The sequence below is a fragment of the Nonomuraea turcica genome (assembly GCF_030718205.1).
Lineage (GTDB): Bacteria > Actinomycetota > Actinomycetes > Streptosporangiales > Streptosporangiaceae > Nonomuraea.
The window spans coordinates 229,094-325,825 of the sequence record NZ_JAUZQF010000013.1 but is presented as its reverse complement, the minus strand read 5'-3'; the positions used below and the strand labels follow the sequence as shown (position 1 = coordinate 325,825).

General features: G+C 69.8%; 88 protein-coding genes and 1 pseudogene (1 of these 89 running past the window's edge). 38 read left to right on the top strand and 51 right to left on the bottom strand.

What is annotated here, in order from left to right:
* Positions 1-571: 571 nt before the first annotated feature.
* The 3 genes from Q9G87_RS32505 to Q9G87_RS32495 form a co-directional block, all read right to left on the bottom strand.
* Positions 572-850, bottom strand: a complete 279-nt coding sequence (locus Q9G87_RS32505) for a hypothetical protein (protein WP_305920344.1) — start codon at positions 848-850, stop codon at positions 572-574.
* An 89-nt stretch (positions 851-939) separates the two neighbouring features.
* Complete coding sequence (locus Q9G87_RS32500) at positions 940-1,731, bottom strand: HAD-IIB family hydrolase (RefSeq protein WP_305920343.1); 792 nt, start codon at positions 1,729-1,731, stop codon at positions 940-942.
* A 37-nt stretch (positions 1,732-1,768) separates the two neighbouring features.
* Positions 1,769-2,134, bottom strand: a complete 366-nt coding sequence (locus Q9G87_RS32495; protein ID WP_305920342.1) for a DUF3499 domain-containing protein — start codon at positions 2,132-2,134, stop codon at positions 1,769-1,771.
* A gap of 307 nt (positions 2,135-2,441) precedes the next feature.
* On the opposite strand from Q9G87_RS32495, the gene Q9G87_RS32490 reads away from it, so the two are divergent.
* The 5 genes from Q9G87_RS32490 to Q9G87_RS32470 all read left to right on the top strand — a co-directional run bounded on the left by Q9G87_RS32490 (position 2,442) and on the right by Q9G87_RS32470 (position 6,159).
* Complete coding sequence (locus tag Q9G87_RS32490; RefSeq protein WP_305920341.1) at positions 2,442-2,882, top strand: metallopeptidase family protein; 441 nt, start codon at positions 2,442-2,444, stop codon at positions 2,880-2,882.
* 215 nt (positions 2,883-3,097) lie between these two features.
* Positions 3,098-3,481 (top strand): VOC family protein, encoded by a 384-nt coding sequence (locus tag Q9G87_RS32485; protein ID WP_305920340.1) that lies wholly within the window; start codon positions 3,098-3,100, stop codon positions 3,479-3,481.
* A gap of 197 nt (positions 3,482-3,678) precedes the next feature.
* Positions 3,679-4,617, top strand: coding sequence for an ABC transporter ATP-binding protein (locus tag Q9G87_RS32480; RefSeq protein ID WP_305920339.1), 939 nt, complete (start codon positions 3,679-3,681; stop codon positions 4,615-4,617).
* Positions 4,614-5,369 (top strand): ABC transporter permease, encoded by a 756-nt coding sequence (locus Q9G87_RS32475; RefSeq protein WP_305920338.1) that lies wholly within the window; start codon positions 4,614-4,616, stop codon positions 5,367-5,369. Before Q9G87_RS32480 ends, Q9G87_RS32475 begins: the two co-directional genes overlap by 4 nt.
* Complete coding sequence (locus Q9G87_RS32470) at positions 5,362-6,159, top strand: ABC transporter permease (protein ID WP_305920337.1); 798 nt, start codon at positions 5,362-5,364, stop codon at positions 6,157-6,159. Before Q9G87_RS32475 ends, Q9G87_RS32470 begins: the two co-directional genes overlap by 8 nt.
* Positions 6,160-6,169: 10 nt before the next feature.
* Here Q9G87_RS32470 and Q9G87_RS32465 read toward each other — a convergent pair whose 3' ends face one another.
* The 4 genes from Q9G87_RS32465 to Q9G87_RS32450 form a co-directional block, all read right to left on the bottom strand.
* Complete coding sequence (locus tag Q9G87_RS32465; RefSeq protein WP_305920336.1) at positions 6,170-7,480, bottom strand: DUF5719 family protein; 1,311 nt, start codon at positions 7,478-7,480, stop codon at positions 6,170-6,172.
* Positions 7,477-10,365: a glycosyltransferase family 2 protein gene (locus Q9G87_RS32460; RefSeq protein WP_305920335.1), complete on the bottom strand. Its 2,889-nt coding sequence runs from the start codon at positions 10,363-10,365 to the stop codon at positions 7,477-7,479. The genes Q9G87_RS32465 and Q9G87_RS32460 overlap by 4 nt, the downstream gene beginning before the upstream one ends.
* A gap of 110 nt (positions 10,366-10,475) precedes the next feature.
* The gene (locus Q9G87_RS32455) at positions 10,476-10,736 is read right to left on the bottom strand and encodes a WhiB family transcriptional regulator (protein ID WP_020546325.1); all 261 of its coding nucleotides are present in this window, start codon (positions 10,734-10,736) and stop codon (positions 10,476-10,478) included.
* A 318-nt stretch (positions 10,737-11,054) separates the two neighbouring features.
* Entirely contained in the window at positions 11,055-12,929 is a 1,875-nt protein-coding gene (locus Q9G87_RS32450) for a hypothetical protein (RefSeq protein WP_305920334.1), read from the bottom strand.
* 179 nt (positions 12,930-13,108) lie between these two features.
* On the opposite strand from Q9G87_RS32450, the gene cofD reads away from it, so the two are divergent.
* From cofD to Q9G87_RS32435, 3 genes are all read left to right on the top strand, one after another.
* Positions 13,109-14,047 carry a 2-phospho-L-lactate transferase gene (gene cofD / locus Q9G87_RS32445; RefSeq protein WP_305920333.1) on the top strand — a complete coding sequence of 313 codons (939 nt, stop codon included), beginning with the start codon at positions 13,109-13,111 and terminating at the stop codon, positions 14,045-14,047.
* The gene (locus tag Q9G87_RS32440) at positions 14,044-15,348 is read left to right on the top strand and encodes a coenzyme F420-0:L-glutamate ligase (protein WP_305920332.1); all 1,305 of its coding nucleotides are present in this window, start codon (positions 14,044-14,046) and stop codon (positions 15,346-15,348) included. The genes cofD and Q9G87_RS32440 overlap by 4 nt, the downstream gene beginning before the upstream one ends.
* Before the next feature lie 80 nt (positions 15,349-15,428).
* The gene (locus Q9G87_RS32435) at positions 15,429-16,163 is read left to right on the top strand and encodes a lytic polysaccharide monooxygenase (protein WP_305920331.1); all 735 of its coding nucleotides are present in this window, start codon (positions 15,429-15,431) and stop codon (positions 16,161-16,163) included.
* 60 nt (positions 16,164-16,223) lie between these two features.
* On the opposite strand, the gene Q9G87_RS32430 is transcribed toward Q9G87_RS32435, so the two are convergent.
* The 7 genes from Q9G87_RS32430 to Q9G87_RS32400 form a co-directional block, all read right to left on the bottom strand.
* The gene (locus tag Q9G87_RS32430; RefSeq protein WP_305920330.1) at positions 16,224-17,972 is read right to left on the bottom strand and encodes a substrate-binding domain-containing protein; all 1,749 of its coding nucleotides are present in this window, start codon (positions 17,970-17,972) and stop codon (positions 16,224-16,226) included.
* Positions 17,973-18,047: 75 nt separating this feature from the next.
* Positions 18,048-20,618 (bottom strand): bifunctional FO biosynthesis protein CofGH, encoded by a 2,571-nt coding sequence (locus Q9G87_RS32425; RefSeq protein ID WP_305920329.1) that lies wholly within the window; start codon positions 20,616-20,618, stop codon positions 18,048-18,050.
* A 49-nt stretch (positions 20,619-20,667) separates the two neighbouring features.
* Complete coding sequence (locus Q9G87_RS32420; protein WP_305920350.1) at positions 20,668-21,561, bottom strand: DNA-3-methyladenine glycosylase family protein; 894 nt, start codon at positions 21,559-21,561, stop codon at positions 20,668-20,670.
* A gap of 53 nt (positions 21,562-21,614) precedes the next feature.
* The gene (locus Q9G87_RS32415; protein WP_452450597.1) at positions 21,615-22,694 is read right to left on the bottom strand and encodes a sugar phosphate nucleotidyltransferase; all 1,080 of its coding nucleotides are present in this window, start codon (positions 22,692-22,694) and stop codon (positions 21,615-21,617) included.
* Between the two features lie 32 nt (positions 22,695-22,726).
* Positions 22,727-23,842, bottom strand: a complete 1,116-nt coding sequence (locus tag Q9G87_RS32410) for a glycosyltransferase family 4 protein (RefSeq protein WP_305920327.1) — start codon at positions 23,840-23,842, stop codon at positions 22,727-22,729.
* Between the two features lie 93 nt (positions 23,843-23,935).
* Entirely contained in the window at positions 23,936-24,880 is a 945-nt protein-coding gene (locus Q9G87_RS32405; RefSeq protein WP_305920326.1) for a lysylphosphatidylglycerol synthase domain-containing protein, read from the bottom strand.
* Positions 24,877-25,704: a class I SAM-dependent methyltransferase gene (locus Q9G87_RS32400; RefSeq protein WP_305920325.1), complete on the bottom strand. Its 828-nt coding sequence runs from the start codon at positions 25,702-25,704 to the stop codon at positions 24,877-24,879. Before Q9G87_RS32400 ends, Q9G87_RS32405 begins: the two co-directional genes overlap by 4 nt.
* A 58-nt stretch (positions 25,705-25,762) precedes the next feature.
* On the opposite strand from Q9G87_RS32400, the gene Q9G87_RS32395 reads away from it, so the two are divergent.
* Genes Q9G87_RS32395 through Q9G87_RS32385 form a run of 3 tightly spaced genes read left to right on the top strand, consistent with a single transcriptional unit; the run spans position 25,763 to position 28,950 of the window.
* Entirely contained in the window at positions 25,763-26,905 is a 1,143-nt protein-coding gene (locus tag Q9G87_RS32395) for an SPFH domain-containing protein (protein WP_371825858.1), read from the top strand.
* Positions 26,906-26,925: 20 nt separating this feature from the next.
* Positions 26,926-27,981 carry a hypothetical protein gene (locus tag Q9G87_RS32390; protein ID WP_305920324.1) on the top strand — a complete coding sequence of 352 codons (1,056 nt, stop codon included), beginning with the start codon at positions 26,926-26,928 and terminating at the stop codon, positions 27,979-27,981.
* Positions 27,982-27,990: 9 nt separating this feature from the next.
* Positions 27,991-28,950, top strand: a complete 960-nt coding sequence (locus Q9G87_RS32385) for a lysylphosphatidylglycerol synthase transmembrane domain-containing protein (protein WP_305920323.1) — start codon at positions 27,991-27,993, stop codon at positions 28,948-28,950.
* On the opposite strand, the gene Q9G87_RS32380 is transcribed toward Q9G87_RS32385, so the two are convergent.
* The 3 genes from Q9G87_RS32380 to Q9G87_RS32370 are packed head-to-tail and all read right to left on the bottom strand — an operon-like array spanning position 28,851 to position 32,897.
* Positions 28,851-29,912, bottom strand: coding sequence for a glycosyltransferase family 4 protein (locus Q9G87_RS32380; RefSeq protein ID WP_305920322.1), 1,062 nt, complete (start codon positions 29,910-29,912; stop codon positions 28,851-28,853). The genes Q9G87_RS32385 and Q9G87_RS32380 overlap by 100 nt on opposite strands.
* Before the next feature lie 4 nt (positions 29,913-29,916).
* Positions 29,917-30,846, bottom strand: a complete 930-nt coding sequence (locus Q9G87_RS32375) for a glycosyltransferase family 2 protein (RefSeq protein ID WP_305920321.1) — start codon at positions 30,844-30,846, stop codon at positions 29,917-29,919.
* Between the two features lie 56 nt (positions 30,847-30,902).
* A complete protein-coding gene (locus Q9G87_RS32370) occupies positions 30,903-32,897 on the bottom strand; it encodes a glycosyltransferase family 39 protein (protein WP_305920320.1) in 1,995 nt (664 codons plus the stop codon).
* 92 nt (positions 32,898-32,989) lie between these two features.
* Here Q9G87_RS32370 and Q9G87_RS32365 point away from each other — a divergent pair, with 92 nt between their 5' ends.
* The 5 genes from Q9G87_RS32365 to Q9G87_RS32345 all read left to right on the top strand — a co-directional run bounded on the left by Q9G87_RS32365 (position 32,990) and on the right by Q9G87_RS32345 (position 39,634).
* Positions 32,990-34,489 carry a hypothetical protein gene (locus tag Q9G87_RS32365; protein ID WP_305920319.1) on the top strand — a complete coding sequence of 500 codons (1,500 nt, stop codon included), beginning with the start codon at positions 32,990-32,992 and terminating at the stop codon, positions 34,487-34,489.
* Positions 34,490-34,657: 168 nt separating this feature from the next.
* Entirely contained in the window at positions 34,658-36,298 is a 1,641-nt protein-coding gene (locus tag Q9G87_RS32360; protein ID WP_305920318.1) for an LCP family protein, read from the top strand.
* A 170-nt stretch (positions 36,299-36,468) separates the two neighbouring features.
* The gene (locus tag Q9G87_RS32355) at positions 36,469-37,860 is read left to right on the top strand and encodes an acyltransferase family protein (RefSeq protein WP_305920317.1); all 1,392 of its coding nucleotides are present in this window, start codon (positions 36,469-36,471) and stop codon (positions 37,858-37,860) included.
* A 107-nt stretch (positions 37,861-37,967) separates the two neighbouring features.
* Positions 37,968-38,882 carry a glycosyltransferase gene (locus tag Q9G87_RS32350; RefSeq protein ID WP_305920316.1) on the top strand — a complete coding sequence of 305 codons (915 nt, stop codon included), beginning with the start codon at positions 37,968-37,970 and terminating at the stop codon, positions 38,880-38,882.
* 38 nt (positions 38,883-38,920) lie between these two features.
* Positions 38,921-39,634: an acetoacetate decarboxylase family protein gene (locus Q9G87_RS32345; protein WP_305920315.1), complete on the top strand. Its 714-nt coding sequence runs from the start codon at positions 38,921-38,923 to the stop codon at positions 39,632-39,634.
* Between the two features lie 49 nt (positions 39,635-39,683).
* On the opposite strand, the gene Q9G87_RS32340 is transcribed toward Q9G87_RS32345, so the two are convergent.
* From Q9G87_RS32340 to Q9G87_RS32315, 6 genes are all read right to left on the bottom strand, one after another.
* Entirely contained in the window at positions 39,684-40,568 is an 885-nt protein-coding gene (locus tag Q9G87_RS32340; RefSeq protein ID WP_305920314.1) for a glycosyltransferase family 2 protein, read from the bottom strand.
* Between the two features lie 158 nt (positions 40,569-40,726).
* Positions 40,727-41,494: a CDP-alcohol phosphatidyltransferase family protein gene (locus Q9G87_RS32335; protein WP_305920313.1), complete on the bottom strand. Its 768-nt coding sequence runs from the start codon at positions 41,492-41,494 to the stop codon at positions 40,727-40,729.
* Positions 41,472-42,512: an iron-containing alcohol dehydrogenase family protein gene (locus tag Q9G87_RS32330; RefSeq protein ID WP_305920348.1), complete on the bottom strand. Its 1,041-nt coding sequence runs from the start codon at positions 42,510-42,512 to the stop codon at positions 41,472-41,474. The genes Q9G87_RS32335 and Q9G87_RS32330 overlap by 23 nt, the downstream gene beginning before the upstream one ends.
* Positions 42,513-42,540: 28 nt before the next feature.
* A complete protein-coding gene (locus Q9G87_RS32325) occupies positions 42,541-43,275 on the bottom strand; it encodes a phosphocholine cytidylyltransferase family protein (RefSeq protein WP_305920312.1) in 735 nt (244 codons plus the stop codon).
* 87 nt (positions 43,276-43,362) lie between these two features.
* Entirely contained in the window at positions 43,363-43,986 is a 624-nt protein-coding gene (locus Q9G87_RS32320) for a DUF5941 domain-containing protein (RefSeq protein ID WP_305920311.1), read from the bottom strand.
* Positions 43,983-45,401, bottom strand: a complete 1,419-nt coding sequence (locus Q9G87_RS32315; protein ID WP_305920310.1) for a CDP-alcohol phosphatidyltransferase family protein — start codon at positions 45,399-45,401, stop codon at positions 43,983-43,985. Before Q9G87_RS32315 ends, Q9G87_RS32320 begins: the two co-directional genes overlap by 4 nt.
* A gap of 110 nt (positions 45,402-45,511) precedes the next feature.
* On the opposite strand from Q9G87_RS32315, the gene Q9G87_RS32310 reads away from it, so the two are divergent.
* Together Q9G87_RS32310 and Q9G87_RS32305 are read left to right on the top strand one after the other, a co-directional pair.
* Positions 45,512-46,246 carry an IspD/TarI family cytidylyltransferase gene (locus Q9G87_RS32310; protein WP_305920309.1) on the top strand — a complete coding sequence of 245 codons (735 nt, stop codon included), beginning with the start codon at positions 45,512-45,514 and terminating at the stop codon, positions 46,244-46,246.
* A gap of 81 nt (positions 46,247-46,327) precedes the next feature.
* On the top strand, positions 46,328-48,088 hold the full coding sequence (locus tag Q9G87_RS32305) for a CDP-glycerol glycerophosphotransferase family protein (RefSeq protein WP_305920308.1): 1,761 nt from the start codon (positions 46,328-46,330) through the stop codon (positions 48,086-48,088).
* Here the strand turns inward: Q9G87_RS32305 and Q9G87_RS32300 are convergent.
* Entirely contained in the window at positions 48,048-49,067 is a 1,020-nt protein-coding gene (locus tag Q9G87_RS32300) for a glycosyltransferase family 2 protein (protein ID WP_305920307.1), read from the bottom strand. The genes Q9G87_RS32305 and Q9G87_RS32300 overlap by 41 nt on opposite strands.
* An 80-nt stretch (positions 49,068-49,147) precedes the next feature.
* On the opposite strand from Q9G87_RS32300, the gene Q9G87_RS32295 reads away from it, so the two are divergent.
* The 4 genes from Q9G87_RS32295 (at position 49,148) to Q9G87_RS32280 (ending at position 52,966) form a co-directional block, all read left to right on the top strand.
* On the top strand, positions 49,148-50,587 hold the full coding sequence (locus Q9G87_RS32295) for an LCP family protein (RefSeq protein ID WP_305920306.1): 1,440 nt from the start codon (positions 49,148-49,150) through the stop codon (positions 50,585-50,587).
* A gap of 34 nt (positions 50,588-50,621) precedes the next feature.
* Positions 50,622-50,969 (top strand): STAS domain-containing protein, encoded by a 348-nt coding sequence (locus Q9G87_RS32290; RefSeq protein WP_305920305.1) that lies wholly within the window; start codon positions 50,622-50,624, stop codon positions 50,967-50,969.
* Between the two features lie 215 nt (positions 50,970-51,184).
* Positions 51,185-52,027, top strand: coding sequence for an LLM class flavin-dependent oxidoreductase (locus tag Q9G87_RS32285; RefSeq protein WP_305920304.1), 843 nt, complete (start codon positions 51,185-51,187; stop codon positions 52,025-52,027).
* 204 nt (positions 52,028-52,231) lie between these two features.
* Positions 52,232-52,966: a DUF4097 family beta strand repeat-containing protein gene (locus Q9G87_RS32280; protein WP_305920303.1), complete on the top strand. Its 735-nt coding sequence runs from the start codon at positions 52,232-52,234 to the stop codon at positions 52,964-52,966.
* Between the two features lie 42 nt (positions 52,967-53,008).
* On the opposite strand, the gene Q9G87_RS32275 is transcribed toward Q9G87_RS32280, so the two are convergent.
* A complete protein-coding gene (locus tag Q9G87_RS32275) occupies positions 53,009-54,139 on the bottom strand; it encodes a hypothetical protein (protein ID WP_305920302.1) in 1,131 nt (376 codons plus the stop codon).
* A gap of 143 nt (positions 54,140-54,282) precedes the next feature.
* Positions 54,283-55,446 carry an acyl-CoA dehydrogenase family protein gene (locus Q9G87_RS32270; RefSeq protein WP_305920301.1) on the bottom strand — a complete coding sequence of 388 codons (1,164 nt, stop codon included), beginning with the start codon at positions 55,444-55,446 and terminating at the stop codon, positions 54,283-54,285.
* 126 nt (positions 55,447-55,572) lie between these two features.
* Here Q9G87_RS32270 and Q9G87_RS32265 point away from each other — a divergent pair, with 126 nt between their 5' ends.
* Positions 55,573-56,886: a UDP-glucose dehydrogenase family protein gene (locus tag Q9G87_RS32265; protein WP_305920300.1), complete on the top strand. Its 1,314-nt coding sequence runs from the start codon at positions 55,573-55,575 to the stop codon at positions 56,884-56,886.
* Positions 56,887-56,901: 15 nt separating this feature from the next.
* On the opposite strand, the gene purE is transcribed toward Q9G87_RS32265, so the two are convergent.
* Positions 56,902-57,396: a 5-(carboxyamino)imidazole ribonucleotide mutase gene (purE, locus tag Q9G87_RS32260; RefSeq protein WP_305920299.1), complete on the bottom strand. Its 495-nt coding sequence runs from the start codon at positions 57,394-57,396 to the stop codon at positions 56,902-56,904.
* Positions 57,393-58,541, bottom strand: coding sequence for a 5-(carboxyamino)imidazole ribonucleotide synthase (locus tag Q9G87_RS32255; protein ID WP_305920298.1), 1,149 nt, complete (start codon positions 58,539-58,541; stop codon positions 57,393-57,395). Before Q9G87_RS32255 ends, purE begins: the two co-directional genes overlap by 4 nt.
* Before the next feature lie 64 nt (positions 58,542-58,605).
* Between Q9G87_RS32255 and Q9G87_RS32250 the strand changes: the two genes are divergently transcribed.
* Both Q9G87_RS32250 and Q9G87_RS32245 read left to right on the top strand, forming a co-directional pair.
* Positions 58,606-59,046 (top strand): VOC family protein, encoded by a 441-nt coding sequence (locus Q9G87_RS32250; RefSeq protein WP_305920297.1) that lies wholly within the window; start codon positions 58,606-58,608, stop codon positions 59,044-59,046.
* Between the two features lie 253 nt (positions 59,047-59,299).
* On the top strand, positions 59,300-59,779 hold the full coding sequence (locus Q9G87_RS32245; protein WP_305920296.1) for a GtrA family protein: 480 nt from the start codon (positions 59,300-59,302) through the stop codon (positions 59,777-59,779).
* Here the strand turns inward: Q9G87_RS32245 and Q9G87_RS32240 are convergent.
* Together Q9G87_RS32240 and Q9G87_RS32235 are read right to left on the bottom strand one after the other, a co-directional pair.
* Positions 59,763-61,040 (bottom strand): ATP-binding protein, encoded by a 1,278-nt coding sequence (locus tag Q9G87_RS32240; RefSeq protein WP_305920295.1) that lies wholly within the window; start codon positions 61,038-61,040, stop codon positions 59,763-59,765. The two genes, Q9G87_RS32245 and Q9G87_RS32240, sit on opposite strands and share 17 nt — an antisense overlap.
* A gap of 4 nt (positions 61,041-61,044) precedes the next feature.
* A complete protein-coding gene (locus tag Q9G87_RS32235) occupies positions 61,045-61,713 on the bottom strand; it encodes a response regulator transcription factor (protein ID WP_043620820.1) in 669 nt (222 codons plus the stop codon).
* A 325-nt stretch (positions 61,714-62,038) separates the two neighbouring features.
* On the opposite strand from Q9G87_RS32235, the gene Q9G87_RS32230 reads away from it, so the two are divergent.
* Positions 62,039-63,091 (top strand): class I SAM-dependent methyltransferase, encoded by a 1,053-nt coding sequence (locus Q9G87_RS32230; RefSeq protein WP_305920294.1) that lies wholly within the window; start codon positions 62,039-62,041, stop codon positions 63,089-63,091.
* On the opposite strand, the gene Q9G87_RS32225 is transcribed toward Q9G87_RS32230, so the two are convergent.
* Positions 63,073-63,942 carry an NAD-dependent epimerase/dehydratase family protein gene (locus Q9G87_RS32225; protein WP_305920293.1) on the bottom strand — a complete coding sequence of 290 codons (870 nt, stop codon included), beginning with the start codon at positions 63,940-63,942 and terminating at the stop codon, positions 63,073-63,075. The two genes, Q9G87_RS32230 and Q9G87_RS32225, sit on opposite strands and share 19 nt — an antisense overlap.
* Positions 63,943-64,382: 440 nt before the next feature.
* Here Q9G87_RS32225 and Q9G87_RS32220 point away from each other — a divergent pair, with 440 nt between their 5' ends.
* Entirely contained in the window at positions 64,383-66,662 is a 2,280-nt protein-coding gene (locus tag Q9G87_RS32220; protein WP_305920292.1) for a glycoside hydrolase family 95 protein, read from the top strand.
* 28 nt (positions 66,663-66,690) lie between these two features.
* On the opposite strand, the gene bfr is transcribed toward Q9G87_RS32220, so the two are convergent.
* The 7 genes from bfr to Q9G87_RS32185 all read right to left on the bottom strand — a co-directional run bounded on the left by bfr (position 66,691) and on the right by Q9G87_RS32185 (position 71,581).
* Positions 66,691-67,176 carry a bacterioferritin gene (gene bfr / locus Q9G87_RS32215; RefSeq protein ID WP_305920291.1) on the bottom strand — a complete coding sequence of 162 codons (486 nt, stop codon included), beginning with the start codon at positions 67,174-67,176 and terminating at the stop codon, positions 66,691-66,693.
* A gap of 26 nt (positions 67,177-67,202) precedes the next feature.
* The gene (locus tag Q9G87_RS32210; RefSeq protein ID WP_127939836.1) at positions 67,203-67,379 is read right to left on the bottom strand and encodes a (2Fe-2S)-binding protein; all 177 of its coding nucleotides are present in this window, start codon (positions 67,377-67,379) and stop codon (positions 67,203-67,205) included.
* A 139-nt stretch (positions 67,380-67,518) separates the two neighbouring features.
* Positions 67,519-68,139 (bottom strand): MBL fold metallo-hydrolase, encoded by a 621-nt coding sequence (locus tag Q9G87_RS32205; protein ID WP_305920290.1) that lies wholly within the window; start codon positions 68,137-68,139, stop codon positions 67,519-67,521.
* The gene (locus Q9G87_RS32200) at positions 68,140-69,225 is read right to left on the bottom strand and encodes an S-(hydroxymethyl)mycothiol dehydrogenase (protein ID WP_305920289.1); all 1,086 of its coding nucleotides are present in this window, start codon (positions 69,223-69,225) and stop codon (positions 68,140-68,142) included.
* 15 nt (positions 69,226-69,240) lie between these two features.
* A complete protein-coding gene (locus Q9G87_RS32195) occupies positions 69,241-70,206 on the bottom strand; it encodes an adenylate/guanylate cyclase domain-containing protein (RefSeq protein WP_305920288.1) in 966 nt (321 codons plus the stop codon).
* The gene (locus Q9G87_RS32190) at positions 70,203-70,712 is read right to left on the bottom strand and encodes a PH domain-containing protein (protein WP_305920287.1); all 510 of its coding nucleotides are present in this window, start codon (positions 70,710-70,712) and stop codon (positions 70,203-70,205) included. Before Q9G87_RS32190 ends, Q9G87_RS32195 begins: the two co-directional genes overlap by 4 nt.
* A 56-nt stretch (positions 70,713-70,768) precedes the next feature.
* On the bottom strand, positions 70,769-71,581 hold the full coding sequence (locus Q9G87_RS32185) for a biotin--[acetyl-CoA-carboxylase] ligase (protein WP_305920286.1): 813 nt from the start codon (positions 71,579-71,581) through the stop codon (positions 70,769-70,771).
* Between the two features lie 32 nt (positions 71,582-71,613).
* Here Q9G87_RS32185 and Q9G87_RS32180 point away from each other — a divergent pair, with 32 nt between their 5' ends.
* From Q9G87_RS32180 to Q9G87_RS32170, 3 genes are all read left to right on the top strand, one after another.
* Positions 71,614-73,821 carry an FdhF/YdeP family oxidoreductase gene (locus tag Q9G87_RS32180; protein ID WP_305920285.1) on the top strand — a complete coding sequence of 736 codons (2,208 nt, stop codon included), beginning with the start codon at positions 71,614-71,616 and terminating at the stop codon, positions 73,819-73,821.
* Complete coding sequence (gene fdhD / locus Q9G87_RS32175; RefSeq protein ID WP_305920284.1) at positions 73,818-74,657, top strand: formate dehydrogenase accessory sulfurtransferase FdhD; 840 nt, start codon at positions 73,818-73,820, stop codon at positions 74,655-74,657. Before Q9G87_RS32180 ends, fdhD begins: the two co-directional genes overlap by 4 nt.
* A 66-nt stretch (positions 74,658-74,723) precedes the next feature.
* On the top strand, positions 74,724-75,797 hold the full coding sequence (locus tag Q9G87_RS32170) for an epoxide hydrolase family protein (protein WP_305920283.1): 1,074 nt from the start codon (positions 74,724-74,726) through the stop codon (positions 75,795-75,797).
* A 76-nt stretch (positions 75,798-75,873) separates the two neighbouring features.
* Here Q9G87_RS32170 and Q9G87_RS32165 read toward each other — a convergent pair whose 3' ends face one another.
* From Q9G87_RS32165 to Q9G87_RS32155, 3 genes are all read right to left on the bottom strand, one after another.
* The gene (locus tag Q9G87_RS32165) at positions 75,874-78,495 is read right to left on the bottom strand and encodes a phosphoenolpyruvate carboxylase (protein WP_305920282.1); all 2,622 of its coding nucleotides are present in this window, start codon (positions 78,493-78,495) and stop codon (positions 75,874-75,876) included.
* Positions 78,496-78,604: 109 nt separating this feature from the next.
* Positions 78,605-80,170, bottom strand: coding sequence for a hypothetical protein (locus tag Q9G87_RS32160; protein ID WP_305920281.1), 1,566 nt, complete (start codon positions 80,168-80,170; stop codon positions 78,605-78,607).
* Entirely contained in the window at positions 80,167-80,943 is a 777-nt protein-coding gene (locus Q9G87_RS32155) for an ABC transporter ATP-binding protein (protein WP_305920280.1), read from the bottom strand. The genes Q9G87_RS32160 and Q9G87_RS32155 overlap by 4 nt, the downstream gene beginning before the upstream one ends.
* A gap of 36 nt (positions 80,944-80,979) precedes the next feature.
* Between Q9G87_RS32155 and Q9G87_RS32150 the strand changes: the two genes are divergently transcribed.
* The 3 genes from Q9G87_RS32150 to Q9G87_RS32140 all read left to right on the top strand — a co-directional run bounded on the left by Q9G87_RS32150 (position 80,980) and on the right by Q9G87_RS32140 (position 83,812).
* Positions 80,980-82,569 carry an acyl-CoA carboxylase subunit beta gene (locus Q9G87_RS32150; RefSeq protein WP_305920279.1) on the top strand — a complete coding sequence of 530 codons (1,590 nt, stop codon included), beginning with the start codon at positions 80,980-80,982 and terminating at the stop codon, positions 82,567-82,569.
* On the top strand, positions 82,566-82,766 hold the full coding sequence (locus Q9G87_RS32145) for an acyl-CoA carboxylase subunit epsilon (RefSeq protein ID WP_305920278.1): 201 nt from the start codon (positions 82,566-82,568) through the stop codon (positions 82,764-82,766). The genes Q9G87_RS32150 and Q9G87_RS32145 overlap by 4 nt, the downstream gene beginning before the upstream one ends.
* Positions 82,767-82,873: 107 nt before the next feature.
* Positions 82,874-83,812: an NYN domain-containing protein gene (locus Q9G87_RS32140; RefSeq protein WP_305920277.1), complete on the top strand. Its 939-nt coding sequence runs from the start codon at positions 82,874-82,876 to the stop codon at positions 83,810-83,812.
* Here Q9G87_RS32140 and Q9G87_RS32135 read toward each other — a convergent pair.
* Positions 83,801-84,763, bottom strand: coding sequence for an ArsR/SmtB family transcription factor (locus Q9G87_RS32135; RefSeq protein ID WP_305920276.1), 963 nt, complete (start codon positions 84,761-84,763; stop codon positions 83,801-83,803). The two genes, Q9G87_RS32140 and Q9G87_RS32135, sit on opposite strands and share 12 nt — an antisense overlap.
* Before the next feature lie 61 nt (positions 84,764-84,824).
* On the opposite strand from Q9G87_RS32135, the pseudogene Q9G87_RS32125 reads away from it, so the two are divergent.
* The 4 genes and pseudogenes from Q9G87_RS32125 to Q9G87_RS32110 all read left to right on the top strand — a co-directional run bounded on the left by Q9G87_RS32125 (position 84,825) and on the right by Q9G87_RS32110 (position 88,959).
* Positions 84,825-86,044, top strand: a pseudogene (locus Q9G87_RS32125) (MFS transporter).
* Between the two features lie 113 nt (positions 86,045-86,157).
* Positions 86,158-87,543, top strand: a complete 1,386-nt coding sequence (locus tag Q9G87_RS32120; protein ID WP_305920273.1) for a DNA-3-methyladenine glycosylase 2 family protein — start codon at positions 86,158-86,160, stop codon at positions 87,541-87,543.
* Positions 87,540-88,049, top strand: coding sequence for a methylated-DNA--[protein]-cysteine S-methyltransferase (locus tag Q9G87_RS32115; protein WP_305920272.1), 510 nt, complete (start codon positions 87,540-87,542; stop codon positions 88,047-88,049). Before Q9G87_RS32120 ends, Q9G87_RS32115 begins: the two co-directional genes overlap by 4 nt.
* Positions 88,050-88,083: 34 nt before the next feature.
* Positions 88,084-88,959, top strand: coding sequence for an RpnC/YadD family protein (locus Q9G87_RS32110; protein ID WP_305920271.1), 876 nt, complete (start codon positions 88,084-88,086; stop codon positions 88,957-88,959).
* Positions 88,960-89,219: 260 nt separating this feature from the next.
* Here the strand turns inward: Q9G87_RS32110 and Q9G87_RS32105 are convergent, their stop codons facing one another.
* On the bottom strand, positions 89,220-90,371 hold the full coding sequence (locus tag Q9G87_RS32105) for an MFS transporter (protein ID WP_305920270.1): 1,152 nt from the start codon (positions 90,369-90,371) through the stop codon (positions 89,220-89,222).
* Between the two features lie 90 nt (positions 90,372-90,461).
* Between Q9G87_RS32105 and Q9G87_RS32100 the strand changes: the two genes are divergently transcribed.
* Positions 90,462-90,893, top strand: a complete 432-nt coding sequence (locus tag Q9G87_RS32100; protein ID WP_305920269.1) for a MarR family winged helix-turn-helix transcriptional regulator — start codon at positions 90,462-90,464, stop codon at positions 90,891-90,893.
* On the opposite strand, the gene Q9G87_RS32095 is transcribed toward Q9G87_RS32100, so the two are convergent.
* The 8 genes from Q9G87_RS32095 to Q9G87_RS32060 all read right to left on the bottom strand — a co-directional run.
* The gene (locus tag Q9G87_RS32095) at positions 90,890-91,825 is read right to left on the bottom strand and encodes a hypothetical protein (RefSeq protein WP_305920268.1); all 936 of its coding nucleotides are present in this window, start codon (positions 91,823-91,825) and stop codon (positions 90,890-90,892) included. The two genes, Q9G87_RS32100 and Q9G87_RS32095, sit on opposite strands and share 4 nt — an antisense overlap.
* Positions 91,822-92,430 (bottom strand): hypothetical protein, encoded by a 609-nt coding sequence (locus Q9G87_RS32090; protein WP_305920267.1) that lies wholly within the window; start codon positions 92,428-92,430, stop codon positions 91,822-91,824. Before Q9G87_RS32090 ends, Q9G87_RS32095 begins: the two co-directional genes overlap by 4 nt.
* Positions 92,427-95,174 (bottom strand): BTAD domain-containing putative transcriptional regulator, encoded by a 2,748-nt coding sequence (locus Q9G87_RS32085; protein WP_305920266.1) that lies wholly within the window; start codon positions 95,172-95,174, stop codon positions 92,427-92,429. The genes Q9G87_RS32090 and Q9G87_RS32085 overlap by 4 nt, the downstream gene beginning before the upstream one ends.
* A 103-nt stretch (positions 95,175-95,277) precedes the next feature.
* Positions 95,278-95,688 (bottom strand): flp pilus-assembly TadE/G-like family protein, encoded by a 411-nt coding sequence (locus Q9G87_RS32080; RefSeq protein ID WP_305920265.1) that lies wholly within the window; start codon positions 95,686-95,688, stop codon positions 95,278-95,280.
* Positions 95,681-96,079 (bottom strand): TadE/TadG family type IV pilus assembly protein, encoded by a 399-nt coding sequence (locus tag Q9G87_RS32075; RefSeq protein ID WP_305920264.1) that lies wholly within the window; start codon positions 96,077-96,079, stop codon positions 95,681-95,683. The genes Q9G87_RS32080 and Q9G87_RS32075 overlap by 8 nt, the downstream gene beginning before the upstream one ends.
* Complete coding sequence (locus tag Q9G87_RS32070) at positions 96,076-96,510, bottom strand: TadE family protein (RefSeq protein WP_305920263.1); 435 nt, start codon at positions 96,508-96,510, stop codon at positions 96,076-96,078. Before Q9G87_RS32070 ends, Q9G87_RS32075 begins: the two co-directional genes overlap by 4 nt.
* Entirely contained in the window at positions 96,497-96,727 is a 231-nt protein-coding gene (locus Q9G87_RS32065; protein ID WP_305920262.1) for a hypothetical protein, read from the bottom strand. Before Q9G87_RS32065 ends, Q9G87_RS32070 begins: the two co-directional genes overlap by 14 nt.
* Positions 96,724-96,732, bottom strand: partial view of a type II secretion system F family protein gene (locus Q9G87_RS32060; RefSeq protein ID WP_305920261.1) — the final stretch only. Its footprint extends 915 nt past the window's final position; 9 of the gene's 924 nt are visible here — the last part of the coding sequence; its start codon lies beyond the right edge, outside the window; its stop codon occupies positions 96,724-96,726. Before Q9G87_RS32060 ends, Q9G87_RS32065 begins: the two co-directional genes overlap by 4 nt.

The window sequence follows — 96,732 nt, the reverse complement described above, 5'->3', positions numbered from 1 at the left end:
CAGGCCCCTGGTGGTGAAGGTTGATCTTGGTCGACAACCCTTCTACCAGGGGCTATCTGCGTTGCGGATCAAGGATGATGATCTGCAACGGACCCGTGACCTGCAGCGTCACGGTGGAATGGGCTCACTATGCTCGCGATCCCGAACGAGTCGTAACCGCGATACTCCACCCTGGCCAAACGGGCCAGCAATTCGGGCACGACATCGTCGTCTTTTGATGTCATCCCTACGAGACCGCACACCGTGGCACCCCCTCTGTCGAGCACGGATCACCGAATGGCACCGTCCACCCGGAATGCGACAACCGCCTCGTCGCTGTCAAAGAGGTCAGGGCTGACCCGTAGCCTGGGCTGGTCCGGGAAACCGATCAACAGCGGATATCGCTTCTTGCCCGCTCGCCGCTTCCACGTTCTCACAAGGTCGCCGGTCAGCAGACGAAGGGGCAACAGAAATTGCTTTCCTCGCGTGGAAAGCTGATGGTTACAGTAAGGCGCTATCTGGTAGATGGTTCGCAAGGTCACGTCCCCGTACAGATTCAAGAACGCCACCTTGCTGATCTGACGTGACTGAATCAGGACGAGACGATGTCCAGGTGCGCACACCAGGCGTTGACACTGGCCACCTCGTCCTCGTTCCACGAGGAAAAGGAGTTTCGGTCCAACCGATAAATGATCGTCTTGTACTTGCGAAACGCGACGCTCTCGAAAACCTCTGACACCCGCAGGAGTGTGTCGGCCGAAGACCACCGCCGCTGTAAGCGGATCATTATGGCCGCGGCGATCGCGGCGCCCAAGCCCGACACCGCGGACGCTATCGCAGCGATGAGATTGAGCACCGCGGAACCGGACATGGCTCGAGCACCTCAGGTCACAAACGAGCGCCGCCCCTCGAGAGCCCTGTGGGCCCACGGTGCGATCAATGTAACCTACCTTCGCTGGTTCATCGAGCCTCGATACCGAGGAAGCTCTCGACGAATTCCGCCGTCTGCTCCCAGCCCTCTACCGCGACGCACTCCACGCCCATCGCCTTGACGGGATAGTCATTGCCGCCCTCGTCGAGACGATCACCGACAAACAGCACGTCATCAATTCCGAGGCCAGTAGCTTCGAGCAAACGGCCGATGCCATACGCCTTGTCGACACCCTTTCGCGTGATGTCGACCGACGTCGAGCCACCACTGCGAACCTCGAGACCAGGCAGGCGTTCCGCGACATGCGCGCACAATCTGCGCCGCTTGGAGCCGTCGGGATCCCAGGCATATTTCGAGCTGGGCGGGGCCTGCTGGCCCAGGGCAGAGAAGGTGATCTGACTGCCTCGGTCCTCGATGATCTCCCCCCAGGGATCATCGGCCCACAGACCGAGCTCCTTGGCGCTCTGCGTGAGCACCTGGATGATCTCAGCCTTCTCGGCGTCACTGAAGTCTTCGGCATAGACGAGGCGCCACTCGGCCTTCTCCCAACGGTAGTAGCGCGTCCCGCACGTCGGCATGAGATGCAGCCTGGCGCGATGCCGGTCGCCGACCGGCAGATGCCTCAGCACCTGGTTCTGAAACTGGCTGAACTGGCCGCCGGAGATAACGCAGACGTCCACCACATCGAGCAGACGGGCCAGGAGCTCCGCCATTCGATCATCAATCTGGGACTTGGACACCGCCAAGGTGTCATCCAGATCGAAAGCGAGCAGGGAGAATTGGCGGTTAATCGGAACTCCTACGAAATCGACCGCGGGCACGTGCCTCGACTCTACCGGCGCAGGCAGGCGACGCGCTTCATCGATCCCGGTTCGGATTGGCCGAGCGTAGGATCCGAAGATGGCCGCGTCGTCCGACCTCGACGGCGTCGCCGACAGGCTCAGCACCAGCCCGTGCCGGCCTGGCGGCCTCCCTGACCGCGTTGGCCAGCGCCTCGAGATCGTCGGAGCTGGGCGAGGCGCCGTCCGTCGGCAGCCGCACCACCTCCCAACCGCGGGGAGCGGTCAGCCGCTCGGCGTGTTCGGCGCACAGGTCGTAACAGTGTGGCTCCGCGTACGTCGCCAGGGGGCCGAGAACCGCGGTCGAGTCGGCGTATACGTACGTGAGCGTGAAGACGGCAGGCTGGCTGCAAGCGGTGCGGGAACAGCGGCGGACGGGGCTCACGGAGGGACCGTATCTGGTAAGCGTGCGAGGCGCCACTACCTGAGCGCTCTTAACGAGCGTGTCGCCACAATTCGGACACCTGTCGCAGCCTTTCCACCTACATGCCCCGATGACACCACCGCCCACAACCTGGCCGTATCCCGAGACCACCGCAATTGTCCCCCACAAAAGGATCACTTAACGGTCACCCTCACACCAGCAGCACCACGCGGCCCCACTGCCCGGCGCAACGATCAGATGACGATCACCCACCGAAACGGCGCCGCCACCCTGAGAACGGGCGTGGCCTCCCCTTAGACTTGCCCCTGTGACTCCGAAGCGCGGTCCCAGACGGCGCGATCGCCACGGTCGCGGCCTCCGCGGCCCGCTCGCCCCCTCCCACGTTCCCATGGCCAAGTCCCGCAGCGAACGCTTCGACGACCTCGTCCTCGACGCCGTCGACCGCCTCCGCCCCCGCTGGGAGCGGCAACTGTCGGCCGTGGAGTTCGCCGTGGAGGAAGTGCCGCCGCTGAGCGAGCTGGATGACGGCCCGCGCCTGACCTCGGAGCCGATCCCGTTCGGCCGCGCCGACGCGGCCACCGGCCAGAGCCCGGCATCGGTGGTGGTCTACAGGCGACCTTTGGAGGCCCGGGCAAGGGACCGCGACATGCTGGGCGCCATGGTCCACGACACGGTGGTGGAACAGGTGGCCGTGCTGCTCGGCCTCTCCCCCGAAACCGTTGACCCCGGATACGACGACCGCCGCTGACCGGGCATCGAAGGGCATCCGCAGACTCGATGACACCACTTCAGTCCCTCGATCAACGGCTTGTACTGCTCACATGCCCAATTCTTGGCCCAGCGCATAGTCCTTGATCCGCCGCACTGCGCGGCCTGCTGTCTCGGCGCCAATGACAGACACAGCGATGAGTTCTGCCGGCTCAACAAGTCCAACCCTGCGAGCCGAACGACAGGAGGCCCGACATGGGCGAGCGAGTCAGCACCGCGATCACCGGCATCAGGACTGTAGCCATCCCCGTCACCGACCAGGACCGCGCCGTCGAGTTCTACGTGAGCACCCTGGGTCTGGAAAAGCTCCTGGACGCCCCGATCGAGCAGCTTGGCGGGCGGTGGATCGAGGTGGCGCCTTCAGAATCGACGACCTCGATAGCGCTCGTTCCCGCGTCCCCAGAGGCCCCGACCGGCGTCGAGACCGGCATCCGCCTCACGACCGCGGACGCCGCATCCCTGCACAATGAGCTTGTGAAGCGCGGGGTCGACGTGGGCGAGCTGCTGCTCTGGGAAGGCGTCCCGCCGATGTTCACCTTCCGCGACCCGGACAGCAACGGTCTCGTGATCGTCGAATAGCGAAAAGGGCTTCGCCATGGCGAGCAATCTCGACAAGGAGTTCACCGCGCCACTGCTGAAGAGCCCGAGCCAGGGGGGCTGGACGTACGTCGGCATTGGCGCGCGGGTCGTGGTCGCGTTGCCAGATGGCCGCCCACTTGTCCGGATGGCCATGAAAACAACTTGCAGCGCGGGCATGGCAGAGAAAAGATTTCTGCATGATCCGGGTCGATGGGTTAACCAAGGTCTTCCGCCGGCCACGCACCTTCTCCGGACCCTTCGGAGCTTTTCGCACGCTCGTCACCCGCCAGCATGAGGAGACCACAGCCGTCGACGATGTCAGCTTCGAGATCGAAGAGGGCGAGGTCATCGGCTACCTGGGGCCCAACGGCGCCGGCAAGTCCACCACCATCAAGATCCTCACCGGCATCCTCACGCCGACGAAGGGCACCGTGGAGGTCAACGGCCTGGTGCCGTGGCGTGACCGCTCGGCCAACGCGCGCCACGTCGGCGTCGTCTTCGGCCAGCGCAGCCAACTGTGGTGGGACCTGCCGCTGATCGAATCGTTACGCCTGGTGGGCTCGCTCTATGACGTTCCCGCTCCGCGCTTCGAGACGTCGCTGAAGAAGCTGCGCGACCTGCTGGGGCTGGACGACTTCCTCGACACTCCGGTCCGCCAGCTCAGCCTCGGCCAGCGGATGCGCGGCGACCTGGCAGCGGCCGTGCTGTACGAACCTCCGCTCCTCTATCTCGACGAACCGACCGTCGGGCTGGACGTGCTGGCCAAGGAGGCGGTCCGCGACTTCATCGTCGAGACCAACCGCGTCGGGCGGACCACCGTCATCCTGACCACGCATGATCTGGCCGACGTCGAGGCGCTGTGCAAGCGGATCATCCTCATCGACCACGGCCGGGTGCTCTTCGACGGCACCATCGACGCGCTGGTGAACCAGCCCAGGCGGCTGGTGGTCCTGCTGGAGTCCGAGCCGGAGCAGGTACGCGGCGTGTCCCGGGACGCCGACGGCCGCTACGTCTTCGACATCCACGACGACCTGCCAGGCCTGATCGCCTCGATCGCCGCCGAGCAGACCATCCGCGACATGTCGATCGTGGAGCCTGACCTGGAGAGCGTGATCAAGGGGATCTACACCCGATGACCCGCATCGGCTTCCGCCTCGCCCTGGCCTACCGCAGCAACATCATCATGACCTGCGTGGCACTCGTCGCCCAGGTGTTCCTGTTGCGCATGATCTGGACGTCGGTGTACGGCTCGCGCCCCGCGGCCGCCGGCCTCACGCTGGAGGCGCTGCTGGCTTACCTGACCTTGGCCAACTTACAGGCCTTCGCCACCCACACCATCGTCTCCAGCACCATCCACCACCGCATCCGTACCGGCATGGTCTTCTTCGACCTGGCCCGGCCGATCGGCTACCTGCGGCAGATGGCCGCCTTCCAGATCGGGAACACCCTGGGCGGGCTGCTGATGCTCGCGCCGGTCATCCCGGTGGTCCTGCTGGTGGGCTCGATCACCGTGCCGGTCAACGGTCCTGGCTATGTGATCACGCTCGTGCTCGGGTACGTGATCGCCGTGCAGCTGGCGCTGCTGATCAGTCTGATCGGCTTCTGGACCATGGAGATCGGCGCCATCTCGCTGCTCTACCGGCTCGTCAGCCAGTTCTTCGCCGGGACGATGGTGCCGCTCGCCTTCTTCCCCGGCGTCCTCGGCGAGGTGGCCGAGATCCTGCCTTTCAAGTACATGGGGTACGTGCCCGCGGCGGTCTACGTCGGGCACATTTCCGATATCGCAGGTCCTGTTGTGGTTGAGCTCGCCTGGATCACAGGGCTGTGGGCCCTGCTCGTCCTGACCTGGTCCCGCGCCCATCGAAGGGTGGTGGTCCAGGGTGGCTGAGGTCCTCCGCGCCCTGCGCCTGTACGTGCTCCTCCAGCGCGCCTCGGCCCGCGGCGCCATGCAATATCGCCTCAACACCGTGATCGGCATCATCAGCGGCGCCATCTGGCAGGGCACCGGGTTCGCCTTCATCTGGGTGGTGATGCACACCTTCCCATCGCTGGCGGGCTGGGGACTTGCGGAGATCGCCTTTCTGTACGGCCTGCGCCTGACCGCCCACGCCCTGGCGATGATCCCCCTGATCAGCGTGAACGACATCCACTCGGTGGTACGCAACGGGGAGTTCGACCGCTTCCTCCTCCGTCCGCTCAATCCCCTCGTCCAGCTCATGGGCAACCGAATGGGCATCAGCCAGTTCGGCGACCTGCTCGTGGGCGTCACGCTGCTCGCCGTCGCCGGCCAGAACGCACATGTCCAGTGGAACGCCTGGCTGATCGCCTTCTGCTTCGTGGCGATCGTCGGCGGCGCCCTCATCGAGGCCGCTTTCTTCGTTGCCCTCTGCTCGCTGTCGCTGCGCATGATCGACACATTCGCCCTGCGTGTCTTCGTCGACGACATCTTCAGCAAGTTCGGCTCGTACCCGATGAAGATCTTCGGTAGCACGGTCGAGTGGCTGCTCACCTTCGTGTTGCCAGTCGCCTTCGTGGCGTACGTGCCCTCGGGCGTCGTGCTGGGCAAGCTCGACAACCCCTGGGCCCTGGCGGCCCCGCTGCTGGGCGTGGTCCTGGTCGCGCTGGCCTACCTCATCTGGCGGCGTCAGCTCGACCACTACCAGAGCGTCGGCCACTGACGCCGAAGAGCTACGGCTGGACCACGTGAGGCGTGTCGGTGAGAGGAGGGAGCAAGGTCCACATGCGGGCCGGCGCCAGGGGCTGGGCCGTGATCAGCAGGCCGGTCTTGAGGCGCTCCTCCACCACTCGCCCGCCGTACACCTCCCCAGAAACGGGTGTGACGACGACCGCGAAGTCGCCTTTCGCCTTCAGCGGGACGTTTCGCGTCCGCGCCGCCGGCACCTCCACGTCGAACGGTGGCTCCGCCTCTCCCTTCCCCGGCACGACCTGTACCCGTACCTTGCCGGGCCGTCCGCCCAGTGCTGTGAGGATCAGGCGGGAGCCGGTGCCGTTGCGGGCCACCGCGCTGCCTAGTTCCAGGGAGGGTGTGCCGGCGGTGAAGGCGATGTCCGAGCGGCCACCGGTGCCGGTCATCACCAGGCCGGCCACGATCGGGGTTTCCGAGGTGAGGACGAGGGCCGCCGAGGAGCCGCCCACGCCGGTGGTCACGTCCACCGAGACGACGCTTCCCGCCGGTACGTCCACCGTCTCGCGGCCCCGCATGGCGTACTCGGCGTCCTCGCTCACCGCCCTCACCCGCACGAGCGCGTCGGTCTCGCCGGGGGCGGCGACGAGGAGCTCGCGGCGGCCGCCGCCGCCCGGAATCCCGGGGACGACGACGCGCGTCGCGGGTGGTGCGGCTGCCGGGAGCCAGTCGACGCCTCCGGTCTCGAGCGTGGTGCGGGCGGCGACGGCGACGCGGCCGAAGACGGTGGTGACGCTCACGGCCATGATGTCGGCCGACGGGGCGAGCGTCCTCATGTCGATTTCGCGGTGCTCGCCGGGCGCGATCTCCAGGCCGATCCCCTTGTCGCCGGAGACCGGGCCCTCGGCCGCGTGGACCTGTACGTCGGCCAGCGCCGGCGCCTTGTCCGCGTTCGTGAGGTGCAGGATCACGCCGGCGTTCGCCGGTCCGGGGCCGAGCAGCCAGGTCACGGGGGCGGGCTCGGTGCAGCGTACGCCGGCCAGGCCGCGTGCGGCGCCCCGGGTGGCGCGGGTGGTGTAGCCGGCCTCCAGCGCGGCGGGGCCCTTCGTCACGTGCGGCTTGGCGTCCGCCATCGTCTCGTGGGACAGGCCGCCGGGCAGGTACACGCCGACCTTCTCCCCCTTCGTGCCGGGACATACGACGGTGACCGACTCAACCGCCACCTTCCGGGGTGCAACCTGCCCAGGGGCGGCAGGGGCGGCCGGTCGGGTGACGTACGCGACGCCGTACAGGGCCACCAACGCCACGACTACCAGCGCTAGCAGGCCGAATCTGTTCTCGACGAAGGACTTCATGACGCCCCCGCCAGGACCGCGCCGGGCGCCGGCTCCACAGCCTCCTGCTGACTCTCACGCCGCCCCGGCGCGGCCAGCACGGCGAATACCAGCACCATCGCGGCCTGCGTCCACAACCACGGCTTGTGCAGGGCGCTCTCGGGCTGCGCGGGCACGCGGGTGACCGGTTCGACGACGCGCCACAGGCCGCCGGCCTCCGACAGGCTCATGCGCTGCAGCGCAGGCTGGGAGTCGAGCGTCCTGGTCAGCTGCGGCGCGACCGGCGGCGCCACGGCGACCATCGCGATGCCGTGCTGCGCCAGCGTGGCCGCGTCGCCGCCGCGTCCGCCGGCCAGCCCTTGGGCGGCGGTGGCCACGCGGGTGCGGGCCTCGGACGCGACGGGCAGCTCCGCTTCGCCGAGCAGCGGGGTACGCCCGTACAGCACGGTGAACTCCGACCCCTTGATCACCAATGTGCGTTCCCCCTGGACGGTCTTGGAGGCGGCCAGGGCAGGCAGCACGTCGGGCGCGTCCCCGGCGAGCGGACCGCGGACCCCGGTGGTCACCCAGTAGCCGGCGGCCAGCAGCGGCGTGCTGAATGCCACGCCCACCATCACCGTCGCCCCCAGCCGCCGCAGGCCGCCGCCGGCGCGCAGCCCGGCCAGGCGGTGCGCGGTCAGGCCCACGAGGACGACCAGCCCCATCCCCGCGAACGCCAGCGGTACCCCAGGCCACACCCGTGTCCCCTCGACAGAGAACCGGGTGACCAGGATCGCGGCGAGCATCCCGTACAGGGCGACGCCCCAGCCGACGGCGACGATCATGCGCCGGCGGCGCAAGAGCAGCGCGGACAGCGCCGTCGCCAGCAGCCCCGCCGTCACCCAGAACGGCGGCAGCCCCGGCCCCCCAGGGGCCAACGCCAGCAACAACTCGGGGGCCGGTGCGGCGTCCACCAGCGCGGGATCGTGCAGCCCGGCCTCCAGCAGGAGCCTTCCCGGGGCGCTCACCAGCGTCGCGAGCCACGGGAACAGCAGCGCCACCGGGACGAGCAGCGCGATGGCCATGGACACCGTGACGCCATCCCGCCGCCCCAGGCCAGGTGCGCGGCCATCCCGGCCCACGCCGCCGGCGCCGGCCCGCCGGCCCGTACGGCTCCGCCGCGTCGCACCCCGCCGTCGTCCCGCCGCCAAGGACAGTCCGCCCAGCACCGCCACCATCGGGTACACCAGCGGCACGAACGCCGTCCCCGCCCCCAGCAGCAGCCCGAGCGCCCAGGCGGCGCGGCGGGCGGGACGGCGTTCGGCGGACAGGAGGGTCGTGCCGAGCGAGGCGTAGACCGGCAGCAGCACGAACACCACCGCCGTGCCCAGCCGTCCCGCCGCGATCGCGCCGGTCGCGACGGGCAGCAGCGCGTACGTCCCCGCCGCCCACGCCCGCGCGGGCACCGAGGGGATGAAGTGCCGCGTGGCCAGGTACGCGGTGGCGCCCGCCAGCGGCACCGAGCCGAGCAGCAGCACCGACACGGCCAGCCACGTCTTGCCGAAGGCGAGCGTGGACACAGCGGCCACGACCGCGACGTACGGCGGCGCCCAGGCGTCCGAGCCGAGCCCGATGTCGTGGAATCCTTCGGTGTAGAACGCCCAGAGGTCGCCGGCGCCGCCGATCACGGGCACCAGCGCGCCCCCGCCGAGCCGTTCGCCGCCGAGCAGCGACCGCTCGGCGACCAGCGAGATCGCGGTCAGCGCGAGCATGAGGACGACGCCTGGGCGGGACAGGAATCGTTTGACCGCGCCGGTGTCCGGCGGCGGGAGGACCTCGTCCTCCTCCGCGGACACGTGGTGGTGGCGGCCGGCCGAGTCGACAGGGGCCTCGCCGGCGAGGAAGCTCTGCGCCATGTCGATCAGCCGCTGGTAGGCCGCACCCGGAGGCGTCATCAACCGCTTGATGCGGACATATCCCTTCTTACGGCCGTGGCGGCGGGCGCGCCGCGCCCTGAGCAGCCGGAACGGGTGCACCAGGATCGACCCCATGGCCACCATCTCGTCCAGCGCGTTCGCGGGCTGTTTGCTCACGAGGAACAACAGCGTGCGAAAGGCCGAGCCGAGCACGTTCCGCAGCAGTGCCCACACCATGGCGCGAAAGGGCAGGTTCGCCATGACCACGAAGATCGCGTTTCGCCTGTCGAGCCGGCGCGGATGGTCGCCGCTGACCGTGATACGCCGTCGCCTGCGTGCCGCCGCCTCGGCATGCCAGGCCACGGCCGAGGTCACGACCAGGACCTTGTGCCCGGCGTTGCGCACCCGCCAGCACAGGTCGAGGTCGTCGCGGAACAGCGGGAAGAACGGGTCCAGCCCGCCGGCCTCCTCCCACACCTCGCGGCGGATCAGCATCCCGGCCGTCGACACCGACAGCACGTCGCGCGTGCCATCGTGCTGGCCCTGGTCGAACTCGCGCGGCTCCAGCCCCGTGTCCCTGCGCCCGGTGCGCCCCACCGTCACGCCGATTTCGAGCAGGCGTCTCTGGTCGAGCCAGTCACGCAGCTTCGGGCCGAGCACGGCCGCCTTGGGATCGTGGCCGGCCGCGGTGAGCAGGGCTTCCAGCGCACGCCTGTCGGGGGCGCAGTCGTCGTGGAGCAGCCAGATCCACTCGTCGGGCCCGCGCGAGGGCAGCCTTTCGAGCGCCTCGGCGACGGACTCGGCGAAGGCGGTCGAGCGCGGCAGAGAGATGACGTTGCCGCTGCCGAGCGTCTGGGCGAGCAGGTCGGCCGAGCCGTCCCTGCTGCCGTTGTCGACGCCGGCTACGCGATCGGGTCTGCGGCTCTGGCCGGCCAGCGCACGCAGCGTCTCTCCGAGCCAGCGCGCGCCGTCGTGGGCGACGACGATCACAGTGACGTACGGGCGGGACATGGGCGGGTGACTCCTGGGGGGATGATCAGGCGCGCCCACCCTACAGGCGAAAGCGGGTCAAAGAGGTGCGAAAAGGGTCACGCGGCAGTGCCGCGTGACCCTCTCTATGATTAAACGGCCTGGCGTTTGATCCGTCTGCGCTCCCGCTCGGACAGCCCACCCCAGATGCCGAACCGCTCATCGTGCTCAAGTGCGTATTCAAGGCACTCGGCACGGACCTCGCACGATCGGCACACCTTCTTGGCCTCTCTGGTGGAGCCGCCCTTCTCCGGGAAGAACGCCTCCGGATCGGTCTGCGCGCACAACGCGCGCTCCTGCCAGCCGAGTTCTTCAGCGTCAAGCTGATCCTGTGCGATGACCGGATCGGTCACTGCACACCTCCCTGCCGCCCGCCCGCAATGGAGCCCCCCATGGACGCCTTCCTTAGTACCCACCCACCGGAAGGCGTAACAACATGGTTGTAATTACACGCGCGTGTCGTAGCTGACGTCAAGCGGCATGCAGGTATCCGGGGAAAGACTAGACCTCGCCCCGGTGTGCATAGCATGTGATGTTCTCGCCCGGCCCACCCCATCCGCGCAATGGTTTCGGTCAGGCTCGTTCAACCTGCCAGCGGTCCGAACCGTATCAGGGCGGGATAGACGCCCGCCCGCGACGCACCCTCTCTCTAGCTGTTCATTGCCGGTCCGTTACCTGCGTGGCTCGTTGGGGGTATATATGGCGGTCGGGTCAATGGGGTCGTCCCCCGGGCGGCCGCCGAGGGGATCTCCCCGGTATGCCGACGGGTCGAGCCGCATCGTCGACTCCCCCTGGTCCTGCCCGCCGGCCGGCGCCTGGTGGGTCGGCTGGTAGGGACGGGGCTCGTAGGCGCCCTGCTGGGGTTCGTACGCGCTCTGCTGCTGGGGCGGCTGCTGCGGCTGGCCGAACGGGTTGTCGTACGGCCCTGCCTGGGCGGCGTAGTCCGGCACGCGCAGGTCGGGCGCGGTGCCGGCGGTGGCCGTGTGCTGATACGTCTCCGCCTGCTGGTAGGCGTCCATTAGCTGCTGGGAGCGCGGGTCCACGGGCGGGTCGGGCACCTGGTAGGCGTTCGGGGTGGCGAACTCGGAGCCCGAATAGCCGGTGAACGGGGTGCCGCCCTGCTGCGGCTGGTCGAACGCGCTCTGCCCCTGGTACGGCGGCTGGAACGGGACGTTCGGCGAGGTGTCGCCCGTCGGGTAGGAGGGCTGCTCGGCCGGGGTGTCGAAGACGTCCTGCGGCGCGTACGGGCTCTGCTCGTTCGCGGGGGGCGCGTAGGGGTCGTTCGCCGGGGGCGGCGCGTACGGGTTCGGGCTCGGCTGGGCGTAGAGGTTCGGCTGGCTGTCGGCCGGGACGTAGGGGGCCGGCTGGTACTCGGCGGCCGGGGTGTTGTACTCCTGGGCCGGCGGGAAGCCCTGGGGCTGCTGCTGGTCGGACGGCGCCGGCGGGAGCGCGGCCCTGACCGGCTGGTACGCCTCCGGCTGCGGCTGGCCGTAAGCGGGCTCGGCGGTCTGGTGGGGCTGGGCGTCGGCGGGCGGCGCGTAGTGCCCGGGCTGACCGCCGCCGAAGCTCGGCGGCTGCTGCCCGTATCCAGGCTGCTGCCCCGACGGCGGCTGCTGCCCATAATCGGGCTGCTGGCCGTAGGCGGGCGGCGCCTGCTCGGGCTGGCCGTAGCCAGGTGCCGCCTGCTCCGGCTGACCATAGGCGGGCTGCTGGCCGAAGGCGGGCGGCGCCTGCTCCGGCTGGCCGGAGACGGGCTGCTGGCCGGAGACGGGCTGCTGGCCGTAGGCGGGCTGCTGCCCGGACATCGGCTGCTGGCCGTACCCGGCGGGAGGCTGCTCCTGCTGACCGAGACCAGGCTGCTGCCCGGACGGGGGCTGGCCCATCTGCGGCTGCTGACCATAGCCGGGCTGCTGACCATAGCCGGGCTGCTGGCCGTAGTCCGTCTGCTGGCCGTAATCCGGCTGGTGGCCGGACGGCGGCTGCTGACCGTACGCGGCGGGAGGCTGCTGTCCGTAGCCGGGCTGGGGCTGGCCGTAGGCGGCGGCCGGATCCTGCGGGCCACCGGCGAAGGGCGGCTGCTGGCCGAACTGGGGGTGGTGGTAGATCTGCGCGGCCGGACGCTCGGGCAGGACCTGCGGGATCAGGTACACGAGCGCGATGGCGGTCAAGGCCAGCTGCGGCACGCCCAAGAGCACGAACTCCACGACGTCACGGGCCCCGTCACCGGCGAACAGCCCGAGCAGGAGCGCCAGCATGCCGAACACCGACGCCAGGAGCAGCCCGACCGCCGCCCCGTACATGATCGGCTTGGCTTTGGGCGACGGCTGGCCGACTTTGGTGACCAACAGGACCGCACCCAGCAACAACGCCACGGCGACCGGACTCGTCACGCTGAAGAAGTTTGAGGCCGCGCGGCCTGTGAAGGTCGAGCTGGACGACGAGCCGATCAGGATGTGACCGATCGCCAGCAGCACGTTCATCAGCCCGGTGACGAGCATGACCCAGGCGGCCGGCTCCTTCAGCCGGGCGACGTCAAGTTTGCTCACAAATACCCCCAACGGACCCTTTAGCCCGAAGGGAGTTTGCCACATCGTCACGTCGGGCGACGGGAGTCCCAGCAACCCCTTTCATCTCAATTAGGCCTACACCAGCAAGTACAGCTCTGAAAGTGGGGAAAACCACTCCCGCGGCAGGCTTGTCAGAGGCCGGTGAAAGACTGGGCCGCATGCACATCGTGTCACTCGCCGGCGGCATCGGCGGCGCCCGTTTCCTGCGCGGTCTACGCGCGACCGAGCCAGAGGCCACGGTCACCGTCATCGGCAACACGGGTGACGACATCACCCTGTTCGGCCTGCGGGTCTGCCCCGACCTCGACACCGTGATGTACACCCTGGGCAACGGCATCGACGAGGAGCAGGGCTGGGGCCGGGCCAAGGAGTCCCACGTGGTCAAGGAGGAGCTGGCCGCGTACGGCATGGAGCCCCAATGGTTCGGGCTCGGCGACCGCGACTTCGCCACCCACATCGTCCGCTCCCAGATGCTGGCGGCCGGCTACCCGCTCTCGCAGATCACCGAAGCTTTGTGCGCGCGCTGGCAGCCGGGCGTGCGGCTGCTGCCGATGAGCGACGAACGCTGCGAGACACACGTGGTGATCGAGGACGAGCACGGCAAGCGCGCCGTGCACTTCCAGGAGTGGTGGGTGCGCCTGCGCGCCTCCGTCCCCGCCCACTCGTTCGCGCTGGTGGGGGTGGACACGGCCAAGCCGGCGCCCGGCGTGCTCGAGGCCATCGAGCAGGCCGACGTAGTCATCCTGCCGCCGTCCAACCCCGTCGTCAGCATCGGCACGATTCTCCAGGTCCCGGGCATCCGCGACGCGCTGACCGCCAAGACCGTAGTCGGCGTGTCGCCGATCATCGGCAGCGCGCCGGTGCGGGGCATGGCCGACGCCTGTCTGACGGCCATCGGGGTCGACACGAGCGCTCAGGCTGTCCTGGAGCTCTACGGCTCGGATCTGATCGACGGCTGGCTGGTGGCCGAGGAGGACGAGGGCGTCGCGCTCGACGGCGTGCGGGTCGTCGCCCGCCCGCTCCTCATGCACGACGCCGATGCCACGTCCGCCATCGCACGCGCGGCGCTCGACCTGGCCCTGGAGCTCGCCCGATGACCATCGCGCCACGTCCGGATCGCGCGGGCGCCCCGCTCCAGCGCATCGAAGTGATCGCCGTGGCGGGCATCGACGAGGTGCGGCCGGGGGACGACATCGCGGCCCTGCTCGCGGACGCGGGTCTCCAGGACGGCGACATCCTGGTCGTCACCTCCAAGATCGTGAGCAAGGCCGAGGGCCGGATCCGCCGGGCGCCGGACCGCGTCCAGGCCATCGAAGACGAGACCGAGCGCGTGGTCGCCAGGCGCGGTGACACCGTGATCTCCCAGACCCGCCACGGCTTCGTCATGGCCGCCGCCGGGGTGGACGCCTCCAACACCGAGCCGGGCACGGTGCTGCTCCTCCCCGAGGACCCCGACGCCTCGGCCAGGCGCGTCAGGGCGGGACTGGCCGCCAGGGTCGGCGTGATCGTCTCCGACACGTTCGGCCGGCCGTGGCGCAACGGGCTCACCGACGTGGCGATCGGGGTGGCGGGCATGCGGCCGCTGGACGACTTCCGCGGCACGTCCGACGGTTACGGCAACCAGCTCAGCGCCACCGTCACGGCGCTGGCCGACGAGATCGCGGGCGCGGCCGAGCTGGTCAAGGGCAAGCTCGATGGCGTGCCCGTGGCGATCGTCCGCGGGCTGTCCCACCTGGTCACCGACGACGACGGGCCCGGGGTGCGGCCGCTGGTGCGGGCCGCCGACGACGACCTGTTCCGGTACGGGTCGCGGGACGTCGTGTTCGCGCGCCGTACGATCAGGGAGTTCTCCGACCGGCCCGTCGATCCCGAGGCGGTGCGCAGGGCGGTGGCGGCGGGCATCGCCGCGCCGGCGCCGCACCACACGACCCCGTGGCGGTTCGTGCTGGTCGAGTCGCCGGAGACGCGGACGAAGCTGCTCGACGCGATGCGTGAGGCGTGGATCGAGGACCTGCGCGGCGACGGGTTCAGCGAGCAGTCGATCGCCAAGCGGATCAGGCGGGGCGACGTGCTGCGTCACGCGCCCTACCTGGTGGTGCCGTGCCTGGTGATGGAGGGTTCGCACACCTACCGCGACGCGCGGCGCAACGCCTCCGAACGGGAGATGTTCGTGGTGGCGACCGGCGCCGGGGTGGAAAACTTCCTGATTCAGCTCGCCGTCGAAGGGCTCGGCTCGGCGTGGGTGTCGTCCACGATGTTCTGCCGCCCGATCGTCCGCGCGGTGCTCGACCTGCCGGAGTCGTGGGATCCGATGGGCTGCGTGGCCGTGGGCCACGCGGCGGCCCCACCCCGCGATCGGGCGCCCCGCGATCCTGCGGACTTCATCGTGACGCGCTGACAAGGGGTCAACAGACCATTTACCGTTAGGAAACTTTCCTTTACATTTGGAGCATCCCCCCATGTAAAGGAGCCGCTTCCATGCGAAGGATGCTCACGTTAGTCGCCGTGGTGGTGATCGCCCTCGCCACCACGCTCTTCAACACCACCCCGGCGTTCGCGCACGGGTACGTCAACTCGCCACCGAGCCGGCAGGCCAACTGCGCCCAGGGCAAGGTGCCCAACTGCGGCAACATCATCTACGAGCCGCAGAGCGTGGAAGGGCCGAAGGGCCTGCGGAGCTGCCACGCCAACCTGTCGCAGTTCGCCCAGCTGAGCGACGAGAGCAAGCCGTGGCCGGTGGCGTCGGTGGGCAGCACGGTGACCTTCACCTGGACGTTCACCGCCAGGCACGCCACCAGCACCTACGAGTACTACATCGGCAACACCAGGGTGGCTGTGTTCAGCGGCAACAACCAGCAGCCGCCGGCGACGGTCTCGCACACGGTCAACTTGTCCGGCTACTCCGGCCGCCAGAAGGTCCTGGCGATCTGGAACATCTCCGACACCGCCAACGCCTTCTACTCCTGCATCGACCTGCAGATCGGTGGCGGCGGCAACCCCAGCCCGACGCCCACCCCGACCGTCACCCCCACGCCCACCCCGACCCCGACGCCGACGACCACCGCCCCCTCGGGCACGTGGCGGGCCGGGGTCGCCCACGCGGTCGGCACCACGGTGACGTACAACGGCGTGAGCTACCGCTGCATCCAGGCGCACACGTCACTCGCCGGCTGGGAACCGCCGAACGTCCCGGCCCTCTGGCAACGACTCTGACCGACTGACGAGCAAGGGGCGCCGCTGGGGCGCCCCTTGCGCGTCTGCGCCGCCGAACCCTCAGGCGGTCGGCTTGCACGTGGGATGGCAGAGGCGGCGGGCCAGGGCGGCGAGGAAGACGTCGATGATCTCCTCCGGCTCCTGCGCCACATGCAGCGACCCGTTGGTGGCCGCCGCGATCTGCCCCAGACTCCCCCGATCCACGTCCGCCCCGAAGGCGATGATGACGATCTGCACGGGCCGATCGGGCTTCCAGTCGCGCCGCAGCACCTCGAGAAGCTGCGGCAAGCGGGTGCCCTTGCCGTCGTCCCTGCCCGCCGTGATCACCAGGAGCGTGTTGTTCATGTCCTCCCGGTACTCCCCGGCGACCTCCCGGAACCCGCTGAGAATCGAGTCGTACAGCGAGCTGTCCCGCCCCGGGTGGGCGGTGATCGTGGTGGTCATCTCGCCCAGGCGGCTCCGGCGGATCACCTGACCGCTCTCCGGCTCGTTGATCGGCCCGAGCCCGACGCGTTCCTGGTATCCCTTGATCCGCCCCAGCCCGTCCGCGAACTCCCACAACCCCATGTGCGTGGAATCAGGGAAGAGCTGCAGCCCGATCTTGGCCGCGTCCAGCGCCACCCTGACCCGGGTGCTGCCCTTCAGCGGCTCGGCCATGTGCTTGGAGGTGTCGGCCAGCACGAGGATGTTGGTCGGCGGGGCCAGCCTGCTCCAGGCCCGCAGCGCCTCGTCGATGTCCTGCGGCGACACCGACGACCTGGTCTTCGGGGCGGCCGCCGGGATCTGCGGCCCCGGCGAGATCGGCCCCTGGCTGCCGTCGCCCGACCTGAACCCCGCCCGCCGCACGATCTCCTGCGCCCGCGCCCCCTTCAGCCATGCGGCGAACGCGGCGGACGCCTCGGCCACCGTGGGGTCGGTGGCGGTGACGACGTACGGGTAGTCGAGGCTGATCGTGCCCTCCCGCGGGTGCAGTGCGACGACCGGGTCGGCGGAGGGGCGCAGGTTGTGGTTCCACACCGACTGCTCCGGGACGATGACCACCGGGCGCTGCCAGAACGAGCGATCGTCGACCGCATCCAGCATGCTGCGGTAGTCGGGCGCGGAGCCGGCCTGCGCCCAGCGGACGAAAGCGGTGAGCGCCTTGTCGGCCTCCGGCCCGGTGCCGACGACGTCCCTGGCGGCGGCCACGGTCGCGATGCCTGCCCCGGCCAGCGACGGGTCCGGCACGCGTACGACGTCGGGCTCGTCCGAGGTGGGCGTCAGCCGCCCGCGTACGGTCGAGGGGAAGACCATCCGCCAGTTCATCTCGGTCTTGCCCACGGAGAATCGTTGCGCCAGCGACGAGCGGGTGGCGAACACCAGCGGCGAGGTCGCCACCACGCTCTCCCCCGCCGGCAACGCGCTCGCGCCCTGCTGGCGGGCCAGCCTGATCCAGGCCGAGGAGTCGGCGATCCAGCCGTCGGGCCGCTCGCTCAGCACACCCGCCCGGTCGCCGATCAGCGTGCGCAGAACGGTGGCCGGCGGCTGCTCGGTCACCTGGACCAGCACGCACCGCCGGCCCGCCGACGTCTTCGTCTCGTTGAACCGCCCGGCGGCCTCCATGACGGCGGGGGCCACGTCGACCGCGGCGGCCACGCTGACCAGAACAGGCTCTCGTGTGGAGCACAGCGTGCCGACGCCGCCGAACACCACGACGACGGCCGCGGCGGCCACGGCCACGGCCGCGAGCCCCGCCAGCATGCCGCGCTGCAGCGCCTTCCTGCGTCGCTGCTCAGGGGGCAGCGCGGCGCGGTGTCGACCCAACCGCACGGTGAACCTCTCTCCAGGGGAGTGACGATTCTCCCAGCGACTCCCACAGTGGGTGCAAGCCGTTATTAGAACATGTTACAACTGGGCGATCGGCAACACCCTCCTGACGCTCTGGCAGACCCCGTCGCTCGCGGCGGACGCCTGCAGGCGTTCGGGGGCCGGGACGCCGTAGTCGGTGGTGCGCTGCCTGACCGGCCTGCCGCTGACCTCGACCATCGCGCGCAGCTCGCTGATGGTCTTGTACGAGCCGTTCTCCGAGCCGGCCATCCTGCTGATCGTCTCCTCCATCAGCGTGCCGCCGAGGTCGTTCACGCCGCCTTGGAGCACCTGGCGGCACAGGTCGTCGCGGAGCTTCACCCAGGAGCACTGGATGTTGTCGATCGCGCCGTGGAGCAGGATCCTGGCCAGCGCGTGCACCGCCCGGTTCTCCTGGTGCGTGGGGCCGGGCCGGGCGACGCCGGCCAGGTAGATGGGGGCGCTGGTGTGCACGAACGGCAGCAGCACGAACTCCGAGAACCCGCCGGTCTCCTCCTGCAGGCGCCTGATCAGCTTGATGTGCCTGACCCAGTGCAGGTGGGTGTCGACGTGGCCGTACATCATGGTGGACGTCGTCGGGATGCCGACCTTGTGCGCGGTCGTGATGACGTCGATCCACTCGTTCGTCGGGAGCTTGCCCTTGGTCAGCACCCAGCGCACGTCGTCGTCGAGGATCTCCGCCGCCGTCCCGGGCAGCGAGTCGACACCCGCCTCCTTCGCCGCCTCCAGCCAGTCCCGGACGGACATGTTCGTCCGGCTCGCCCCGTTGATCACCTCCATCGGCGAGAACGCGTGCACGTGCATGTCCGGGGTCCGCGCCTTCACGGCCCTGGCGATGTCGAAGTACGCGCTGCCGGGCAGGTCGGGGTGGATGCCGCCCTGCATGCACACCTCGGTCGCCCCGGCCTCCCACGCTTCCTGCGCCCGGTCGGCCACCTGGTCGAGGCTCAGCGTGTACGCGTCGGCGTCGGTGCGGCGCTGCGCGAAGGCGCAGAAGCGACAGCCGGTGTAGCAGACGTTGGTGAAGTTGATGTTCCTGTTGACGACGTAGGTCACGTCGTCGCCCACGGCCTGCTTCCTGAGGGCGTCGGCAAGGGCGGCCAGCTCGTCCAGCGCCTCCCCTTCCGCGCTGAGCAGCGCGACGGCCTCGTCGTCGGTCAGTCCCGCCGGATCCGCCTCCGCCCGCCGGAGCGCCCGCCACACCTCCCCCGCCACGCCACCCGCCGACACAGGGGCCGCCGGGCCGAGGCGATCCTTCAGGGCGTCCCAGTCGCCGTAGACGTGGTCGAAGTCGTCCCGCCGGTCCTGGGCGCGCCCGGACGTGTCCACCTCGACGTGCAGATCCACGCGCCCCGACGCGGCGAAGCCGCCGTCGGGCTCCTGCCAGGGGCGGCCCTCCAGCACGGCGTCCTCCCGCGCCAGCCCGGTGGCCGGATCCGCCAGGGCGGCGACGTGGGCGGTCAGGCGCGGGTCCAGCCACGGCTCCCCGGCCAGCACGTACTCCGGATAGATCGTCAGCCGTTCCCGCAGCCGGAACCCCGCCTCCCCCGTACGGGCGGCCAGCTCGTCGATCTGCGGCCAGGGCCGTTCGGGGTTCACGTGGTCGGGGGTCAGCGGCGACACCCCGCCCCAGTCGTCGATCCCGGCCCGGATCATGAGCTCGTACTCCGAGTCCACCAGGTTCGGCGGCGCCTGGAGCCGGACGCGGGGGCCGAGGACCAGGCGGGCCACGGCGATGGTGGCGGCGAGCTCCTGCAGGTCGGCGTCGGGCAGCCCGCGCATGGCGGTGTCCGGCTTGGCGCGGAAGTTCTGGACGATGACCTCCTGGATCCCGCCGTACTCGCGGGCCACCCGCCGGATCGCGAAGATCGACTCGGCCCGGTCCTGGACGGTCTCCCCGATCCCGATCAGGATCCCGGTCGTGAACGGCACGTTGGTCCGCCCGGCGTCCTCCAGGACGCGCATCCGTACCGCCGGGTCCTTGTCGGGCGAGCCGTAGTGCGGCTGCCCCTTCTCCTCGAACAGCCGCCGCGACGTCGTCTCCAGCATCATCCCCATGGACGGCGCGACGGGCTTGAGACGCTGCAGGTCACGCCAGCTCAGCACGCCGGGGTTGAGGTGCGGCAGCAGCCCGGTCTCCTCCAGCACCCTGATCGCCATCGCCCGCACGTACGACAGCGTGTCGTCGTAGCCGTGCGCGTCCAGCCACTCGCGGGCCTGATGCCAGCGGTCCTCGGGCCGGTCCCCCAGCGTGAACAACGCCTCCTTGCACCCCATCGCCGCCCCCTGCCGGGCGATCTCCAGCACCTCGTCCGGGCTCAGGAACGGCGACTCGAGCTTGTGCGGCGCGGTCGCGAACGTGCAGTATCCGCACCGGTCCCGGCACAACCTGGTCAGCGGGATGAACACTTTCCTGCTGTAGGTGATGATCCCGGCCCGGCCGGCCGCCTCCAAGCCGGCATCACGCACGCGGGAGGCGTGTTCCAGGAGTGAGTCGAGGTGGGGCCCACGGGCGTGCAGCAGTACGGTCGCCTCGGCGACATCGAGGCTCTTGCCGTCGCGGGCGCGGGCGAGAGCACGGCGGAGCGCGGAATCACTGACCAGATCCATAAAGGCACAGTACGACGGGCTGGGTTCGCGACCCGCACCTAGGGGCCGGTCAGAAGGACCTGTAGTCCCGGACGGACATCCGCGGCCCGCGTGCGGGCGGGCGCAGTCCCGAGAGCGTGATGAGCAGCGTCGCACGGTGCCGATGCCCCTCGTACGGCTCCAGCAGCCGCAACATCCCGGGATCGTCGGTCTTCTCCCCCGTCAGGGCGTATCCCACGATCTTGGCCAAGTGGAAGTCGCCCACGCTCACGGCGTCGGGGTCTCCCATGGCGCGCTGACGCACCTCGGCGGACGTCCACACCCCGATCCCCGGCAGGGCCCGCAGCAGCCGGTCGAGCTCCTGCGTGGTCGTGGCGGCCTCCAGCTTGTCGGCGTGCCAGGCGGCGTTGGCGATGGTCCTGGCGCGGACGGCCTCGGCACCCGATCGGTGCCAGTGCCAGATCGGGATCTGCCGCCATACGGCCGCCTCGGGGATCACCCGCATGCCCTGGGGAGCCGGGCCGGGAGCGGGCTCTCCGTAGCGGCTGAGCAGCCACCGCCACGCCCGCCACGCCTCCCGCCCGACGACCTTCTGCTCCAGCACGGCGGGCACGAGGGCCTCCATGACGCGGCCGGACCGCCCGATCCGCAGCCCCGGATGTCTCCGGGCAACGTCCGCCAGAAGCTCGTGTTTGACGACAAATCCGGAAACGTCGTCGTCGGCCCCCACCAACGCCGGCAGCGTCTCCAGCACCCACTCCGCCCCCGGGCCCCACGCCTGTCCGTGCACGCATCCGCCCTTGAGGCTCACCCTGAGCGTGCACGGCCCGTCGGGCGTCCTGGAGGTGCGCCACACGGCCCCGTCGGGGGTCTGCCGCCAGGTGGGATCGCCGTTGCCGTGCCTGTGCGGCGACAACGCCAGCCCCACGTCCAGCGGCCCCTCGGGCGCCCACCTGCGCTCCATCACCGATCCAGTCTGCCCCACCCGCTCAGACGTTCGGACCAGGTATGCGATCCTCAGACGTCGCTGGAATAACGCATCGCGCGCTCGGGCAGCTCGATTCCCGGCCAGATGCGCACGCCGTGCCGCAGCTCGTTGCCGGCCCCCACGATGGCCCCGTCGCCGATCACCGCGTCCCGCATCACCGTGCCCGCGCACACCCGCGCGCCCTTGCCGACCACGGAGTCCGTCACGGACGCGCCTGCTTCGACGACGCAGTCGTCGATCAGCACCGAGCCGACCACCGACGCCCCGGCCTCGACGACCGCCCGCGCCCCGACCGCCGTGCCACCCCGGACCTTGGCCTCCGGCGAGATCCGGGCCCCGGCGAGCGCCAGGTATTCGCCCGTCGGCCCCGGCAGCGCGGGCGAGTGCAGCCGCCCCAGCACCAGGTCGCGCGAGCCCTGCACGAACGCGGCGGGAGTGCCGACGTCGAGCCAGTAGGTGCGGTCGGCGTAGCCGAGCACGAGCTGCCCCGACTCGATCAACCCCGGGAACGTCTCCCGCTCCACCGACACGATCTGATCCTTCGGGATCGAGTCGATCACCGACCGGGTGAAGACGTAGCAACCGGCATTGATCCGGTTGGTCACCGGATTGGGAGTCTTCTCCAGGAACGCCGTGACCCGCCCGCTCTCGTCGGTCGGCACGCACCCGAATCGCGTGGGATCGTCCACTTCAGTCAAATGGAGCGTGACAGCGGCCCGCTGTGCGAGGTGCATACGCACTTGGTGCTCGATGTCGTGTCCGGACAGGATGTCCCCGTTCAGAATGAGCACGGGGTCGTCCGGGCCGGAGGTGAGCGCCTCGGCCGCGTTGCGGATCGCCCCGCCGGTGCCGAGCGGGGTCTCCTCCGTGATGTATTCAAGCGAGAGCCCGAATGCCTCCCCGTCACCGAAGACCGGCTCGAACATGGACGCCTTGTAAGAAGTCGCGAACACGATCCGGCGTACGCCGAACAATCGTGCCCGGGCCAGCTGGTGGGCCAGGAAAGGCACTCCGGCAGTGGGCAGCAGTGGCTTCGGCGTGCCCAGTGTCAGCGGACGCAGGCGCGTGCCCTGCCCCCCGACCAGGAGGATCGCCTCGAGGTCTGGCAAAGAGCTCTCCATCACTCCGTGAGATTATCGGACTATTCGATGGCGCGTTGATAAGAGCTGAGATGCGCCTCGGCCGAGGCGTCCCACGTGAATTCACGTGCTCTGGCCAGCCCCGCCTCCTGCAGCTGCTTTCTCCGTTCTGCGGAGGCGAGCAACTCCCCGAGTGCCGCGGCGATGCTGTCCGCGTCCGGCTCAGTGTAGGCCACCGCGTCCCCGCCCACCTCGGGCAGCGAGGTGCGGTGTGTCGTCAGCACGGGCGCGCCGCAGGCCATGGCCTCGAGCACGGGCAGCCCGAACCCCTCGCCGCGCGACGGGAAGGCCACCACGAGCGCCCCGCCGAGGAACCCGGACAGGTCGGGCGCCCGCAGGTAGCCGGGTCGCACGACCTTGACCGTGGCCTCGACCTCCTGGCAGGCGGCGTCGACGTCGTCCTCGTGCACGCCGCCGCCGAGCACCAGCGCGGGCGGCTTCTCCAGCCGCTTGACCGCGGTCGCGAACCCGCGGATGAGGTTCGGAACGTTCTTACGCGGATCCAGATTGCCGAGGAACGCCACATACGGCTGGCCGTGCAGCCCGCACCGCATCGCGGCCCGGCGGATCTCGTCCTCGCTCGGCGGGTGGAACTGCGCCAGGTCGACACCGTGGTAGGCGACGTCGATGCGGGTCGGGTCGGCGGCCAGCACGCGGACGAGCTCGTCGCGCGTCGCCTTGGACGGCACGATCACCCGTTGCGCGTGGCGTACGGCGGTGCGAGTGGCCGAGCGGAAGAACGACGCCCGCGGGCTGTGCTGGTCGGGCTCGGTGAACCAGGTGGCGTCGTGCACCGTCACGACGGTCGGCAGGCCCGAGCTGAGCGGGATGGAGTAGTAGGGGGCGTGGATGACGTCGGCCCCGGCCTGGCGGGCGAGCAACGGCAGTCCGGTCTGCTCCCAGGCGAGCCTGGCGCCCCTGTTGGTGATCGCGACGGGTCCGGAGAGCACATCGGCGGAGGGCGCCAGGCGCCGATATCGCTCCGCTTCGGCCCGCTGGCATACGACGGCGAGGTCGGCGCCGGCCCGGTGGAGGGCCGCCACGAGCCCATCCACATATCTGATCAACGCACCGCGGTCCGCGGGGACGGCCGCCGCATCGACGAGCACACGAGGCATACGTAGATCTTCTCCCCTCAAGATCAACGTGGGACTGGACATCCCCCTCTAAAGTTCAGCTTATGACCAGCCTCCCCTAAAAGGTGCGTCAAATCACACCGAGTCCCGTCGCGCCGCAATTCCCGCCAGGCCCGCGCAGATCAGGTCCCCCAGGACGATGACAATCCGGGAGGAAAGGGCGACCGCAATGGCGGAGCCGCGGTCGAGGTAAGGGGCCATCACCGCGACCATGGCGACCTCCCGCACGCCCGCGCCCGCCGGGACCACGAAGGTCATGATGCCCAGGCACCACGACAACGCGAACGCACCGACGGCGAACAGCAGGCCGCCTTGCGGGGCGATCAAGTAAAGGTGCACACCGTAGGCAGTCCAGCCGGCCAGCGCCCAGCCGAGCGCGGTGAGCATGCCGCGCCGGGTGAGCGGGCGCTCGAGCGGCTCCCGCTTGAGCCGCCGCAGCCCGAAGGCGATCAAGGCGTTGATGACCTTGGGCTCGAGCAGGACCAGCAGCAGCGGGATGAGCAGCAGCAGCCAGCCGTATCGGTCCCAGCCGAGCGTGCCGAGCGTGACCAGCAGGCCGGTGGCGAGCTGGATGGGCATCATCAGGAAGAACGCCGCCGCGCTGCGTGAGCGCGGCACTCCGAGGTCGCGGCCCATCTCCATCTGGGCGAGCACGGGCCAGACGGCGCCGGGGATGTATTTGCCGAGCTGGCCCACGAAGAACACCTTGGCCGCGGGTCTGAGCGGCAGCGGCGAGCCGAGGTCGGCCAGCAGGGTGCGCCAGGTCAGCATGGCCCCGAGCAGCGCGACGACCACGGCGGCCAGCGACCCGGCCAGCGCGGCCCAGGACAGCCGGGCGAACCCGGCGACCACGGCGTCCCACTGCGACACCACGGCCCACCCGCCGAACCCGAGCGCGACGAGCAGGAACCCGAACCGAACGAGCTTCTTCGCCAGCGACCGGCCGGGGCGAGACGGCTTCACTGCGCCCTCGTCGGCGGAACCGCCGACAAGAGCCGCCTCACGGGGATGCTCGCTCACAGCGGGCGCACCCGCTCGGGCGCCTGCGGCAGCGCCGCGCCCACGGGACGCTTCGGGGTCTTGGTGGCCACCCACAGGTATGTCGGCACGACCGGCAGCAGCAACCTGAGCACCGCGCGCGGCATCCTGGCCAGTGCGGCCTTCACCACTTTCCCCGGCAGGCCGGGGAACAGCTCGCCGCCGGCGAACCGGGTCGGCGTGGCGAGCACGGGGAAGGTGTAGTCCCACACGTGGAAGGCCCTGAGCATCTTCCGCAGCCCGCGCCGCGTCCTGAACCGCTCGTAGTAGTGATCGGCCCGCCCGAACGCCCGCACGTACCGATCGGCGAGCGCCGGAGGCAGGTAGGACAGGAAGGGCAGCTTGTAGTGCGGCTCCATCACCCCGAGCCGGTTGCCCAGCCCCAGGTAGAGCACGCCGTCGTCGGAGAGCACCCGGTGCATCTCGGCCACCACCGCGTCCGGGTCGACGACGTGCTCGTAAATGTGGTTGAACACCAGCACGTCGATCGACCTGTCGGGGAACGGCAGCGCCGTGCCGTCACCGCACACGAACGCCACCCGCTCGCCGAACCGGTCGGCCGCCTTGCGCAGCCCCGGCACGTCGATGTCGATGCCCAGCGTGTGCCCGGCCCCGGCCTGCGCCAGCTCGTCGGCGATGAAGCCGGCCGAGCATCCCACATCGCCCACGGTCAGCCCGCCGAGCGGCCCGCGGAAGTGCTCCAGCACAGCGATGATCTTCGCTGCCTTCCGTCGCCGTTTCTCCTCGTCGAGCATGGCGGACTGGAACTGCGAGTATTCGAGCTGCGCGAGCCGTTGCTTCCCCACGGAGCCCCACAGTACCCATCTCGCCGCCAACCCGCTTTGGTACGGTGGCCGACCTGGCATGAGAAGGACGTACGGGGGCGAAGTGGCGCTGTTCGACAAGATCCGCGGCGAATTCATCGACATCGTCGAATGGCTGGACGACAGCAGGGACACCCTGGTCTGGCGTTTCCCCCGCTACGAGAACGAGATCAAGATGGGCGCCCGGCTCGTGGTCCGCGAGTCGCAGGTCGCGGTCTTCGTCAACGAGGGCGAGATCGCCGACGCGTTCGCGCCGGGCACGTACACGCTGGAGACCCGGAACCTGCCGATCCTGTCCACGTTGAAGGGCTGGAAGTACGGCTTCCAGTCGCCGTTCAAGGCCGAGGTGTACTTCGTCAGCACCCGCCAGTTCGCCGACTTCAAGTGGGGCACGCAGAACCCGGTCATGGTGCGGGACGCCGAGTTCGGGCCGGTGCGGCTGCGGGCGTTCGGCGCGTACTCGGCCCGGGTCACGGACGCGCGTGCGCTCCTGCGGGAGCTGGCGGGAACCGATCAGCAGTTCCGCACCGAAGAGGTGGAGGGCTACCTGCGCCAGATGGTCGTGGGCCGGCTCGCCCACGCGCTCGGCACGGCCGGCGTGCCGGTGCTCGACCTCGCCGCCAATCAGCACGAGATGGGGCGGCGGCTGGCGGAGGTCCTGACGGCCGACCTGGCCGGGGTGGGGATCGCGATCCCGACCTTCACGATCGAGAACATCTCGCTGCCGGAAGAGGTGGAGCGGGCGCTCGACAAGCGCTCGCAGATGGGCATCGTCGGTGACCTCGGTGACTACGCGCGCTTCCAGGCCGCGAACGCGCTGGAGAACGCCGGCGGCGCCGCCGAGGGCATGGGCCTGGGCATGGGCATTGCCGCCGGCCAGCACATGGCCGCCTCCCTCACCCCGCAACCCCAGCCGGGCCAGCCACCCACCGCCCAGTACTCCCAGCCCGGCCAGCCACCCAGCGGCCAGCATCCCCAGGGACCCCCGCCACTCCCCCAGTGGTACCTCGGCATCGGCGGGGAGCGGCGCGGGCCGTTCGACGAGGCCGCACTGCCCGCCGCCGGGCTGACCCCGGACGTGCTGGTCTGGAAGGCCGGGATGCCGCAATGGGCGCCCGCCCGTGACGTTCCCGAGCTGGCCGCCCTGCTGCGTGACACGCCGCCACCGTTGCCGCCTGCCTGAACACGCCCGAGAGGACCCCCGTGACCACCACCACTCCGGCGCACCCGTGCGCGGGCTGCGGCGCGAGCGTGGCCTTCGCCCCCGGCACGACGACCCTCCAGTGCCCGTACTGCGGCCTGCGGCAGGGCATCGCCCCACCCACCCGCGACGTACGCGAGCACTCCTACGACGCCTTCCTGGCCAAGCCCCGCGTCCACACCCTCTCATCCCGCCAGTTCACCTGCCCGGGCTGCGCCGCCCGCACGGAGAGCGACGCGATCTCCAAGGCGTGCCAGTTCTGCGGCACCGCCCTGGTCGCGGACATGGCGAACGACACCCAGATCGCTCCCGAGGCCGTGCTCCCGTTCGGGCTGGACCGGGGAGGCGCCAGGAACGCCCTGCGCGGCTGGGTAAAGACCCGCTGGTTCGCCCCGAACCGCCTCAAGAAGGTCAGCGAGGCGGAGACCATGAAAAGCACGTACCTGCCGCACTGGACGTTCGACGCGCACACGGTCTCGGACTACGTCGGCCAGCGCGGCGAGCACTATTGGGTCACCAAGCGCCACAACGGCACGACCCGCCGCGAGAGGCGCACCCGCTGGTACCCGGCCGGCGGCAGGGTGGCGCGTGCCTTCGACGACGTCGTGGTCGCCGCCACGACGCAGGCGCCCGGGGAGCGGCTGGACCAGCTCCAGCCCTGGCCGCTGCAGCAGGCGGTCCCGTTCGACCCGGGCTACGTGGCCGGGCACCACACCCTGCGCTACGACACCGAGCCGCAGACCGGCCTGGAGCAGGCCAAGACCGTCATGGCCGGGGTCATCCACGACGACTGCCGCCGCGACATCGGCGGCGACGTGCAGCGTGTCACCTCGGTCGACACGAGTTACTCGCACGTCGCGTTCAAGCTGGTGCTTCTGCCGGTGTGGATCGGGAATTACGTGTACGGCGGCAAGACCTATCAAGTGCTGATCAACGGCGTGAACGGCGAGGTCCAGGGCGACCGGCCGTATAGCGCGCTCAAGATCGCCCTGGCGGTGCTCGCCGCAGTGGCGCTCGTCGGGCTTGTCGTCTGGCTTTACCTGGCGAACCGCGCGTAGCCTGAGCCAATGCTCCGTCGGCTGCTGCGCATCGTCCTCGCCCTGATCGCGGTCGGATTCCTCGGGTACGGCCTGGCGCGCAACTGGGAGGAGACCACCGCCGCCGTGGCGGCGATGTCTCCGTGGGCGGTGCTCGGGGCCTTCCTCGCGGTGCTGGTCGGCCAGTTCTGCATGCTGGTGGCCTGGCGGGAGATCCTGGCGGGGCTGGGCACGCGGGTGCCGCTGCGGATCGCCGGGCGGATCATGTTCGTGGGCCAGCTGGGCAAATACATCCCGGGCGCGGTGTGGGCGTACGCGGCGATGATGGACCTGGGCCGGGACCATGGCAGCCCGCCGCGGCGCACGTTCGCGACGATCTCGCTCGGCCTGGTGATCAACATCGGGGTGGCGATCTCGATCGCGGCGGCCACCCTGTGGACGCTGGACGCGGTGCGGCAGGCCTGGTACCTGGCGCTGCTCGTGCCGATGATCGCCGTGTGCCTGCACCCCAAGGTGCTCACCTGGGGCCTCAACCTGGCGCTGCGCATCGCCCGCAAGGAGCCGCTGGAGAGCGTCCTGCCCGGCCGGACCGTGGTCGTCGCGGTGGCGTGGACCGCGCTCGGCTGGTTCGTCTACGGCGTGCACATCTGGCTGCTCGGCGGCCGGCCGGACCTCTACATCATCGCGACCGGCGCCTACGCGTTCGCCTGGGCGACCGGCATCCTCACCGTCGTGGTGCCGGCGGGCGTCGGGATCAGGGAGGGCGCGCTGGTGCTCGTGCTCGGGCCGGTCATCGGCACCGCGCCCGCGCTGGCCGTGGCGATCGTGTCGCGGCTGGCGTTCACGCTGGCGGACGCGACAGCCGCGGGCGTTTCCTTCCTGCTCGGCCGTCAGGCGCCCAGGAGCGTCCCCGCGTACGCGGCCCAGAACGGCTCGGGATCGACGGCCTTGACCCCCGACCGCAACCTCTCGGGCTCCCCTGAGGCGTAGAACCGCTCAAGAGTCTCCCGCAGCGCGCCGGCGTCGCCGGGCTCGACGAGCAGCCCGTCCACGCCGTCGGTGACGTGGTCGGCCAGCGCCCCCACCCGGGTGGCGATCACGGGGACGCCGTGCTCGTGGGCGAGCCAGACGTTCTGGCTCGCGGTCGCGCTCCGGTAGGGCAGCACGAGCGCGTCTGCCGCGGCGAACAACTTGGGCACGTCCTCGGCGGCCACGTAGCCGGGCCGGAGCTCCACCCGCTCCCCGAGGCCCAGCTCGTCGATCAGCGCCTTCGTCTCGTCGAGGCCGCCCCAGAACTCACCTGCCACAGTCAGCGAGACGCCCTCGGGCAACGCCCTGAGCAGCAGGTCCAGCCCCTTGTACGGGCGGACCATGCCGAAGAACAACAACCGGCGGTGCACCTGCGAGGACCGTTCGGCGGTGGTGGACGGCAGGTGCGGGGGCAGCGCCGCCACGCTGACCGGCTTGCCCGTCAGCCCTCGGGCCAGCCCGGCCTGCTGCTCGGAGTGGGCGAGCACGCCGTCGACCCGCTTGAGCAGGGCCTTCATCAGCGGCTCGTCGTAGGGCTTCGGCTCATGCGGCAGGACGTTATGGCAGAGGGCAATCGTCCTGACTTTTCGCGAAATCCCGTACAAGATCCCCAAGTACGCGGGGACCTGCACCGGGCTCAGCACGGCCAGCACCACCAGGTCGGCCGACCGCAGCCGCCGCCCGGCCGCCACCCACCCGTCCGGCCGCCGCCAGTCGAGCCTGCGCACGGTCTTCGGATAGGGCGTGCCCTCGGGGGTGGAGATCGTCTGCTGTCCCGGGTAGAGGAACGACGGATATTGCGCCCGCCACGACTCGATCACCACGTCGTGCCCGAGCGCCGACAGCCGGTGCGCCAGCTCCGTGGTGTGCTGCGCCCCGCCGCCCTTGTACGGATAGGTCGGCCCGACGATCGCGATCCGCACGAGCCTACTCTCCCCGCGAGCGCACGATCAGGTCGGCCAGCAACGCCACGGACCCGATCAGCATCCCGGACAGGAAGATCATGACGGTGTTGGCCGGGAAATAGAACGGGTGCTGGACCATGTCCCAGACACCCTTCACGAACCCGATGCCGACCAGCCACAAAGCGGGCGGCATCAGCACCTTGAGCGGATTGAAGTACATGATCATCCGCAGCACTTGCAGGATGTAGCGGTAGGCGTCGGACACGAAGCTGAACTTCGACGTGCCGGCCCGCTTGGCGTAGTCGATCGGCAGGTAGTAGATGTCGTGCTGGTTGGACAGGAACGACAGTGTGATCGTCGTCACGCACGAGAACCCGGGAGGCAGCAGCCGCAGATAGGGCTTGGCCACCGACTTGCGGAAGGCCCGCAGCCCCGAATTGAGGTCGGGGATCTTCTGACCGGCCAGCATCTCCGCGACCTTGCGGATCACGAACTTGGCGGGCACCCGCAGCAGTTTGTGCGAGCCCTCCTCGGTGGTGCGCGCGCCGACCACCTGGTCGATCGTCGGATCCTTCTCCAGGATCTGCACCAGCTCGGGGATGCGCTCGTTGGGGTAGGTCATGTCGGCGTCGGTCCAGACCACGATCTGGCCCTTGGCGTCCTGCGACCCGATGCGCCGCACGGTGCCGGAGCCGCCGTTGCGATGGAAGGCGCGCACGCGCAGATGCGGGTAGCTGGGCGCGGCCTCCTGCAATCTGGCCAGCGTCAGGTCGGTGGAACAGTCGTCGATGGCCAGGAGCTCATAGGTGTAGCCGCTCGAGTCCATGGCCCTCGTGATGCGCTCGACTTCGTCGATGACGTGATCCTGCTCGTTGTAGCAGGGCAGGACGATGGTGACGTAGGGCGCTTCTTCCACGGCGGGTCCACTCTTGGGGGTCTCAGGCGTGCTCACGGGGCTCGAGGTTACTCTGCCCACCTTAAGGCCAGGTCCACATCAGGCCGATCTCTTCACCGGGCCACGGCCATCCACACGTCTATCCCCAGCCCCCATGTGCCGTTCGGCGCGTCGACGAGCGAGCGCTCGTCCTGGCGGGTGACCAGGGCTATGACGTGCGTTGCGGGGCCGTACGGCGCGACCTGCCCGGGCGCGGCGGCCAGCACGACCGGGACGCGGCCGGCCGCGCGAACCCGCTCGATCAGGCGGCGCACCTCGGCCTCGGGCGCCGTCTCCGCCCCGGCCCGCTTCACCTCCGCCGCCGGGCGGTCGCACATCCCGCGGACGAGCTGGGTGAACCGGTCGCCGGTGACCCTCTCCACGACCAGCACGGACGCGTCGGGCGGGAGCTCGGCGCACATCGCCTCGACCGCCGCCGCCTCCCCCCGCTCGACCGGAGTGAACGCGGTACCGATCGAGGTCACGGCGGGCGGCACGAGCACGACCAGGACGGCCGCCGCCGTCACCCACCAGCGCCTGGTGCGCAGGCGGCTCAGCGCGTACGCGGCAAGCAGGATCAACCCCGGGATCACGATGGGGACCAGGCGGCGGGCCGCCCACGGGTGGTCGGGGGTGATCTCGGGGCGGAGCAGCGTGGTCACGGTGGTCCAGCCGATGACCGCGAGCGGCAGCAGCCAGTCGAAGGGCGTGCCGTCACGCAGCAGCCTGCGGACGAGCACGGCCGCCGCGATTGTGGCCAGCACTACCACGGGGAGGCCGACGTACCAGATCACCCAGTGCAGGGAGTTCTCGAAGTAGAGCAGCCGGCCGTCCGCGGGCATGCCATTGGCCCGCTGGATCGACTCGATCATCGCGAACGTGCGCCGGTCTTCCGGCGTGACCGGGTCGCGGGTGACAGTCTGCAGCCACGGGCGCACGTACAGGGCGGCCATGAGCAGCACCACCAGCCCGGCCCCCACCGCGGGCGCCCACCTGGGCAGCCGGATCCTGGACAGCATCGGCGCGGCGGCGGTGCCGGCCAGGGTGAGCAGGAGGACCCCGCCGCAGATGAACAGCAGCGGCCTGACCGAGCTGGACAGGTACGACAAGTAAGGCCGGGCCAGCAGGTACGCCGCCAGCATCCCGAGCCCGGCCCCGGCCACCAATCCGGCCGCCAGCGGCAGCCCCAGCGCCCCATACGGCCTGGCGGAGCCCGTGCTGCGCGAGCTCCGCCGCATCGCGATCAGCAACCCCGCGAACGCGAGTACCGGCAGCACGTCCCGCAGCCCGTCGACCCTGACCAGCACGGCCAGCCCGAACACCAGCCCCGCCAGCAGCCCCCGGCCCCAGCCGGGCCGCCCGAGCGCGTCGTGCGCCAGTGCCAGCCCGCCGAACAGCAGGATCAGCGACGGGATCTCGCTGAACGTCGTCCGCGAGGTGTAGAGGATCGGCATGCTCACCGCGAAGGTCAGTGCCGCGAGCACCGCCCATCGGGCCCCGGCCAGCCGCGCCACCACTCCGGCCACCGTGAGCACGGCCAGCCCGCCCAGCACGGCCGGCACCGCGAACGGCACGCCGAGCCAGTGGCCGAGCGCGAACATCATCGGCGCTCCCGGCATGAACTGCGGCGCCACCCCTCCGTCCACGCCGTAGAACCCGACGCCCTCGAAGAGCAGCCAAGGATCGGCCCCGCCGAACGCCTCCGGCTGGACGGATATGGGCAGCCCGCCGTGGCCGGCGATCCAGGCGGCGTACTGCGCGTAGGTGGCCGGGTCGCGCCTGACGATCAACTGCTCGCTGTGCATGACCCCGTTGAAGACGGCCGACGCCGCCGCGACCGCCACCACCCCGGCGACCTGCCAGACCGTGGCCTCGACCACCTTGCCGGCCTGCCGCGTCCCCGCCCAGCACAGCAGGGCGGCGGCGGGCACGCCGAGCAGCAGCATGGGCAGCGGCGCGAACCGGCCGAGCAGCAGCAGCGGCAGCCCGGCCATCAGCCAGCCCGCCATGGCGAGCGCGGGCGCCACCGAGAGCGCGGCAAGCACCCGGCCGGATCGATCGAGTTCCATCGGAGAGCGAGCGTACCCAGTGCACGTGTGCGCCATCACACGGCGGCCGCTCGTGGCGCGGGTGTCGTGTGACGGCCGGTAGCGTACGCGACGTGCCGGACAAGCAGGAGGATGGGCGGGTGACGTCGGTGGTTCGCGCGGCCGAGCCCGCGCTGAGCGGCCGGTGGGCCGGTGTGGCCCGGCGGCACCGGTGGTTCCTCGTGGTGCTCGCCCTCGGCACGCTGCTGCGCGCCCTGGCCATGCTGGGCTACCGCCCGGCCCTGTGGTTTCCCGACACCTACACCTACATCGTCACCGTCTTCAAGCCGCGCCCCGACCTGGTGCGCCCGGCCGGCTACTCGATGTTCATCAAGCTGCTGGAGCCGTTCCATTCCTTCGCCGCGGTGGCAGCGGTCCAGCATCTGCTCGGTCTGGCCACCGGCGTGCTCATCTACCGGGTTGCCAGAAAGGCTCCCCGGTGGGCGGCGACGCTGGCCACGGTGCCCGTGCTGCTCGACGCCTACCAGGTCGAGCTGGAACACCTGCTGGTGTCCGACACCTTGTTCATGTTCCTGGTGGTCTCCGCCGTGGCGCTGTGCACGACGCGCCGGACGAGCACGGTCGCCGCCATCGGGCTGCTGCTCGCCGCCGCCACGCTGACCAGGACCGTCGGCCAGCCGCTCATCGCGGTGTTCGCCGCCTGGTTCCTGCTGCGCAGGCGGGTGGGGCACACCGGGGTGCTGCCGCGCAGGCGGGTGGGGCAGGCCGGGGTGCTGCTGGCGGCCGCCCTGGTGCCGCTCGTCGCCTACGGCGCCTGGTTCTACGCCACCTACCAGCGGGTCGGCCTCATCGGCGCGAACGGAGCCTTCCTGTACGCCAGGACGATGTCGTTCGCCGACTGCGCCAAGATGGACCCACCGCCGGACCTGAAGGTCCTGTGCGACCCGCGCCCGCCCGAGCAGCGTCCACCGTCCCAGGAGTACATCTGGGCCAAGGACGCGCCTCTGGTGCGGCTGCCGGGCATCACGTTCACGAAGGAGACCGACGACCTGGCGGCCAGGTTCGCGACCCTGGCGATCGTCAAGCAGCCGCTCGACTACGCCGCCTCCGTGCTGACCGAGCTCGGCCGCACGTTCCGGTGGGACCGCCCGGTCTATCCGGACCAGGAGATCTACGCTTATTACCAGTTTCCCGTGACGCCACCGGGACCACCTGGGCGCTATCCCGCGCAGGTCGGCGCCGAGTATGCCAAGCTCTATGAGCAAGGTGCGATCGGCACGGAGATCGTCGAGCCCTATGCCGGATGGCTGAGGGCCTACCAGAGCATGGTGCGGCTGCCCGGCCCGCTGCTCCTGGGGGTCCTCCTGGTGCCTCCCATAGCGGCCATCGCCGAGCTCCGGCGCAGGCGAAAGGCAGGGCGCCTCGCGGGAGCTCCGTCCTGGCCGGTGCCGTGGTCGGTGGCCATTGTGTTGCTGATCACACCGGCCGCCGCGGCGGAGTTCGACTATCGCTACGTGTTGCCGGCCGTACCTCTGGCCTGTCTTGCCGCGGCCCTGTGCATCAGGCCTGACCTGCGAAATCAGTCAGGAAGCCAGAAAGAGTTCAGCGAATGATATTCCACCTCATGTCCGGCTCTGAGTATGCTTGCCCGCGGAAACATCACGCCCGGGTCACGGCCGTTTCCGGCGGTCGTCACACCGGACACGCCGAACCTGACCTAGTCTCGTGGCGCGGAACGACCAAGCCGGCGCGCGAGCGCGAGGAACGAGGCTAGGGGGCGTATGAGTGAGTACAGAAGCGTGCCGGTAGCCGACCCGGCACAGGACCGCAGGGGCGCCCCCACCCAGCCCGGCAGCAGGATGGCGCGCAGGGCCGCGGCGGCCGCCACGCCACCGCCGCCACCCGACGACCGGCCGTCGCGCAGCCACCGCGGTGGCGGGGGCGGCCAGGGCAAGATGCGGGTGCTGGCCTGGATCAGCATCGGCGTCACGTCGGTCATGGTCGCGGGCTCGCTGACCGCCTACACCGTTTACCGGGACGCCTTCGGCAACATCACCCAGAAGAGCGTCAAGGAAGACATCATCAACCCGCGTCCCCCGGACACGGGCGCGCTCAACGTGCTGCTCGTCGGCTCCGACACCCGGGCGGGCGAGGGCAACGCGAAATACGGCCAGCAGCTGGCCAGGACCGCTGACGCGGGCGGCAAGCGCACCGACACGATCATCCTGATGCACATCTCGCCCAACCGCGACAAGGCACGGCTGATCAGCTTCCCGCGCGACTCGATGGTGCAGATCCCCCGGTGCAAGAACGAGACCACCAAGCAGGAGATGGCGCCGCACCGCGACATGATCAACGCGGCGTACAACACCGGCGGCATCGCCTGCACGATGTCCACCATCGAGACCCTCACCGGCATCCGCATCAACCACTTCGTCGAGGTGGACTTCAGCGGCTTCAAGAACATCGTCGACGCGCTCGGTGGCATCGAGATCTGCCTCAAGTCCGGCGTCAACGACAAGGCGTCCAAGCTGGTCCTGCCGCCGGGCAAGAGCCTGCTCAACGGCGAGAAGGCGCTCGGTTACGTGCGCCTGCGCAAATACGGAGACGGCAGCGACATCCAGCGCATCAAGCGCCAGCAGATCTTCCTGAGCAAGGTCGTCGCCAAGGCCACCAGCAGCGATCTGATGACCGACGTGGGCAAGCTGCGGGACTTCATCGCCGCCGCGGCCGGGTCCGTCACCATGGACCCCGACCTGGCCAACGACACCGAGAGGCTCATCGAGATCGCGATGAGCGCCAAGCAGCTGACGGCCAAGGGCGTGCAGTTCACGACGGTCCCGTGGGTCCCCGACCCTGAGAACCCGGAGGCCCGCGTGGTGTGGAAGGAGCCCGACGCCACCAAGCTGTTCACCTCGGTCAAGACCGACACCGAGGTCGCCGTCCCGGCGCCGTCCGCCAGCGCCAGCGCCAAGCCCAAGGAAACCGTCAAGCCGCAGCAGGTGAAGGTCCAGGTGCTCAACGGCACCAAGACCGTCGGCAAGGCCAAGGAAGTCGCCGACCAGCTCGCCGAGCAGGGCTTCAACGTCGTGGGCGTGGGCAACTACGAGGCCGCGGACGGCCAGAGCGTGGCCAAGAGCGAGATCCACTACGCCAAGACGATCGACACGGCGCCCGACTACGCCGACACGCTCGCCGGCGCGGTCCTGCCCAAGCCGGCTCCGGCGGCGGGCAAGGTGCCGGCGACCAACGCACAGGCGTACGTCCCGGCGACCGCGGCCGCGGGGACCGCGCCCAAGAGCGGCCCGGTGATCCAGCTCGTCGTCGGCGAGGACTTCGAGTCCGTCAAGGTGACCGAGCTGCCCGACAGCGTGAAGCAGAGCACCATCACGGCCTCGCAGCAGACGAACGTTTGCACCTAAGACTCCAAGTTCCCTGTGTAAGCGGCCGTTCTGGGCGTCCTTGAGAGACAGGACCCGTGGAGCGGGATAGTCTGTTGCGGGTCGGCGACGCAGCGCGACACCGCATCGTAAGGTGGCATTCACGTCGTGTTGTCGTCGTGTTCCCCGGCCCCTAGCGAAGAGCGACGCTCGTGTCTGACACCAGATTCTCTCGACCGGCTACATCCCCGCCGAGCCCGGCGGGTCCGGAAGAGGGAGGTGGGCCCGCCAATACGGGCGCGCGGTGGCCGCTGCCGGAGGAGGCCTTCTGGAGCGAGCAGACCGACCCGCACGGCGTCCTGCCGGACGACCAGCCGGGCCCTCGCGCCGTCATCGCCGCGCCCTCCAGGACGGCCCCCACGCCCCCCACGGCTCCCGGGATGCCCGCCGGGCCGCCAGGCGCGGATGGGGAGCGCATCGGGCATGGAGAGCGCGTCGGGCGTGAAGAGCGCGAGACCACGACCGACGAGCGCTCCCGAGTGCATGGGGTCGCGACGGACGAGCGGCCGCTGACGCAGGCTGAGCCGACACCGGAGGCCGAGCCGGGCAAACGCAAGCGCGACCCGTTCCTCGACAACGTCAAGTTCGTCCTGATCGCGCTCGTGGTCGTCGGCCACTCGCTGGTGCCGACGCTGTCGGCCGACTCCTCCAGGGCCCTCTACATCTTCATCTACACCTTCCACATGCCGTTGTTCGTGCTGATCAGCGGCTACCTGTCCAGAAACTTCTGGAACTCCAACGCCAAGACCAACAAGCTGGTCGACACGTTCCTGGTCCCCTACGTCGTCGTCGAGGTCGGCTACGCCGCGCTCCGCTTCTCCCTGGGCCAGAAGTGGAGCCTGACGATCATCGACCCGGCGTGGCTCAACTGGTATCTGCTGGCGCTGCTGTTCTGGCGGTTGTCCACACCGGTGTGGAAGCGGATGAAATACCCCATCCCGGTGGCCATCGCGATCTACCTGTTCGCCGGGTTCTCGCAGATCTCCGGCGATTTCAGCATGGACCGCTTCTTCGGTCTCCTGCCGTTCTTCGTGATCGGCCTGGTGCTGCAGCCCGAGCACTTCGAGCTGCTCAACCGGCGGTGGATCAAGATCGTGTCCGGGTTCACGGTCATCGGCGCGGCCGCGGTGGCGATCTACATCGCGCCCCAGGCGCCGCTCGACCCGTTCTACTTCAAGCACAGCTTCCAGGACATGGACCTGTCCTGGTATATGGGACTGGGCCTGCGCACCGGGCTTCTGGTGTGCTCGCTGGCCATGTGCTTCGCCGTCCTGGCGCTGGTGCCCAGGGGTGAGACGTGGTTCTCCGATCTCGGCACCCGCACGCTCTACTGCTACCTCCTGCACGGCATCCCGGTGCTGATCGCCAAGGAGATGGGCTGGCTGGAGTTCCCGTGGCTACACGGGCCGCTCGGCGTGCTGGCGATCAGCTCCAGCTGCTTCGCCCTGGCGATCGTGTTGTGTCTGCCGGAGACCAGGACGGTCTTCAAGTGGGTGCTCGAGCCCCGCCTCGTCTGGCTCTATCGCCGTCCCTCTGGAAGTTAAGCGACCGTTCCACCCGCATTAACGCCTTTGACCTGGTAGGCGCGGAGCATCGACACATGCGCGCATGTGTCGCCACAACCGTCCATCACCCCGAGGACGCCCGGATCATGCATAGGCAGATCAGGGCTTTGCTCGACGCGGGCCACGAGGTGACCTATGTGGCGCCGTTCACCTACTACAACGTGACCCCGGCCATGGGGCTCACCGCGGTGGACGTGGCCCGCTCGGCCTCGTTCGGCAAGGCACGCGCGGCGCTCAGACGCGGCGTCAGAGGCGCGGACCTGCTGATCGTCCATGACCACCGGCTGCTGAGCGCACTGCCGTACCGGCGTCCTCCGGTCGTGTGGGACATGCGCGAAGACGTCACCCCCAGACAACTGGCCCGCGCCGAGCGGCGCCACCGAGTGATCACCTCCGCGGTGGTGCCCGAAGCGACCCTGGTGTCGCCCAGTCCTCCCCCTCCTGGCGACACCAGGGTCGTGCACATCGGCCGTCTGTCGGTCGAGCGCGGCGTCAACGAGCTGATCGGGCTGGCCGAGCGCCTGGTGCCGCACGGCATCCGGCTGGACCTCATGGGGTCCGCCGAGCGCGACGTGCGCCCGCTGCTGCGGGACGCGCAGCGGGTCGGCCTGCTCGACTGGTTCGGGTACGTGCCCAACCGGCACGCTCTGCGCATGGCCGAGGGCGCGCTGGCCGGCCTGTCACTGGCCGACGGCACGGTACGCGAGGTGCCGACGAAGATCATGGACTACATGGGCCGCGGGCTGCCGGTGATCACCACGCCGCAGGGGGCCACGCTGGTGGAGGGCGCCGGCTGCGGACTGGTCGTGCCGCTGGACGTGGACGCCGTGCTGAACGCCGTCCTGGACCTGAAGGAGGACGCGGTGCGGCGGGTCAGGCTGGGCGCCCAGGGCCACGCCGAGGCGCGTCTGCACCACCACTGGCCGGACCACGCGGCAGCCTTTGTGCGCCAGGCCGAGTCGTGGGCGGGCAAGCCCGCCACGCACGCTCTGGCGGTGTAGTCATGGTAAGCCGGGCCCGAGGTTGATGTACTGGGACCATGGCATCTCATCTGATCCAGGGCCGGACGGTGGACATGCCTGTCCGGGTGAGGGACGCGGAGATCTGCAGCGCCTTCTACCCGGTGCGTGCCGACGCCGCCCGGGCGGTCATCGCGTACTCCGGGCTCGACGTGGCCGAGGCGCTGCCCGGCAAGGCCGTCTGCATGCTGCTCTTCGTCGACTACCGCGACGGGGACCTCGACACCTACCACGAGTTCGGGATGGCCTTCCTGGTCCGCCCTCCGGGCGGCTCGGCGGCCAAGGGACTCGCCGATCTCCGGGAAGCGGGGATCTTCGTGCACTGGTTGCCCGTGGACCAGCGGTTCACGCTGGACGCGGGGCGCACGATCTGGGGGTTCCCGAAAGAGCTCGCGGACATTGAGCTGCGGCTCGGCTCGCCGTACAAACGATGCATCCTGCGCAAGGACGACAGGCTCGTGCTGGACATGCTGATCAAGCCGGGGGTGCCGGTGCCGGGCGCCGCGGCGATGGCGCCGATGGACGCCTACACGCACCGGGATGGGGTCACGCGGCGCGTCCCCTGGTCCGTACGCGCCCGCGGCGCCAAGATGCGGCCCAGCGGCGCGCTGATCCGCCTGGGCAACCACCCCATCGCCAAGGAGTTGAGCGAGCTGGGTCTGCCCAAGCGGGCCATGTTCACCACGACGGTCTCGCGGGCGACGATGACGTTCGGCGCAGCCGTGGAGATCTGAGCCGGACGATCGGGGAGCGGCCGAGCCAAACGTTCGGGGAGCGGCCGAGCTAGACGATCGGGGGACGACCGAGCTTGACCATGCGCCAGGCCGTGCGCCAGGCCATCGGCCGCCGCTCGCCCGCCGGGCTGCGCAGACCCTCCATGAACCCGGCGAACCACGCCTTGAGCGCCGTCGACGACCCGCGTTCGCGGACGAGGGTGAGCGCCACCCAGTTGGTCAGGTAGAGCACCGCCAGCGGCCACGGCAGGTTGCGGCGGGCCAGCCAGACACGGTTACGGGCGTTGAGCCGGTGGAAGTTGGCGTGCCGGGTCGGCGGGACCTGCGGGTGGTACATCACCGTCTCGGCGTCGTATTCGATCCGGTAACCCTCGCCGAGCAGCCGCCAGGCCAGGTCGGTCTCCTCGTGGGCGTAGAAGAAGCGCTCGGGCAGGCCACCCACCTGCAGGAACGCCGAGCGCCTGACGGCCGAGGCGCCGCCGAGGAAGGTCGTGACCGGCGAGGAGCGCTGCGGGTCACCCGCACGCAGCCGGGGCACGTGCCGCCGCTGGCCGATGCCGCCGTCGGGGTCCATCACCCGAAAGGAGATCACCGCCAGGTCCGGCTCGGTGGCGAAGCGATCACGCACGTGCGCGACGACCTTCTGGCTGGCATACCAGCCGTCGTCGTCGAGAAACAACACGACATCTCCCGAGCACTCCTCCACGCCGCGATTACGGCCGGCGGGGATGCCCGTGTTCTGGTCGAGCCGGATCGACTTCACGACCGCGGCGGACCCCTCGGGTGGCGTGGCCGACACCTCGGGCACGTCGGCGCCGTTGCCCACGATCACCACTTCGACGTCGCCGTCGATCTGGTTGAGCGCGGACTCGACCGCCCGGTTCAGCTCCGCGACCCGGTTGCCCATGGTGAGAATGACACACGAGATCTTCAAGAGATCACCAGGCGGTCGTGGCATGCTTTCATGATCACCGAGTCTGTTTCTGGTTACGGGTGAAGCTAAGCGTATCGGAACTGGGGATGAACCCCCACCGAACGGCGGACGTCCGATCAATACGACGGACATCGCCCCTCTTCGGTTCCGATATGCCATCACGCCAGGCGCCTCGACGAGACGATGCTTACCAAATGCAGAACAACCTGTAGGCAAGCCGCTACGAAACACGCGACGAGAAGAACCCGGATGGCCGTCAGGCCGCCGGCGAACTGATCGACGATCGCGGCCGCCAGCGCGAGCAGTGACAGCTCGATCGGCTGCATGATCCGGTGGAATTTCGTCGCCGACAGCACCCGTCGGCCCAGTGCCAGCAGCCCGGAGCGGAACTGCACCGCGGACGCCTCGGTGGCGGCCGGCAGTCCCCCCTTGGCCCGGGCCACCTCCACGAGGTCGGTCTCGGCCTTGATGAGGATGGCGCCGAGCGCGGCGGCGACGCCCAGAACCGTATACCAATCGGGCATGACGGCCGACGCCCGCCAGCCCAGCCCGACCAGCAACGCGGCCTCGGTGAAGTAGGCGCCGACGCGGTCCAGGTAGACGCCGACCAGCGAGGTCTTCCCCGTCCAGCGGGCCAGCTCACCGTCGGAGCAGTCGAGCAGCAGGTAGACCTGCACGAGCAGAGCGGCGGCCACGACGGCCCACAGCCCCGGCAGGGCCAGCACGACACCGGCCGCGATCCCGGCGAACGTCATCAGCCACGTGAGCTGGTTGGGCGTGACCGGCGTCTTGGTCATCAGCCAGGTGACGTAGATGGACAACCTGCGCATGTAGAGCACGCCTGCCCAGTGCTCGCCGTTCCTGCGATCGAGGTGGCCGGCGGGCTGGGCGACCCGCCGCAGCTCAGCGACCGAAGGCGTGGACATAGTCCCCCACCCGATCGCGGATCTCGTTGTCCTGCATGCGCAGGTGCTCCAGGATCGTGTAACGGCCGGGGCGGGTCGCCGGCGCCAGCGCGACGGCCTCGGCGAACTGCTCGTCGCTCAGCCCGATGTCGGCGGGGACGACCGGCAGCTCGTGCCGCCGCAGGCAGTCGACCACCTGCATGACCCGGGCCTTGTCCTCCCTCAGGAAGAAGCAGAAGGCGGCACCGATGCCGGCGAGCTCGCCGTGGTTGGAGGTGCCGGGGAAAAGCTGATCCACGGCATGAAGGATCTCATGGTCTCCGCCACTCGCGGGCCGGGAGGACCCCGCGATCACCATGGACATGCCGGACAGGATCAGGGATTCGGCCAGCACGGTCAGGAACGCGTCGGATTCGATGGAGTCGTCTCGGCCGATCAGCGCCTCGGCGGCGGTGCGGGCCATCGAGCAGGCCAGCCCGTCGATGGGCTCGCCCCGCTCGATGTTGCCGAGCTGCCAGTCCTCAATCGCCGACAGGTTACTCACCACGTCGCCCACGCCCGCCCTGACCAGCGACTTCGGCGCGTTGTGCACGAAGTCGAGGTCCACCAGGATCGCCAGCGGCATCGGCACCCCGAACGTGCCCTTGCCGCCCTCGTACACGAGGGAGGCGGTGGGCGAGCAGATGCCGTCGTGGGAGAGGTTGGTGGCCACCGCGACCATCGGGATGCCGGCCAGCGACGCGGCGTATTTGGTCGCGTCGATGGTCTTGCCGCCGCCGACGCCGACCACCACCTCGTAGGCGCCCTTGCGCAGGTCCGCGCCGAGCGTGACGGCCGCGTCGACCGACCCGTCCGCCACCCTGAACACCTCGGCCTCATCGAGCTGAGGCGCGATCAGGCTCTCGATGTGGTCGCCCTGGCCGGGGCCGACGGCCACGGCGACCCTGCCGGAGGTCGCCACCCGGCTGTCGGCCAGCAGAGCGCCGAGCTCGGCCACGGCGCCACGTCTGACCTGCATGGTCAGCGGCGCCGGCAACATCCTCGCGAGAAGCGGCATGCCCGCCCCCTCAGTAGCGAACGGCTATGGTGCGGGCCTTGGCCAGGTCGTCGTGGTTGTCCACCTCGACCCAGTCGACCTCGCCGATGGGCGCGGCGTGGATCGTCTCACCGCGCTCGACCATCTCCTGGTAACCGTCCTCGTAGTAGAGCTGCGGGTCACGCTCGAACGTGGCCTTCAGCGCGTCGGCCAGCCGCTCTCCGGCACCCGGTCTGATCAGGGTGGCGCCGATGTATTCGCCGTAGGCCTCGGCCGGGTCCATCAGCTTGGTGATGCGCCGCAGCGAGCCGTCAGGCGAGAGCGTGACCTTCATCTCCTCGTCGGCGAGCTTCTTGACGTCGTCGACGGCCAGCAGGATGTCGCTGGTCTCGGGGGCGGACAGGAGCGTCTTCTCGACCGAGACCGGGTGCACGGTGTCGCCGTTGACCAGCAGCGCGCCCTGGGAGAAGTAGTCGCGGGCGCACCACAGGGAGTAGGCGTTGTTCCACTCCTCGGCCTTGTCGTTGTGCACCAGGGTGAGCTTGACGCCGTATTTCTTCTCGAAGGCGTCCTTGCGCTCGTGCACGGCCTGAGCGGCGTACCCGACGATGATCACGATCTCGCGCAGGTCCACCTCGGCCAGGTTGCGCAGCGAGATGTCCATGATCGTGGTTTCACCGTCGACCGGCACGAGCGCCTTGGGCAGCGTGTCGGTGTACGGCCGCAGGCGTCGTCCGGCCCCAGCGGCCAGCACCATTCCCAGCAACGTGCACTCCTCAGTCGAGCATGTCGAGCATGACGTACGTAGGCCCAAAGGTTAGTTCCCTTTGGGCCCTCCGCGGGTAATCCGGCGTTAGTCTTGCGTTCCCATATCGGTCGCTTCCACCCCAGATCGGGGTGCGGCCAGCAAGCAGGTCAAGCTCTCCCAGGCGAACAACGCCCACAGGTAGAGCGCGAGCACAAGGTAACCGAAGGTCAACGACCCCAGGAGAGCGACCAGCGAGACCGCCATCATCCGGCCGTCCCAGCCGAGCCCCAGCGTGGACAGCCACGACGGCGCGTAGATGTGCTGCCGCAGCCGATAGACCAGATCGTAGTGGTGGAACGCCAGCGCGCCGAGCAACAGGAAGATCAGCGCCGGGTTCAGCTGGTGGGCGAACCCGCACGCGGCCACGAACGCATACTCGATCACCCGCAGGATCGGCGGCACGAGCCAGTCGAGCCTGCCGTCGTGCGGATGGGTGCTGCCGGGCCCGGCCAGCAGCAGCGTCACGGCCGGCGCGAACACCGCGAGCCCGTCGGTGCCCGCGACGCCGAGCACCAGCAGCACCCCGGTGACGAATGTGCCGGCGAGCACCGGCGGCAGCGGCGGCAACTGCCCGGCCACGAGCAGGCCCATGGCCCGGGAGAGCGGACCGTCGTCGCGGTAGGCCACGACCGTGCTGTTGGGTACGGGGGCCATGTGCACAGGACTCATCGCGCCGACCTCATCATCCGCCCGGCAAGTTGGTAGAGGGCCGCCACGCCGCCCCAGCAGAGCAGGGAGAGGAATGTCACCCTGGGGTTCCAGACGGCGGCGGTGACGGCGATCAGCGCGGTCCGCTCACCGATGGGCAGCACGATGATCTTCTTGATCCAGCGGGTGGCTCTCCGGCGGTCCAGACGCTGGGCGAGCCTGAGCGCGCCGGTCGCGTGCCGGGCGTCGGCCGACTCCTGCAGCGAGCGGGCCGGCCTGCCCCAGCTCGCGCCGACCCGGGCCGCGTCGGCGACCGCCCCGGCATAGGCGAAGTCGATGGCGTGCCGGACGACCTGCAGGATCATCGCGGCCGCAGCCAGATACCAGATGCCTGGGTCGGTGGAGCCGAAGGCCAGGCCGACGTAGACGATGTACTCCTTGACGCGGTCCGCCATGCCGTCCGCCCACGCGCCGAACGGCGAGAACGTGCGGGTGTAGCGGGCCAGCTGACCGTCGAGGCAGTCGAGCGTGAACGACAGGTAGAACAGCAGCGCCCCGAGCAGCCGCCCGCCCTGGGTGCCCGCGGAGAACCACACGGCCGCCAGCAGGGCCAGGCCGACCGAGACGCCGGTCACGGTGTTGGGGGTGAGCTTGAGCTTGACGGCCGGCTTGATCAAATAGCGCGACCAGGTGGAGACGAAGTAGGTGGCGAAGAAGCCGTCGTCCTGCTTCACCGAGGTGTCCAGCCTGACCTTGGCCTCGTCCACCTCGGACAGCGCCGCGACGGCGGTGTCGGCGGCGTGCTGGCCGGTCACCCGGTCGGCGTGCAGCGGCCCGATCCCGGCGGCCCGCACCGGCACGCCCGTCCTGACCAGCCCGACCAGCAGCAGGTCCACTGCCTCGACCGGGGTGACGGGGCCGAGCTTGCCGGCGTCGGCCAGCTCGGCCAGCTCCTCGGCGATGTCCGCCAGCGTGCCCAGGTCGGACTCGCCGGCCTGCAGCACGCCGCGGAACGTGGCGTTGGCCTCGGGGACGATGTGGAACGAGCTGCCCGCGGCGACGACCTTGCCGCCCTCGACGCGTACGGGCGGCCGCATGGGCCCCGCGGTCGCGTCGTGGGAGATCAGTGCCCCGGTGGCGTGCGCGGGGTGCTCCACCAGCAGCGCGAGCGCCTCGGTGTGGGCCACGAGGTCGGCGGGGAGCACGGCGACGGCGCCTGCCGAGATCCGGGCGATCTTGGCGACGCCCCTGAGGTCCGCTCCGAGTCCGCCGTCCGGGGTGACCACTTGGACCTCGTTCACGGGCAGCGTGGCGAGCTGGCCGGCGATCCGGTCGAGCAGCGTGCCGTCCTCGGAGGAGAGCCGGGCTGCCGGGGTCGTGGCGAGCAGCACGACCGACGTGGTCGTGCTCTCGCGGGTCGTGAACGAGTCGGGCAAAGCGCGGGTCTCCTCCCGGCCGGGGTGGAGCGCGTGGACTTGGGGGGTGCGTAGCCAGCGTAGCGACAGGTCAGGCCAATATCACGGAACAGCACCGTTACCCTGCCAGTATGGATTCAAGGTCGGTTGGGGTGCTTTTGGCGGGCGGTGTGGGGCAGAGGGTGGGGTTGGCCACTCCCAAGCAACTCGCCGAGATCGCCGGAAAGACGATCATTGAGCACTCGATCGCCGTGTTCGAGGACGCGCCGGAGATCGACGAGATCGTGGTGCTGATGACGCCGGGCTACACCGACCGGGTCCGCGAGATCGTGGACAAGGGCGGCTACCGCAAGGTCACGAAGATCGTGGAGGGCGGCGCGAGCCGTACGGAGAGCACGTGGCGGGCCCTGCAGGCGCTGGGCAGGCAGGAATGCAACGTGCTGCTGCACGACGCCGTGCGACCGCTCGTGGAGCCCCGGATCATCGCCGAATGCGTCAAGGCCTTGCGCACGCATCGGGCCGTCGACGTGGCCATCCCGAGCTCCGACACGGTCCTGGTCGCCGTGCCCGGGCCGGACGGCGAGGTCATCGGCGAGGTGCTGGACAGGTCGCGGCTGCGGCGCAGCCAGACGCCGCAGTGCTTCAAGCTGTCGGTGATCAGGCAGGCGTACGAGCGGGCGCTCGCCGACCCCGATTTCGGCAGCCGCCCGGCCACCGACGACTGCGGTGTGGTGCTGCGTTACCTGCCCGAGGTGCCGATCCACGTGGTGCCGGGCAGCGAGCACAACATCAAGATCACCCATCCCGCCGATCTGCGGATCGCCGAACTGCTCTTGCGGCTGGCCGCCGAGCGGCCAATGGCATAAGGGTCAAGTGCGTGAAAACCCCCGCGTTGTAGGCGTGTGGGGAGATGCCGCTTGACCTGATCCTTGTTACCGTGCGATCACATGAGGAAACTCATCGTGATCGCGGCGCTGCTCGTCTGCTACCCCGTGCTGCTGGTGTCGGCGCTCTGGCCGGCGCCGGTGCTGTTCGGCGTGGTGGCCGCGCTCTCCTACGCCGCCGAGTACGCCGCGCCGCGCGTCGCCAGGCGGCTGACCGACGTGCTCGGCAAGGTGCACCTGGGGATGACGCTGCGGTTCGTGGCCAGGCAGACGGCGGCGCTGCTGCTGGTGGCGCGGACGGCCGGGCCGGATTCGCCGTGGTTCGTGGCGCTGGCGGCGGGGATGTTCGGGATTCACGGGGTGCGGGCCGTGCACACCGGGCTGGCGCTGCGGCTCAGGCTGATCCTCAGCAGGATGCCGGTCACCACCCGCAACCTGGACGTGTCGGCGCTGCGTATCCCGAAGATGCCGCCGGGCTGGCTGGGTGACGCCCGCAGCGTGCGTTTCCTCTATCTGGACGTCCTGCCGGTGCTCGGGGCCGCGGCCGGCGCGGTCGCGGCGGCCTTCGGCGCGGCCCTGGCGCTCCTGGCCGGCGCAATCGGCGCGCTCACGCTGTTCCCGTACGTGCGCCGGGCCCTGCCGCTCACCGACAAGGCCCGGGCCATCCAGGTCGTGAGCGAGCAGATCAGGGCCTACCGTCCGGAGGTCATCCTCTACTTCTCCGGCGCCACCGCGGCCGCCTACCAGGCCAGGATGTGGCTGCCGACACTGGAGCGCATGGACCGGCGGGCCATCGTCGTGCTGCGCGAGCGCGGCATGGCCGCCCATCTGGAGCCCACGACACTGCCGATGGTGTGCATCCCGTCCTCGGCCGACCTGATGAGCTTCCACGCGCTCTTCAGCGCCAAGCTGTGCCTGTACGTCTCCAACGTCGGCAGGAACGTCCACATGTTGCGCATCCCCACCCTGCGCAGCGCGTTCCTCAACCACGGGGACAGCGACAAGGAGGCGTCGTTCAACCCGTTCTCCCGGGTCTACGACGAGGTGTGGGTGGCCGGGCCGGCGGGGCGCGACCGCTACCGCCGGGCCAAGGTGGGCGTCAGGGACGAGACCATCCACGAGGTCGGCCGGCCGCAACTGGAGGGCATCTCGACGGAGGGGCCCGGGCTGCCGTACCGGACCGTCCTGTACGCCCCCACCTGGGAAGGCTGGAACGACGACCTGTTCCACACGTCGCTGATCACCATGGGGCCGCGCATCGTCCGGGCGCTGCTCGAGCATGACCCGCCGCTCCGCGTGATCTACAAGCCGCACCCGCTCACCGGATACCGCGACAAGAGCGCCCTGCGCGCGCACCGGAAGATCGTCACCATGATCGAGGCGGTCGAGCTGGCCAAGTCGAAGGCCAGGCACCCGTCACGAGCGGCCGGGTCGACACCGCGGATCGCGCACATGGTCGTCACGGGCCGCGAGCCGCACCTGTACGACTGCTTCAACGAGTGCGACCTGCTGATCAGCGACATCTCCAGCGTTGTGGCCGACTTCCTGGCCAGCGAGAAGCCGTACGCCGTGACGAACGTCGCGGGCCTGCCCGAGCGCGCCTTCCACGAGCGTTATCCGAGCACCGAGGCAGGCGTGCTGCTGGGTGAGGACCTGGCCGGGCTCGCGGAGTTCCTCGACGGGGAGGACACGCTGGCCCGGGCCAGGATCAAGCTCAGGAGTTATCTGTTCGGGCCGGAGTATCCCGACGCGCTGGCCCGCTTCAACGCGGCGGTCGAGCGGGTCATGACTTCGGCGGGCGGGCCAGCTTCTTCGGGCTCGTGAGGAAGCCCCATCCCCAGGAGCAGTGCATGGTGGCGTACACGATCGGCAACCGCAGCCGCGCCGCCGGCGACAGCCCGCCGCCGGTCACCACCGAGCCCGCCACGATGGCGAGCGCGTAGCCGCCGGGGATGACGAGCGCGAGCGGGAAGAACGGCGCGACGACCAGCCCCAGCAGCATGGCCAGCACCGCGGCGGGTGGCGCCAGATAGCGCAGGTTGATCGTGCCGTCATGGGTGCGCGCGACCACGCGCCGCCAGCGACCGTAGTGGAAGTATTGCTTGGCCAGCGCCTTGACGTTGGGCCGGGGCCGGTAGGAGACCCGCATGCGCGGCTGGAACCAGACCAGGCCGCCGGTCTGGCGGATGCGGTGGTTCATCTCCCAGTCCTGGGCCCGCTGGAAGTGCTCGTCGTAGCCGCCCACCCGGTCGAGCGCCGAGCGGCGGAAGACGCCGAGGTAGACGGTGTCGGCGGGGCCCGGCGTGCCGCCCACGTGGAACGCGGCCGCGCCCACGCCGATCTTGGACGTCATCGCACAGGCCACGGCCTGCTCGAAGGGTGTGACGCCCTCGGCCGCCATGATGCCGCCCACGTTGTCGGCGCCGGTCTCCGCCAGCGTCTCGACCGCGACGCGCAGGTAGTCGCGGGGCAACATGGCGTGCCCGTCGACCCTGGCGATGATGCCGTTGCGGGAGGCGGCGATCGCGGCGTTGAGCGCGTTGGGAGTGCGGCCCGTGGGGTTGGGCACCACGGTCACCCGGGGGTCGGCCGCGGCGATGGCCTCGGCGACCTCCTGGGTGCGGTCTTGGGACGGCCCCACGGCGAGCACGACCTCGATGGCGCCGGGGTAGCTCTGGGCGAGGACCTGGTCGACGGCCTCGCGGAGGTGCCGCTCCTCGTTGAGGACCGGCATGACGACGGAAATGGGGGGCCAGGCGCGCGTTTCCGCGGGCGCCTGCGGCGAGTCGGGGAACTGCTTCATGGCGGGGCTCACGCTACTGTACCGGCAGGGGAGGAGGGCAATCGAAAGCTCGATCCTCCGTGCGACATGAGGGGGACGGCATGCGCGGCTCGGGCGAGGAGGACGCCGGAGTTCTCGTGGGCGGCGACGCCTACGGCGGCGTCAGGCTCCCGCCCGGTCGTCCGCGCCGGCCGTTCAAGAGGAGCGCCAAGGCGCGCCGCCGGAATGTGATCGCGGCCGGGCTCCTGTCCACGTGCGTGCTCGTCACCACGGGCGTGGTGTGGGCGACCCCGCGCCAGATCGGCACCGTTGACGCGGGCGTGACCGCCCCCTCCCGCGGCGCCGAGAACATCCTGCTGGTCGGCGTGGACAAGCGCGACGACCTCACCCGTCAGCAGCAAAACCGGCTCAAGCTGGGCCGCGAGGCCGGCCAGCGCACCGACACCATGATGGTGATCCACCTGTCCGAGGATCACCGCCGGGTCACGGTGGTGAGCCTGCCCCGCGACACCTGGACGACGATCCCCGGCAAGGGCGACCACAAGATCAACTCCGCCTACCAGTTCGGCGGGCCCAAGCTCACCAAGCAGACCGTCGAGGCCGCCACCGGGCTGCAGATCAACCGCTACATCGAGGTCAACATCCTCGGCTTCATCGACGTCGTGGACTCGCTCGGCGGCGTCACGGTGTGCACGCCGGTGGCGATCAACGACCCGAAGACCGGGCTCAACCTGGCCGCGGGCACCCACCAGCTCGACGGCGTGCAGTCGCTCGGCTATGCCCGCACGCGGGCCACCGCCCGCTCCGACCTCGACCGCATCGACCGGCAGCAGCAGGTCATCTCGGCTCTGCTCAACCGGGCGCTGAGCGCCGGCACGCTGGCCAATCCGGGCAAGCTGGCCTCGTTCGTCAACTCGACGCTCAGCACGGTGAAGGTGGACCCGGACGACGGGTTGCTGGGCCTGGCCACGCAGCTCAGGGACGTGTCGCTGCAGGATGTGAAGTTCGCCGAGGTGCCGCTGACGAACGTCGACTTCAAGGCGCCCACGGGCGAGTCGGCGGTGTTGTGGGACAAGCAGGCGGCCCGCGACATGTTCGCCAAGATCAACGCCGACCAGGACCCGAGCAAGCCCACGCCTACGGCCTCTCCCTCGGCCTCCGCCAAGCCCTCGCCCATCGCGCCGGGGAGCATCTCGCTCAAGGTCAAGAACGGCACGCTCATCACGGGCCTCGGGGCCCGTACGAAGGCGGGGCTGGTCGCGTACGGCTTCAAGGTCCCGGGCGAGCCGGGCAACACCCCGAAGAAGGACTACAAGAAGACCGTCATCCGGTACGCCGCCGATCAGGAGACCGCCGCTCGCGTGGTGGCCGCCGCCATTCCGGGGGCGGAGTTGAAGAAGGCCGATGTCGAGGGCATCGAGGTCGTCGTCGGGAGCGATCGGCCGACCATTCGGAAACAGAAGGCTACTACTGCCCCAACTGCTCAGCCGCGCGTTACAACTACGACGGAAACGGCAATGCAGAACATATGTAAGAAGTAATCATAACTTTGTGCATATTGGGCAGGTGAGGCCGGTGGTGGTCAGGCGTTGGCGGGAGGACCCCTGTACGGTTCTGCACGTCGTCGGTGATCTCGATGTGGCAGGTGCTCCTCGGTTGCGGGCCGAGTTAGAGCAGGCGATCGCCGAGGCCGATCCGCCCAACCTGGTCGTCGACCTGACCGAGGTGCCGTTCTGTGACTCCGTGGGCCTGGGCGTGCTGGTGGCCACGCTCAACCGCATCCATCACATCCACGGCCGCATGATCCTGGTTCTGGGCCCCGGCATGATCCGGCACCTGCTGATGATCACCAACCTCGATCGGCATTTCGAGACCAGCGAATCGATCGGCGAGGCCCGCACGGCGCTCGGCAGCGCCGCCTGACGACCTGCCCCATCGACCCACGCCGCCGACCCGCGCCGCCGACCGCGCCGTCGACCCGCGCCGCCGAACACCGCGCGCATGGCGGCCGACGCAGGCGCGCAGCGCGTCGCCGCGGCCACGGGCGTCGCCGATGTCCGCTCTCCCCAGGCTTTCCCCTTCCCGCGTGCTGGATACTCGGAGATCGGCCGGGTGTTCCGTTATTACTGGAGGCAATCATGAGACTTGGCGTGATGTTCGACAGGGACCTGCCGCCCGAGCAACTCATCCCGTTCGCCAGGGCGCTGGACGAGACGACCGTCGACGACCTGTGGGTGGTGGAGGACCTGGGCTGGACCGGCGGCATCTCCTCAGCGGCCACCGCCCTCGCCGTCACTTCCCGCCTGCGCGTCGGCATCGGCATCGCCCCCGCTCCCCTGCGTAACCCGATGTTGCTGGCGATGGAGCTGGCCAACCTGGCCCGCGTACATCCCGGACGGCTGGCGGCGGGGATCGGGCACGGCGTACAGGACTGGATGCGCCAGGTGGGCGCCGCGCCGCCGTCGCCGCTCGCCCTCCTGGAGGAGACGGTCACGGCGGTCCGCGCGCTGCTGCGCGGCGAGACCGTCACCCTGCACGGCAAGTCCGTCCACCTGGACGGGGTGTCGCTGGTGCATCCGCCCGCGGTGGTGCCGCCCGTGCTGACCGGGGTGAAGAGCCCGCGCTCACTGGCGCTGTCGGGGCGCGTGGCTCAGGGGACGATCGTGCCCGAGGGCATCGGTCCCGCCCAGGTGCCGGGGATTCTGGAGCAGATCGGGGCCGCGGGTGACGATCACGAGCTGGTGGTCTTCACGTTCCTGAACACCGGAGCGGACGGTGCGGCGGCCGCGAAGCCCGTGGTGGAGGGGCAGGCGGCGTTCCTCGGGGTCGCCCCGGAGGAGGTGGCGATGGCGGACGGGTCGCCGGAGGAGGCGGCAGCGCAGGTCAAGAGCCTCTGGGCGGCGGGGGCGGACACGGTGGCGGTCCGGCCGCTCGGCTCGGACCCGCTGCGCCACGTCACGGCCCTGCTGTCGGCTTTGTAGCGGCCGGTCAACGCTGTAAGGCCTGCTGTCGGCCTTGTAAGGGCCGACGCCGTACGGCCCTGCGCCGTCCGTCGCCGGGCCGTACGGCGCGGCGCTCCAGATCGCGCCCAGGGCCGCGCCTCCAACGAGGGAAGGACCGAATGGCCGATGGTGCTCGGTCGGATGGCCGATGAGCGACGAGCGGCGCCCGGCCACGATCGACCCATGAGGCGAATCGCAGCATTAACGGCATGTGCGGCGACGGTGGCACTGGCCACGAGCGGTTGCGGCGGCCTGGATCTGGATGCCGAAGAGGTGCGCTCAGCACAGTCGTTTCCCTTGAGCGGGACCTCTCTGAGGATCATCTCCTCTCTGGGCGGCGTCCACGTACTCGCCGGCACCGGCAGCACCGTCGAGGTGGAGCGGTGGGTACGCGGCAAGGCCGCCGACGACGGCGGCGCCGCCTGGTCCCTGCGGGACGGCACCCTCCGGCTCAGCGCGAACTGCACCATGGTCTTCGGCGACTGCGGCGCCCGCTACCACGTCAAGGTCCCGCCGGGCGTACGGCTGTCGATCGACGCGGCGGACGGCGTCATCCTGAAGGACCTCCCGCAGGACGTGGACGTGGCGAGCCGGGATCGCATCCAGGTGTCCGGCACCTCGGGAAAATTGCGGCTGCGCAGCGAAGGCCCGATCACGGGTGACGGGCTGAAGTCCGCGAACGTCCGATGCCGGACCCTGGACGGCGCGATCGACCTCTCCTTCACGAGTGCACCGGCCAACCTGGACCTCCAGTCCAGCGATGGCAAGGTGACGGCGACCGTGCCGAAGGGCTCCTATGCGGTGACGGCGAACAGCACGGACGGCAGCGAGAGCTCCGAGATCAAGAACGATTCCAAGGCCACTAGCAAGATCGTCGCCCGTAGCACCTCCGGAAACATCCGCATCCTGGCCCGCTGACCGACGCCGGGCACCCTGGACATGGGGTGCCCGGGCGACTGATCAGCCGACCCGCTCGAAAGGCGTCGGGGTCTGGCCCGTCCAGCGGTACAGCTGGGCGGTGCCGGTCTGCTTGGTGACGCCGCCCTCCGTGACGGTCCCGGCCTTGGAGACGTAGTAGCGGCCGCCGCCGAGCGAGATCAGGCCGTACTCGCCGGTGAACTCCCAGCCCCGCACCCCGGACGCGTCATGCTGCAGGCCACCCGGCGCCAGGGTGAGCAGGTCGCCCTGCTCCGGACGAGGCTGTCCGACGATGTCCCCCTTCCTGGGCTGCGCGCTGCCATCGACCATGAAGAACGAGTAGTTAGGGAACTGCGGCTTCTTGCCCTTGTACACGGCCATCATCCAGTTGCCGGTGTGCTCGTCGTACTCGAGGTTCTGCACGCCGTACGTGGTGTTGCCGGTGTAGGCGAAGTACTTGCCGTCGGTGTGCTCCGGTCCGCTGGTGTGCGGGGCGCTCTCGGTGAGCGGCCGCTCGTACTTCTTCCACTGCTGGATGTCGTACTGGAGCAGGACCTGGTAGTCGTTGTCCTGCCGGTCCACGTTCGAGTAGATGCCGTACGCCACGGTCAGCTTCTGCTTGCCGTGCTTCTTGCCGAACGCGGGGCCGAAGGAGACGCCGTCGATGCCGCTGCAGCCGTAGCGGTGGTCGGGGGTGTTGGCGATGTTGCCGTCGAACTTGCCGTCACCGTTCATGTCGGCCACATAGTCGGCCACGACCTCCTTGAGGTAGACCGTCTTGACGACGTCGGTGGTCTGAGCGTCCATGTTCATGCTGGTGATGCGGTCGACGTCGAAGATCGCGATATAGAACGACTCCTGCGCCTTGTACTCGAGCGAGCCGTACACCCGGCCGTCCTGGGCGTTGAAGTCCAGGTCGCCGAGGTGTCCGGTGAAGCCCGTCACGGAGCCGACCGGGTTGCCCTTGAGGTCGGTCTTGACGAGGAGGTTGGTGAAGGAGAAGTACATGAACCCCTTGCGCTGGTCGATGGCCATGCCTTGCACGTGCCCGGCGGCCCAGGTGCCCCCGTAGATCTCTTTCGGCAGGTCGGCGGGGGTCGCTGTGGCCGGGGTGGTAGAGAAGAGGCCGAAGGTGGCGGTGGCGGCGAGGGTGAGCGTCAGGACTTTACGCATGGTGCGGTACCCGTCTTCGGTTGTGGATCTTACCGAGACGAGACGTTAGCCCGCTGTCATGACGATGTCTGACAAATCGGTAAATCAGCAGTGAAGTCCGGCCAAACGACATATCCATGGCCATACGCCGCGCCCTTGACTGCCTACTTCAGGAGCTGGCGGGCCATCACCATGCGCTGGATCTGGTTGGTGCCCTCGTAGATCTGGGTGATCTTGGCGTCCCGCATCATGCGCTCCACCGGGAAGTCCTTCGTGTAGCCGTACCCGCCCAGCAACTGCACCGCGTCCGTGGTGATCTCCATGGCCGCGTCCGAGGCGGCGCACTTGGCGGCGCTCGACAGGAACGTCAGGTCCTTCTGGGGCTCGCCGTGCATCGCGCGTTCCGACTTCGCGGCCGCGTGATACGTGAGCTGCCGGGCCGCCTCCAGTTTCATGGCCATGTCGGCCACCATGAACTGCAGGCCCTGGAAGTCGGCGATCGGCCGGCCGAACTGCTTGCGCTCCTTCACGTAACCGATCGCGTAGTCCAGAGCGCCTTGGGCGATGCCCAGGGCCTGGGCGGCGATGGTGATGCGGGTGTGGTCCAAGGTCGCCAGAGCCGTCTTGAAGCCGGTGCCGGGGGCGCCGATCATGCGGGTGGCGGGGATTCGGACGTTGTCCAGGATGACCTGGCGGGTCGGGGAGCCCTTGATGCCGAGCTTGCGTTCCTTGGGGCCGAAGGAGACGCCCTCGTCGGACTTCTCCACGACGAAGGCGGAGATGCCGCGGGCGCCGGCTGACGGGTCCGTGACAGCCATCACCGTGTAGTACTCGGAGACGCCGGCGTTCGTGATCCACATTTTGGTGCCGTTGAGGATGTACGAATCGCCGTCCGCCACCGCCCTCGTCTTCATCGCGGCGGCGTCCGAGCCGGCCTCCGGCTCCGACAGCGCGTACGAGAACATGGCCTCGCCCCTTGCCACCGGCGCCAGGTAGCGGGACCTCACCTCCTCCGAGGCCGAGAGGAGGAGCGGGACGGTGCCGAGCTTGTTGACGGCGGGGATCAGGGAGGTGGACGCGCAGGCGCGGGCCACCTCCTCGATGACGATCACCGTCGCCAGCGCATCCGCCCCCGCGCCGCCGTACTGCTCAGGAACGTGCACGGCGTGCATGTCCGCCGCCACCAGCGCCTTGTAGACGTCCCAGGAGAACTCCTCGGTCTCGTCGGCCTCCGCGGCATGCGGGGCGATCTTCTCATCGGCCAGGGCCCGGACGGTCTCCCTGAGCATGTCATGCTCTTCGGCGAGCGCGTAAAGAGGGAAGCTCATGCGGTAGATACTAGGACGTCCGAGCATCTTGTTACCAGCCGGTACGGTTTGCGGACGGGCACCCGTGGCACGTAGCTGGTAGCGAAAGGCCGGTAGCATGCCTGCGCGATCGAAAGGAGCTCACTCGTGCCATATCGCCTCACGGTGATCGGGACCGGATACCTGGGCATCACGCATGCGGCATGCATGGCGGATCTTGGATTCGAGGTCCTAGGCCTCGACATCGACGCCGACAAGGTCCGCCGCTTGAACAGCGGTGAGCTCCCGATCCATGAACCGGGCCTGGAACCCGTGCTCCGCCGTGGGCTCGACTCCGGCAGGCTTCGCTTCACCACCTCCTACGAGGAGGTCGCCGAGTTCGGCGACGTGCACTTCATCTGCGTCGGCACACCGCAGAAGCGCGGCGAGTACGCGGCCGACGTCTCCTACATGGACGCCGCGATCGAATCCCTTGCCCCGCTGCTGGACCGGGAGTGCCTGGTCGTCGGCAAGTCGACGGTGCCCGTGGGCACCGCGGAGCGGCTCGCGGACAAGATGGCGCGCCTGGCCCCGGCCGGCGTCGAGGCCGAGCTGGCGTGGAACCCCGAGTTCCTGCGGGAGGGGTTCGCCGTGCAGGACACCTTGCACCCGGATCGGATCGTGTTCGGCGTCCGTACGGAACGGGCGGAGAAGGTGCTGCGTGAGGTGTACGAGCCGCTGGGCGAGGTTCCGATCGTGGTGACGGATTTCGCCACGTCCGAGCTGGTCAAGACGGCCGCCAACGCCTTCCTGGCCACGAAGATCTCTTTCATCAACGCCATGGCCGAGGTCTGCGAGGCCGCGCATGCCGATGTCCAGCAGCTGTCGGAGGCGCTCTCGTACGACGACCGGATCGGTGGCCGTTACCTGAACGCCGGACTCGGGTTCGGCGGCGGTTGCCTACCCAAGGACATCCGGGCGTTCATGGCCCGCGCCGGTGAGTTGGGCGCGGACCAGGCGCTGACGTTCCTGCGCGAGGTGGACGCCATCAACATGCGGCGGCGCGCCCGCATGGTGGACCTGGCCAGGGTGCTGGCGGGCGGTTCCTTCCATGGGTGCACCGTGGGCGTCCTGGGAGCGGCGTTCAAGCCGAACTCGGACGACATTCGCGACTCGCCCGCTCTCGACGTCGCGGTCACCATTGGCCACCAAGGCGGACAGGTCACCGTCTACGACCCGATCGCGCTCGACAACGCTCGCAAGGCGCATCCCGAGCTGCACTACGGCGCGTCGGCTGTCGAGGCGGTTCGCGGGGCGCATGTGGTGTTGCTGCTCACGGAGTGGCAGGAGTTCGTGGACCTCGATCCGGAGGAACTGGGCGCGGTGGTCGCCGCCCGGCGCATCGTGGACGGGCGCAACGCGCTGGACGCTGAGACGTGGCGGTCGGCCGGCTGGCACTACCGGGCCCTGGGCCGGCCGTAAGGCCTCCCGCCCCGGTCAGAGCTCGGCGGCCTCGGCACGCAGGCGCTCACCCTTGGCGTACGCCTGCTCCTTGAGCCGCTCCTGGAACTCCTCCATGCGCCGGCGAAGATCGGCGTCGGACGCGGCGAGGATGCGTACGGCCAGCAGGCCCGCGTTGCGTGCCCCGCCCACCGCCACCGTGGCGACCGGGACCCCGGCCGGCATCTGGACGATCGACAGCAGAGAGTCCATGCCGTCGAGGTATTTCAGCGGCACCGGCACCCCGATCACCGGCAGCGGCGTCACCGACGCCAGCATGCCGGGCAGGTGCGCGGCCCCGCCGGCGCCCGCGATGATCACCTGGAGGCCCCGCGAGGCGGCCTGACGGCCGTATTCGATCATCTCGGCCGGCATGCGGTGCGCGGACACGACGTCCGCCTCGAACGGCACGCCGAACTCCGCCACCGCCTCCGCCGCGGCCTTCATCACCGGCCAGTCGGAGTCGCTGCCCATCACGATGCCGATTTTCATGTGTATTCCCCGGTGGTCAGGTAGACGGCGGCGTGGCGAGCGCGGGCGCGGACCTCGTCCAGGTTGGAGCCGAGGGCGGTCACGTGGCCGATCTTGCGGCCGGGACGCACCTGCTTGCCGTAGAAGTGCACCTTGATGCCGGGGTCGTGGGCCAGCACGTGCTCGTAGCGCTTGAACAGGTCGGGGTCGTCGCCGCCCAGCAGGTTGACCATGACGACGGCCTGGGCGGTCATCGTGGGCGAGCCGAGCGGCAGATCCAGCACGGCCCTCAGATGCTGCTCGAACTGCGACGTCCGCGCGCCCTCGATCGTCCAGTGGCCGCTGTTGTGCGGCCGCATGGCCAGCTCGTTGACCACCAGACCGCGGGCCGTCTGGAACATCTCGACCGCCAGCAACCCGGTCACCCCCAGCTCGTGGGCGATCTTCAGGCCGATGCGCTGGGCCTGCGCGGCGTCCTCCTGGTCGAGATCGGGGGCGGGCGCGAGCACCTCGACGCAGATGCCGTCCTGCTGCACGGTCTCCACGACCGGGTAGCTGACGCCCTGGCCGTGCGGCGAGCGGGCCACCAGCACCGCCAGCTCCCGCTCGAACGGCACGAACGCCTCGGCCATGAGCTCGGTCCCGGACGCGAACGCCTCCTCCGCCTCGGCGGCATCAGCGCACACCCACACGCCGCGGCCGTCGTAGCCGCCGCGCACCGCCTTCAGCACCACGGGCCAGCCGTGCTCGTCCGCGAACCCCGAGACGTCCTTCGCCGACGACACCCGCGCCCAGGCCGGGCAAGGCACGCCGATCGCGGTCAGCCGCTCGCGCATGGCCGCCTTGTCCTGTGCGTGCACGAGGGCGTCGGCCCCCGGGTGAACGGCGTGGCCGCTCTTCGCCAGAGCCCTGATGTGCTCGGTCGGGACGTGCTCGTGGTCGAACGTGATCGCGTCGCAGCCTTGGGCGAACTCGCGAAGAACGTCCAGATCGCGGTAGTCTCCGATGCGCGTGTCGACGATCACCCGTGCGGCGCTCTCGTCCGGGGCACCGGCGAGCACCCGCAGCTCGACGCCGAGTGCGATGGCGGGCGGCTGCGACATCCTGGCCAGCTGGCCGGCGCCGACGATGCCGACGACCGGGCCGATGGGGTGGTATGAACTCACGCCAGGTGAGCTTACCGGGACGCAACGATGACTAACCCACCGCTCGCATCCATAGGGTCTAGGCGTGAACGACACGCCCACCACTGGAACCACGCCCACCACTGGAACACTGCACCACGTGGAGATCTGGGTCCCGGATCTGCCACGGGCGATCGGCAGCTGGCAGTGGCTGCTGGAAGCGCTCGGCTACACCGTGTTCCAGGACTGGGCGGGCGGCCGTAGCTGGCGGCTGGGGCCGACCTACCTGGTGATGGAGCAGTCGCCCGCCCTCACCGCCGACCGCCACGACCGCCGCCGCCCCGGCCTGAACCACCTGGCCTTCCACGTGGAGAGCCGCACCCGGCTGGATGCCCTGGTGGAGCAGGCCCCGGCGTATGGCTGGACGCTGATGTTCCCCGATCGCCATCCGTACGCCGGCGGCGAGCAACACTACGCCGCGTACCTGGAGGACAAGGACGGGTTCGAGATCGAACTCGTCGCCTTCGACCGGCCAGGCCCTTCCTGAGCCCGCGGAACGGCGGTTCGTCATCTGCCGAGGAGGTGACGGGGCTGGGCGGTCGTTCCGGGTCGCCTCGCAGGCACGGCCGCCCAGCGACCTGCACCGCAGCGTAATGGCAGCCGATCGGAATTGCCGCCTATTGGACGACATTTCTAAACCGGCTCTTGACGCGGTAAGTTCATCCGTCTGACACCGGCCCTACATCGTGACCGGTACGCTGGGATGACCAGCAGCAGCACGGAAGGGACCGAGCAGAGACGTGGACTTCGTTAAACGCCTCTACGAGCGGTTCGCAGCCCTTGTGCATGAGCTGGCCAAGTTCGGCAGCATCGGCGCCGTCGCCTTCGTCCTCGACACCGGGGTCTACAACCTTTTCCTGCTGGGGCTGGAGTGGGGGCCGCTGACGTCCAAGGTCCTGGCGACCACGATCTCGGCGACATTCGCCTACGCGGGCAATCGCTTCTGGACGTTCCGGCACCGCGAGCAGAGCGGGCTCGGGCGCGAATACTTCCTGTTCTTCCTGCTCAACGGCATCGCACTGCTGTTCGGGCTGCTGGTGATCGGCTTCACCAAATACACGCTCAACCTGGACGACGGCCTCAGCCTCAACATCGCCAACTTCTTGGGCGTCGGGCTCGGCACGCTGTTCCGCTATTGGTCTTACAAGAAGTGGGTGTTCTTGGAGGCCACCGAGCCGATCCCGGTCGAGCTGCCCGAGGCCGTCAGGCAGGACCGCTGACGACCCGGCTCCTGCTGTCTTCGTTCGCCGGGCGCAGGAAGATGGCGAACGTCGCGGGACGGCGGCGCACGAGCTCCAGCCGGCCGCCGTCGGCGGCGGCCAGCGCGCGGGCGAGCGTCAAGCCGAGGCCGGTCCCCCCGCCGCCGCTGACGTTGCGGTCGAAGATCTTGGGGGCGATCTCGTCGGCGATGCCGGGGCCCTCGTCGGCGACCTCGATCACCACGTAGTTGTCGCCGCTGCTGGTGGTGATGGTGACGGCGCCACCGCCGTGGCGCAGGGAATTCTCCAGCAGGGACGCGATCACCTGGCCGAATCCGCCGGTCGTGGCCATCGCCATCAGCTCTCGCGCACCCTCGAGCCGCAGCATGCGTCCCGCGTCCCTGAACACCGGCTCCCACTCGGTGATCTGCTGGCCGAGCACGATGTCGATGGCGACCGGTTCGGCTTGGGCGTGGCGCTGGCGGCGGGCCGCCGACAGCAGCTCATCGATCACGGCGGTCAGCCGCTCCGCCTGCACGATCGCCGCCTCGCCCTCCTCGCGTACCACCTCGGGGTGGTCGGAAGCGGCGACGATCTCCTCCAGGCGCATGGTGAGGCCGGTCAGCGGGGTGCGGAGCTGGTGTGAGGCGTCGGTGGCGAACTCGCGCTCCCTGGTGAGCAGGTCGGAGATGCGGGTGGCGCTGCGATCGAGCACCTGGGCCACCCGGTCGAGCTCGGGTATGCCGTAGCGGTGTTTGCTCGGCCGCGCGTCGCCGGAGCCCAACCGTTCGGCGATCTTCGCGAGGTCCTGCAAGGGCAGTGTCAGCCGCCGGGACTGTACGACGGCCAGACTCACGGCCACCGCCAGGGCGGCCACGGCCAGGGCGACGATGAGGAGCAGGCGGGCCCGGACATCCCGCTCAACCTGATCGCGGTCACGACTTATCCGGACGTAGACGCCCGTGTTGGTCTGCGCATCCTCTGTCATCAGGTGACCGGACGGCGGCGGCGTGCCGACCACGGTCACCCGAAGGGGGGTTCCGCGCTCCCAGATCTGTATGTACCTGCCTGGGTATTTCTGCTCCAGTTGCTGGGGATCCAGCGGTGTCTCCTGCACGCGGGCATACTCGACCTCTCCCACGAGGCGTTTTGCCTCAGCCCCGAGCTCTTGAGCCGCCTCGTCGACGATCAGGCGGCTCACCACGACGCCCAGGGGGACCCCCAGCAACAGGACCGCGATAACCGCGACGACCAGGGTGGAGGTGAGCAGTCGACGGCGCATCCGCCTACTCGCGTTCGAACCGGAAGCCGACTCCCCGGACGGTCGTGATGTAGCGAGGCTTGGCGGCGTCGTCGCCTAGTTTGCGGCGCAACCACGAGATGTGCATGTCGAGTGTCTTGGTGGAACCCCACCAGTTGGTGTCCCACACCTCGCGCATGATCTGCTCGCGGGTGACCACCTTGCCGGCGTCCCGTACGAGCACGCGCAGCAGGTCGAACTCCTTGGTCGTGAGATGAAGCTCTTTCTCCCCCATCCAGGCGCGCCGCGAGTCGGCGTCGATCCGCACCCCCTGGACGACCGGGGTCTCGGAGGTGCCGCGACGTAGCAGCGCGCGTACTCGGGCCAGCAGCTCGGCCAGCCGGAACGGTTTGGTGACGTAGTCGTCCGCGCCGGCGTCGAGCCCGACGACGGTGTCGACCTCGTCGACGCGGGCGGTGAGTATGAGAACTGGAGTGCCGTGGCCTTCGGCCCGGATCCGGCGGGCCACTTCCAGGCCGTCCATCTCTGGAAGACCAAGATCAAGAACAATGAGGTCGATGCCGCCCGACAGTGCCCTCTCGAGGGCCTGTGGGCCATCCGGGCTCACCTCGACCTGATAGCCCTCACGGCGCAGAGCGCGCGCAAGAGGCTCAGAGATCGAGGTGTCGTCCTCGGCTAGAAGTACGCAGGTCATGAAGCGATCGTAGGACCTTAGGCGATCGTTTCCCGGGCACAGCGCGCAGTTTGACTCGTCATTGACCTATCTATTGACCTGGGCAAACACGACTAAAATACGGTTGGTCGTGATTAAATTACCGTGGCTTTCCGGGGGAGATCATTGGCTGATCATGCCCAGCGCCGGAATTCTTAACCGTCCGCCGCGCAGACGGGCGGTCACGTCCTTCCTTGACGGTATCGTCGCGGGCAATTTTGCGCTCTGTGTCGTATGACCTGTTCGCCGCGGGGAACTGCACCGATCCTCATCCAGGACATACTGCGGGGGAAAGGGAAGAACGATCATGTCAACGACTACTGACGAGTTCGCCGAGCGCCTGTTCCAGGCGTCGCTCGGCACCATCGAGGTCCTCTCCGTGCACATCGGCGACCGCATGGGCTGGTACCGTGCGCTGGCCGCGCACGGCCCGGCCGGCCCGGACGAGTTGGTCGCGCGGGCCGGCGGCCACGAACGCTACGCCAGGGAATGGCTGGAGCAGCAGGCCGCCTACGGGATCCTGGAGGTCGCCCCGGACGGCCGCTTCGTGCTGCCGAAGGGCGCGGCCGAGGTGCTGACGAACGAGGCCAGCCTGGCCTACCTCGCGCCGCTGGCGCGGATGCTCGCGGGCGCCGCCGTGCAGATGCCCGCCCTCCTGGAGGCGTACCGGAGCGGCGGTGGCGTCGGCTGGGCGGAGTTCGGGCCGGATGTGCGGGAATCGCAGGCCGACATGAACCGGCCGTGGTTCGAGCACGCGCTGCCCGGCGCCCTGGCCGGCGTGCCGGACCTCGACGCCGCGCTGCGCCGCCCCGGCGCCCGCATCGCCGACGTCGGCTGCGGCGGTGGCTGGTCGACCATCGCGCTGGCCAGGGCGTACCCGGAGGCGATGGTGGAGGGCGTCGACATCGACGCGCCGTCGATCGAGCTGGCCGAGCGCAACGCGGCCGCCTCAGGTCTCGGCGAGCGGGTCTCGTTCCGCCGTGTCGACGCCGCGACCTTGGGCGACGGCCGGTACGACGCCGTCTTCGCCTTCGAGTGCGTGCACGACATGCCACGGCCGGTGGACACGCTGGCGGCGGTGCGGCGCGCGGTCGTGCCCGGCGGGCCTGTCGTCATCATGGACGAGGCCGTGGGCGAGTCCTTCGCGGGCCCGGCTGACGACACCGAGCGGCTCATGTACGGCTTCAGCCTGCTCATCTGCCTGCCGGACGGGATGAGCGAGCAGCCGTCGGCCGGGACCGGAACCGTGCTGCGGCCGGACACGCTGCGGCGCTACGCGCGAGAGGCCGGGTTCGGCGACATCGAGGTCCTGCCGATCGAGGACTTCGGCTTCTGGCGCTTCTACCGGCTGATCCCGTAAGCCGCGAAGCCGTCGCGCCAGGACACGTACTCAGGCGTCCAGCCGAGGCGCTTACGGGCGTAACGATTGTCCGCGCCGCGAGCGAACCCGTTCCGCGGCGCGTCGTCCTCCGGCGGCGCGGGCGCGCCGACGGCACGGCAGAAGGCGGGCAGCCAGTCATGTGCGGGCGCGGGCTCGTCGTCACAGACGTTCACCGGACCGGACGGCCATTCCAGGGCCTGTACGGCGGCGGCCGCCGCGTCGTCGACGTGCACGAAGCTCGTCACGTCCGCATCGGCTACGAGCGCGCCCGAGCGAGCCTGCTCCGCCCGTAGCCCGCGCGGCTCGAACCAGGTGCCGGGGCCGTAAAACATCCCGTAGCGCAGCACCACCCACGCCGGTAGCTCCCGGACCGCCGACTCCAAGCTCGCCACCGCCTCGACCATGGGCCGGCGTGCCTCGGGCGCGTGCACGTCGAGTGGGGTCTCCTCGGCGGCGGGGTCGTCGCCCGGCTCGTACACCCACGCGATGCTCTGCGCCACGATGCGCCGCACTCCAGCCGCCCGGGCCGCGTCGACCAGGTTGCGGGTGCCGATCTCGCGGAGCCGGCTGTTGGCGGCGAAGTCACCCCCGCTCAGATCCGTCAGCTGGTGCATCACGACGTCGGCGCCGGACTCACGCACCGCGGCCCGCAGCGCGGCGGCGTCGTACACATCCACCTGCACGGGAACGGCGCCCAGGTCCCACAGCAGCGCGGCCTTCGCCTCGTCACGGGTCGTCGCGGTCACCGTGTGCCCCCCGGCAACCAGCAGCGGAACGATCCGGCGGCCCAGCACACCGGTGCCGCCGGCCAGGAAGACATGCATGGTCATACCGCGCCACGCTACGACGTCGCCGGTCCGCGGAAATAGTCCACTTGACCCGCATTCCCATGGACCACTTAGTTACCGTTGTCCCTCATGACAGGTATGAACTGTTGCTGGCGCTCGCTATCGAACCTGTGGTTACCCATAGAACTGTGGTCGGTTCGCGCTCGGCCGATCAGTTGCACTGAACGTAATCGGACGGTAATGTTCGGTCACAGCCGGGTGCCCGACTGGCATTCGGTCCCCGCCCCCATTGGTGTCCGTCACCAAGGGGACAGCGTCCGGCGGGGCGGTGGCCCAAGAGCTGCACTCCATCCAGGAATGCGGAGTCAGGCCCCGATAACGCGGTTCTCAGCCACGGTCCGCCCGGCTCGCCGGACGGACGCAGCATCGGCTTCCACCGGATCGCTTCCCGGCCCTGGTCGGCATGCGACGAGGTTACGCTGATGTCCGTTAACACAGAGAAGCGAAGACGCTTGACGCTCTGGTACGACCGGCCCGCGATCGATTGGGAGACCGAGGCGCTGCCGATCGGCAACGGGGCGCTCGGCGCGATGATCTTCGGCGGCACGGCACTCGAGCAGATCCAGTTCAACGAGAAGACCCTGTGGACGGGAGGGCCGGGGTCGCGGCAGGGCTACGACTTCGGCAACTGGACCGCCCCGCGCCCCGGCGCGCTTTCCGAGGTCCGCGAGCGGCTGGACCGCGATGGGCGGATGGACCCGGAGGAGGTCGCGGCCAGGCTGGGCCAGCCGAAGTCGGGCTTCGGGGCGTACCAGACCTTCGGCGACCTGTGGCTGGACCTGCCCGCGGGCCCGACCGCGACCGGCTACCGCAGGGAGTTGAGCCTGCGCGAGGCCGTGGCCGGGGTGACGTATACGGCCGGCGGGGTGCGGCACACGCGCGAGTACTTCGCCAGTCACCCGGGCAACGTGATCGTCGGGCGGATCTCGGCCGACCGGCCGGGCGCGGTGGAGTTCACGTTGCGGGCGTCCTCGCCGCACGACGACAAGCGGATCAGCGTCGCGGACGGGCGGCTGACGATGCGCGGGGCGCTGGCGGACAACGGGATGGTGTTCGAGGCCCAGGTGCAGGTGATCGTGGAGGGCGGCACTCGGGTGGACGAGGCCGATCGCATCACGGTCGCCGGGGCCGACAGCGCGGTGTTCATCCTCTCAGCCGGCACCGACTACTCCCCCGTCTACCCGGCCTACCGGGGCGAGGACCCGCACGACGCCGTCACCGCGAGCGTGGACAAGGCGGCTGCGCAGGGGTACGACGCGCTCAAGCAGGCGCACCAGGACGACTACGTGCGGCTGTTCGACCGGGTGGAGCTGGACCTCGGGCAGGAGACGCCGCAGGTGCCGACGGACCGGCTCCGGGCGGCCTACACCGGCGGCGACTCGGCCGCCGACCGCGCGCTGGAGGCGCTGTACTTCGCCTACGGACGCTATCTGCTGATCGCCTCCTCGCGGGCGGGGGCGCTGCCGGCGAACCTGCAGGGCGTGTGGAACGACTCCACCAGCCCGGCCTGGGCGGGCGACTATCACGTCAACATCAACCTGCAGATGAACTACTGGCCCGCGGACGTGGCGAACCTGGCCGAGACCGCGCAGCCGTACGACGACTACGTGCGGGCCCTGATGGCGCCGGGCCGGCGGACAGCGCGGGAGATGTTCGAGGCGGACGGGTGGGTGGTGCACAACGAGACGAACCCGTTCGGGTTCACCGGCGTGCACGACTGGGCCACCGCGTTCTGGTTCCCCGAGGCGGCGGCCTGGGTGGCACAGCACCTGTACGACCGCTACCGGTTCAGCGGGGACGCCGGCTACCTGCGGGAGAGCGCCTATCCGGTGCTGAAAGGGGCGGCCGAGCTCTGGCTGGACACGCTGCACACCGACCCGCGGGACGGGACGCTCGTCGTATCCCCCAGCTACTCGCCCGAGCACGGGGATTTCTCCGCGGGGGCGTCGATGTCGCAGCAGATCGTCTGGGACCTGTTCACGAACATCGCGGAGGCGGCGGACATCCTGGACGTGGACGCCGAGTTCCGCGCGCGGGTGCTGGACGCGCTGGAGCGGCTGGATCCCGGGCTGCGGATCGGGTCATGGGGCCAGTTGCAGGAGTGGAAGGCCGACTGGGACGAGCAGGACGATACGCACCGGCATGTCTCGCATCTGTTCGGACTGCATCCCGGACGGCAGATCGTCGCGGAAAGCCCTGAGGGCGAGGCCGCCAAGGTCACGCTGGCGGCCCGGGGCGACGGCGGCACGGGGTGGAGCAAGGCCTGGAAGATCAACTTCTGGGCGCGGCTGCTCGACGGCGATCACGCGCACCGGATGCTGGGCGAGCTGCTCACGCACTCGACGCTGGACAACCTGTGGGACACGCATCCGCCGTTCCAGATCGACGGCAACTTCGGGGCCGTCGCGGGGATCGCGGAGATGCTGGTGCAGAGCCACCACGGGGTGATCCACGTGTTGCCGGCGCTGCCGCCGGCCTGGCGTACGGGGTCGGTGCACGGCCTGCGGGCCCGCGGCGACCTGACCGTGGACGTCTCGTGGCGCGACGGGGTCGCCGAGAAGGTGACGCTGCACGCGGGACGTGACGGGGAGATCAGGGTGCGGGCGGCCGTCGAGGGCCCGGTGTGGGACGGCGCGAGCCGTTCCGGGGACATGTGGAGCTGGGAGGCGCAGGCCGGAGAGTCGTACACGATGGGCGGGTGAGCCGGGCCCGCCCGCCCCATCGGCAGGGTCAGTCGTCGACGGAGGGCGGCTCGGCGTAGCGGGCCAGGTAGAGCTGGATGCCCAGGCTGTTGATGAGGCCGAGCTCGGTTTCCAGATAGTCGATGTGCTGTTCCTCGTCGCGGAGGATGTCCTCGAAGATGTTGGCCGAGGTGATGTCGCCCTTCTCGCGCATGAGGGCGATCGCCGGGCGCAGCCGCTGCACCACCGACATCTCCACTTCCAAGTCGGCCCTGAGCTGCTCTTCGACGGTCTGCCCGATGTGCAGGGTGCCTAGTCTCTGGTAGTTGGGGAGGCCCTCCAGAAAGAGGATGCGATCGGTGAGGCGCTCGGCGTGGCGCATCTCGTCGATCGACTCTTCCCGGGTGTGCTCGGCGAGTTTGGTGTAGCCCCAGTTTTCCTGCATCTTCGCGTGCAGGAAATACTGGTTGATCGCGGTGAGCTCGGCGGTCAACTGTTCGTTGAGCAACTCGATGATCTGCTTGTCGCCCTGCATGTGACGGGCCCCTTGCTGCTATCCGGCTATGCGGTCGTCAGTTCTTCCGACCGTTTCAGGATCGCACAGATCTTCCGCACACATCGGGCACAGTCCCCACCAGCCCCGGTGGTGTCGCGAATCTGCTTCGCGCTCGTCGCCCCCGAGGCAATGCAGTCGTGCACTTCGTTCTCGGTCACAGCACGACAAATGCACACGTACATCCAGGGACGGCCTCTCGCCAGGAGTTGGGATGCCAAGGTTAGGCACACCTAAGATATCCCACTTTGGTAAGGCTTGCCTACGTTAGGTGGGACACACTCCTGTATCCCTGTGCGATCGGAAGATTACGGCTTGTCCCAATCAGTGCCCTCGGGCGATCCACTCCTCCAGATGCGGGGCCTCGGCGCCGATCGTCGTGGAGTCGCCGTGACCAGTGTGCACGACCGTTTCGGGTGGCAGCGCCAGCAGACGCTTCCTGATCGACTCGATGATCGTGTCGAAGGAGGAGTAGGAGCGGCCGGTCGCGCCGGGCCCGCCCTTGAACAGCGTGTCGCCGCTGAACAACGCGCCGAGCTCGCCCGCGTGCACGCAGACCGCGCCGGGCGCGTGGCCGGGGGTGTGCAGGATCTCCAGCACGCAGCCGCCGACCTCGATGCGCTCGCCGTCGGTCAGCGGCTCGTACGGCACCGCGTCGGAGTACTCCATCTCCCACAACACCTGGTCGGCGGGATGCAGCCGAATCGGCGCCCCGGTCAGCTCGGCCAGCGGCCGGGCGGCGTTGATGTGGTCGTTGTGCGCGTGCGTGCAGATGATGGCCTTGACCGCGCGCCCGCCGACCCGCTCGGCGATCGTGGCGGCGTCGTGGGCCGCGTCGACGATCACCACCTCGCGCGCGTCACCGACGAGCCAGACGTTGTTGTCGACCTCCCACGTGCCGCCGTCCAGCGAGAACGTGCCTGAGGTGATGACCCGGTCGATCATTTAGAACGTCACCACCGAACGCAGCACCTCGCCCCGGTGCATCTTCGCGAACGCCTCCTCGACCTGGCCGACCCCGATCGTCTCCGACACGAACTTGTCGAGCGGCAGCCGGTTCTGCAGGAACAGGTCGATGAGCATCGGGAAGTCACGGCTCGGCAGGCAGTCGCCGTACCAGGACGACTTCAGCGACCCGCCGCGGCCGAAGACGTCCAGCAGCGGCAGCTCCAGCTTCATCTCCGGCGTCGGCACGCCGACCAGGACCACGGTCCCGGCCAGGTCGCGGGCGTAGAACGCCTGGATGTAGGTCTCCGGCCGGCCCACCGCCTCGATGACCACGTCCGCGCCGAAACCGCCGGTCAGGTCGCGAACAGCCTCGATCGGGTCGTTCTCGCGCGAGTTGACCGTGTGTGTGGCGCCGAAGCCACGCGCCCACTCCAGCTTGCGGTCGTCCACGTCCACCGCGATGATCGTGGCGGCGCCGGCCAGCGATGCGCCGAGGATCGCCGCGTCGCCGACCCCGCCGCAGCCGATCACGGCCACGCTGTCGCCCCGCGTCACCCCTCCGGTGTTGATCGCCGCGCCGATCCCGGCCATCACCCCGCACCCCAGCAGCCCCGCGACCTGCGCCGGGGCCTCGGCCGCGACCTTGGTGCACTGCCCGGCCGCGACCAGCGTCTTCTCCAGGAACGCGCCGATTCCGAGGGCCGGGGACAGCTCGGTGCCGTCCTTGAGCGTCATCTTCTGGGCCGCGTTGTGCGTGCTGAAGCAGTACCAAGGGCGGCCGCGCAGGCAGGCCCGGCACTGGCCGCACACGGCGCGCCAGTTGAGGATCACGAAGTCGCCCGGCTCCACCTCGGTGACTCCGGGCCCGACCGCCTCGACGACGCCCGCGGCCTCGTGACCGAGCAGGAACGGGAAGTCGTCGCTGATCCCGCCCTCCCGATAGTGCAGGTCGGTATGGCAGACCCCGCAGGCCTGCACGTTCACGACGGCCTCACCCGGCCCCGGGTCCGGCACGAGGACCGTCTCGAGGGAAACTTCCTGGCCCTTACCTCGGGCGATGACGCCCTGCACTTCGTACGGCATGGCAGCCATCTTGTGTCAGGAGGATGATCTCCGCAAGACATAGGGCTGCACCACGCCGAGGCCTCTGGCCGGGCGGCGTCGCATCTTGTGCACCTCGTAGCCGTCCAGCCCGCCGGCCAGCTCCTGGTCCACCAGAACGGTGCCCGGGCGAGCGATCGCGGTGAGCCTGGCGGCCAGGTTGACGGTGGTGCCGAAGACGTCGCCCATCACCGGCAGCACCGGCCCGTAGGCCATGCCGATGCGCAGCTCCTCCGCCTCGACCAGGTCGAGCGCGATCGCCGCCGCCTGCGCCGGGGTCGGCGCCGTGAACAGCACCTCGTCGCCCAGCGTCTTGACCAGCCTGGCGCCGTGCGTGGCCACCACGTCGGAGGCTCGCGACTCGAACCCTTCCACCAGCTCCGCCAGCTCCCGCTCGTCCAGCTCGCGGGCGCGCCGGGTGAACGAGACCAGGTCCGCGAACCCCACCGCCATCGATACGCGCGTCGGCACCAGCTCGTCGTGGCCGTCGGCGAGCGCCAGCAGCCGGGTGCCGGCCGCGGCGAGCTGGGCCCGCCAGACGTGGATCAGCACGTGCTCGAAGTCCGGCAGCAGCTCCTGCGCCGTGTCGAGTACGTCGGCCAGGTCGCCCTCGTCGGGATCCCGCGGCAGCATCGACCCCGTCATGATCTCCGCCTGCCACTGGGCAAGCCTGGCCGTGGTCTGGCCGAGCGCGCGGGCCATGCGGACGACCGTCTCCTCCTCGAGCAGGCCGCTGTCGAGCATGCTGCGCACCCGGCGCAGCGCGTCGACGTCGGCGTCGGTGAACGCCGCGTCGTCATCGGCGCGCTGGGCGAAGCCGAGCGCCCGCCAGATGCGCCCCGCCAGCTCCGGCGACACGCCGGCCAGGCCCGCGACCTGCGCGCGTGTGTAGCGGCGAGGCAGGCCGAGGAGCCGGAGCTCGATCTCCTCGGCGGTCGGCCGCCCCCGCGAGCCCGGGCTCAACGGCCGTCGACTTCGCCGTCCGAGGCGTCCTCGACGAGCCTGAAGATGTCAGTGCGGACGTCCTGGATCTTCGGGATGTCCCGGAGCACGATCTCGCCCCGCTCGCCGGCGGACTCGACGGTCAGCGTGCCGCAGCCGAGCAGGCGCTCGGCGAACGTCTGGTCGGAGCTGACCGTGTTGACCTTGGCGATCGGGATCTCGTCGGTGGACTTGTTGAGCACGCCCGTGCTGATCGTGAAGCGGTGCGTGGTGAGCACGTAGCCGGTGTTCTTCCACTGCAGGTAGGGCACGAACGACCAGATCGTCAGCAGGACGAGCGCGATGACGACGACGGCGATCCTGGCGTAGAGAGCGAACTCCCACTCAGGTATGAACCACAGCGCCGCGCCCGAGGCCGCGGCGATGAGAATGAGCGCGAGGAGCGGGCCGATGAGCCGCTTCCAGTGCGGATTGAAGGATCGGACGCGCCGCTCACCCTGCGTCAGATGATGGTCGGGAAGGGTCATGGCGCACATCGTGCCACCATCGCCGCCCGGCGGCTACGCGGACGACGCAAACCGGCTCATCCCGCGATCCGTACGTGCACGACGTCGCCCGCGCTCAGCGTGTGACGTTCGCCCTCGCTCGCCACCTGCAGGTGGCCGGAGGCGTCGACGCCCGTCGCCTGCCCGATCAGCACCTGCCCGCCGGGCAGGTCCACCCGCACCAGGCGGCCGATCGTAGCGCTGGCCGCCAGGTAGGCCGAGTGCAGCCCGGAGGCCTCGGCGTCACCGCCGGCCGCCGTCCACTCCCTGTAGTGGGTCTCGACCTCCCTGAGCACGGCCCTGAGCAGCGGATCCCGGTCCACGCACGCCGCCTGCTCGATGGCCAGCGACGTGGCCGTCTCGACGGGCAGCTCCTCGGGCCTGAGCGACACGTTGAGCCCCATGCCGATGACGATGGCGTCGCCGGCCCGCTCGGCCAGCACGCCGGCCAGCTTGCGCTCGCCGATCAGCAGGTCGTTGGGCCACTTCAGGCGGACGTCCACCTCGGCCAGCCGGCGCACGGCCGAGGCGGCGGCGACGCCGTACAGGAGTGAGAGCCAGCCCTGCGTGGCCACCGAGACCTGCGGTCGCAGCAAGATCGAGAACGTCAGCCCGGAGCGAGGCGGTGCCGACCAGGTGCGGGCCAGCCTGCCGCGGCCGGCGAGCTGCTCCTCCGCCACCAGCACCGCGCCCTCGGCGGCTCCCTCCTGTGCGGCCTTGGCCAGGTCGGAGTTGGTGGAGCCGGTGCTCTCCACGACGGTGACGCCCGTCCACAGGCTGCCGGGGCGGACCAGGGCGCGGTTGAGCGCCGCCGCGGAGAGGGGCGGCCGGTCGAGGTCGGAGTAGCGCATTCTCATATCTTCGCAGGAGGGAGGATGGAGACATGAGCAGCAAGCGTCTGGATCCGCGTAACTGGGCGTCCTGGCGGCCGTTCGGCATCGGGTTGCGCAAGCCGAACAATTACCTGGAGCTGTGGAAGGCGTTCAGGTCCGTCAAGGGCAACAGGCGCTACGCGTGGCGGATACTCAACCAGGGCACCTGTGACGGGTGCGCCCTGGGCACGCAGGGCATGCGTGACTGGACGATGGACGAGATCCATCTGTGCAACATCAGGCTGCGGCTGCTGCCGCTCAACACAATGCCGGCCATGGACGTCTCCGTGCTGCGCGAGGTCTCCGGGCTCGCCGGCAAGAAGAGCGCCGAGCTGCGAGAGCTCGGCCGGCTGCCCTATCCGATGCTGCGGCGGGCCGGGGAGGCCGGATTCACCCGCATCTCGTGGGACGAGGCGTTGCGGGTGGCGGCGGAAGGGCTGCGGGGAACACGGTTCGGGGCTTACCTGACCAGTCGCGGCATGCCCAACGAAAACTACTACGCGGCACAGAAGGCGGTGCGCGCGCTCGGCACCAACAACGTCGACAACGCCGCCCGCATCTGCCACTCACCGTCCACCGTCGCACTCAAGCAGACCATCGGCGCGGCCGCCACGACCTGCTCCTACAGCGACTGGATCGGCTCGGACCTCATCGTCTTCATCGGCTCGAATCCGTCGAACAACCAGCCGGTGGCGATGAAATACCTCTACCACGCCAAGAAGGAGGGCACCCGGATCGCGATGGTCAACGCCTACCGCGAGCCCGGCATGGACAAATACTGGGTGCCGTCGAACGCCGAGTCCGCGGTGTTCGGCACGAAGATCACCGATGAGTTCTTCGGCGTGAACGTGGGCGGCGACATCGGCTTCCTCAACGGCGTGCTCAAGCACCTCATCGAGAACGACTGGGTGGACAAGGCATTCGTGGACCAGCGGACGAGCGGCTTCGAGGACGTGCGGCGGGCCGTCGCCGGCCAGTCGTGGGAGGAGCTGGAAGCGCTGTCCGGCGCCTCGCGTGACGACATGCTCCGCCTGGCCAGGATGCTGGGCGAGGCCCGGTCGGCGGTGCTCGTGTGGTCCATGGGGATCACCCAGCACGCCTACGGCGAGGACAACGTGCGGGCGATCGTCAACCTGGCGCTCGCTCGCGGCTTCGTCGGACGGGACAAGTGCGGGCTGATGCCGATCCGTGGGCACAGCGGTGTGCAGGGCGGGGCGGAGATGGGCGCGTACGCGACCGGGCTGCCGGGCGGGCTGCCGATCACACCAGAAAACGCCGCGAAATTTACGGACATGTGGGGATTCGAGGTGCCGGACACGCCCGGCCTGACCGCCACCGACATGATCGACGCCGCCCACCGCGGGGACCTCGACGCGCTGGTCTCCTCGGGCGGCAACTTCCTGGAGGTGCTCCCCGACCCGGCCTACTGCCGCGAGGCCCTGTCGCGGCTGCGGCTGCGGGTGCACATCGACATCGTGTTGTCGTCGCAGATGCTCGTGCCGGGCGAGGGCGACGTGCTGCTGCTGCCCGCCCAGACCCGCTACGAGATGGTCGGCGGCGTGACCGAGACCTCCACCGAGCGGCGGATCATCTTCTCACCGGAGGTGGAGGGGCCGCGGATCGGCGAGGCGTGGCCGGAGTGGAAGATCTTCACGGAGCTGGCCGCCCAAACGCGCCCTGAAATTTCGGCAAAAATCCGCTTCACCGGCACACCCCAGATCCGCGCCGAGATCGAGAAGGCCGTTCCCTTCTACGAGGGCATCGCCGGCCTGTCGAAGTTCGGAGACAACGTCCAGTACGGCGGCCGCCACCTGTTCGCCGACGGCCGTTTCCAGACCCCGGACGGGCTCGGCAGGTTCTCCGCAGTCGAGCCGCCCGCGCTGGAACGCCCCGATGGGACCTTCATGGTGGCCACCAGGCGCGGCAAGCAGTTCAACAGCATGGTCCACGAGCGACGCGACGCCTTCAACAACGCGGTGCGCGAGGCCGTGCTGATGAGCGCGTACGACGCCGACCGCCTGGGCCTGCCCGACGGCGCCAGAGTCGAGCTACGCTCGGGCGGGCGAACATACCAGGGCAGGGTCCTGCGGGCCCCGCTCATGCCCGGCAACCTGCAGATTCACTGGCCGGAGGGCAATGTGCTGCTGGATGAGTCCCGCCGCTCGCCCCAGGCGCGCATCCCCGACTACAACGCCCTCGTCACCGTGCGGCCGCTATGACGAGGCGACCCGGCCCCACCACCCGCGCCAGGATCCGGGAGCTCAACGGCTCCGTCGCCAGGGACCGCCGCGACGACCTGGCCACGGAGGAGCCGCTGGAGATCCGGCTCACCGCGCCGGACGGCGAGCGCAAGACCGTCGCCATCACCATGCGCACGCCGGGCCACGACTTCGAGCTGGCCGCCGGGTTCCTGCACGGCGAAGGGCTCGTGCGGCCCGGCGACGTCGCGGCCATCGTCTACTGCACCGACGAGGACCTCCCGCCGGAGGCCCGCTACAACACGGTCACCGTACGTCTGCGCGGCCCCATCCCCGACCTGCCCGCGCTGGACCGGCATTTCCTCACCTCCAGCGCGTGCGGCGTCTGCGGCTCGGCCAGCCTCGACGCGCTGCGCGACCGCTGCGTGCCCCTCCCGGAGGGCTCGCTGCGGCTCACCCCCGACATCCTGTACGGGCTGCCGGACACGCTCCGCCGCGCGCAGGGCGTGTTCGGCAAGACCGGCGGACTGCACGCCGCGGGGCTGTTCTCGGCCACCGGCACGCTGGTAGCGGTGCGTGAGGACGTGGGGCGGCACAACGCGGTGGACAAGCTGGTCGGCTGGGCCGCGATGGCGGGGCGGCTGCCGCTGGCCGAGCATGTGCTCATGGTCAGCGGCCGGGCCAGCTACGAGATCATGCAGAAGGCCCTCGCCGCCGGGATCCCGGCGGTGTGCGCGGTGTCGGCGCCCTCGTCGCTGGCCGTGGAGCTGGCCAGGGAGTTCGGCATGACGCTGGTGGGCTTCCTGCGCGGGGAGCGCTGCAACGTGTACGCGGATCAGGAACGGATCACGCCATAGTTATGGAATGAAGCATTCCGTTCTGATACTCTTGGAACAGAACAAACCGTTCCGAGAGGATGCGTCATGAACCCCTTCCGTGTCGAGATTTCTCAGTCCGACCTCGACGACCTCCAGGCCCGCCTCGCCATGACCCGCTTCACCGACGAGATCCCCGGCGCTGAGCAGGGCGTGACCGTCGAGCGGGTCAAGCGCCTGGTCGACTACTGGCGCGACGGCTTCGACTGGCGGGCCCAGGAGGCGAGGCTCAACGCGTACCCGCAGTTCACCACGGAGATCGACGGGCAGAACATCCACTTCATCCACGTGCGCAGCGACAACCCCGACGCCCTGGCGCTGATCCTCACCCACGGCTGGCCCGGCTCGATCGTCGAATACCTCGACGCCATCGAGCCGCTCTCGCGCCACTTCCACCTGGTCGTCCCGTCGCTGCCCGGATACGGCTTCTCCGGCCCCACCAAGGAGCTGGGCTGGAACAACTCCCGCATCGCCCGCGCGTGGGCCGAGCTGATGGGCCGGCTGGGCTACGAGCGCTACGGCGCGGTCGGCAACGACGCCGGCTCGATGATCTCGCCCGAGATCGGCCGCGTCGACCCCGGCCACGTCGTGGGCGTGCACGTCACGCAGCTGTTCTCGTTCCCCTCGGGCGACCCCGCCGAGTTCGCGGGGCTGAGCGAGGAGGAGCAGGCCGGGCTGGCCGTGCTGGAGTGGTTCTGGAAGGAGAAGGGCGCCTTCAACGTGCTGCACGCGCAGCAGCCGCAGACCCTCGCCCACGCCATCGCCGACTCCCCCGCCGGCCTGGTCGGCTGGCTGGCCCAGCTCCTCGACGACGACCTGGACGACGACTTCGTGCTGGCCAACGCGGCGATCTACTGGTTCACCGGGACCGTCGGCTCCGCGATCCGCCTTTACTGGGAGAACGCGCGCGCCGAGCAGCCCAAGGAGCCCACGACCGTGCCGACGGCGCTGGCGATGGGCGAGGGCGACTTCAAGTCGATCCGCCGCTTCGCCGACCGGGACCACGCCAACATCGTCAGCTGGAAGACGCTGCCGGCCCCGGCCCACGGCCACTACACCGCGCACACCGCGACCGAGGCGCTCACCTCCGACGTCATCGCCTTCTTCACGGGCCTCCGCTAGCCCCGTTGTCGCGCGTCAGCCGCCCTGCTCCCCCGCCGCCCGCCCTTCCGCCAAAGGACCTTCGCCGGAGCCGTCGTCAGCCGGTGTTCTGCAGGCCCGCCGCCACCCCGTTGACCGACAGGAGCAGGAGCGTGGACAGCCGATCGCGTTCCTGCTCCGACGGCTGGCCGGTGCGCAGGGCACGCAGGGCCCGCAGCTGGAGGTGCGACAGCGCGTCCACGTACGGGTCGCGCAACTGGACGGCGCGCGACAGCACCTTGCGGTTCTCCAGCAGCCTCGTGTGCCCGGTGACGCGCAGCACCAGGTCGCGGGTCCGGTCGTACTCCTCCAGCACCTGCCGGGTGAAGTCCTCCCGGCCGCCCAGGGCCAGGTAGCGCTTGGCGATCGAGCGGTCGGTCTTGGCCAGTGACATCTCCGCGTTGTCCAGCATCGCGTTGAACAGCGGCCACTCCGCGTACGCGGCCCGCAGCTCCTCCAGCGAGCCCACCGACGCCAGTCCGGTGCCCAGGCCGTACCAGCCGGGCAGGTTGACCCGGGTCTGCGCCCACGCGAACACCCACGGGATCGCCCGCAGGTCGTCGAGCGAACGCGGCGCGCCCAGGCCGCGGCGGGCCGGGCGGGAGCCCAGGCGCAGCGTGCCGATCTCCTCCAGCGGGCTGACCAGGCCGAACCACTCGGGGAAGCCCGGCGCCTCGGTCAACGCCCGGTACGCCTGCTCCGACGCGACCGCCACCTGCTCGGCGAGACCGCGGAAGCGCTCGGCCGCGGCCGCGGTGCGGGCGCCGACCGAGGGCGAGGAGGCCATCAGGACGGCGTTGGTGACCTGTTCCAGGTGGCGGCGGGCGATCGCGATGTGACCGTAGCGGGCGAAGATGACCTCGCCCTGCTCGGTGACCTTGAAACGACCCGCGACCGAGCCGGGGGCCTGCGCCAGCACCGCGCGGTTGGCCGGGCCGCCGCCACGGCCGAGCGCGCCGCCACGGCCGTGGAACATGCGCAGCTTCACGTCGTGCTTCGCGGCCCAGGCGGTCAGCTCCTCCTGTGCCTCGTACAGGCGCAGCGTGGCGGCGGCCGGGCCGAGCTCCTTGGCGGAGTCGGAGTAGCCGAGCATGATCTCCAGGCGCCGGCCGGTGGCCGCCAGGCGCTCCTGGATCTGCGGGATCTCCAGCATGCCGCTCAGCACGCGCGGCGAGTTGGCCAGGTCCTGGCCGGACTCGAACAGCGGCACCACGTCCAGCACGGGCGCGCGGTCGCCGAGCGCGTGCCGGGCCAGCTCGTAGACGGCCGCGACGTCGTCGGCGGAGCGGGTGAAGGAGACCACGTAACGGGAGCAGGCGGTGACGCCGAACCGCTCCTGGATCCAGCCGATCACCCGGATCGTGGCCAGGACCTCCTCGGTACGCTCCGACAGCTCACCGCCGGCCCGCAGCTCCTCCAGCGCCGCCGCGTGCACCTGGGAGTGCTGGCGCACCTCCAGCTCGGCCAGATGGAAGCCGAACGTCTCCACCTGCCAGATGAGGTGCTGCAACTCCCCGTACGCCTGCCGCGGCGCGGTGGCGGCCAGCGACTCCTGGGCCAGCCGCAGGTCGGCCAACAGATCGGCGGGCGAGCGGTAGGCCAGGTCGAGGTCGCGCCGCTGGGTGGCGGCGATGCGCGCGGCCACGAACAGCAACCACTGCCGGTGCGGCTCTCGCGGCGACCGGGTGGCCAGCTCGGAGACGACCCCGGGGTGGGCGGCCACGGTCGCGGCCAGCGCCGTCTTCAGCTCGGGTGAGCAGGGGGCGAGCGTGGCGGCGGCGGTGAGCGTGCGGGCGATGCGCAGGCACGCGGCCTCCAGCGCGGCCAGCACGTGCTCGGACTGGATCTGGATGGTCTCGCGGGTGACCCTGGCCGTGACATTGGGGTTGCCGTCGCGGTCGCCGCCGATCCAGCTGCCGTATCTGACGAACGGCCTCGCCTGCGGCGGGCGGGTGCCGGTCCCCGGGTCGAGTGCCGCGTCCAGCGCGCGGTAGACCTGCGGCACCATGCGGAACAACGTCTCGTCGAAGGCGGCCATGGCGGTGCGCACTTCGTCGAGCGGGTCGAGCTTGGTCGAGCGCAGCTGGGCCGTGCGCCACAGCAGGTCGATCTCCTCCAACAGGCGCCGCTTGCTCTCGGCCCGTTCGGAGGCCCCGCGACCTGGGGTGTTGTATTCGGTGAGCTGGCCGCTGATCCGCTGGATGGCGGTGACGACCGCGCGCCTGCGCGCCTCGGTCGGGTGCGCGGTCAGCACCGGGTGCAGCTCTAGGCCTTCCAGCAGCTCGGCGACCCGGTCGTGGCCCAGCTCGTGGACGGCCTGCGCCATCGACTCCCGCTGGACCCTGCCCTCGGCGTCCCGCTCGCGCAGCGTGCGGATCCGATAATGCTCCTCGGCGAGGTTGGCCAGGTGGAAATAACACGTGAACGCGCGGGCGACCTGGACCGCCCGCTCGATGTCCCACGCCGCGACCATGTCGGTGATCACATCGGCCGAGATCTCGCCCCTGCGTGCCGCGATGACGGCCTTGCGCAGCCGTTCGACGTCGGCCAGCAGGTCCTCGCCGCCCTGCTCGGCGAGCACCTGGCCGAGCAGCTTGCCGAGCATCCGCACGTCGTGGCGCAGCTCGTCCGGCATCTCCGTCACTGCGGCGCTGCGATGTTCGAGCCCCTGGTCAATCATGTCTCGAAGGGTATCTAGTCGCCCGAAGTGCCCGTAGACCGGTCTCACCAATTGGACTAGACCACTGCGAGGGAGTGCCGTCGCCTGGAGGAGCGGCGGGAGACACTGGTCAGGAGGCCTTCGACACGGCCCCGAGCAGCTCGGGGAGCCGGCCGAAGCCGATCTTGGCGGCCAGCCGCCTGCCGAGCACCTCGGCCAGCAGCCCGTAGAACGGCGCGAGCACGCTGACCCACAGGAGCCCGAACATGAGGGGGACCACGAACGGCAGCGACAGCAGCGCGATCCCGAGCATCGCGCCCATGGAGGAGGCGAACGCCTGCCCGCCCTGCCCGGGAGCGGCGCCGCTGAAGGCGTTCATCCGCTCCGGCACGGAGTAGGGCAGCACGACGCTGGTCACGGAGCCGACGCCGAGGCCGATCCCGAGCGCGCCCCAGCCGGCCAGCATCGCCGGCAGGATCGCCGCCGGGTGGCCGGCGAACAGGCCCGCGCAGACCGCGATCACGGCGAGCAGCGGCACCGCGACCAGCGCGTTGGCCAGGTGGCGCCCGGCCAGGTCCGCGGCCAGGCTGCGCTCGGAGCCGAACGTCACGGCGTTCATCCAGAGCGAGCGGCCGTCGATGCCGAACGCGTTGCCCGACTGCAGGGCGATCATCAGGGCGCCGACCGTTGCGATCACGATCGGCAGGCCCGGCCCCGGCGGCCCATCCGACGTGTTGCTCAGCGAGAACGACAACACGAGCGTGACCACGACGGCGCTGAACCAGCCCACGCGGAACCTCGGCTCGCGCCTGATGTACTTCAGCTCCTTGGTGACCACGGCGGCCAGCGGCCCGTCCGGCAGGATCCGGTCCACCAGTCCGGTTTCCCTGCGTACGGAGGCCGCCTGGGTGGAGACGTCCGGCATGACCAGCGCACGGCTCAGTGCTTTGATCCACAGCCAGCCGAGCGCCACGACCAGCAACGCCAGGAACGCGAGTTCGGCCAGCCCGGCCAGGCCGCCGTCGGCGATCGCGTGCGCGGCCATGCCCGGCGGGGTCCACCGGAGCACGGCTGCCATCTGGTGCAGCATCGCCTCCGGGTCGCCGAAGCCGCGGTTCAACACCAGGTTGGGCAGCTGCGCGAGCACCACCACGAGCAGGGCGGCCACGGCCAGCACGTCACGACCGCGCCGGGTGCGCAGCGCGCTCGACAACGACGTGGTGATCAGCCGTGATGTCACCACGCAGAGCGCGAACTGCAGCAGCACGGCCGGCACGCCGAGCAGCACGCCGCCGATGTTGACAGGCAGCGCGATCAACGCGCCGACCGTGACGATCAGCATCGCGGCCGGCCAGACGCCCGTCACGGACGCGGTGAACATGCCGACCGCCAACGTGCGCGTCCGCAGCGGGAACAACGACAACTTGGCCGGATCGAGCGTGTCGTCCAGGCCGAACGCCATCAGCGGCACGATCATCCAGGCGAACAGGAAGAACGCGAACGCCACGATCACGAGCGAGGTCCTGATGTCGCCGGGCGCCAGCCGGAGCAGGCTCATCAGGAGGAAGCCGAGCGCGGCCAGACCGGTGGCCATGATCAGGGTGAAGATGAACCCGAGCTTGCGCTGAAGGTCGCCGCGCAGGTTGCCGGCCAGCAGCCGGAGCTTCAGCCGCGCGAACAGCGACACCGTGTTCATGGGGCTTCCTTGGTCCTGGCGCCCAGCCAGGTCAGTCCCGCCTCGCGGCCCTGCGCCGAGCCGCCGACCAGGTCAAGGAATGCCTGGTTGAGGCTGCGGCCGCCGCGCACCTGCTCCAGTGACCCCTGCGCCACGATGTGTCCCGCATTCATCACCGACACCCAGTCGCACAGCCGCTCGACCAGGTCCATCACGTGACTGGAGAAAATGACCGTCGAGCCGGAGGCGGTGAAGCGCTGGAGCACCTCGGTGAGCGTGTTGGCGCTGACCGGATCGACACCCTCGAACGGCTCGTCCAGGAACAACACCGACGGGTTGTGCAATAACGCGGCCGCCAGGCCGATCTTCTTGCGCATGCCGGTGGAGTAGTCCACGACCAGCTTGTCGGCGGCGCCGGCCAGGTCCATCAGGTGCAGCAGCTCGCCGGCCCGCTGCTCCACCTCGCCTTTGGGGATGCCGCGCAACCGCCCCGCGTAGAGGAGCAGCTCGCGGCCCGACAGCCGCTCGAACAGCCGCAAACCCTCCGGCAGCACCCCGATGCGGGCCTTGACCTCGACGGGATCGCGCCACACATGAAGCCCGTCCACCTCGGCCGACCCGCCATCCGGCCGGAGCAACCCAGTGATCATGCTGAGCGTGGTCGTCTTGCCCGCGCCGTTGGGCCCGACCAGGCCCGCGAAGCTGCCGGCGGGGACGACGAGATCGACTCCGGCCACCGCGACCTGCTGTCCATAGCGCTTGAACAGGCCCTGGGTGCGAACGGCATCCGTCATGGAACCAATCTATGAGGAGAGACTAGCCTTGCGCGTATGAGTGGAGCTGCGGAATCCATCCCGGACAAGCCGGATATCCATACGACTGCCGGAAAGATCGCTGACCTCGAGCGCCGCCTCGACGAGGCCGTGCACGCCGGGTCCGCGGCGGCGGTGGAGAAGCAGCACGCCAAGGGCAAGATGACGGCCAGGGAGCGGGTGCTCACGCTGCTGGACGAGGGCTCGTTCGTGGAGTTCGACGAGTTCGCCAGGCACCGGTCCACCATGTTCGGGCTGGACAAGCGACGGCCGTACGGCGACGGGGTGATCACTGGGCACGGCACCGTCGACGGGCGGCAGGTGTGCGTGTTCTCGCAGGACGTGACCGTGTTCGGCGGCTCGCTCGGCGAGGTGTACGGCGAGAAGATCGTCAAGGTCCTGGACATGGCGCTCAAGACCGGCTGCCCGATCATCGGGATCAACGAGGGCGGCGGCGCGCGGATCCAGGAGGGCGTGGTCGCGCTCGGCCTCTATGCGGAGATCTTCAAGCGCAACGTGCACGCCTCCGGCGTGATCCCGCAGATCTCGCTCATCATGGGCGCCGCGGCCGGCGGGCACGTCTACTCCCCCGCGCTGACCGACTTCGTCGTGATGGTGGACCAGACGTCGCAGATGTTCATCACGGGCCCGGACGTGATCAAGACGGTGACGGGTGAGGAGGTCACGTTCGAGGAGCTCGGCGGGGCCCGCACGCACAACACGAAGTCGGGCGTGGCGCACTACCAGGCCGCCGACGAGGAGGACGCGCTCGACTACGTCAAGGCGCTGCTGTCGTACCTGCCGTCGAACAACCTCGACGAGGCGCCGGTGTTCGAGGCCGCCGCGGATCTGGAGCCGGATCCCGAGCTGGACGAGGTGATCCCGGACTCGCCGAACCAGCCGTACGACATGCACCGGGTGATCGAGCACGTGCTCGACGACGGAGAGTTCCTGGAAGTGCACGCATTGTTCGCGCCGAACGTCGTCGTGGGGTACGGCCGGGTGGACGGCCAGCCGGTCGGGGTGGTCGCGAACCAGCCCATGCATTTCGCCGGATGTCTGGATATCAACGCATCCGAGAAGGCCGCGAGATTTATTCGAACATGTGATGCTTTTAATATTCCAATCCTGACTTTCGTTGATGTACCGGGTTTCCTGCCCGGCACGGATCAGGAATGGAACGGAATCATCCGCCGCGGTGCCAAGCTCCTCTACGCCTACGCCGAGGCCACCGTGCCGCTGATCACGGTGATCACCAGGAAGGCGTACGGCGGCGCGTACGACGTCATGGGGTCCAAGCACCTCGGCGCGGACGTCAACTTGGCCTGGCCCACCGCGCAGATCGCGGTCATGGGCGCACAGGGCGCGGTCAACATTCTTTACCGGCGCGAGCTGGCCGCCGCCGAGGATTCGGACACCGAGCGGGCCAGGCTCGTCACCGAGTACGAGGACACGCTGGCCAACCCATACATCGCGGCGGAGCGCGGCTACGTGGACGCGGTGATCCGGCCGTCCGAGACCCGGCCCCAGGTCGTCAGGGCGCTGCGCGCGCTGCGGAACAAGCGGGCCACGCTCCCGCCGAAGAAGCATGGGAACATCCCGCTATGACGCCACATCTGCGTATTGTCCGGGGCGACGCCACGCCCGAGGAGATCGCCGCGTTGGTGACCGCGCTCGCCACACGACACGCCCAACCGTCAACGCCTCTCCAACCCCGTCGGCAAACATGGCGAAACCCCGCCAGAGGCATGCGTAAGCCTGTCCTTCCCGGGAAGTCGGCATGGCGGATGAGCGCTCTACCTTAGATAGATCCTGGGAAACGGGTGTCAAGCTCGCCGGGAGTTGGGACTATCTAGAGAAAGTAGGCGTATATAGTCGGCCGATCAACTAACACCGCGGCCTGGAGGACGACATGGCCATCCCAGACCTCATGCCGCATCCTGTGGCAGCCAAGTACGCCGTCCTAGTGGATGTCGGTTATCTGTACGCGGCGGCAGGTGAAGTGCTGCTCGGCGCCAAGGAGCGCAAGGAATATCGGGTGGCCGCTGATGAGCTCATCCAGAGTCTACAGAAACATGCAGAGGCACGTATTTCTGGCGAACTTCTGCGGATCTATTGGTATGACGCCGCCCGTGACCGCGTGCCCACCGTCGACCAGCGGGTCATCGCCCAGCTCCCTTGGGTCAAGGTGCGACTTGGCAACCTGAACGCCCGTGGCCAGCAGAAAGGCGTGGACGCGCAGATCAGGAGCGATCTGGAGGCCCTGGCGAGACATCATGCGGTCACCGACACGATCCTGCTGGCAGGTGACGAGGACATGGTCCCGGCGGTGGAGGCCGCCCAGGCGTACGGCGTGCGTATCCACCTGTGGGGCGTCGAGCCGCCGTACGGCACCAACCAGGCCGAGCGCCTGGTGTGGGAGTCCGACACCGTAGAAGTGATCTCTGCTGATTTCCTGAGGCCGTTTTTCAGCCGTGCTCCCCAACCCGTCCCCGTCACCCCGCCCGCCGCTCCCTCGCCCGCGCAGGTCTTCGCCGGCCGCGCGCCCGCCAAGCCGCACGCCAAGCCGGGGCAGGTGGCCAAGCTCGGGCCGAGCCGGCCGCGCGTGGAGGACGTGGGCGAGCACGTGGCGCAGAAGTGGATCCTCACCCGTGGCCGCGACAACATCCGCGACCTACTGCCGGGGCCGATCCTGCCGACCGTGATCGACACGGAGCTGCTGATCGAGGCGGAGAAGGAGCTCGGCCACTCGCTGCGGCCGTTCCCCGAGGCCCGGGTGTGGCTGCGTGACGGTTTCTGGGCCCGCGTTTACCGCGAGTTCGACCTGGGGGTGGGGGTCTCATCGAAGTAGCGCCTCGGCGATCTCCGTACGCGCGTACAGCACGTATCGCCCCGTACGGTGGGCCGAGCACAATCCTGCCTTGCGGAGCGCGGTGAGGTGCTGGTTGACGCCGGCTTCGGAGAGCCCGGCGCGCCGGGCCAGGTCGCGCGTGGAGGCGGGCTGGTCGAGCTCGGCCAGCAGCCGGGCGCGGGTCCTGCCGAGCACGGCGGCCAGCGCTTCGGGCGGTTCCAGGTCGCGGCGCTCCCACAATGTAGCGATGCCGCGCGGCGCGTAGCGCACGGTGGGCTGGTACGGCGGCGTGGTAACCGAGAAGACCCGCGGCGCGACGAACACGCACGGCACCAGCAGCAGCCCGAGCCCCCGCAGCGAGCGCACTCCCGACGCGTACCGATGCTTGATGCGCAGCGTCCCATCCTCCCAGGTGACGGCCTCGTCGAGGTCGGCCAGCATGCGCTGGGCACCGCCCTCGGCGAGCAGCTTGGCCCGGTAGAGGATCTCGCCCTCCAGCAACGACCTGATCCGCGGCCAGTAGGGCGCCATCGCGGCCCGCCAGTAGGCCTCGACCTCCTTGGCCAGGCGTTCCAGGCCCCGCTCCGGGTCGTCGTAGAGGGCTTGGACGCGTTTCGTACGCGGACCTGGGATCTCGTCCAGGTCTGAGCGGACCCGGTCGGCCGCGCCCCGCATCGTGGCGAGTTCCAGCTCCAGGTCCGGCATGGACGTGGACGGCGGCGTGCAGGTGAAGCCCGCGATGGTGATCGTGGGCACCGGGACGAGATCGGACAGCAGGCGCCAGCCGACGTTCTGGAGGCGCCGGCGCACCTGGTCGACCCAGGGGCGCAGGAGCGGGTGCGCCTGCGGGTCCTTCACCACGCGGACGCTGGCCACGACCTCGCCGAGCGGTGAGATCGCGAAGCGGGTGTTGGCGAGGTCGTGGGCCGTGAACGTCAGGTCCAGGGTCATTGGATTCGCCTGTCACTTAATCAATGGCGGTGTTGGCTGACACTTCAGCACTCTGACCGACATGTCAGCAACTGTGATGGACGAGCCGCTGCTGCGGTTTCGCGGGTTTCGCAACCTCTTCGTGGCCGGGGCGGTCAGCCAGCTCGGCAGTCAGATCAGCTACGTCGCGCTGCCCCTGCTGGCCGTGACCACACTGGGCGCGGGGGCCGGCGAGGTGGGGGTGTTGTCGGCGCTCGGCACGCTCACGGTGCTCCTGCTGGGACTGCCGGCCGGGGCCTGGGTGGACCGGGTGCGGCGGCGGCCGGTGATGATCGCCACCGATCTGCTGCGGGCGGGGGCGCTGCTGTCGGTGCCGGTCGCGTGGTGGGGCGGGTGGTTGTCCATGGGGCAGCTGTACGCCGTGGCGGTCCTGGTGGGGCGGGCACGTTGGTGTTCGACGTGGCGTCGATGAGCCTCGTGCCTGGACTGGTGGGGCGCGAGCGGTTGACGTCGGCGAACTCGCTGCTCGTGGGAATGGGCGCGGGGATGGACGTCGCCGGGCGGAGCGCGGCCGGGGTTCTGGTGCAGATCGCGGGTGCGCCGGTCGCCGTACTCGCGGACGCCCTGAGCTACCTGTGGTCGGCGGCCTGGCTCCGCGGCGTCCCCGAACCACCGGCGCGCATGGAACGCAGGGAGCCGATCACGCGGCAGATCTCGGCCGGCGTACGTTTCCTCTTCGGTAACCAGGTGCTCGTAGCGGCCCTGGTCCAGGGCGCGATGGCGAACCTGGCATTCCCGCTCTGCTCGGTACTGCTGCCTGTCCTCATCGTCGGCGAGCTGGGCTACCCGGAGTGGGTGCTGGGCACGTACCTCGCGGTCGGCGGGCTCGGCGTGCTGGCGGGCTCGTCGTCCGCCCACCTGATCGGCCGCCGCCTCGGCACCGGCCGGGCAACGTGGCTCGTCAGCCTGGCCACGGCTCCTGCCTCGCTCGTGATCCCGTTCCTGGACCGAGGGCCGTGGTTGTGGGCGGGGGCGGCGGCCTGGTTCGTGCTGACGTTCCGCACCGGGGTCAACAACGTGCTGCTCGTCAGCCTGCGGCAACGCGTCACGCCGGACGCCATGCTCGGCCGGATGACGGCCACGATGCGGCTGCTGCTCATGGGCGCGCTCGGCCTGGGTGGTCTTCTGGCGGGCGCGCTCGGCGAGGTCTGGGGCGTGCGCTCCCCGCTGTGGCTGGGCACCCTGATCATGGCGATGAGCTGGATCCCGATCTTCTTCTCCCCGCTCCGCCGACACCCCTGAGAGTCCATGTCCGATTCCTGCCAGTCGGCGGCTACGACCTGCTGACCTGCCCTTTGACGGTGGCGTCCGATTTCCGCCAGTCAACACCCTCACAAGCGCATACCGTCGAAGACATGTCACCACTAGAGCTCGACTTCGACTCCTGCTACCGGGCCGTCTCGGCCAGGGACGCCCGGTTCGACGGGCGCTTCTACACGGCGGTGACGACGACGCGCATCTACTGCCGCCCGATCTGCCCCGCCCGTACGCCGGCCTCGCGCAACGTGCGTTTCTACCGGCACGCGGCCTCAGCCGAGGCCGCCGGGTTCCGCCCGTGCAAGCGTTGCCGTCCCGAGCTCTCGCCCGGCGACCCCGGCTGGGACGTGCGCGGCGACCTCGTCGGCCGGGCCTTGCGGCTGATCGACGACGGCGGGGCCGATGAGCAGGGCGTCGTGGGGCTGGCCAGGCGGTTGCACATCACCGAGCGGCACCTGCACCGGCTGTTCGTGGCCGAGCTGGGTGTCGGGCCGCTTGCGGTGGCGCGGACGAAGCGGCTGCTGCTGGCCAAACAACTCCTGACGGAGACGGGGCTGCCGGTGACGGAGGTGGCGTTCGCGGCCGGGTTCGGGAGCGTGCGGCAGTTCAACGCGACGATGCGGGAGACGTACGGGTTCACGCCCAGCGAGCTTCGGGCCACGGCCGGACCGCGGGTCTCCGACGCGATGCTCAGGCTGCGGCTGCACCGGCGGGAGCCGTACGACGTGGAGGGGGTCTTCGCGTTCCTGGCCTCCCGGGCGATTCCGGGGCTGGAGGTGGCGGACCGGACGTCGTACTCGCGGGCCGTGCCGGGTGGGACGATCACGCTCACCCCGCGGCCGGACCACATCGCCCTGGACGTGGCGGTGGACGACACGCGGCAGCTCGCCCGCGTCGTGGCCCGCTGCCGCCGCCTCCTCGACCTGGACGCCGACCCGGACGCCATCGCCGAGATCCTCGGCCAGACCTCGCTCGGACCTTTGGTCGCGGCCCGGCCCGGATTGCGGGTGCCGGGCGCCTTCGACGGGTTCGAGCTAGCGGTGCGGGCAGTGGTGGGCCAGCAGATCTCGGTGGCCGGCGCCCGTACCCTGCTCGGCCGCATCGTCGCCAGAGCCACCGCCCCCGGCGGCCTCTTCCCCACGCCGGCCCACCTCCTGGAAACCGACCTCACCGGCCTGGGCCTGACCAACCGCCGGATCGAGACCCTCAAGGACCTGGCCGCGCGCCTGGCCGAAGGCCAGATCGACCTGGACGGCGGCCAGGACCCCGCGGAAGCGGTGACGGGACTGCTCGAAGTCCCCGGCATCGGCCCGTGGACGGCCAGCTACATCGCGTTGCGGGCGCTCCGCGACCCCGACGCCTGGCCCGCGGGCGACCTCGTGCTCAAGAAGCGCATGGCCGCCCTGGGCATCACTGACGACCACATCGAGCGGTGGCGGCCCTGGCGGGCCTACGCCGCGCTGCACCTCTGGAGCTCATCATGATCGCTGCACAGCTCATCCCGACCCCCATGGGGCCCCTGTCCCTGCTGTCCCGCGAGGGAGTCCTGGTCGCGGCCGGCTTCACCGCCGACCCGAAGGAGATGTACGCCCGCCTCACGCCCGCCCTCCAGGCGGAGGGCCTGGAGGTGGTGGACGACCTGGGGGCGGCGTCGGAGGCCGTCCGCGCGTACCTGGCGGGCGACCTGGCCGCCCTGGACGCCATCCCGGTCTCCCAGCCCGGCAGCCCGACGCGCAAGCGGCTGCACGCGGCATTGCGTGAGGTCAAGGCGGGGACCACCGTCTCGTACGCGGAGCTGGCCGAACGGGCCGGACTGCCGAAGACGGCGGCGCGGGCGGCCGGGTCGGCGTGCGCGCAGAACCTGATCGCGCCGTTCGTCCCCTGCCACCGGGTGCTGCCGGCCGGTGGGGGATATGGCGGGTATTACTACGGCGTACCAGTCAAAGAGTGGCTGCTTGCCCACGAATCCGGAGGAATCGCTAACCTATAGTAACGGAGCGAACACATTCGGTAATGTGTTCGCCATGCCAACTCTGCGACACGAGTTCCTTCTGGAGCTCGTTCGGAGACGCCCATCTCTGGCCGCCACCCTGCTGGCGCAGGCGGGCGTCTCCGTATCCCCCTTCGAAGAGGCCCATCTGGGCACCTGCGACTTCAATCAATGGGCACCCACAGAATTCCGGGCGGATTCGGTCGTCGTGCTGAGGAACGAGAACAAGCCGGTGTCGGCGATCGTGCTGGAGGTTCAGCGACAGACCGACCCAGACAAACAGTGGAGCTGGCCGGTATACGTGGCCACCCTCCGGTCTCACATTAAGTGCCCAGTGCTGCTCCTGGTCTTCTGCGAGGACGCGAAAACAGCCCAGGACTGCGCGAAGGCCATCGACATGGGGCATCCCGGGTGGGTGCTATACCCGATCGTCATCGGCCCGGACGGGATCCCGATGATCACCGACATCGGCCAGGCCATCGAACAACCCGAGCTCGCCACCATTTCGGCCATCCTGCACGGCCGCACCGAGTCCGGCCTGAAAGTGGTCCTCACACTCCTCTACGCAGTCACACACGGGCCCAAGGAGCTGAAAGGCTATGCTGAGCTTGCGTTCGCGTGTCTCCCCCAGTCCATAATCACCAAGGTTAGGGAGGTCGTGATGACCATGGCAGCCGAGTCCAGAAGCGAGTTCTTTCTCGAGTGGATCGCCGAAGGAGAGGCCAAGGGGAAGGCCGAGGGAATGGCCGAAGGCGAGGCCGAGTCCATCCTCCTGTTCCTGGAGGCGCGCGGCATTCCCGTGCCCGACGAGACACGAAAGCGCATTACCGAGTGCACCGACCTCGACGTCCTCAGATCCTGGGTCCGCAAGGCCGCCACCGCCACCAACGCCGATGACCTGTTCGTGTAGGGACTCGATACCCCCCGGTTGTCGAGAGACTCGATAGTCGATGGATGGACCCGGCCCAGGAGCGAGCCACTTCGCGAGCTTTCGGCTTGGGCCTGGCCAGGGCCCTCAAAATAATTCTGGATCTATGCGGCCGCTACGGCCGACCGCGTTGACGATCTGTTCCACCCCTGCACCAACGCCCTCGCACCCAACACCGCCAGAGAGCAGTCGGACTGAGCCGACGAGGGCTGGCACGGCTCCGTGCCAGCCCTGTCCCGTGTTCAGGCTGGTGCGAGGCGGCGGGATTGGATCCCTGCCACTCCGGCCACCATCAGCCCCACCGCGCCCAGCACAGCAGCGGTCCAGGCGGGAGCCGTATAACCGAGGCCCGCATCGATCGTGAGCCCCGCCGCGAACGACCCGATGGCGTTGCCCAAGTTGAAGGCGCCGATGTTGGCGGCCGAGGCCAGGGTCGGGGCTCCGGCGGCGGCGTCCAGGAGGCGAGTCTGCAGGGGCGGGACCGTGGCGAAGGCGGCCACGCCGAACAACGTGATCGCGACGATGAAGGCCAACTGGTTGCCCGACACCAGGGCGACCACCACGGCCAGCAGTGTGAGCAGCCCCACCGAGCCGTAGACGCTGGGCATGACCGCCCGGTCGGCCAGCCGGCCACCGATCAGGTTGCCCACCACGAGCCCAACCCCGAACAGGGCCATCACCACGGGCACGGCCCCCGGCGAGAAGCCGCCGACGCCGGTCATGATGGGCGCGATGAACGTGATGACCGCGAACACCGGGGCGAACCCGAAGACGGTCATCGCGAGCGCCAGCCAGACGCCGCCCGAGCGGAAGGTGGCCAGCTCCCGCATCAGACCACCCGCGGGCCGTGGCTGGCGGGGGACGAGCGCGAGCACGCCGGCCAAGCCGACGACCCCGATCGCCACCACGACCCAGAACGTCGCCCGCCAGCCGAACGACTGCCCGATCCACGTCCCCAGCGGCACCCCGAGCACGTTGGCAAGCGTCAGGCCGGTGAACATCAGGGCGATCGCGCTGGCCCGCCGCTGCGGCACCACCAAGTCGGCGGCCACCACCGAGCCGACCCCGAAGTACGCGCCGTGCGCGAAGGCGGCCAGGAACCGGCCGGCCATCAGCACCCCGTACGAGGGCGCCACCGCCGACAACAGGTTCCCCGCGATGAACAGCACCATCAAGGCGAGCAACATGGTCTTGCGCGGCAACCGCCCGCCGAGCATGGTCAGCGGCGGCCCGCCGACAGCCACACCGAGGGCGTACCCGGACACCAGCAGCCCGGCGGCCGGGATGGTCACGCCGAAGTCGGACGCCAGCTCGGGCAGCAGGCCGTTGATGATGAACTCCGTGGTCCCGATGCCGAAAGCGCTGATCGCGAGGGCGAACAGGGCGAGAGGCATAGAATACTCCTCAGACGACGTTAGTGAGCGTGGACATTATTTGCGCACGCCGACTAACTGACCATACAACGATGCTGAGGAGGCTGCCACGTGCCCCTAGCCGATGACGCCGTCGAAGCGCGCGCCCAGGGCTGGCGCACCCTCGCGGCACTGCACGCGAAAATCGAGGACAAGCTGGAGAAAGCGCTCCAGAAGGAGCACGGCCTGAGCGTGAGCGAATACACAGTGCTGGACGTGCTGGGGCGTCAGGACGGCTGGCACATGCGCATGCAGCAACTGGCCCGCGCGGTCGTGCTCAGCCAGAGCGCCACGACGCGGCTGGTCACCAGGCTGGAGAACCGCGGGCTGCTCCGGCGCTACCTGTGCGAGGACGACAGGCGCGGCATCTACTCCGAGGTCACGCAGGACGGGCGGGACCTACTCGCGCAGGCCCGCCCGACGCACGACGCCGTGCTCAAGGAGGTGCTGGCCGAGGCGGCGGAGCAGCCGGAACTGGCCCCGCTCGCCGCGGTCCTCGGCTAGGGCTTGACGTTGCTCTGGACTTCCCCGACCGGAACGTCCCGGGTTGTATCGGTCTGCACGGGGGCGTATTGGAAGGGCACCACCTGGTCGGCGACCTCGACCGGCCAGACGGTCGTCACGGTGAGCACATAGTTCTCCCGGGGCTGGTCGATGGAGGCACGCAGGTAACGCACGCCGCAGGTGAACTGGGCCCCCTTCACGTACTGCTTGCCCGTGGACCCGCATCCGTCCTCGCGGACCTCGGCCCGGTCGGCGGTGGTGCCGGGGTCGATCTTGAAATTCTCCAGCGTGGCGACGACCGTGGCGCTCATGACGCCAGGCAGCGTCGCGGTAACCGAGCGGCGAGGCTGGCCGATTCCTTCCAACCAGACGAACGTCGGCAGGTTGACGTAGCTCTTGGCGTCGGGGTTCAGCTTCACCGTGGGCTCGGGCACGGTCAGCGCAGCCCTAGCGATATCGGTGAGCTGCTGGATCGTGATCCCGTTCTCGGGAGTGGTGCCCGGCGGCACGAAGACGAACGACGGCCTCGTGGTGAAGCAGTCGACAGCCCGCGTGTCGCCCTCCGCGAAGGACATCTGCCACCACTGGCCCGGCTTGCCGATCTTGTCCTTGGCCGGCTGGAGGTACTCCTCCGGCGTGCCGGCGTCCTTGCTGCCATAGCGGTTGAAGTACGGCAGCGTGTCCTCACGGAACTTCAGCATCTCGTCGGGGGTCATGGCAGGCTCATACCAGCACGGATTCCTCAGCTGGAAACCGTCCCGCTTCCCGCCTCTGGCTCCGTCACCGCTGATGACGATCCTGGAGTTGCGGAGTACGAGTTCTTTGGTCCGGCCGCCGTCGACGCCGGTGATCTCCGTGTCGCCGCCGGGCGCCGGTGTGGGCAGCCCGAGCAGCATCACTCCCGCGACTATCGCGGGGACAAGGGGGTTCATCGGGTGCACCCTTCTCTGCTGTAAACGAAGTCGATGATGCGCCACACGCCGTCATCGCCGCGGCGCGCGCGAATGATCTGACGGACGGGCGAATCCGGGTCCTCGGGGACGAGCCGGCCGGTGCGCGTGGAGATCATCTGTTCCTTGGAAGCGTCCACGCACGCGCTGATCTGAGCACCCCGGCGTGCGCGGGTATCGACGCGCAGGTCGTAGAGCCGCACCACGCCCTTGAAGGCCTGGTCCTTCGCCGCTATGCCGTCATACCAGTCGTACGCAACCTTCACCGCCTCCAGTTCAAGCGGGACGTCACGGAAACGGTCCTTATCTCCTTCCGAGACCGCCTTCCGCGCCGTCACGTACCACTGCACGATGATCTTCAGCAGCGGATCACCGGCGGCCGGCCATTCGACGCGTACCTGCGAGTTCTTGTCGATCTTGATGGTTTGGGCACCCTGCGGCAGCGCGTCCTCCGCGGTCGTGGCCGACGTCTTGGGCTCGGCGGTGTTCTTGGCCGAAGCGTGCGCCTCCCCAGGCTCGTACTGTGGTTCGGCCTGGCCGCAGCCCGCCGCGGCGAGGATGGCCAGCGCTAACACGATTCGTTTCATGCCGACGACTCCCTCACCACATGGATGCGCCACGTGGGCAGCAGTTCCTCGATCAACGCCTCGGTCTCCGGGGCCATCCCGCCGCCGTACGGGTGCGAGGCGGCCCTTCTGGTCAGCCCCTCGACGACGGCGCGCAGGCGGACGACGTCCTCGGTCGCGTGCGTGGCCCGCAGCAGGTCGCGCCACAGGCCCTCGTCGTCGGCCGCCAGCAGCAGCGCCGCGCGTACGGCGGCCACCGCGGCGTCCGGCTGGTCCTGCGCGAGCCTGATCTCACAGAGCTGGTGTGCCGCGTCGGCGACCTCGGCGGCCACGTCGTACTCCAGGTCCTCGGCCGCCAGCCACGCATACCTGCCGGGCGGCCTGCCGGTCAGCAGCGGGCCCCTGACCAGGCCGAGCGCCTTCTCCAGCAGCACCGCCCTGGCCGACGGGTCGCCGTGCGAGCGGCGGAGGAGCTCGCGGAACAACGCCCAGTCCGTACGGACCTCGGGCCCCAGCCGCAGCCGGCCGACCTCGTCGGTGAGCAGGTGCCGGGGGCCCAGCCAGTCGGCGACCCTGGCGATCGTGGCATCCCTGACCATGTCCTGCACGCCGCGCGGCCACAACACCCCGCCGAGCACCACGGGATGCACGCCACCCGGGTGCGTGGCCAGATAGATCAGCAGCTCCGTGGCCAGCGCCAGCCGGCCTTCCTCCAGCGGGCTGAGGCCGAGCACCTCGATGGGGCCGAGCATCCTGATCTCGACGGCCGGCGGATGCAGCCCGGGCAGCGGCTCCGCCTCGGGGATGGCCTCGCCGTCGAGTCGCCCGGCGGTGCGGAACAGGTCGACAAGCGCACGGTAGTGGCGGCGGGGCAGGAGCTGGGCGTCCACCTCGAACCCCAGTTCGGCGATCTTGGCCTTGCCGTCGTCGGTGATCTCCAGCGTCCATGTGGCGTGCGGGACCTCGCCCGCGACCACGTATCCGGCGGTGTCCCTGCGGGCCAGCAGCGCCAGCCGGCGCGCCTCCTCATGCGTGGGCGCGACCACGGACAGCAGGTAGTGGGCATCGCGCGGGCTGCCGCTGATGCGGCCGGTCAGCACCTCTCTGCGCGGCGCCGCGGCGGCCTCCAGCTCGGGGAGCACCTCGGCCAGACCGCCGACGGCCCTGATGCGGTCGGGTGCGATCGCGGTCAGCTCCTCGCCGAAGCCGACGAGCGTGACGCGCATGCCGTCGGACCAGCGGTTGGTGGCCAGCTCGACGGCGAGAGCGGCCAGCGCGGCCGTGGTCTGCGCGCCGCGTACGTTGATCAGGCCCTGTGCGGCTTCCAGGTCGATGAGCACGCGCCCATGCACGTTCGTGCCGATCGAGACCAGTCCGGGGTACGGCGCCCCGCCCGGCTGGTGGGGCTCATGGTGGCGGGCTCGTGCCCCCCACGGGCTCGTCCGGTCCGGCAGCAGCCGGCCCTCGTGTGCCGGCAGCCGCCACACCTGGCCGCCGTCCTCGGCCGTCCAGGGCGCGGGCGGGTCGGGGTCCGGCGGATGCACCCACAGGTCGAGCGTGCGCGGCGACAGATGGGCCGCGTACACGATGGGCGGGGTGCGGTTCTGCCTCGCCAGCTCGGCGCCGAGCACCCGCAGGCCGACGTCCAGGATGCGGGCGCCTGGCGCGTCTCCGCCCAGCCGGAGCGCGACCTCGGCCTCGGCGGCGTCGCCGCGTGGACGGGCGAGCCTGCGGCCGAACATCCGGCCCCAGAGCTGCTCGCGGCGCCGCCTGGCCAGCACGAGCAGCAGCCCGGCCGCGGCCAGCGAGGCGCCGGCCAGGTATTCGACCAGCTCGTTGCCCTGGCTCTCGCGGACGGCCGGCTGCTGCTGCTCGGGCTCCTGACGCCGCTGGTCCTGCTGCTCCGGCAGGCGGTGCTTGGCCTCGCCCTTCTTCTCCTTCTTGACCTCGCCGTGGGCCCTGCCGTCGTCGGGCACCTGCGCCCGGCCCGGGTGCTCGCGCAGCGTCTCCTCGCGCGGCTGGTCGGCGGGGACGATGTGGGCGTTCCTCGCGTCATCCGGCATGTCGAGCACCCAGCCGGGCCTGATCAGGTCGGCCATCTTCAGCCTGGTGCCGTCCGGCTGGACCTTCGCCTGGTTGAGCCGGTAGATCTCGTGGTAGCGGCGGCCGTCGCCGAGGCACTTCTCGGCGATCTCCCACAGGCTTTCGTGGTGGCGGCCGTGCGGCGGCTGGACGACGTAGACCTTCTTGGTCTTGTTCGTCTCCAGCGTCTTCTCGACGATCGGCGCGGAGTACGCCACCGCTGTCACGGGCGGGGCGGCGGGCGTGGGCGTCAGCTTGGCGATGGGCGCGAGCATGGCCCCGGTCGTGAACAGCAGCAGCACGGCGCCGATGAGCTTGTTGGCCAAGGCCTGGGTGCCGCCGGAGAACGGTACGCGGGCGGGCATGCCCACCCGGCGGACCCCGGCGTACACCTCGACGAGCACACACGCGAACAGCTGAAACCAGGCCAGCCACACCAGCAGCACCAGCACCGCCACGATCGTGCTGGGGCCGACGCGGCTGGTGAGCGTCTCGAGGTCGAGCAGCTCAGGTCTGAGCGGCGGCCCGACGAACGTGAGCAGCGCGTAAGGCACCCCGCCCACGAGCGCGACCAGCACCACCAGCGCCGCGAGCCCGGCGAGCACGTCGCCGGCGCTGCGCCTGGCGGGCATGCGCGCGGACGTGTGACGCCCCGTGGGACGCGCGGGCTCTCGCGTCGGCATCGCCTCTCCGTCTCCTTTACCTCGGGGGCTCCGTGCCCCTGGGGTCTCTCGTCCAGCGTGTTGCCTCGTGCGTTCCGCAATCCATCGAGTGAAGAGATTCGGTCTATCTCGCTTCGGGCGCGGCCGTGGCCTCGCCGATCGCGTCATCGCCGGAGAAGCCGATCGCGCCGAGGAAGAACGCCTCCCACCGCACCCTCACGCTGACCGTCACCAGCGCCTGCCCCTGCCCCACCGAGCACTCGCCGCTGGTCACGTCGTCGCCGCCCTGAGCCGCGACGATCTCGTCGGCCCGCGCGCACACCTGATCGTCACCGAGCAGCCGGGTCTCCCCCGTGGCGCGGAGGTGGTCGACGTCGATCTGGTCGGCACCGGCCCGCGCGGCCTGCTCGGCCACGTCCGCAGCACGCAGCCGGGCGTTGATCGCCGCCCCGCCGTCCACAAGCAGCCCGGCCAGCAGGAACACGGCCACGGAGAACAGCACGGTGAACACCGACATCGAGCCGCGTTCACTCATCGATCCTCCTGAACTGCTCCAGAGGCACCACGGCCGTGCCGGTCATCCGCGTGGTGCCGCCGAACCCGAGGAAGGCGAGGTCCAGCTCGCAGGTCACCTCGGCCTGGACCTGGCCGCCCTGCTCCCACTCCGAGCCGTCCAGCGACACCGACGGCGAGCCGCAGGGGCCGGTGAGCGCGCTCTCGGCGATCGCCTCGGCCGCCGCCTCGGCCTCGTCGAACGTACGTTGCACCGACGCGGCCCTGGCGGCGTCCCTGGCCGCGCCGTTGACCCGCCCCTGCGACTCCACCAGCACACCGGCTCCGGCGAGGAACATGAGGAACAGCAGGAAGAGCGGCGCCAGCATGACCGTCTCCACGGCCATGGAGCCGCGCTCGCGATCTTTGGTCATCCGCAGTCCTCGCCGCCGTCGTCGGGGCGGAAGCACTCGACGGGCCCGCCCGCGGTCGCGCTGATCGTGAACGTCAGCGGCGGGAGCAGCGGGATGACCTGCACGGCGCTGCCGGTCACCGTGACGAAGCGCTCGTCGGGCTCCTTCTCGGACGTCGTGGCGGTCGCGTTGCCGAGCAGCTGCGGCCCGATGGCCCGGACGATCTCGGTGGCCTTGGCCGTGGCCGCGCCCGGCCAGTCGCCGGAGTCGATCGGCGCCGCCCTGGCGACGCGGGCGCCTTCCCTGGCGGCCGCCTCGGCCACCTGCCGCCCGTGGAACCAGAGCGCCACCTGCACGATGAGCAGCGACACCGCGAGGACGACCGGCATGAGGATGGCCAGCTCGATCGCGGTCACGCCGCGTTCGCCGTCGCGGGGCCTAGCCGCCGCCACCGCCGCCACCGTCGCCGCCGAAGTTCGACCGGATCTGCTCCTGCTGCTGCTCGACAAGAGTCCTGATCAAGGTGGCCAGGCCGAGCGCCACCCCGGCGATGATGGCAGTGATGATCACCCATTCCACGGCGGAGGCGCCGCGGGTGGGCGCCGTGCGGGCGCGGTGGATGCGCGAGCTCAGCCACGCGGTGAGGTAAATGATCCAGGGATGGTTCACGAGAC

Coding starts and splice junctions, on each gene's coding strand:
- Q9G87_RS32505 (WP_305920344.1), bottom strand. CDS start 850: ATGTCCGGTTCCGCGGTGCTCAATCTCATCGCTGCGATAGCGTCCGCG.
- Q9G87_RS32485 (WP_305920340.1), top strand. CDS start 3,098: ATGGGCGAGCGAGTCAGCACCGCGATCACCGGCATCAGGACTGTAGCC.
- Q9G87_RS32480 (WP_305920339.1), top strand. CDS start 3,679: ATGATCCGGGTCGATGGGTTAACCAAGGTCTTCCGCCGGCCACGCACC.
- Q9G87_RS32475 (WP_305920338.1), top strand. CDS start 4,614: ATGACCCGCATCGGCTTCCGCCTCGCCCTGGCCTACCGCAGCAACATC.
- Q9G87_RS32465 (WP_305920336.1), bottom strand. CDS start 7,480: ATGAAGTCCTTCGTCGAGAACAGATTCGGCCTGCTAGCGCTGGTAGTC.
- Q9G87_RS32460 (WP_305920335.1), bottom strand. CDS start 10,365: ATGTCCCGCCCGTACGTCACTGTGATCGTCGTCGCCCACGACGGCGCG.
- cofD (WP_305920333.1), top strand. CDS start 13,109: ATGCACATCGTGTCACTCGCCGGCGGCATCGGCGGCGCCCGTTTCCTG.
- Q9G87_RS32440 (WP_305920332.1), top strand. CDS start 14,044: ATGACCATCGCGCCACGTCCGGATCGCGCGGGCGCCCCGCTCCAGCGC.
- Q9G87_RS32435 (WP_305920331.1), top strand. CDS start 15,429: ATGCGAAGGATGCTCACGTTAGTCGCCGTGGTGGTGATCGCCCTCGCC.
- Q9G87_RS32425 (WP_305920329.1), bottom strand. CDS start 20,618: ATGGATCTGGTCAGTGATTCCGCGCTCCGCCGTGCTCTCGCCCGCGCC.
- Q9G87_RS32420 (WP_305920350.1), bottom strand. CDS start 21,561: ATGGAGCGCAGGTGGGCGCCCGAGGGGCCGCTGGACGTGGGGCTGGCG.
- Q9G87_RS32410 (WP_305920327.1), bottom strand. CDS start 23,842: ATGCCTCGTGTGCTCGTCGATGCGGCGGCCGTCCCCGCGGACCGCGGT.
- Q9G87_RS32395 (WP_371825858.1), top strand. CDS start 25,763: ATGAGAAGGACGTACGGGGGCGAAGTGGCGCTGTTCGACAAGATCCGC.
- Q9G87_RS32385 (WP_305920323.1), top strand. CDS start 27,991: ATGCTCCGTCGGCTGCTGCGCATCGTCCTCGCCCTGATCGCGGTCGGA.
- Q9G87_RS32370 (WP_305920320.1), bottom strand. CDS start 32,897: ATGGAACTCGATCGATCCGGCCGGGTGCTTGCCGCGCTCTCGGTGGCG.
- Q9G87_RS32360 (WP_305920318.1), top strand. CDS start 34,658: ATGAGTGAGTACAGAAGCGTGCCGGTAGCCGACCCGGCACAGGACCGC.
- Q9G87_RS32350 (WP_305920316.1), top strand. CDS start 37,968: ATGCATAGGCAGATCAGGGCTTTGCTCGACGCGGGCCACGAGGTGACC.
- Q9G87_RS32345 (WP_305920315.1), top strand. CDS start 38,921: ATGGCATCTCATCTGATCCAGGGCCGGACGGTGGACATGCCTGTCCGG.
- Q9G87_RS32335 (WP_305920313.1), bottom strand. CDS start 41,494: ATGTCCACGCCTTCGGTCGCTGAGCTGCGGCGGGTCGCCCAGCCCGCC.
- Q9G87_RS32330 (WP_305920348.1), bottom strand. CDS start 42,512: ATGTTGCCGGCGCCGCTGACCATGCAGGTCAGACGTGGCGCCGTGGCC.
- Q9G87_RS32320 (WP_305920311.1), bottom strand. CDS start 43,986: ATGAGTCCTGTGCACATGGCCCCCGTACCCAACAGCACGGTCGTGGCC.
- Q9G87_RS32310 (WP_305920309.1), top strand. CDS start 45,512: ATGGATTCAAGGTCGGTTGGGGTGCTTTTGGCGGGCGGTGTGGGGCAG.
- Q9G87_RS32305 (WP_305920308.1), top strand. CDS start 46,328: ATGAGGAAACTCATCGTGATCGCGGCGCTGCTCGTCTGCTACCCCGTG.
- Q9G87_RS32300 (WP_305920307.1), bottom strand. CDS start 49,067: ATGAAGCAGTTCCCCGACTCGCCGCAGGCGCCCGCGGAAACGCGCGCC.
- Q9G87_RS32295 (WP_305920306.1), top strand. CDS start 49,148: ATGCGCGGCTCGGGCGAGGAGGACGCCGGAGTTCTCGTGGGCGGCGAC.
- Q9G87_RS32285 (WP_305920304.1), top strand. CDS start 51,185: ATGAGACTTGGCGTGATGTTCGACAGGGACCTGCCGCCCGAGCAACTC.
- Q9G87_RS32280 (WP_305920303.1), top strand. CDS start 52,232: ATGAGGCGAATCGCAGCATTAACGGCATGTGCGGCGACGGTGGCACTG.
- Q9G87_RS32275 (WP_305920302.1), bottom strand. CDS start 54,139: ATGCGTAAAGTCCTGACGCTCACCCTCGCCGCCACCGCCACCTTCGGC.
- Q9G87_RS32270 (WP_305920301.1), bottom strand. CDS start 55,446: ATGAGCTTCCCTCTTTACGCGCTCGCCGAAGAGCATGACATGCTCAGG.
- purE (WP_305920299.1), bottom strand. CDS start 57,396: ATGAAAATCGGCATCGTGATGGGCAGCGACTCCGACTGGCCGGTGATG.
- Q9G87_RS32240 (WP_305920295.1), bottom strand. CDS start 61,040: ATGCGCCGTCGACTGCTCACCTCCACCCTGGTCGTCGCGGTTATCGCG.
- Q9G87_RS32235 (WP_043620820.1), bottom strand. CDS start 61,713: ATGACCTGCGTACTTCTAGCCGAGGACGACACCTCGATCTCTGAGCCT.
- Q9G87_RS32230 (WP_305920294.1), top strand. CDS start 62,039: ATGTCAACGACTACTGACGAGTTCGCCGAGCGCCTGTTCCAGGCGTCG.
- Q9G87_RS32225 (WP_305920293.1), bottom strand. CDS start 63,942: ATGACCATGCATGTCTTCCTGGCCGGCGGCACCGGTGTGCTGGGCCGC.
- Q9G87_RS32220 (WP_305920292.1), top strand. CDS start 64,383: ATGTCCGTTAACACAGAGAAGCGAAGACGCTTGACGCTCTGGTACGAC.
- bfr (WP_305920291.1), bottom strand. CDS start 67,176: ATGCAGGGCGACAAGCAGATCATCGAGTTGCTCAACGAACAGTTGACC.
- Q9G87_RS32210 (WP_127939836.1), bottom strand. CDS start 67,379: ATGTACGTGTGCATTTGTCGTGCTGTGACCGAGAACGAAGTGCACGAC.
- Q9G87_RS32205 (WP_305920290.1), bottom strand. CDS start 68,139: ATGATCGACCGGGTCATCACCTCAGGCACGTTCTCGCTGGACGGCGGC.
- Q9G87_RS32200 (WP_305920289.1), bottom strand. CDS start 69,225: ATGCCGTACGAAGTGCAGGGCGTCATCGCCCGAGGTAAGGGCCAGGAA.
- Q9G87_RS32190 (WP_305920287.1), bottom strand. CDS start 70,712: ATGACCCTTCCCGACCATCATCTGACGCAGGGTGAGCGGCGCGTCCGA.
- Q9G87_RS32185 (WP_305920286.1), bottom strand. CDS start 71,581: ATGCGCTACTCCGACCTCGACCGGCCGCCCCTCTCCGCGGCGGCGCTC.
- Q9G87_RS32180 (WP_305920285.1), top strand. CDS start 71,614: ATGAGCAGCAAGCGTCTGGATCCGCGTAACTGGGCGTCCTGGCGGCCG.
- fdhD (WP_305920284.1), top strand. CDS start 73,818: ATGACGAGGCGACCCGGCCCCACCACCCGCGCCAGGATCCGGGAGCTC.
- Q9G87_RS32170 (WP_305920283.1), top strand. CDS start 74,724: ATGAACCCCTTCCGTGTCGAGATTTCTCAGTCCGACCTCGACGACCTC.
- Q9G87_RS32165 (WP_305920282.1), bottom strand. CDS start 78,495: ATGATTGACCAGGGGCTCGAACATCGCAGCGCCGCAGTGACGGAGATG.
- Q9G87_RS32160 (WP_305920281.1), bottom strand. CDS start 80,170: ATGAACACGGTGTCGCTGTTCGCGCGGCTGAAGCTCCGGCTGCTGGCC.
- Q9G87_RS32155 (WP_305920280.1), bottom strand. CDS start 80,943: ATGACGGATGCCGTTCGCACCCAGGGCCTGTTCAAGCGCTATGGACAG.
- Q9G87_RS32150 (WP_305920279.1), top strand. CDS start 80,980: ATGAGTGGAGCTGCGGAATCCATCCCGGACAAGCCGGATATCCATACG.
- Q9G87_RS32145 (WP_305920278.1), top strand. CDS start 82,566: ATGACGCCACATCTGCGTATTGTCCGGGGCGACGCCACGCCCGAGGAG.
- Q9G87_RS32140 (WP_305920277.1), top strand. CDS start 82,874: ATGGCCATCCCAGACCTCATGCCGCATCCTGTGGCAGCCAAGTACGCC.
- Q9G87_RS32135 (WP_305920276.1), bottom strand. CDS start 84,763: ATGACCCTGGACCTGACGTTCACGGCCCACGACCTCGCCAACACCCGC.
- Q9G87_RS32120 (WP_305920273.1), top strand. CDS start 86,158: ATGTCACCACTAGAGCTCGACTTCGACTCCTGCTACCGGGCCGTCTCG.
- Q9G87_RS32115 (WP_305920272.1), top strand. CDS start 87,540: ATGATCGCTGCACAGCTCATCCCGACCCCCATGGGGCCCCTGTCCCTG.
- Q9G87_RS32110 (WP_305920271.1), top strand. CDS start 88,084: ATGCCAACTCTGCGACACGAGTTCCTTCTGGAGCTCGTTCGGAGACGC.
- Q9G87_RS32105 (WP_305920270.1), bottom strand. CDS start 90,371: ATGCCTCTCGCCCTGTTCGCCCTCGCGATCAGCGCTTTCGGCATCGGG.
- Q9G87_RS32095 (WP_305920268.1), bottom strand. CDS start 91,825: ATGAACCCCCTTGTCCCCGCGATAGTCGCGGGAGTGATGCTGCTCGGG.
- Q9G87_RS32090 (WP_305920267.1), bottom strand. CDS start 92,430: ATGAAACGAATCGTGTTAGCGCTGGCCATCCTCGCCGCGGCGGGCTGC.
- Q9G87_RS32085 (WP_305920266.1), bottom strand. CDS start 95,174: ATGCCGACGCGAGAGCCCGCGCGTCCCACGGGGCGTCACACGTCCGCG.
- Q9G87_RS32080 (WP_305920265.1), bottom strand. CDS start 95,688: ATGAGTGAACGCGGCTCGATGTCGGTGTTCACCGTGCTGTTCTCCGTG.
- Q9G87_RS32075 (WP_305920264.1), bottom strand. CDS start 96,079: ATGACCAAAGATCGCGAGCGCGGCTCCATGGCCGTGGAGACGGTCATG.